General features: G+C 69.5%; 87 protein-coding genes (1 of these 87 running past the window's edge). 44 read left to right on the top strand and 43 right to left on the bottom strand.

Going from position 1 to position 89,496, the window contains the following annotated elements; genetic code table 11:
• Nucleotides 1-47 precede the first annotated feature (47 nt).
• Entirely contained in the window at nucleotides 48-1,145 is a 1,098-nt protein-coding gene (locus tag A9977_RS32800; RefSeq protein WP_405054723.1) for a class I SAM-dependent methyltransferase, read from the top strand.
• Nucleotides 1,146-1,162: 17 nt separating this feature from the next.
• On the opposite strand, the gene A9977_RS32795 is transcribed toward A9977_RS32800, so the two are convergent.
• Entirely contained in the window at nucleotides 1,163-1,534 is a 372-nt protein-coding gene (locus tag A9977_RS32795; RefSeq protein WP_183029011.1) for a DUF5329 family protein, read from the bottom strand.
• A gap of 113 nt (nucleotides 1,535-1,647) precedes the next feature.
• Here A9977_RS32795 and hisN point away from each other — a divergent pair, with 113 nt between their 5' ends.
• Genes hisN through A9977_RS32780 form a run of 3 tightly spaced genes read left to right on the top strand, consistent with a single transcriptional unit; the run spans nucleotide 1,648 to nucleotide 3,582 of the window.
• The gene (gene hisN / locus A9977_RS32790) at nucleotides 1,648-2,421 is read left to right on the top strand and encodes a histidinol-phosphatase (protein WP_183029010.1); all 774 of its coding nucleotides are present in this window, start codon (nucleotides 1,648-1,650) and stop codon (nucleotides 2,419-2,421) included.
• A gap of 9 nt (nucleotides 2,422-2,430) precedes the next feature.
• Entirely contained in the window at nucleotides 2,431-2,625 is a 195-nt protein-coding gene (locus A9977_RS32785) for a DUF2905 domain-containing protein (RefSeq protein WP_183029009.1), read from the top strand.
• A gap of 27 nt (nucleotides 2,626-2,652) precedes the next feature.
• Complete coding sequence (locus A9977_RS32780) at nucleotides 2,653-3,582, top strand: ROK family protein (protein WP_183029008.1); 930 nt, start codon at nucleotides 2,653-2,655, stop codon at nucleotides 3,580-3,582.
• 6 nt (nucleotides 3,583-3,588) lie between these two features.
• Here the strand turns inward: A9977_RS32780 and A9977_RS32775 are convergent, their stop codons facing one another.
• A complete protein-coding gene (locus tag A9977_RS32775; protein ID WP_183029007.1) occupies nucleotides 3,589-4,347 on the bottom strand; it encodes an SDR family NAD(P)-dependent oxidoreductase in 759 nt (252 codons plus the stop codon).
• A 111-nt stretch (nucleotides 4,348-4,458) separates the two neighbouring features.
• Between A9977_RS32775 and A9977_RS32770 the strand changes: the two genes are divergently transcribed.
• Nucleotides 4,459-5,370 (top strand): LysR family transcriptional regulator, encoded by a 912-nt coding sequence (locus A9977_RS32770; protein ID WP_183029006.1) that lies wholly within the window; start codon nucleotides 4,459-4,461, stop codon nucleotides 5,368-5,370.
• A gap of 9 nt (nucleotides 5,371-5,379) precedes the next feature.
• Here the strand turns inward: A9977_RS32770 and otsA are convergent, their stop codons facing one another.
• The 3 genes from otsA to A9977_RS32755 all read right to left on the bottom strand — a co-directional run bounded on the left by otsA (nucleotide 5,380) and on the right by A9977_RS32755 (nucleotide 8,839).
• Nucleotides 5,380-6,765, bottom strand: coding sequence for an alpha,alpha-trehalose-phosphate synthase (UDP-forming) (gene otsA, locus A9977_RS32765; RefSeq protein WP_183029005.1), 1,386 nt, complete (start codon nucleotides 6,763-6,765; stop codon nucleotides 5,380-5,382).
• Nucleotides 6,762-7,517 carry a trehalose-phosphatase gene (otsB, locus tag A9977_RS32760; RefSeq protein ID WP_183029004.1) on the bottom strand — a complete coding sequence of 252 codons (756 nt, stop codon included), beginning with the start codon at nucleotides 7,515-7,517 and terminating at the stop codon, nucleotides 6,762-6,764. Before otsB ends, otsA begins: the two co-directional genes overlap by 4 nt.
• A 62-nt stretch (nucleotides 7,518-7,579) precedes the next feature.
• Nucleotides 7,580-8,839: a multifunctional CCA addition/repair protein gene (locus A9977_RS32755; protein ID WP_183029003.1), complete on the bottom strand. Its 1,260-nt coding sequence runs from the start codon at nucleotides 8,837-8,839 to the stop codon at nucleotides 7,580-7,582.
• 119 nt (nucleotides 8,840-8,958) lie between these two features.
• Between A9977_RS32755 and A9977_RS32750 the strand changes: the two genes are divergently transcribed.
• Nucleotides 8,959-9,684: an OmpW family protein gene (locus tag A9977_RS32750; protein ID WP_183029002.1), complete on the top strand. Its 726-nt coding sequence runs from the start codon at nucleotides 8,959-8,961 to the stop codon at nucleotides 9,682-9,684.
• 69 nt (nucleotides 9,685-9,753) lie between these two features.
• On the opposite strand, the gene A9977_RS32745 is transcribed toward A9977_RS32750, so the two are convergent.
• The 4 genes from A9977_RS32745 to A9977_RS32730 form a co-directional block, all read right to left on the bottom strand.
• The gene (locus tag A9977_RS32745; protein WP_183029001.1) at nucleotides 9,754-10,443 is read right to left on the bottom strand and encodes a glutathione S-transferase family protein; all 690 of its coding nucleotides are present in this window, start codon (nucleotides 10,441-10,443) and stop codon (nucleotides 9,754-9,756) included.
• An 84-nt stretch (nucleotides 10,444-10,527) separates the two neighbouring features.
• The gene (locus A9977_RS32740; protein ID WP_183029000.1) at nucleotides 10,528-11,085 is read right to left on the bottom strand and encodes an MgtC/SapB family protein; all 558 of its coding nucleotides are present in this window, start codon (nucleotides 11,083-11,085) and stop codon (nucleotides 10,528-10,530) included.
• A gap of 91 nt (nucleotides 11,086-11,176) precedes the next feature.
• The gene (locus tag A9977_RS32735; protein ID WP_183028999.1) at nucleotides 11,177-11,821 is read right to left on the bottom strand and encodes a mechanosensitive ion channel family protein; all 645 of its coding nucleotides are present in this window, start codon (nucleotides 11,819-11,821) and stop codon (nucleotides 11,177-11,179) included.
• 18 nt (nucleotides 11,822-11,839) lie between these two features.
• Entirely contained in the window at nucleotides 11,840-13,837 is a 1,998-nt protein-coding gene (locus A9977_RS32730) for a lytic transglycosylase domain-containing protein (RefSeq protein WP_183028998.1), read from the bottom strand.
• Nucleotides 13,838-13,846: 9 nt separating this feature from the next.
• Between A9977_RS32730 and A9977_RS32725 the strand changes: the two genes are divergently transcribed.
• A complete protein-coding gene (locus A9977_RS32725) occupies nucleotides 13,847-14,476 on the top strand; it encodes a 5-formyltetrahydrofolate cyclo-ligase (protein WP_183028997.1) in 630 nt (209 codons plus the stop codon).
• Between the two features lie 115 nt (nucleotides 14,477-14,591).
• Here A9977_RS32725 and A9977_RS32720 read toward each other — a convergent pair whose 3' ends face one another.
• The gene (locus tag A9977_RS32720; RefSeq protein WP_183028996.1) at nucleotides 14,592-15,575 is read right to left on the bottom strand and encodes a LysR substrate-binding domain-containing protein; all 984 of its coding nucleotides are present in this window, start codon (nucleotides 15,573-15,575) and stop codon (nucleotides 14,592-14,594) included.
• A 128-nt stretch (nucleotides 15,576-15,703) separates the two neighbouring features.
• On the opposite strand from A9977_RS32720, the gene A9977_RS32715 reads away from it, so the two are divergent.
• Nucleotides 15,704-16,015 carry a DUF2917 domain-containing protein gene (locus tag A9977_RS32715; RefSeq protein WP_183028995.1) on the top strand — a complete coding sequence of 104 codons (312 nt, stop codon included), beginning with the start codon at nucleotides 15,704-15,706 and terminating at the stop codon, nucleotides 16,013-16,015.
• Between the two features lie 27 nt (nucleotides 16,016-16,042).
• On the opposite strand, the gene A9977_RS32710 is transcribed toward A9977_RS32715, so the two are convergent.
• Nucleotides 16,043-16,450: a BLUF domain-containing protein gene (locus A9977_RS32710; protein WP_183028994.1), complete on the bottom strand. Its 408-nt coding sequence runs from the start codon at nucleotides 16,448-16,450 to the stop codon at nucleotides 16,043-16,045.
• 160 nt (nucleotides 16,451-16,610) lie between these two features.
• Here A9977_RS32710 and A9977_RS32705 point away from each other — a divergent pair, with 160 nt between their 5' ends.
• Together A9977_RS32705 and A9977_RS32700 are read left to right on the top strand one after the other, a co-directional pair.
• On the top strand, nucleotides 16,611-17,312 hold the full coding sequence (locus A9977_RS32705; protein ID WP_259652257.1) for a Crp/Fnr family transcriptional regulator: 702 nt from the start codon (nucleotides 16,611-16,613) through the stop codon (nucleotides 17,310-17,312).
• 133 nt (nucleotides 17,313-17,445) lie between these two features.
• Nucleotides 17,446-18,738 (top strand): hypothetical protein, encoded by a 1,293-nt coding sequence (locus A9977_RS32700; RefSeq protein ID WP_183028992.1) that lies wholly within the window; start codon nucleotides 17,446-17,448, stop codon nucleotides 18,736-18,738.
• A gap of 10 nt (nucleotides 18,739-18,748) precedes the next feature.
• Here A9977_RS32700 and A9977_RS32695 read toward each other — a convergent pair whose 3' ends face one another.
• On the bottom strand, nucleotides 18,749-19,681 hold the full coding sequence (locus A9977_RS32695) for a hypothetical protein (RefSeq protein WP_183028991.1): 933 nt from the start codon (nucleotides 19,679-19,681) through the stop codon (nucleotides 18,749-18,751).
• Between the two features lie 167 nt (nucleotides 19,682-19,848).
• On the opposite strand from A9977_RS32695, the gene glmU reads away from it, so the two are divergent.
• Nucleotides 19,849-21,273 carry a bifunctional UDP-N-acetylglucosamine diphosphorylase/glucosamine-1-phosphate N-acetyltransferase GlmU gene (gene glmU, locus A9977_RS32690; RefSeq protein WP_259652256.1) on the top strand — a complete coding sequence of 475 codons (1,425 nt, stop codon included), beginning with the start codon at nucleotides 19,849-19,851 and terminating at the stop codon, nucleotides 21,271-21,273.
• Here the strand turns inward: glmU and A9977_RS32685 are convergent, their stop codons facing one another.
• Nucleotides 21,274-21,762, bottom strand: coding sequence for an Lrp/AsnC family transcriptional regulator (locus A9977_RS32685; RefSeq protein WP_183028990.1), 489 nt, complete (start codon nucleotides 21,760-21,762; stop codon nucleotides 21,274-21,276).
• Between the two features lie 140 nt (nucleotides 21,763-21,902).
• Here A9977_RS32685 and glmS point away from each other — a divergent pair, with 140 nt between their 5' ends.
• Nucleotides 21,903-23,783: a glutamine--fructose-6-phosphate transaminase (isomerizing) gene (glmS, locus tag A9977_RS32680; protein WP_183028989.1), complete on the top strand. Its 1,881-nt coding sequence runs from the start codon at nucleotides 21,903-21,905 to the stop codon at nucleotides 23,781-23,783.
• Between the two features lie 60 nt (nucleotides 23,784-23,843).
• Here the strand turns inward: glmS and A9977_RS32675 are convergent, their stop codons facing one another.
• Entirely contained in the window at nucleotides 23,844-24,731 is an 888-nt protein-coding gene (locus tag A9977_RS32675) for a LysR family transcriptional regulator (protein ID WP_183028988.1), read from the bottom strand.
• 82 nt (nucleotides 24,732-24,813) lie between these two features.
• Here A9977_RS32675 and argC point away from each other — a divergent pair, with 82 nt between their 5' ends.
• Entirely contained in the window at nucleotides 24,814-25,728 is a 915-nt protein-coding gene (gene argC, locus A9977_RS32670; protein WP_183028987.1) for an N-acetyl-gamma-glutamyl-phosphate reductase, read from the top strand.
• A 76-nt stretch (nucleotides 25,729-25,804) separates the two neighbouring features.
• Here argC and A9977_RS32665 read toward each other — a convergent pair whose 3' ends face one another.
• A complete protein-coding gene (locus tag A9977_RS32665) occupies nucleotides 25,805-26,710 on the bottom strand; it encodes a LysR family transcriptional regulator (RefSeq protein ID WP_183028986.1) in 906 nt (301 codons plus the stop codon).
• Nucleotides 26,711-26,929: 219 nt separating this feature from the next.
• Between A9977_RS32665 and A9977_RS32660 the strand changes: the two genes are divergently transcribed.
• From A9977_RS32660 to A9977_RS32595, 14 genes are all read left to right on the top strand, one after another.
• Nucleotides 26,930-27,931, top strand: a complete 1,002-nt coding sequence (locus tag A9977_RS32660) for an ABC transporter substrate-binding protein (RefSeq protein WP_183028985.1) — start codon at nucleotides 26,930-26,932, stop codon at nucleotides 27,929-27,931.
• Nucleotides 27,928-28,782, top strand: coding sequence for an ABC transporter permease (locus tag A9977_RS32655; protein ID WP_220812261.1), 855 nt, complete (start codon nucleotides 27,928-27,930; stop codon nucleotides 28,780-28,782). Before A9977_RS32660 ends, A9977_RS32655 begins: the two co-directional genes overlap by 4 nt.
• Nucleotides 28,782-29,585: an ABC transporter ATP-binding protein gene (locus A9977_RS32650; protein WP_183028984.1), complete on the top strand. Its 804-nt coding sequence runs from the start codon at nucleotides 28,782-28,784 to the stop codon at nucleotides 29,583-29,585. Before A9977_RS32655 ends, A9977_RS32650 begins: the two co-directional genes overlap by 1 nt.
• 18 nt (nucleotides 29,586-29,603) lie before the next feature.
• Nucleotides 29,604-30,398, top strand: coding sequence for an enoyl-CoA hydratase/isomerase family protein (locus A9977_RS32645; RefSeq protein ID WP_183028983.1), 795 nt, complete (start codon nucleotides 29,604-29,606; stop codon nucleotides 30,396-30,398).
• Nucleotides 30,399-30,401: 3 nt separating this feature from the next.
• A complete protein-coding gene (locus A9977_RS32640) occupies nucleotides 30,402-31,568 on the top strand; it encodes a thiolase family protein (RefSeq protein ID WP_183028982.1) in 1,167 nt (388 codons plus the stop codon).
• 5 nt (nucleotides 31,569-31,573) lie between these two features.
• Nucleotides 31,574-32,008, top strand: a complete 435-nt coding sequence (locus A9977_RS32635) for a Zn-ribbon domain-containing OB-fold protein (protein WP_183028981.1) — start codon at nucleotides 31,574-31,576, stop codon at nucleotides 32,006-32,008.
• Nucleotides 32,009-32,015: 7 nt separating this feature from the next.
• Nucleotides 32,016-33,575, top strand: coding sequence for a class I adenylate-forming enzyme family protein (locus A9977_RS32630; RefSeq protein ID WP_183028980.1), 1,560 nt, complete (start codon nucleotides 32,016-32,018; stop codon nucleotides 33,573-33,575).
• Entirely contained in the window at nucleotides 33,572-35,035 is a 1,464-nt protein-coding gene (locus A9977_RS32625; RefSeq protein WP_259652255.1) for an aldehyde dehydrogenase family protein, read from the top strand. The genes A9977_RS32630 and A9977_RS32625 overlap by 4 nt, the downstream gene beginning before the upstream one ends.
• A gap of 18 nt (nucleotides 35,036-35,053) precedes the next feature.
• Entirely contained in the window at nucleotides 35,054-36,214 is a 1,161-nt protein-coding gene (locus A9977_RS32620) for an acyl-CoA dehydrogenase family protein (protein WP_183028979.1), read from the top strand.
• The gene (locus A9977_RS32615) at nucleotides 36,211-37,245 is read left to right on the top strand and encodes an acyl-CoA dehydrogenase family protein (RefSeq protein WP_183028978.1); all 1,035 of its coding nucleotides are present in this window, start codon (nucleotides 36,211-36,213) and stop codon (nucleotides 37,243-37,245) included. The genes A9977_RS32620 and A9977_RS32615 overlap by 4 nt, the downstream gene beginning before the upstream one ends.
• On the top strand, nucleotides 37,208-38,800 hold the full coding sequence (locus tag A9977_RS32610) for an AMP-binding protein (RefSeq protein WP_259652254.1): 1,593 nt from the start codon (nucleotides 37,208-37,210) through the stop codon (nucleotides 38,798-38,800). Before A9977_RS32615 ends, A9977_RS32610 begins: the two co-directional genes overlap by 38 nt.
• Before the next feature lie 75 nt (nucleotides 38,801-38,875).
• A complete protein-coding gene (locus tag A9977_RS32605) occupies nucleotides 38,876-39,853 on the top strand; it encodes a nitronate monooxygenase family protein (RefSeq protein ID WP_183028976.1) in 978 nt (325 codons plus the stop codon).
• A gap of 35 nt (nucleotides 39,854-39,888) precedes the next feature.
• Nucleotides 39,889-40,881, top strand: a complete 993-nt coding sequence (locus A9977_RS32600) for a tripartite tricarboxylate transporter substrate binding protein (protein ID WP_183028975.1) — start codon at nucleotides 39,889-39,891, stop codon at nucleotides 40,879-40,881.
• A gap of 79 nt (nucleotides 40,882-40,960) precedes the next feature.
• On the top strand, nucleotides 40,961-42,148 hold the full coding sequence (locus A9977_RS32595; RefSeq protein ID WP_183028974.1) for an acyl-CoA dehydrogenase family protein: 1,188 nt from the start codon (nucleotides 40,961-40,963) through the stop codon (nucleotides 42,146-42,148).
• Between the two features lie 30 nt (nucleotides 42,149-42,178).
• Here the strand turns inward: A9977_RS32595 and A9977_RS32590 are convergent, their stop codons facing one another.
• Nucleotides 42,179-43,003, bottom strand: coding sequence for an IclR family transcriptional regulator (locus A9977_RS32590; protein ID WP_220812259.1), 825 nt, complete (start codon nucleotides 43,001-43,003; stop codon nucleotides 42,179-42,181).
• A gap of 71 nt (nucleotides 43,004-43,074) precedes the next feature.
• Between A9977_RS32590 and A9977_RS32585 the strand changes: the two genes are divergently transcribed.
• The 3 genes from A9977_RS32585 to A9977_RS32575 are packed head-to-tail and all read left to right on the top strand — an operon-like array spanning nucleotide 43,075 to nucleotide 45,646.
• On the top strand, nucleotides 43,075-43,734 hold the full coding sequence (locus A9977_RS32585; protein WP_183028973.1) for a flavin reductase family protein: 660 nt from the start codon (nucleotides 43,075-43,077) through the stop codon (nucleotides 43,732-43,734).
• Nucleotides 43,731-44,696 carry a tripartite tricarboxylate transporter substrate binding protein gene (locus A9977_RS32580; RefSeq protein WP_183028972.1) on the top strand — a complete coding sequence of 322 codons (966 nt, stop codon included), beginning with the start codon at nucleotides 43,731-43,733 and terminating at the stop codon, nucleotides 44,694-44,696. The genes A9977_RS32585 and A9977_RS32580 overlap by 4 nt, the downstream gene beginning before the upstream one ends.
• Nucleotides 44,697-44,731: 35 nt before the next feature.
• Entirely contained in the window at nucleotides 44,732-45,646 is a 915-nt protein-coding gene (locus A9977_RS32575) for a LysR family transcriptional regulator (protein ID WP_183028971.1), read from the top strand.
• 10 nt (nucleotides 45,647-45,656) lie between these two features.
• On the opposite strand, the gene A9977_RS32570 is transcribed toward A9977_RS32575, so the two are convergent.
• The 10 genes from A9977_RS32570 to A9977_RS32525 form a co-directional block, all read right to left on the bottom strand.
• A complete protein-coding gene (locus tag A9977_RS32570) occupies nucleotides 45,657-46,208 on the bottom strand; it encodes a VOC family protein (RefSeq protein WP_183028970.1) in 552 nt (183 codons plus the stop codon).
• Nucleotides 46,205-47,203 carry a zinc-binding dehydrogenase gene (locus A9977_RS32565; RefSeq protein WP_183028969.1) on the bottom strand — a complete coding sequence of 333 codons (999 nt, stop codon included), beginning with the start codon at nucleotides 47,201-47,203 and terminating at the stop codon, nucleotides 46,205-46,207. Before A9977_RS32565 ends, A9977_RS32570 begins: the two co-directional genes overlap by 4 nt.
• Nucleotides 47,204-47,216: 13 nt before the next feature.
• Nucleotides 47,217-47,999 (bottom strand): 3-ketoacyl-ACP reductase, encoded by a 783-nt coding sequence (locus tag A9977_RS32560; protein WP_183028968.1) that lies wholly within the window; start codon nucleotides 47,997-47,999, stop codon nucleotides 47,217-47,219.
• Nucleotides 47,996-49,720: an acetolactate synthase catalytic subunit gene (locus A9977_RS32555; protein ID WP_183028967.1), complete on the bottom strand. Its 1,725-nt coding sequence runs from the start codon at nucleotides 49,718-49,720 to the stop codon at nucleotides 47,996-47,998. Before A9977_RS32555 ends, A9977_RS32560 begins: the two co-directional genes overlap by 4 nt.
• A gap of 7 nt (nucleotides 49,721-49,727) precedes the next feature.
• Complete coding sequence (locus A9977_RS32550) at nucleotides 49,728-50,702, bottom strand: tripartite tricarboxylate transporter substrate binding protein (RefSeq protein ID WP_183028966.1); 975 nt, start codon at nucleotides 50,700-50,702, stop codon at nucleotides 49,728-49,730.
• Nucleotides 50,703-51,152: 450 nt separating this feature from the next.
• Entirely contained in the window at nucleotides 51,153-51,971 is an 819-nt protein-coding gene (locus tag A9977_RS32545; protein ID WP_183028965.1) for an alpha/beta fold hydrolase, read from the bottom strand.
• Nucleotides 51,972-52,006: 35 nt separating this feature from the next.
• Complete coding sequence (locus A9977_RS32540; RefSeq protein ID WP_183028964.1) at nucleotides 52,007-52,780, bottom strand: ferredoxin--NADP reductase; 774 nt, start codon at nucleotides 52,778-52,780, stop codon at nucleotides 52,007-52,009.
• Complete coding sequence (locus tag A9977_RS32535) at nucleotides 52,777-53,094, bottom strand: 2Fe-2S iron-sulfur cluster-binding protein (protein ID WP_183028963.1); 318 nt, start codon at nucleotides 53,092-53,094, stop codon at nucleotides 52,777-52,779. The genes A9977_RS32540 and A9977_RS32535 overlap by 4 nt, the downstream gene beginning before the upstream one ends.
• Nucleotides 53,091-53,417, bottom strand: a complete 327-nt coding sequence (locus A9977_RS32530) for a ferredoxin (protein ID WP_183028962.1) — start codon at nucleotides 53,415-53,417, stop codon at nucleotides 53,091-53,093. Before A9977_RS32530 ends, A9977_RS32535 begins: the two co-directional genes overlap by 4 nt.
• A gap of 19 nt (nucleotides 53,418-53,436) precedes the next feature.
• Nucleotides 53,437-53,742: a 2Fe-2S iron-sulfur cluster-binding protein gene (locus A9977_RS32525; protein WP_183028961.1), complete on the bottom strand. Its 306-nt coding sequence runs from the start codon at nucleotides 53,740-53,742 to the stop codon at nucleotides 53,437-53,439.
• Nucleotides 53,743-54,002: 260 nt separating this feature from the next.
• On the opposite strand from A9977_RS32525, the gene A9977_RS32520 reads away from it, so the two are divergent.
• The 8 genes from A9977_RS32520 (at nucleotide 54,003) to A9977_RS32485 (ending at nucleotide 63,793) form a co-directional block, all read left to right on the top strand.
• Nucleotides 54,003-54,734: a TenA family transcriptional regulator gene (locus A9977_RS32520; RefSeq protein ID WP_183028960.1), complete on the top strand. Its 732-nt coding sequence runs from the start codon at nucleotides 54,003-54,005 to the stop codon at nucleotides 54,732-54,734.
• A gap of 33 nt (nucleotides 54,735-54,767) precedes the next feature.
• Complete coding sequence (locus A9977_RS32515; protein WP_183028959.1) at nucleotides 54,768-56,207, top strand: aldehyde dehydrogenase family protein; 1,440 nt, start codon at nucleotides 54,768-54,770, stop codon at nucleotides 56,205-56,207.
• 75 nt (nucleotides 56,208-56,282) lie between these two features.
• Nucleotides 56,283-57,203, top strand: coding sequence for a LysR family transcriptional regulator (locus A9977_RS32510; RefSeq protein WP_183028958.1), 921 nt, complete (start codon nucleotides 56,283-56,285; stop codon nucleotides 57,201-57,203).
• A gap of 168 nt (nucleotides 57,204-57,371) precedes the next feature.
• The gene (locus A9977_RS32505) at nucleotides 57,372-57,767 is read left to right on the top strand and encodes an acyl-CoA thioesterase (RefSeq protein ID WP_183028957.1); all 396 of its coding nucleotides are present in this window, start codon (nucleotides 57,372-57,374) and stop codon (nucleotides 57,765-57,767) included.
• The gene (gene prpC / locus A9977_RS32500; RefSeq protein ID WP_183028956.1) at nucleotides 57,764-58,942 is read left to right on the top strand and encodes a 2-methylcitrate synthase; all 1,179 of its coding nucleotides are present in this window, start codon (nucleotides 57,764-57,766) and stop codon (nucleotides 58,940-58,942) included. Before A9977_RS32505 ends, prpC begins: the two co-directional genes overlap by 4 nt.
• A gap of 135 nt (nucleotides 58,943-59,077) precedes the next feature.
• A complete protein-coding gene (gene acnD / locus A9977_RS32495) occupies nucleotides 59,078-61,702 on the top strand; it encodes a Fe/S-dependent 2-methylisocitrate dehydratase AcnD (RefSeq protein ID WP_183028955.1) in 2,625 nt (874 codons plus the stop codon).
• A 22-nt stretch (nucleotides 61,703-61,724) separates the two neighbouring features.
• A complete protein-coding gene (prpF, locus tag A9977_RS32490; protein ID WP_183028954.1) occupies nucleotides 61,725-62,918 on the top strand; it encodes a 2-methylaconitate cis-trans isomerase PrpF in 1,194 nt (397 codons plus the stop codon).
• A gap of 14 nt (nucleotides 62,919-62,932) precedes the next feature.
• The gene (locus A9977_RS32485; RefSeq protein ID WP_183028953.1) at nucleotides 62,933-63,793 is read left to right on the top strand and encodes an oxaloacetate decarboxylase; all 861 of its coding nucleotides are present in this window, start codon (nucleotides 62,933-62,935) and stop codon (nucleotides 63,791-63,793) included.
• A gap of 45 nt (nucleotides 63,794-63,838) precedes the next feature.
• Here A9977_RS32485 and A9977_RS32480 read toward each other — a convergent pair whose 3' ends face one another.
• The 3 genes from A9977_RS32480 to msuE are packed head-to-tail and all read right to left on the bottom strand — an operon-like array spanning nucleotide 63,839 to nucleotide 66,513.
• A complete protein-coding gene (locus A9977_RS32480) occupies nucleotides 63,839-64,864 on the bottom strand; it encodes a methionine synthase (RefSeq protein WP_183028952.1) in 1,026 nt (341 codons plus the stop codon).
• Nucleotides 64,865-64,909: 45 nt separating this feature from the next.
• Nucleotides 64,910-65,893 carry a DUF1852 domain-containing protein gene (locus A9977_RS32475; protein WP_183028951.1) on the bottom strand — a complete coding sequence of 328 codons (984 nt, stop codon included), beginning with the start codon at nucleotides 65,891-65,893 and terminating at the stop codon, nucleotides 64,910-64,912.
• 44 nt (nucleotides 65,894-65,937) lie between these two features.
• Complete coding sequence (gene msuE / locus A9977_RS32470; RefSeq protein WP_183028950.1) at nucleotides 65,938-66,513, bottom strand: FMN reductase; 576 nt, start codon at nucleotides 66,511-66,513, stop codon at nucleotides 65,938-65,940.
• 181 nt (nucleotides 66,514-66,694) lie between these two features.
• Between msuE and A9977_RS32465 the strand changes: the two genes are divergently transcribed.
• A complete protein-coding gene (locus A9977_RS32465; protein WP_183028949.1) occupies nucleotides 66,695-67,615 on the top strand; it encodes a LysR family transcriptional regulator in 921 nt (306 codons plus the stop codon).
• A 145-nt stretch (nucleotides 67,616-67,760) separates the two neighbouring features.
• On the opposite strand, the gene A9977_RS32460 is transcribed toward A9977_RS32465, so the two are convergent.
• The 10 genes from A9977_RS32460 to tam form a co-directional block, all read right to left on the bottom strand.
• The gene (locus tag A9977_RS32460; protein WP_183028948.1) at nucleotides 67,761-68,711 is read right to left on the bottom strand and encodes a LysR family transcriptional regulator; all 951 of its coding nucleotides are present in this window, start codon (nucleotides 68,709-68,711) and stop codon (nucleotides 67,761-67,763) included.
• A 374-nt stretch (nucleotides 68,712-69,085) separates the two neighbouring features.
• A complete protein-coding gene (locus A9977_RS32455) occupies nucleotides 69,086-70,483 on the bottom strand; it encodes a D-serine ammonia-lyase (RefSeq protein WP_183028947.1) in 1,398 nt (465 codons plus the stop codon).
• 11 nt (nucleotides 70,484-70,494) lie between these two features.
• The gene (locus A9977_RS32450) at nucleotides 70,495-71,247 is read right to left on the bottom strand and encodes an aldolase (RefSeq protein WP_405054722.1); all 753 of its coding nucleotides are present in this window, start codon (nucleotides 71,245-71,247) and stop codon (nucleotides 70,495-70,497) included.
• 57 nt (nucleotides 71,248-71,304) lie between these two features.
• A complete protein-coding gene (locus A9977_RS32445; protein WP_183028945.1) occupies nucleotides 71,305-72,609 on the bottom strand; it encodes an MFS transporter in 1,305 nt (434 codons plus the stop codon).
• A 46-nt stretch (nucleotides 72,610-72,655) separates the two neighbouring features.
• Nucleotides 72,656-74,155 (bottom strand): M81 family metallopeptidase, encoded by a 1,500-nt coding sequence (locus A9977_RS32440; protein WP_183028944.1) that lies wholly within the window; start codon nucleotides 74,153-74,155, stop codon nucleotides 72,656-72,658.
• A gap of 470 nt (nucleotides 74,156-74,625) precedes the next feature.
• A complete protein-coding gene (locus A9977_RS32435) occupies nucleotides 74,626-75,516 on the bottom strand; it encodes a CsgG/HfaB family protein (protein WP_183029014.1) in 891 nt (296 codons plus the stop codon).
• 188 nt (nucleotides 75,517-75,704) lie between these two features.
• Nucleotides 75,705-77,438 (bottom strand): hybrid sensor histidine kinase/response regulator, encoded by a 1,734-nt coding sequence (locus A9977_RS32430; RefSeq protein ID WP_183028943.1) that lies wholly within the window; start codon nucleotides 77,436-77,438, stop codon nucleotides 75,705-75,707.
• 11 nt (nucleotides 77,439-77,449) lie between these two features.
• Entirely contained in the window at nucleotides 77,450-78,034 is a 585-nt protein-coding gene (locus A9977_RS32425; RefSeq protein ID WP_183028942.1) for a response regulator transcription factor, read from the bottom strand.
• 62 nt (nucleotides 78,035-78,096) lie between these two features.
• Nucleotides 78,097-78,312 carry a hypothetical protein gene (locus tag A9977_RS32420; RefSeq protein WP_183028941.1) on the bottom strand — a complete coding sequence of 72 codons (216 nt, stop codon included), beginning with the start codon at nucleotides 78,310-78,312 and terminating at the stop codon, nucleotides 78,097-78,099.
• A gap of 133 nt (nucleotides 78,313-78,445) precedes the next feature.
• Entirely contained in the window at nucleotides 78,446-79,210 is a 765-nt protein-coding gene (gene tam, locus A9977_RS32415) for a trans-aconitate 2-methyltransferase (protein WP_183028940.1), read from the bottom strand.
• Between the two features lie 107 nt (nucleotides 79,211-79,317).
• Between tam and A9977_RS32410 the strand changes: the two genes are divergently transcribed.
• Together A9977_RS32410 and A9977_RS32405 are read left to right on the top strand one after the other, a co-directional pair.
• Nucleotides 79,318-80,244 carry a LysR family transcriptional regulator gene (locus A9977_RS32410; RefSeq protein WP_183028939.1) on the top strand — a complete coding sequence of 309 codons (927 nt, stop codon included), beginning with the start codon at nucleotides 79,318-79,320 and terminating at the stop codon, nucleotides 80,242-80,244.
• 134 nt (nucleotides 80,245-80,378) lie between these two features.
• A complete protein-coding gene (locus A9977_RS32405; protein ID WP_183028938.1) occupies nucleotides 80,379-80,576 on the top strand; it encodes a hypothetical protein in 198 nt (65 codons plus the stop codon).
• A gap of 2 nt (nucleotides 80,577-80,578) precedes the next feature.
• Here the strand turns inward: A9977_RS32405 and A9977_RS32400 are convergent, their stop codons facing one another.
• A complete protein-coding gene (locus A9977_RS32400; protein ID WP_183028937.1) occupies nucleotides 80,579-80,974 on the bottom strand; it encodes a hypothetical protein in 396 nt (131 codons plus the stop codon).
• Nucleotides 80,975-81,128: 154 nt separating this feature from the next.
• Nucleotides 81,129-81,404 (bottom strand): hypothetical protein, encoded by a 276-nt coding sequence (locus tag A9977_RS32395; protein ID WP_183028936.1) that lies wholly within the window; start codon nucleotides 81,402-81,404, stop codon nucleotides 81,129-81,131.
• 223 nt (nucleotides 81,405-81,627) lie between these two features.
• Here A9977_RS32395 and A9977_RS32390 point away from each other — a divergent pair, with 223 nt between their 5' ends.
• From A9977_RS32390 to A9977_RS32380, 3 genes are read left to right on the top strand one after another with little or no spacing between them, the layout of a single operon-like run.
• Nucleotides 81,628-83,865: an ATP-binding protein gene (locus A9977_RS32390; protein WP_310936238.1), complete on the top strand. Its 2,238-nt coding sequence runs from the start codon at nucleotides 81,628-81,630 to the stop codon at nucleotides 83,863-83,865.
• Nucleotides 83,865-84,329: a response regulator gene (locus A9977_RS32385; protein WP_183028934.1), complete on the top strand. Its 465-nt coding sequence runs from the start codon at nucleotides 83,865-83,867 to the stop codon at nucleotides 84,327-84,329. Before A9977_RS32390 ends, A9977_RS32385 begins: the two co-directional genes overlap by 1 nt.
• The gene (locus tag A9977_RS32380) at nucleotides 84,316-86,514 is read left to right on the top strand and encodes a response regulator (protein WP_183028933.1); all 2,199 of its coding nucleotides are present in this window, start codon (nucleotides 84,316-84,318) and stop codon (nucleotides 86,512-86,514) included. Before A9977_RS32385 ends, A9977_RS32380 begins: the two co-directional genes overlap by 14 nt.
• A gap of 24 nt (nucleotides 86,515-86,538) precedes the next feature.
• Here the strand turns inward: A9977_RS32380 and cphA (A9977_RS32375) are convergent, their stop codons facing one another.
• Both cphA (A9977_RS32375) and cphA (A9977_RS32370) read right to left on the bottom strand, forming a co-directional pair.
• Entirely contained in the window at nucleotides 86,539-89,130 is a 2,592-nt protein-coding gene (gene cphA, locus A9977_RS32375; protein WP_183028932.1) for a cyanophycin synthetase, read from the bottom strand.
• A gap of 40 nt (nucleotides 89,131-89,170) precedes the next feature.
• Nucleotides 89,171-89,496, bottom strand: partial view of a cyanophycin synthetase gene (cphA, locus tag A9977_RS32370; RefSeq protein WP_259652253.1) — the end only. The gene runs 1,927 nt beyond the window's last position; 326 of the gene's 2,253 nt are visible here — the last part of the coding sequence; its start codon lies beyond the right edge, outside the window; its stop codon occupies nucleotides 89,171-89,173.

Below are 89,496 nucleotides of genomic sequence, written 5' to 3'. Positions count from 1 at the left end.
GAGGGGGCGGTGGAAGGGGGCAGGGGCATCGGGAGACAATCGGCGGCGTGAAGACCGCACCTCCAATTTTAACGACCGCCCTCGACCGCCTGATCGGCCAGGCCATTCAGCGCGCCGGCGGCTGGCTGCCCTTCGACCGCTTCATGGCGCTGGCGCTCTACGCGCCCGGCATGGGCTACTACGCCAACGCCAGCCGCAAGTTCGGCCACATGCCCTCGTCCGGCAGCGATTTCGTGACCGCGCCCGAGCTCACGCCCCTGTTCGGCCAGGCGCTCGCGGTGCAGGTGGACGAGGCGCTCAAGAAGACCGGCACCGACGAGGTCTGGGAATTCGGCGCCGGCTCGGGCGCGCTGGCGCTGCAATTGCTCGACACGCTGGGCGACCGGATCGCGCGCTACCGCATCGTCGACCTGTCGGGCTCGCTGCGCGCGCGCCAGCAGGAGACGCTGGCCGGCCATGCGGCCAAGGTCGAGTGGCTCAGCGAACTGCCGGCGACGATGCGCGGCGTGGTGGTGGGCAACGAGGTGCTCGACGCGATGCCGGTGCAGCTGCTGGCGCGCGTCGGCGGCCGCTGGTTCGAACGCGGCGTGGTCGCGGGCGCGCAGGGCGGCTGGGCCTGGGAGGACCGCCCGACGCTGCTGCGGCCGCCGCTGGACATCGAGGGCGAGCACGACTACCTGACCGAGATCCATCCGCAGGCGCAGGCCTTCGTCGCCACCCTGGCCGACCGGCTCACGCAGGGCGCGGCCTTCCTGATCGACTACGGTTTTCCCGAATCGGAGTACTACCACCCGCAGCGCCACATGGGCACAGTGATGTGCCACCAGAGCCACCAGGCCGACGGCGATCCGCTGGTGGCGGTGGGCGCCAAGGACATCACGGCGCATGTCGATTTCACCGGCATCGCGCTGGCCGCGCAGGACGCGGGCCTGTCGGTGCTGGGCTATGCGAGCCAGGGGCGCTTCCTGATCAACTGCGGGTTGCTCGGGCTGTCGGACCAGGCCAGCGTGCAGCAGCGCGCATTGGCCGCGCACCTGGTGCACGAGCACGAGATGGGCGAGCTGTTCAAGGTGATCGCGCTGGGCGCCGGCGAGGCCTGGGAGCCGCTGGGCTTCGCCGAGGGCGACCGCAGCCACACGCTGTAGCTGCAGCCGCGGGACGTTCAGCGGTTGCGCACCTTGCGCAGTTCTTCCCGCAGGAACTCGCCGGCCTCGCGCGGCGGTGCATCGCCGACCTTCACCCTGTAGGGCTTGCCGGTCATCTCGGAGCGCGAGGCGCAGAGGTCGATGAAGTCCTCGGCGGTGGTGATCTTCTCCTTGAAGTAGGCGTACTTCGCCTGCATGTGCTGCGCCGCCTCGGCCGAGGTGTGGGCCGTGCCGTTGCGCATGAAACTCATCGTCGTCATCTGCTCCACGCGCTGGATCAGCGCGGTGATCGTGGCGTGCTCGTCGGCCGAGGGCGTGGCCTGCGCAAGCGATGCGCAGGCCAGCAGCACGGCGGGCAGCAGCCGCTTCAGCCATCGAACCCATGCCATGCCGTGTCTTTCGTGAACCTGAGATGAGCCCATGCTAGACAGGGCTGCCATGCCATGTCAAACGCGCTCGGGTCTAATCGACCTTCCGCCACGGCTTCCGTCTTTTTGCTCCCATGCGTCCTCTGCCCGACCTGCTCCGCACTGCCCATGCCCTCGCCGACGCGGCGGCGGCCCAATCGATGGCGTATTTCCGCACGCCGCTGGACATCATCACCAAGGCCGACGAAAGCCCCGTGACGCTGGCCGACCGCGCGGCCGAGACCGCGATGCGCGCCGCGCTGGCCGCCGCGCTGCCGGACGACGGCATCTACGGCGAGGAGCACGGCCAGGAACGGCTCGATGCCGGCCGTGTCTGGGTGATCGACCCGATCGACGGGACGCGCAGCTTCATCACCGGCTCGCCGCTGTGGGGCACGCTGATCGGCGTGCTCGAGGGCGAGCGCATCGTGCTCGGCATGGTCGACATGCCGGTGCTGGGCGAACGCTGGGTCGGTCAGGCCGGCGTGGGCGCCCACCGCAACGGCGTGGCCGTGCGCGTGAGCGGCTGCAGCGAGATCGCCCAGGCGCGCATCGTCACCACCTCGCCCGACATCTTCGACGCCGCCGACTGGCAGGCCTTCGACGCGCTGAGCCGGCGCTGCGCGATGCGCCGCTTCGGCGGCGACTGCTACGGCTATGCGCAGCTGGCCGGCGGCACCATCGACCTGGTGGTCGAGACCGGCCTGCAGCCTTACGACTACCTCGGCCCGGCCGGCCTGATCGAGGCGGCCGGCGGCGTGATCACCGACTGGGAAGGGCGTGCGCTGGGCCTGCGGTCGAACGGCCGGGTGGTGGCCGCGGCCACGCCCGAACTGCACCGCCAGGCGCTGGCCGCGCTGGCGGCCTGAGGCGACGCGATGATCCGCTGGCTGATCGTCGTGGTGCTGGCGCTGGTGCTCATGAGCGGGCTCACGGCGTGGCTTCGGCGCTTCGGCTTCGGGCGGCTGCCCGGCGATTTCGCGTTCCGGCTCTTCGGTCGCGAGTGGCAGCTGCCGATCGCCAGCACGCTGCTGCTGAGCATGATCGCCGCGCTGGTGGCGAAACTGATCTGACCACAGAGAAGAAAAGGACGAGACGAGATGAGAGCGTGCGTGGACATCGGCGGCACCAAGGTCGCCGTCAGCCTGGCCGAAGCCGGCAGCGAGCAGCTGCAGGCCCGCCGGACCGAGCCGACCGCCAAGACCGGCGACAACGATGCGGTCGCGCAGCAGGTGCTGCGGCTGATCGACGCGGCCTGCGCCGAGCTCGGCGTGCCAGCGACATCCATCGACAGCGTGGGCGTCTCCTCGGCCGGCCCCTTCGTGCTCCATGACGGCTGCGTCGAGCTCGCCACCCCCAACATCTGCGGCGGCCTGGCCGGCCCGGCGCGGGGCCTGCCCAACGACTGGATGACCGCCGTGCTCGAGGCCCCGCTGCGCCGGCGCTTCGCCCGCGTGCGGGTCGAGAACGACGCGGTCGCGGCGCTCGAGGCCGAGCGCCGCTGGGGCGCACTGCAGGGCATGGACCACTGCGCCTACGTCACCTGGAGCACCGGCGTGGGCGTGGGCCTGTGCGTCGACGGCCGCGCCCTGCGCGGCAAGAACGGCAACGCCGGCCACGCGGGCCACACCTTCGTCTCGGACGACGACAACCACGACGCGCTGTGCGGCTGCGGCAACGTGGGCGACGTCGAGGGCCTGATCGCCGGCAACTCGGTCGAACGGCGCTTCACCCAGCCCGCGGCCGAGCTGTTCGCCGCCGCCGTGGCCGGCGAGCCGCAGGCGCTGCAGCGCACCGACGCGCTGTGCCGCGTGATGGGCCGCATGCTCTACAACCTGGTGGCCACGCTGGACCTGCAGGCCATCAGCCTGGGCGGCAGCGTGTACTGGCACAACCGCGAATTCCTGCTGCCGCGGCTGCAGGCCGAACTCGACGGCCGGCTGCTGCCGCTGACGCGCGGCGTGCGGCTGCTGTCGGCCGGGCTGGGCGACAAGGTCGGCGACTACGCGGCGCTGGCGCTGGTCGACTGAGTCGGTCTACAAGAACATCCCGCCCGACGCCTCGATGCGCTGGCCGTTGATCCAGCCGTTGCCCGGCTGCAGCAGCAGCGAAATGGCGCCGCCGATGTCGTCGGGCAGGCCGACGCGGCCCAGCGCCGTCTGGCTGGCGATCATGGCGTTGAGCTGCGGGTTGTCGCGCACCATGCCGCCGCTGAAGTCGGTCTCGATCGCGCCCGGCGCCACCACGTTGACCGCGATGCCGCGCGGCCCCAGCTCCTTCGCGAGGTAGCGCGTCAGCACCTCGATCGCGCCCTTCATCGACGCATAGGCCGAGGAGCCGGGCAGCGTGAAACGGGCCAGGCCGCTCGAGACGTTGACGATGCGCCCGCCGTCCGCGAGCAGCGGCAGCAGCGCCTGAGTCAGGAAGAAGGGCCCTTTGAAATGGACGTCGACCAGCGAGTCGAACTGCGTTTCGGTGGTGTCGGCGAAGGCCGCGTGCGTGCCGATGCCGGCGTTGTTCACCAGGTGGTCGAAGGTCCGGCGCTCCCAGGTGCGGGCCAGCGCCGCCTTCACCTGCGCGGCGAAGGCCGGGAAGCTGGCGCTCTGCGCGACGTCCAGCGGCAGCGCCACCGCGCGGCGGCCCAGCGCCTCGATCTCGCCCACCAGCTGCTGCGCTTCGTCGGCGCCGCTGCGGTAGGTCAGGATCAGGTCGGAGCCCTGGCGGGCCAGGTGCTGGGCGGTGTTCCTGCCAAGGCCGCGGCTGGCGCCGGTGATGAGGGCGATGGGTGCGTTCATGGTCTGTCCTGAAGGGGAAGTGATCGATGGAATGGACTTTAGGAAAAGACAGTCCAGCGATAAATCCCCAGGAAAAGACCGAACTGTTCAGATGTGGAGAACAATGAGGCCATGAGCATGGACCTCAGCGCGCGGCGCACCTTCGTCAAGGTCGCCGAACTGGCGAGCTTCACCCGCGCCGCCGAGCAGCTGGGCATGCCCAAGGCCCGGGTCTCGACCACGGTGCAGCAGCTGGAGGCCGAACTGGGCACGCGGCTCCTGCACCGCACCACGCGCACGGTGCGACTGACGGCCGACGGCGAGCAGTTCCGCGAGCGCTGCCTGCTGCTGCTGGCCGACGCGGACGAGCTGCAGTCGCTGTTCCAGCGCACGCCCGGCGCCCTGCGCGGCCGGCTGCGGGTCGACGTGCCGATCGGCATGGCGCAGGCGGTGCTGATGCCGCGGCTGCCCGCCTTCCTGGCCGCGCATCCGCAGGTGGAACTCGAACTGAGCACCACCGACCGCCGGGTCGACCTGGTGCACGAGGGCTTCGACTGCGTGCTGCGCGTGGGCACGCTCGACGCCTCCGATCTGGTGGCGCGCCGGCTCGGCGAGCTGGCGCAGGTCAACGTCGCCAGTCCGGCCTACCTCGCGCTGCACGGCACGCCGCGCACGCTCGCCGACCTGGCCGCGCACCGGCTGGTGCGCTACGCGCCGGGGCTGGGCGCCGGGCCGGCGCTGTGGGAATACGAGGAAGAGGGCCGCTACCGGACGCTGGCCATGCCGAGCACGCTCACGGTGACCAGCAGCGATGCCTACCAGTCGGCCTGCCTGGCCGGCCTGGGCCTGATCCAGGCGCCGGTCATGGGCATGCAGCCGCTGATCGACGCGGGCCGGCTGGTGCGGGTGCTGTCCGGCTTCGATGCGCCGCCGATGCCGGTGTCGCTGCTCTATCCGCACCGGCGCCAGCTGTCGAAGCGGGTGCAGGCGCTGATGGCGTGGATGGACGAGGTGCTCGAGCCCTTCCTGGCCGGCAAGCCCTGAACGCCGCGTTCAGCGCACCTGGGGCATGGCGCCGAGCGTGTCGAGGAAGGTGCGGCGCCACCAGTGCACGTCGTGCTCGCGGATGCGCTGCAGCAGCTTCTGGTGGCGCGCGCGGCGTTCGTCCAGCGGCATCTGCAGCGCCTGCTGCACGGTCTCGGCCGTGCCGTGCACGTCGTAGGGGTTGACCAGCAGCGCTTCCTTCATCTGCTCGGCCGCGCCCGCGAAGCGCGACAGCACCAGCACGCCCGGATCGGCCGGATCCTGCGCCGCCACGTACTCCTTGGCCACCAGGTTCATGCCGTCGCGCAGCGGCGTCACCAGCCCCACGGCCGCGGCGCGGCACAGGCCCGGCACGCGCTTGCGCGCCACCATGCGGTGGATGTAGCGCACCGGCATCCAGTCGAGCTCGCCGTAGTCGCCGTTGATCGCGCCGCACAGCGACTCGAGCTCGCGCCGGATGTCGGCATAGGCGTCGACCGATTCGCGCGTGGGCGAGGCGATCTGGATCAGCGTGGCGCTGCGGCGGTTCTCGGGGTAGTTGGCCAGCAGCTCGCGGAAGGCGCGCACCCGGTGCGGGATGCCCTTGGAGTAGTCGAGCCGGTCGATGCCCAGCAGCAGCCGGCGGCTCGCGTACTCGCGCTTCATGGTCTCGTACATGTCGCGCGATTCCTTGGCGTGCGTGAGCGCCGCGAACTCGTCGACGTCGATGCCGATCGGGAAGGCGGTGCAGCGCACGGTCTGGCCGTAGGCGCGGTACATGTCGTCGGCCAGCGCTTCGCCCCGGGCCTCGTTCTTCACGTAGTGCGCGAAATGCTGCACGTCCTGGTTGGACTGGAAGCCGATCAGGTCGTAGGCGAACAGCGAACGCGCGAGCCACTCGTGCTGCGGGATCGCCGCCATGATGATCTGCGGCGGCAGCGGGATGTGCAGGAAGAAGCCGATGCGCTGCCTGCAGCCCATGGCGCGCAGTTCGGCCGCCAGCGGGATCAGGTGGTAGTCGTGCACCCAGATGATGTCGTCTTCCTGCAGCAGCGGCATCAGCTTGCGTGCGAACAGCTGGTTCACGCGGCGGTAGCCGCCGATGAAGCCGGCGTCGAAGTTGGCCAGGTCCAGGCGGTTGTGGAACACCGGCCAGAGCACGTCGTTGCTGTAGCCGGCGTAGTAGCTGTCGTGGTCTTCGCGGCTCAGGTCGATGGTGGCCAGCGTGACCTTGCCGGCCTGCTGCTTGTGCAGCTCGCCTTCGCCGGTCGGGCCGTCCTCGACGATGGTGCCGCTCCAGCCGAACCACAGGCCGCCGGTCTGCTGCAGCGATTCGCCCAGCGCCACCGCCAGGCCGCCGGCGGCGGGCTTGCGCGGATCGGCCACGCGGTTGGAGATCACGACCAGGCGGCTCATGGCTTGACCTCCGGGCGCGGTCCGTTGGCCAGCAGGTCGCGCGCCTCGAGCAGCCACTCGTAGACCGCCAGCGTGGAGTCGAGCCGGTGCAGCGCCTGCGTGGGGCCGGAGCCGACCTTGATCGCGATGCCGCCGCGCGGCTGCACGATGGCGAAGCCGCTCTCGTCGGTGGTGTCGTCGCCCGCGAACACCGGCACCCGGCCGGTGAAGGGGGCTTCGTGCAGGAAGGCGTCGATGGCGATGCCCTTGTTGATGCCCGCGGGCTTGACCTCGAACACGAACTTGCCGTGCAGCAGCTCCAGCTGCGGCTGGCCGTCGAGCACGCGGACCATGGCCTCGCGGCAGACGGCTTCCAGGTCGGGCGCCATGCGGTAGTGCAGCGCGATCGCCGCATGCTTGCGCTCCACCAGCAGCCCGGGGTGCGCGCCCGCGAGCTCGTTGCAGGCCTCGAGCACGAAGCCCAGGTCGGGCGCGCGCTGCTCCTGCATGTGGCCTTCGGCATCGCGGCGCTGCACGCCGTGCTCGCCGGCGGCCGGCAGGCGCAGCGGCGCGAGAAAACGGTCGATCGCATCGATCTGCCGGCCCGAGACGATGGCCAGCGCACCGCCCAGCAGCTCGTGCAGGTCGGTGAGCAGGGCGACGAGGGCGGGGGGGACCTCGATGGCCTCGGGCGTTTCGGCGAGGGCCACGAGCGTCCCGTCGAAGTCGAGGAAGAGGGCGGCGTCGGGGGTGAGTCTTGGAGGCGTCTGCATCGGTCTGTCACCTTAGCAGTGCGCTGCGCCGCGCCGCGTCGGCCAAAGCCGCGACCCTGGCCTCAGTTCGAGCCCTGGAGCCACGCGGCGATGGCGGCCGTGCGCGCGCGCGCCACCGCCTCGCCGATCGCCGGCCCGGTGGCGCCCGCAGCCGCCGCGGCCTGCGCGATCGGGCGCGTGGCCACCGCCAGCGCGGCGTCCAGCACCGCCTGCAGGCGCTCGCGCTGGGGGTAGGGCCGCTCCTCGAAGCCCCGCCGGCCGCGCGCGTCGCATTCGCAGGCCTGCAGCACCTGCGCGAAGCGCTCGGGCTTGCGCAGCGCGTCGCAGCGCTCCAGCAGCCGCATCAGCGCGGCCGCGCCCAGTTCGGCGCTGCGGTGGATGTTGCCGTGCTCGCGCGCCACCACCTCGGCCAGCTCGCGCAGCTCGACCGGCACGCGCCAGCGCTCGCAGACCGCCTGCAGCAGCTTGACGCTGCGCTGCTCGTGGCCGATGTGGCGCGGCAGCACGTCGGCGCGCGTCGTGCCCTTGCCCAGGTCGTGCACCAGGCAGGCGAAGCGCACCGGCAGCGGTGCCTCCAGTCGGGCCGCCATGTCGAGCACCATCATCAGGTGCAGGCCGGTGTCGATCTCCGGGTGATGGGCTTCCGGCTGTGGCACGCCCCAGAGGCGGTCGACCTCGGGCAGCAGCACGGCCAGCGCGCCGCAGTCGCGCAGCACCTCGAACATGCGCGAGGGCCTGGCTTCCATCAGGCCGCGCGACAGCTCCTGCCAGACGCGCTCGGGCACCAGCGCATCGACCTCGCCGGCGGCCACCATCTCGCGCATCAGCGCCAGCGTGTCGGGCGCGATGCCGAAATCGGCGAAGCGGGCCGCGAAGCGCGCCACGCGCAGGATGCGCACCGGGTCCTCGCGGAAGGCCTCGGTGACGTGGCGCAGCACCTTGTCTTGCAGGTCCCGCTGGCCATGGAAGGGGTCGACCAGGTCGGCCGCATCGGGGGCCTCGGCGCCCGCGCGGTCGGCGGGCAGGGCGATCGCGTTGACCGTCAGGTCGCGCCGGGCCAGGTCCTGTTCCAGCGTGACGTCGGGCGCCGCATGCACGACGAAGCCTCGGTAGCCCGGCGCGCTCTTGCGTTCGGTGCGCGCCAGCGCGTACTCCTCGCGCGTGCGCGGGTGCAGGAACACGGGGAAGTCGCGGCCGACCGGCAGGTAGCCCAGCGCGCCCATCTGTTCGGGAGTGGCGCCCACCACCACCCAGTCGCGATCGCTCCCGGAGCGGCCCAGCAGCGCATCGCGGATCGCGCCGCCGACGAGGAAAGTCTTCATGTGTCCAAGTGTAGGGAGAATCCCTTGGTGAAAAAAGCACGATCGTTCGTTAAGCTGCCGAAGCCGGTCAGCGGAACCCCGCGGCGTGCCGGCGGCAATCCATGGAGGCTATTCGTCAAATGAAGAAAACAATGTATGCCCTCGCGGCCCTGTCCGTTCTGGGATCGGGCAGCGCCCTGGCCCAGAACGCGGGCGACTGGGTGCTCGGCGCCGGCTGGCTGCACTTCGCGCCGCAGGATTCGAGCAAGCCGCTCACCTTCACCTCGCCGATCAACGCGGTGGTGCCGGGCTCCGGGTCCGGTGTGGACAGCTCGAACACCCTGGGCCTGAGCGCGGTGTATTTCATCGACAGCCGCTGGGCCGTCGAAGGCGTGTTCGGCGTGCCGCCGAAGTTCAACCTGCAGGGGGAAGGCTCGCTGGCACCCATCGGCAAGCTGGGCGATGCCAAGCAATGGAGCCCGACGCTGCTGGCCAAGTACTACTTCGGCAATGGCAACGATGCCTTCCGCCCCTTCCTGGGCCTGGGCGCGACCTATGTCTGGTACAGCGACGTCAGCCTCACGCCCGGCCTGCAGGGGGCGCTGGGCGGCCGCCTGGGCCTGCCGCCGGGGGCCACCAGCACCAGCGCCAAGCTCGACAAGTCCTTCGCGCCGGTGTTCAACCTCGGCGCGGCCTGGCAGTTCGACAAGCACTGGGGCGTGTCTTTTTCGGTCTCGTACATTCCGCTCAAGACCACGGCCAAGCTCACCACGCGCACCGCGGGCGGCACCACCGTCGCGACCAGCGAGGCGCGCCTGAAGCTGGACCCGATCGTGACCTACCTGTCGGCCACCTACCGTTTCTGATCTTCGTTGCTGTCACACATGAAAAACGCCGCGCGATGCGCGGCGTTTTTCATGGGGCGCGAAGCGGCGTCAATCGCGCAGCCGGTAGGGTTCGTCCACCACCACGAACTGGTGTTCCTCGAGCGCCGCGTCGGTCCAGGCCTTGACGCCCGGCAGCGCGTGCACGCGTTCCACATAGGCCGCGACCTCGGGCGGCACCGGCAGCGCATAGGTCTTGAGGCGCGAAGCCATGGGCGCGTAGTAGGCGTCGGCGATGCTGAACTCGCCGAACAGCATCGGGCCGCCGTGGCGGGCCAGCAGGCCACCCCACAGTTGCACCAATCGCGCCAGTTCGCCGCGCACGTCGGCGCGGTCGCGCATCAGCAGCCGGCCCTGCGATGCCAGGTCGGCCTCGACGTTCATGCCGCAGTGGTTGCGGATGGCGCGGAAACCCGCGTGCATCTCAGCGCAGGCGCTGCGCGCCTCGGCCCGCCGTGCCTTGTCCGCGGGCCACAGGGCCTTGTCGGGGAAGGATTCGGCCAGGTACTCGGCGATGGCCAGGGTGTCGGACACCACGGTGCCGCCGTCGACCAGGAAAGGCACGGTGCCTGCGGGGTTGAGCGGCTGCACCACCTTCTTGAACTGCGAACCGGGCTCGGAAAAATCGTCGCCGAAGCGGACCATCACCTCCTCGAAGGGGATGCCGGCCTGGGTCATCAGCACCCAGGGTCGCATGGACCACGAGGAGTAGTTCTTGTTGCCGATGTAGAGCTGGAGCATGGCGATTCTTCCGCGAGCAAAAGACGCCATGCTAGCGCCGCCGCGCCGTTCGATTGATGCCCAAGCGCGGCGCCACTGATGCGTTCAGCGCGACGGCGGCGGGCCGGGGTCCTTCGACAGCAGGGTCTGCGACAGCTCGGTGGCCGGCCGGAAGCCCGGCACCCGGCCCAGCAGGGTCACGATGCGCGGCACCAGGCCCAGCACGACCAGGGCCAGCAGCGTGCTCAGCACCGCCGTCACCTCGCGTCCCAGGCCGCAGGCCATGCCGATGGCGGCAGTCAGCCAGAGGCCGGCCGCGGTGGTCAGGCCCTGCACCTGCTGTTCGTCGCGGCCCGACTTGAGGATGGTGCCGGCGCAGAGGAAACCCACGCCCGCCACCAGGCCCTGGATCACGCGGCTCATGTCGGCCGGCAGGATGCCGGTCTGCTGCGGGATCAGCACGAACATCGCCGAGCCGATGGCCACCAGCATGTGGGTGCGCACCCCGGCCGCCTTGCCGTGCTGTTCGCGCTCGAAGCCGAGCATGAAGCCGAGGACGGAGGCGAGCAGCAGCCGCACCAGGATGCGCACGAACTGCGCGAGGTCGGGGACATCGGAGAACTCCGAGGCGATCACCGCAGTGACGTCGTTCCACCAGTCCATGGTCGTGTGTGCCGGGCAGTTGCTGAGCCCGACAGTGTGGCGCGGCAGGGGCTCCCGGCCTGTAGGCTGGTGCCCTTTTCGCGCGGGACGCTCAGAGGCGCGTGGCGGGGGCCGCGGGCGGCGTCTCGTGCGCCAGGGCGATGCCGACGTGGGCCGGCAACGCGGGCAGGTGGCCGTGCCAGCGCCGCACCGAGCGCTGGAAGAACAGGCTGTTGGGGATCTTCAGCGTGGTGCCGGCCTCGGCGCTGCCGCTTTCCTCCAGCGTGGTGTAGACCAGGTTGATGTCCAGCACACGGCCCTTGAGGCCGGGCTTCTCGCCGTTCTCCAGCACCTCGACCAGGTCGTCGAGCCGGAACATGCGCGTGGTGAAGATCAGCAGCGCGCAGAAGATGTTCGACAGCACGCTCCAGGCGGCGAAGAAGGCCACCGCGCCGACGGCCGCGAAGCCGGTGAAGGCGGTCCAGAGCACCGTGCCCGAGACACCGATGCGCCCCAGGCTCCAGAGGATGGCGCCGCCGTAGATCAGGAAGCCCGCGAGCCGGCGCGAGACCACCGCCACTTCGTTGGGCAGCGCATAGCCGGTGGTGACGCGCCGGATCAGGCGCCGGACGATGCGGTAGAGCAGCCAGGCGCCCAGCAGGATCAGCGCGACCTGCACCGCGGGGACGATGATTTCCAGCCATTCGAGCACCCAGTCGGGCAGGCTGGCGCGCAGGTTCTGCAGCGATCGGTTCATGTCGTCAGCGGGCGCGGGTCAGGGCAGGTCCTTGCTGGGGTCGGGCTCGCCTGCGTTGCGCGGGCCCACGCGGCCCAGCCGGCTCTTGAGCGATTGCGGCTGGCCACTGATGATGGCCGCGTAGTTGGTGGTGTTGGCCAGCACCTTCTTCACGTAGTCGCGCGTTTCCGCGAAGGGCACGTTCTCGGCCCAGATCGCGGCATCGAGCACCGGCCCGTTGCGCCAGTTGCGCGGCCGGCCCGGGCCGGCGTTGTAGGCGGCCGCGGCCATGGCCATCGAGCCGTCGAAGTCGTCGAGCGCCAGCTTGAGATAGGCGGTGCCGATGGTGATGTTGGTCTCGCGTTCGTTGATCTGGCTGGGCGTGAAGCCGGTCAGGCCGATCTTGTTGGCGGTCCACTTGGCGGTGGCCGGCATCACCTGCATCAGGCCCGAGGCGCCGACGCCCGAGCGCGCGTCCATGATGAAGCGGCTTTCCTGGCGGATCAGGCCGTAGACGTAGGCCGGGTCGAGGCCGATGTCCTGGCTCTTGCGCAGCACCGTGTCGTGGAAGGGCATGGGGAAGCGCTGGTCGATGTCGATCGCGCCCTTGGTGCGCTCGCTGGTGTTGATGCAGCGGTCCCAGACCTCGCGCTGGCAGGCCAGGTCGGCCGCGGCCAGCAGCTCGCGGTCGCCCAGGCCGCCGGCGTCGTGCAGGTTGGTGGCGTAGTTCCACTCGCGCACGCCCTCGGGCCGCAGGCCGATCGCGATCGCGTAGAGCCCGCGCGCCAGCGAGGGGTTGTTGCGCGCGGTCTGCTTCTCCTCGGCGGTCAGCGGGGCCGGCTTGGTCGGCACCACGGCGCGCTGGCCCAGGTCTTCCAGCGCCAGCAGCTCGTAGAAGCCGCGGGTGCCGGCGATGGTTTCCAGCAGCGTGCGGGCCTGCGCCTTGCGCTCGTCGCCGCCCATCGCGTTGAGCGCGCGGGCGCGCCAGTAGACCCAGGTCGGGTCGGCCTGCGCGGCCTCGCTCATGGCCGTGACCGAGGCGTTCACGTCCTTCCACTGGCCGCTGCGCAGCGCGGCGCGCACCTTCCAGCCCAGCATGTCGTCGGACAGGTCGCTGTTCTTCGTCACGTTGGCGAAGTAGAGGTTGGCCTGCGGCGAGAGCTTGCCGGCCGACTGGCGGCCGATCGCGCCCCAGACCCAGTTGCGCTCCTCGGCGCTCAGCATCGGGCTCCACTTGCCTTCGAGCTGGGCGGCGGCCACGTCGGGGTCGGCGATGGCGGTCTTGATCAGCGCCAGCACCACCATTTCCTTGCGCGCCTTGGAGGCGGCCATCACCGCGCCGGTCAGGAACTTGGGCGCGCTGGCGTTGACCTGGGCGAACATCGGCAGCGCCTCGGGCTCGACCAGGCCGATGGCGTCGCGCGCGGGCTGCGGGCGGTTGGCTTCGATGGCCAGCCGCGCCTTCTTCCAGGCAACGTCGGGCGAGAGCTGGCGCGCGGCCAGCAGCTGGCCGGCGGCGGTCAGGCAGCCGTCGTCGGCCTCGCGCTGGCGCAGCCAGCCCTCGCGCACCTCCTCGACCTGGGCCTTGGTGACACCGCCCGTGCGCTGCATGTCGGCCAGCACCGCGTAGCAGCGCACCTGCACGTCGTCGCGCATGCGGAAGCCCGCGTACATCGGGGCGAAGCCGTCCCAGTCGCGGCGCTTGCCCAGCAGCAGCAGCCAGTCGTTGCGCAGCCGGTCTTCCTGGTAGCTGCCCGCGTAGCGCGAGAGGAAATCCTGCACTTCCTGCGGGCTGGCGTCGTCCAGGCGCGCCTTGAGCTCCCAGTAGGCGGCCCAGGGCTCGAGCGCATGGCCGCGGGCCTGCGGCAACAGGGCCGCGAGGCGGGCCTTGTCGCCGCGCTGGAACGCCTGTTTCATCTGGACGAGCACGTCGTCGTTGGCGTTCTGTGCGCACGCAGGTTGGAGGAAGGATGCGATCGCGAGAGCGAATGCACCGAGGAGGTGGCGCCGGGGTGCCAGAATGCCAGGAACTTGCATCGGGGGATTATGGACAAGGCACACGATGGAAACGCGGCGGAAGGCCGCAAGGAAACGGCTGCTTTTCTCAAAGCGCAGCTTCGGACCGCGCTGATCGAGCAACGCCTGGGGATGCCGGACCGCCTACAGCGCTCCGATCTTTTGCAGCGCGTGATGCGGATCTGGCTGGTCGGACGGCCCGACACCGTGATCGGCGCCTACTGGCCGATCAAGGGCGAATTCGACCCCTTGCCGGCGCTGCACCGCTGGAAGGAGGACGGCGAACTGATCGACGAGCCGCACCGGCGCCGGATCGGCCTGCCGGTGGTCAACCGCGACCACAAGACGCTGACCTTCCACTCGTGGTACCCCGGCTGCCCGATGGAGAACGATGCCTACGACATCCCCAAGCCCAAGGACACCGAGCTGATCGTGCCGACGCTGCTGTTCGTGCCCTGCCTGGGCTACAGCGCCGGCGGCTACCGGCTGGGCTACGGCGGCGGCTTCTACGACCGCACGCTGGCCGCGCTGGAGCCGCGGCCCTTCACCGTGGGCCTGGGCTTCACCGACGGCTTCCTGGAGAACCTGGAGCCCGAGGCGCACGACGTGCCGCTGGATGCCATCCTGAACGACAACGGCGTGGTCTGGCCGATCAGCTGACTCGCCCCCGAGGGCTCGCGCACTGCGTGTCGCTTCGCCTTCCCCCGTCCGGGGGCGACACCGGCGGCCCGGCAAAGCCGGTTCCGCGGTGTCCCTGGCCTGAAACGGCGAGGCCTCAGTCCAGGTAGTCGATGGTGTCGGGGTCGGGCACTTCGCCGATGGTGGCGCGGGTGGTGGCGGCCTGCTGCTGCAGCCAGTCGCAGAAGGCCGAGACCTCGGGGCGCAGCGCGTTGCGCGGGCCGACCATGAGCCAGTAGGCCATGGGGGAATCCAGCCGGTGCTGGGGCAGCACCTCCACCAGGTCGCCGTTGGCCAGGCTTTCGGCGATCAGCGAACTGCGGGCCAGCACCAGGCCCTGGCCGGTGAGCGCGGCCTGCACCATCTGGTAGGCGTAGTTGAAGTAGAGCCAGCGCTTGGGCTGCGCCCGGCTCTGGCCGTGTTCCTCGAACCAGCGGCGCCAGGTCAGCCATTCGAGGTGCGTGCGGTGGGCGTCGCCGGCCTCGATCAAGGTGAAGCCGGCCAGGTCGGCCGGTGACTTGATCGGCGGCCGGCTCTTGATCAGCCAGGGGCTGGCCACCGGCGTGAGCGTCTCGCCGAACAGCCGGATCGCCTCGCGCGGCATGTTCTCGGGCGGCGCGTAGCGCAGCGCCATGTCGACGTCGGCCACCTCGAGGTCGACCGCGGTGTCGCTGGCATCGATGCGGATGTCGATCTCGGGGTTGTCGCGCTGGAAGGCCTCGAGCCGCGGGATCAGCCACATCGATGCGAAAGACGCAAAAGTCGTGAGCGACACGCTCTTGCGCCCCGCGCTCTGGCGGATCTGGCGCACCGCGCCGTCGATGCGCGGCAGCGACTGCTGCACCGCCAGCAGCAGCTGCGCCCCGGCGCCGGTCAGCTCGACCGCCCGCGTGTGGCGCAGGAACAGCGCCACACCGACCTCTTCCTCCATCGCCTGGATCTGCCGGCTGACGGCCGATTGCGTGAGCGCCATCTCCTCGGCGGCTGCGCGGAAATTGAGGTGGCGCGCCACCGCCTCGAAGGCCCGGAGGTGGCCGGCGGAGATCGGCCGGGTGCGCAGATGGGTCTGGGAGTGCTGCATGGATTGATGCGATATGGGAATCAGTAGCGTACTTCCATTTCATTGGACCGCCAATGCGGGGAAGCAGATGATTCATTCCCGAAGCGCGCAATCTGCGCCTTGGAGAAACAGCCCCCCAGGAGTCCACCATGTCCGCCGTCTGCACCTCGCCATCGCTCTCTTCCCTGTCCCTGCCGTCCCAGGCCGCCGTGCCGCCCGCCGTGCGCCGCGGCGCCTGGCAACTGGCCGCCGGCCAGGCCCTGAGCCTGAAGGCGCAGGGCGACAGCGTGCTGAGCGTGCGCCAGGGCCGGATCTGGGTCACGCGCGACGCCACCGTCCAGCAGGCCACCGAGGACCTGGTGCTGGCGCCGGGCGAGACGCTCAAGGTGGCCTCGGGCCAGCGCGTGGTGATGGAGCCGTGGGACGGCTTCGGCGCCACCTACAGCTGGGACGCCGCCTGACATCCCGGCGGGCCGCCTGGCGCGGCCTCAGCCGTGGATGTCGAAGCCGGGCTTCAGTGCCAGGAAGCGCTCCAGCGCGGCGCTCCCCTCGAGAGCCTGGATGCCCGCCATGTCGTCGTCGGCGTCGCTCTGGGCAAAGCCCAGGTCGAAGCGCCGATAGCGGCGCTCGGTGCGCGACCCCTCATAGACCACCCGCAGCCCGGTGTGGCGCGGGTCCTGCCGCAGGCGTTCGAGCAGGGCCAGGACGGCCTCGCGCGGCCCCTCGATGTGCTGGCAGAAATGAATCCCGTCGAACACCAGCAGGCCGGTGATGCCGCGCTCGGTGTTGTGCCGGCGGGCCTGCGCCACGATCTGGCCCACCACGGTCGGCATCTGGTTCTGCGCGAGGACGCTGCAATAGAGAAGTTCGTGGAGAAGCGGTTCGGTCGTGGACATAGCGGGGGCGCAGGGCGTGCGGAGTGTAGGCAGCCCGGCGGCGCAACGAAATGTCAAAAGACACAGTCCACGCGCCTATAGTGCGGGCGTGAAATTGGATGAAAACGCACCCTCCGCGTCTCCGCCTGCGCGCGGCGAGAGACCCTGCGATGCCTGCGCCTTGCGCCGTCATCCGGCCTTTCTGCAGGCTTCGCCGGAGGAGCTGCGGACCATCGAGGACTTCCGCGTCGGCACCCGCACGGTCGCGGCCGGCCAGGCGCTGGTCCAGGAGCACCTGCGCAGCCCGCAGCTGTTCACGCTCTACAGCGGCTGGGCTTTCCGCTACAAGACGCTCAGCGACGGCCGCCGCCAGATCCTGAGCTTCCTGCTGCCGGGCGATTTCATCGGCCTGCAGGACGAGTTCGCCGAGGGCCAGACCCATGGCGTCGAGGCCGCCAGCGAGGCGAGTTTCTGCGTGTTCGAGCGCGACGGGCTCTGGGACGTGTTCCATGCCCAGCCCAAGCTGGGCTACGACATCACCTGGCTCGCCGCCCGCGAGGAGAAGATGGTCGACGACAACCTCGTGACCGCCGGCCGGCGCAATGCGGGCGAGCGGGTGGCGATGCTGCTGATGCACCTCTACCGGCGCGCCGAACGCCTGGGCATGGTGCGCGACGGCTGGGTGCCCTTTCCCTTCAACCAGCAGCACATCGCCGATGCGCTGGGGCTGTCGCTGGTGCACACCAACAAGACGCTGCGGCGGCTGCAGCGCCTGGGCCTGCACAAGCTCGACGCCGGCTGGCTGCGCATCCTGGAGCCGCATGCGCTGGAAACGCTGGGCGACTATTTCGAGCGGCCGCTGCGGCGCGTGCCGCTGATTTGAGACCTGTGTCACGACCGGCGGCGGCGCGCATGTGCCGCCGGGCGCGCCATCGCGTATCGTCGGGGCTCCCTTTCCGGCCGGCGCCCGCCGCCGTGCCGAGCCTTTCACTTCTCCCGCTCCCAGCCATCGTCCCGTGAAGCTTTTGTCCCGCCAGCGTCTGCGCCAGATCTTCATGGTCGGCGGCGTCGAGTCCTTCGGCGTGATCCTGAGCGGCATCGCCGGCCTGCTCATCGTGAACGTGCTGCCCAAGGAGCAGTACGCCGCCTACACCTTCCTCATCGCCTGCACCACGCTGATGATGGGCATCACCGACCTGGGCCTGGCGCACTGCTGCCTGCCGGTGGTGGGCCAGCGCAACCGCGACGTGCCATGGGTGGTGGCGGCCTGTCACCATGTGTTCCACAAGCGCTGGGTGCTGCTCTCGGCCGGGCTGCTGATCATCGTGCCGTACTGGTACTTCACCTCGCGCCAGCACGGCTGGACCGGCCCGGGCTACTGGCTGGCCTCGGTGCTGGTCCTGGGCGTGGTGCTGGTGCAGCTGCGCGAGCACTACGCCACCACCGTGCTGCTGATCCTGGCGCAGATCTCGACGCTCAACCGCATCACCTTCGCCTCCTACGGGGTGCGCATCGCGCTGGTGGCGGCGGTGCTGCTGCTGCCCATGACCGCCTATTCGACCGCCGGCCTGATCACCGCGACCGCGGGCGCCAGCCTGGTGGCGCTGATGCTCTACGGGCGCCATTTCCACCAGCAGGGCATCGGCACCCATCGCCTGGGCGCCGACGATGCCCGGCGGGTCGACGGCGAGATCCTGCGCATCGCCAAGCCGCTGGTGCTGCCGGCCGTGTTCTACCAGGTGCAGGGTGTGGTCACGGTGTTCATCGTGTCCCTCTTCGGCACCGCCAACATGGTGGCCGAGGTGGGGGCCTTCGGCCGCCTGGCGATGGCGCTGGTGGTGGTCGACCGGGTGGCGAACGTGCTGCTGTTCCCCGCCATCGCCCGGGCGCCCGCGGGTCCGCGCTTCGTGCGGGTGCTGGCCCAGATCCACGGCCTCTACCTGCTGGCCATGGGCTGCACCTTCCTGACCTCGCTGCTGTTCCCGCAGTACTGGATCCTGCTGCTGGGCGAGCAGTACCGCAGCATGACGCCGCTGGTCTGGATGATGTTCCTGTCGTCGCTGCTCGGCAACGCCGCGGGCTTCGCCTTCCGGACGCTGACGGTGCGCGGCGCCACGGCCCGCCAGAGCTTCAGCATCGTCGCGACCCTGGTCACGCAGGTGCTGTACCTGTGGCTGGTCGGCATCAGCGACCTGAAGTCGGTGCTGGGCTTCGGCCTGGCCAGCAGCGCCGCCAGCTTCGTCTTCCAGTACAGCCTGCTGCTGGCCTGCTGGCGCGAGTGGCGCACCGAAGCCGTGTCGCCGGCCTGAGCGGGCCGCCTCAGCGGCGCTGGTAGACCCGGCCGATGGCCGACGCCAGGCGCAGCGCGAAGCGATGGCGCTTGATCTCGGCGTCCGAGAAGGCCCGGATCGGACCCTCGATGTGCTGGAAGTAGGCCTTGGTCGCGACCGAGGGCGACTGGCCGCCGATCGCGTTGCGGATGTGCGGCGTGTTCCAGGGCTTGGGCGAGCCGATCGCATGCGACAGGTAGTAGCCGCCGGCGGTGAAGTCCATCGCGTCGGGGCCCGCGGTGTTGAGCGTCGCCTCGTGCGCGGTCAGCGCGAAGTTCAACGCATCCTGGTCGGTCGAATGGAAGAGCGCGGCCGAGCCGCCGGCCTTCAGGTGCTTGACGCCCTGGTTGTAGTCGAGCACCAGGCTGCACAGGCGCTCCCAGAGCACCAGGAAATCGACGTGCTGGCGCGGCACGCCGATGAAGCCGGCGTTGTAGTAGCGCTCGATCGGCCGGGTCGACGCGATGCCGTGCTGGGCGAAGAAGGCGCTCCAGAGCAGCCGCTTCGGGTGGCGCGACGGAAAGGCCCAGTTGACGTCTTCGGCCAGCGAGAGGGCGTCGTCGGTGAACCAGCCGCAGAAGGAGGGCCAGTCGCACTTCATCACGATGTCGGGGTCGATGTAGGCCACCGTGTCGCTGTCGGGTGCGTACTTCTCGAACACGTCGCGCACGAAGGTCGGCTTGTAGTAGGTGAAGTGCACCGGCGTGTTGAGCAGCACCATGCGCAGCTGGAAGTCGGGGCTGACCTGGTAGGTGGCCGTGGCCGCGTCGTACGACGGCGAGCCGGTGAGCCAGGCCGGCAGCGCGCCCCGGTAGCCCGCCCACAGCACGCCGGAGAAACCGGCGGCGACCAGCGAGTTGGAGAGTGCGGCAACCCCGAAGTGGTAGTTCCCTTCGAACAGCGTGCAGAGAGAAATTTTCATGAAGCTTGGGGTTGTGGCGCGCGAAGTGTAATCAAAAGTTTTAGTTCTCTTGTTTCTTTTCCCGACGCGCCGCGCGATTGTGCAGTTGCGGACGCCAGACTGTGACGAAATGGACATCTGCCACGGCCGATAATCCGGCCCGACCGAACACCAGAGAAGCAAGAAGCATGAACAAAGCGCAAACCGAGCAGCACACGACGGCTGTCGACGTCGTGGTGATGGCTGCCGGCAAGGGCACCCGCATGAAGAGTGCGCGTCCGAAGGTGCTGCACCGCCTGGGCGGCCGGGCCCTGGTGGCACGGGTGCTCGACACCGCCGCCCAACTGGGCGCGCGCCACGTCGTGGTCGTGACCGGCCATGGCGCCGAGGCGGTCGAGGCCGCCATCGGCGCCGATTTCACCGCCATGGCGCCGCGCTTCGCGCGCCAGATGCCGCAGCTGGGCACCGGGCACGCCGTGCAGCAGGCCATGCCCAGCCTGCCCGACGACGGCACGGTGCTGGTGCTGTCGGGCGACGTCCCGCTGATCGGCGAGGCCGCGCTGCAGGCGCTGGTCGCGGCCAGCGCCGGCGAACGCCTGGCCTTGCTGACCATCGAATTCGACGACCCCACCGGCTACGGCCGCATCCTTCGCGCGCCCGATTCGGGCCAGGTGCTGGCGATCGTCGAGCAGAAGGACGCCAGCGAGGCGCAGCGCGCCGTGCGCGAGGTCTACAGCGGCATCATGGCCGTGCCGGCGCGGCTGCTCAAGCCCTGGCTGGCGCGCCTGGACAACCGCAACGCCCAGGGCGAGTACTACCTGACCGACATCGTGGGCTTCGCCACCGGCGACGGCGTGCCGGTGGTGGCGCACCGCATCGACGACGCGGCGCAGGTCGCCGGCATCAACAGCCCGGCCCAGCTCGCGGCGCTCGAGCGCGTGCTGCAGCTGCGGCAGGCCGATGCGCTGATGACCGCCGGCGTGCGGCTGGCCGACCCCGCGCGCTTCGACCTGCGCGGCACGCTCGCCTGCGGCAGCGACGTCGAGATCGACGTCAACTGCGTCTTCGAGGGCACGGTGTCGCTGGGCGACGGCGTGCGCATCGGCGCCCACTGCGTGATCGCCAACGCCCGCATCGAGGCCGGCACGGTGATCCATCCCTTCACCCACATCGACGGCGAGAAGGCCGGCGTGAGCGTCGGGCCCGATGCGCGCATCGGCCCCTTCGCGCGGCTGCGCCCCGGCGCGCAGTTGGGCGCCGAGGTGCACATCGGCAACTTCGTCGAGGTCAAGAACTCGACGCTGGCGGCCGGCGCCAAGGCCAACCACCTGGCCTACCTGGGCGACGCCACGGTGGGCGAGCGCGTCAACTACGGCGCGGGCAGCATCACCGCCAACTACGACGGCGCGAACAAGCACCGCACCGTGCTCGGCGACGACGTGCACATCGGCAGCAACTGCGTGCTGGTGGCGCCGGTCACCATCGGCGCGGGCGGTACCGTGGGCGGCGGCTCGACCATCAGCAAGAGCACCGAGCCCGGCGCGCTGACCGTGGCGCGCGCGCGGCAGGCCAGTTTTCCGAACTGGCAGCGGCCGCTGAAGAACAAGGGCTAGCTAGATCGGGAACAGCGGCAGCCGCGGGTCGAACTTCGCGCGCTTGACCGAGAAGAAGGCCTTGACGTTGCGCACGTTGGCGTCGGCGTTGAACAGCCGCTGCGCCAGCGCGTGGTAGTCGGGCATGTCGCGCGCGATCACCACCAGGATGAAGTCCGGCCCGGGCGACACGCGCCAGCACTGCTGCACCGCGTCGTCGGCGACCGCGCGCGCCTCGAAGGCGTCGAGCGAGGCGGCGTCCTGGCGGTCCAGCGAGATCTCGGTCAGCACCTGCAGGCCGTGGCCCAGCAGCGGCGAGAGCCGGTCGGCCGAGAGCAGGGCGACCTGGCGCTCGATCATGCCGGCGGCGCGCAGCCGCTGGACGCGGCGCATGCAGGTGGGGGGCGAGATGTGGACGCTGCCCGCGAGCTCCTGGTTGGTCTGCAGCGCATCCTGCTGAAGCGCGTCCAGCAGCCGCAGATCGATCAGATCAAGGGTTATTTCTTCCATTTTTCAATTGAATGAGAAAGTTAATTTCTCCTTTGTGATTGGGGGTAATTTTATTCCAAAAATACAGGAATATTGACGACAAATATCTTGAACCCAGCCCTACGATCGCGGCCTCTCCAGCTCCATTCAAAGGCTTTCCCATGTGCGGCATCGTCGGCGCAGCCTCCCATCGCAACATCGTTCCCGTCCTCGTCCAGGGCCTTCAGCGTCTCGAGTACCGCGGTTACGACTCCTGCGGGGTGGCCGTCCATGCGGGCAACCTGACGCGCACCCGCACCACCTCGCGCGTCGCGGACCTGGTCACCCAGGTGCACGACGACCGCGTCGAAGGCCTGACCGGCATCGCCCACACCCGCTGGGCCACCCATGGCGCCCCGGCGGTGCACAACGCCCACCCGCACTTCAGCTACGGCCCCGGCGAAGACGCCGACAGCGCCAAGGCGCCGCGCGTGGCGCTGGTGCACAACGGCATCATCGAGAACCATGAAGTGCTGCGTGCCGCGCTGCAGGCCAAGGGCTACGTGTTCTCGAGCCAGACCGACACCGAGGTCATCGCCCACCTGATCGACAGCCACTACGACGGCGACCTGTTTGACGCGGTCAAGGCCGCGGTGCGCCAGCTGCACGGTGCCTATGCGATCGCGGCCATCTGCCGCGACGAGCCGCACCGCGTGATCGGTGCGCGCGCCGGCTCGCCGCTGATCCTGGGCGTGGGCGCCGACGGCGCCGAGAACTTCCTGGCCAGCGACGCCATGGCCCTGGCCGGCGTGACCGACCAGATCGTCTACCTGGAAGAGGGCGACGTGGTCGACCTGCAGCCGGGCAAGTACTGGATCGTCGACCGCGAGCACAAGGCCGTCAGCCGCACCGTGCGCACGGTGCTGGCCCACAGCGGCGCGGCCGAGCTCGGCCCCTATCGCCACTACATGCAGAAGGAGATCTTCGAGCAGCCGCGCGCCATCGGCGACACGCTCGAGGGCGTGCAGGGCATCGTGCCCGAGCTGTTCGACGGCGTCGGCCAGGACGGCGCCACCGGCGCCAGCGCGCACCGCGTGTTCCAGGCCATCGACAAGGTGCTGATCCTGGCCTGCGGTACCAGCTACTACAGCGGCTGCACCGCCAAGTACTGGCTCGAAGGCATCGCCAAGATCCCGACCCAGGTCGAGATCGCGAGCGAATACCGCTACCGCGATTCGGTGCCCGACCCGAAGACCCTGGTCGTGACCATTACCCAGTCCGGCGAGACGGCCGACACGCTCGCCGCGCTCAAGCACGCGCGCTCGCTCGGCATGGAACACACGCTGACCATCTGCAACGTCGCCACCAGCGCCATGGTGCGCGAGTGCAAGCTGGCCTACATCACGCGCGCCGGCGTCGAGATCGGCGTGGCCTCGACCAAGGCCTTCACGACGCAGCTGGCGGGCCTGTTCCTGCTGACCCTGGCGCTGGCGCAGGCCAAGGGCCGGTTGAGCGAGGCCGACGAGGCGCGCTACCTCAAGGAGATGCGCCACCTGCCGGTCGCGCTGCAGTCGGTGCTGGCGCTGGAGCCGCAGATCATCAGCTGGGCCGAGGACTTCGCGCGCAAGGAGAACGCGCTGTTCCTGGGCCGCGGCCTGCACTACCCGATCGCGCTCGAAGGCTCGCTCAAGCTCAAGGAAGTGACCTACATCCACGCCGAGGCCTACGCCGCCGGCGAGCTCAAGCACGGCCCGCTGGCGCTGGTGACCAGCGAGATGCCGGTGGTCGCGGTGGCGCCCAACGACGCGCTGCTGGAGAAGCTCAAGAGCAACCTGCAGGAAGTGCGCGCCCGCGGCGGCGTGCTCTACGTGCTGGCCGACGGCGATGCGCGCATCGAGAGCAGCGAAGGCCTGCACGTGATCCGCATGCCCGAGCACTACGGCGCGCTGAGCCCGCTGCTGCACGTGGTGCCGCTGCAATTGCTCGCGTACCACACGGCCTGCGCGCGTGGCACCGACGTCGACAAGCCGCGCAACCTCGCGAAGAGCGTGACGGTGGAGTGAGGGGGCGGGCCCCGTGCGCGCGTCGCAGGCCTTCCGCCAGCGGCTTCGCTGAGCCGGGCGTCAACTGCGCGCCGTGGCGGGCTGCAGCGCTTCCAGCACGAAGCGCGTCGGACCGCTGGCGCCGCGCTCGCTGACGGCCACACCCAGCTGCCGCCACAGCGGCGGGCTCAGCGGGCGCACGACGATGCGGGGATCGCGCGCGGGCTCCTGCGATTCCTGCGGCAGCAGGGCCGCGCCGTAGCCGGCGGCGACCAGCGTGCGGATGGCGTCGTTGTAGTTGAGCTCGATGCGCGGCCGGCAATGGACGCCCGCCGCGGAGAACCATTCCGCGGTCAGCCGGTAGAGGCTGGTGGAGGCGTCGTTCATGATCAGCGGCCGCTCGGCCAGCCACTGTGCACTCAGCCGCCGGGGTGCCTTCCATTCCGCCGGCAGGAAGGCCACGACCGCCTCGCGCCGCACGGGCGTGACATGGAGGCCGCGCACAGCCGCCTGCGGCAGCGCCACGATCGCCAGGTCCAGGCTGCCCGCGGCGAGCCGGGCCATGCTGTCCTTGGAGGTCAGCACCTGCACGTTGACGTCGATGCCCGGATGGTGGCGCGCCAGGCGCTCGAGCGCGGGCGGCAGCAGGTGCGCGATGGCGCCGGTCGAGGCGCCCACCCGCACCCGGCCGGTCTGGCCGGCGAGCTGGCGCCGCACGTCCTCCACGGCATCGTCGGCGTCCGCCAGCAGCCGGCGCGCACGCGCGATGAAGCCTTCGCCCAAGGCCGTCGGCTGTGCCGGGCCCCGCCCGCGCACGAGCAGCTGGCCGCCCAGGCGCGACTCCAGTTCCGCGATCTGCACGGTGACGGTCGGGGCCGCGAGATGGAGGGCGCGCGCGGCATTGGCCAGCGACCCGAGGTCGGCGATGGCCACCAAAGTGCGCAGATGGTCGAGGCTCAGTTCACGCATCGCGCTAATTTAACTTTTCTTAATCTCGGCTTCCAGATATTTAACTGGAGCCATCGCGGCTGCGTGCCTACCATCGCACGCCATGGACCTCACTCTCTTCATCGACGGCGACCAGGGCACCACCGGCCTGGACCTGCAGAACCGGCTCCAGGCTGGGGAATTCCGCATCCGCACCTTGCCGGCGGCCCTGCGTAAAGATGCGGCGGCCCGGCGGGACGCGCTCAATGCCTGCGATATCGCGATCCTCTGCCTGCCCGATGCCGCGGCGCGCGAGGCGGTGGCGATGATCGAGAACCCCTCGGTGCGTGTCATCGATGCCAGTTCGGCGCACCGCACCAGTCCGGGCTGGGTCTACGGCCTGCCGGAACTCGATGTGGCGCAAGCCGGGCGCATCGCCTCGGCGGCGCGGGTCACGAATCCGGGCTGCTACCCCACGGCCGCGATTGCCTTGCTGCGGCCGCTGACGGACGCAGGCCTGCTGCCCGCCGACTACCCGCTGGTGATCCACGCGGTCTCGGGCTACTCGGGCCAGGGCCGGGCCGGCGCGGAAGCGCACGAGGCCGGGGAGGGCGCGCATTCGTTCAAGGTCTATGGCCTGGCGCTCGAGCACAAGCACGTGCCCGAGATCGAGGCCTATGCCGGCCTGACGCAGCGTCCGCTGTTCGTGCCGGCCTATGGCAGCTACCGGCAGGGCATCGTGCTCACCATCGCATTGCATGCGCGGCTGCTGCCTGCCGATGCGTCGGGCGCGCACCTCCACGAATGCCTTGCCGAACGCTACCGCGACGCGGCGCATGTGCGCGTGCTGCCGCTGTCTTCCGACGCGCCGATCACCGAGCTGGACCCGCAGGTCCACAACGGCAGCAACGACATGAGCCTGGCCGTCACATGGAACCAGCGCACGGGCCAGATCGTGCTGAGCGCGGTGCTGGACAACCTGGGCAAAGGGGCCGCGGGCGCGGCGGTGCAGAACCTGCGCCTGATGGCCGGGGCCTGAACGAAGGGGCTGCCCGGATGAACTCCGGCGCAGGCCTCGATCGGCGGCGCCTCGCGGAAGGCGCGGCCGTGGCCGGTCAGCCTTTCTGGTCCAGGCTCAGCCGGTCGGACATGAAGTCCAGGAACGCGCGGATCTTGCTCGGCATGCCCTTGCGGCTCAGCACTAGGGCGGTGGCGTGCATCGAGGGGCTCTCCCAGTCCTTGAGCACCCGGCGCAGCCGGCCCGAGCGCAGGTCGTTGGCGCACATCACGTTGGGCAGCATGCTGAGCCCCACGTGGCCGATGGCCATCTCGCGCGCGATCGAGATGTTGTTCACCACCACCTTGCCCTCGATGTGCGCGAAGCGGTGCGTGGCCTCGTTGCGCAGCGTCCAGATGCCGTCCGCGCGCTGCTGCGTGGTGATGATGCAGTCGTGGCGGTGCAGCTCGTCCACCGACAGCGGCACGCCGCGGCGTTCGAGGTACTCGGGGCTGGCGTAGACGCCGCGGGTGATCGTCGCGATGCGCCTGTAGGTCAGTTCCGTGTCCTTGAGCGGCCCGAGCTGGATCGTGAGGTCGTAGGGGTCTTCCCTTGGATTGACCGCGCGGCTGTTCACGTCGACCTCCAGTTCCAGCTCCGGATAGGCCAGCACGAACTCGGCGATCGCCTTGCCGATCCACGACACGCCGAAGTCGATCGGAATGCTCACCCGCAGCGCGCCGCGCATCGCGGTCTGCAGCTGCAGCGTCTCGAGGCCGGCCTGTTCGACCTCGTCGACCACGCGCCGGCAGTGCTCGTAGAAACGCGCGCCGATCTCGGTGGTCGTGAGGCGGCGCTGGCCCTTCTTCAGCAGCACCGTGCCCACCTGCTGCTCGAGTTGCGTGAGCTTGCGGCTGATGGTGGATTTGGGCATGTCCAGTTCCGTCGCCGCGCGCGTGATGCTCTGCGCGTTCACGACGTCATAGAACAGTCGAAGCGAATTCAGATCCAGTTTGTCGGCCATGGCCCGGGTGTCTCTCTCGTGTGCTGAAACAGGCGCCGAGGGTAGTCGACATCGCCGCCCGTGGGGACTTCGTGCGTTCCACGGCTGGAACGCCCGGTCCAGATCTGACCCTATTCGGAACGCAGGCCCGTTCCTACCATTTGCCCACAACAAGACAAAGCGCGTGGCCCCTGGTGCAGGGGCCGCGCCCCGGATTCACCACAAGACGGAGACACGCCAATGAACAGACACGCACTGTCGCGCCGGACGCTGCTTCGGGCCGCCTCGGCCTGTGCACCCGCCTCGGTCCTGGGCCTGGGCACGCTGGCCGCGCGCACCGCGGCCGCCCAGCCGGCCCTCAAATGGGCCAACCTGGCACCGGGCTTCACCACCCTGCTGACCGACTACATGGTCGCCAAGGAGCTGGACAAGGCCAACGGCCTGCAGCTGGGCAAACCCACGTCGTACACCGCGGTCACCACCTACTACAACGACTTCGTCGCGGGCAACTACGACATCTGCATCGGCAGCTGGGACACCTTCGCCTCGCGCCACCTCGCGGGCGTGCCGCTGCAGTACGTGTGCTCGGTGACCACCGGCAACATGATCAACATCATCACCCAGGCCAAGGGCCCGGCGACGATCCAGGCGCTCAAGGGCAAGACCCTGGCGGCACCGCAGTCGACCGGCACCTACCGGATGATGCGCGCCGTGGTGAAGGAGCTCGCGGGCATCGACCTCGAGAGCCATGCGGTGGTGCAGAACGTCGACAACCCCGCGGCCTCGGTCACGCTGGTGATGGCCAACCGCGCCGATGCCGGCCTGACCTGGGAGCCCAACGTCTCGGTCGGCCTGGCGCGCGTGCCCGACATGCGTGTGCTCTACAACGCCGGCGAGGAATACCGCCGCCGCGTGAACCTCGACCTGCCCTACTTCGGCGTGGCGGTGCGCAAGGACGCCATCGCGCGCGACCCGACGCTGGTGGCGCGGCTCAACAAGGCCTTCGCGCAGTGCATCGATGGCATCACCGGCAAGACCGATGAGGCCGTGGCCATCGCGGGCGCCAACTCGGGCATCCCGCCGGAGGTGCTCAAGACCGCGATCGCCTCGAAGCGGCTGGAGTTCAAGCACACCTCGATGCAGACCGAGGAGGGCCGCCGCAGCATCCGCACGGCCAACGAGTTCCTGGTGCGCAACGGCGCGCTGCCCAAGGTGGTCGACAACGGGTTCTTCGCAGAATGAAACAGGCCGACATCCAGATCCCCGGCGCGGCCAAGCCCGCGCCCTCCGTGTCGGCGCGCAAGCCGCCGACCACCGCCGCCATCGTGACGCCGAAGCCACGCGACCGCAGCGACCTCAAGGCGCTCTGCGTGGTGGTGGTGCTGATCTTCGCCGCGATGGAGATCGGCAGCTGGTACGTGCCCGACTACGTGATGCCCTCGCCGGTGGTGATCGCCAAGGCGCTGGGCCAGCTGCTGAGCACCGACCTGCTGCATGTCGCGATCACGCTGGGCCGGCTGTGCGTGGCCATCGTGTTCTCGGCCTTCGTCGGCGTCGCGATCGGCCTGCTGATGGGCACCTCGAAGAAGGTCGGCCCCTACTTGAAGGCCCTGGTGGTGGTCGACACCGGCATCCCCGCGCTGTCGTGGATGCTGCTGGCGGTGTTCTGGTTCAAGGACCCGGAGGCGCGGATCTTCTTCATCCTCACCGTGATCCTGCTGCCCTTCTATGCGCTCAACGTGTACGAAGGCGTGCGGGCCCTGTCCACCGACTGGGTCGACATGCTGGAGAGCTTCCGGCCCAGCCGCTGGCAGATGCTGCGCTACCTGGTGGCGCCGCACATCGTGCCCTACATCTTCCTCACCACCAAGTCGGTGATCGGCTATGCGATCCGGATGGTGATCTTTGCGGAACTGGTGGCCTCGGCTTTCGGCATCGGCTCGCGCATGAGCTTCGCGCAGTCGACCTTCCGCATCGACCAGGTGCTGGCCTGGACCGTGCTGCTGGTGGTTCTCAACCTGGTGATCCAGTGGATCGCCACCCTGGCCGAGGCGCGTTTCCTCGGCTGGCGCAAGGAAGCGAAGGTGCGCTGATGACGAACGTCCCCACCCCCCTGATCGAGCTGCGCGACGTCAGCAAGCGCTTCGGCAGCCACACCGCGATCGACCACCTGTCGATGGAAGTGCGCGAAGGCGAGACCGTGGCGCTGCTGGGCCAGACCGGTGCCGGCAAGAGCACCGTGATGTCGCTGCTCATGGGCACCTCGTCGGCCGACGACGGCACGGTGCGCGTGGCCGGCGCCGATCCGGCCCGCGACTTCGTGGCGCTGCGCGGCAAGCTGGCCGTGAGCTTCCAGACCGACCGGCTGCTGCCCTGGCGCACCGCGCAGGAGAACGTCGAGCTCGGCCTGCTGCTGCTCAACCGGCCGCGTGCCGAGGCGCGCGAACGGGCCGCGCAATGGCTGCAGCGCGTGAAGCTGGGCGATGCCGGCCACAAGTACCCGGCCGAGCTCTCGGGCGGCATGCGCCAGCGGGTGTCGCTGGCGCGCGCCCTGGCGGTCGATCCGGCGCTGGTGCTGCTCGACGAATCGTTCAGCCAGCTCGACCACGTGACCTCGCAGACCCTGCGTCGCGACTTCGCCGAGATCGTGCGCGAGCAGCGCAAGACCTGCGTCTTCGTCACCCACCGCATCGAGGACGCACTCGAGATCGCCGACCGCATCCTGGTGCTGGCCGCGCCGGCGCGGGTCTGCCTCGAGCTGTCGGTGAGTGCCGCGCAGCGCCAGGACGCGGCCTGCATGGCGCGCATGCATCAGCAGATCGAGCGCGCCATCGGCGGCGACACCGACGATCCGGCCGAGGCCGACCCCTCTTCATTCACGACCACAGAGCACTAAGAGAAAGCGAAACTTCCCATGAGCTACCAGGACATCATCGTCGAGCAGGTGGAGGGCTGGCTGGAGGTCACCCTCCACCGGCCCGAGAAAATGAACTCGCTGCGCGAGACCACCGCCGAGGAGATCCTCGACGCGCTGGGCGAGGCCGAGTCGAAGCGCGAGATCGCCGCCGTGATCCTGCGCGGCAGCGACAAGGCCTTCTGCACCGGCATCGACACCAGCGAATTCACCATCGGCGACAACGAGTACTTCGACTTCTATCGCAAGCGCCGGCGCGCGCGCAAGGTCAACGAGCTGTTCCGTTCGCTGCCCGGCTACAGCAAGCCCGTCATCAGCGCTATCGAAGGCTTCGCGCTCGGCGGCGGCCTCGAGCTGGCGCTGGTGGGCGACATGATCGTGGCCGGCGCCAACGCCAAGTTCGGCCTGCCCGAGATCCGCCTGGGCCTGATGCCCGGCGGCGGCGGCACGCAGACGCTGCCGCGCCTGATCGGCCCCGCGCTGGCCAAGGAGCTGATGTGGACCGGCCGCCGCATCAGCGCCGCCGAGGCGCGCGAGTACCGGCTGGTCAACCACGTGACCGAGGCCGGCCAGGCGATCGAGAAGGCGCGCGAGCTGGCCCGCACCATCGCCGGCAACGCGCCGCTGTCGGTGATGTTCACCAAGTCCGTGATCGACCGCGGCATGGACCTGCCGCTGGCCGAGGGCATGGCCGCCGAGGGCGACGTGTCCTTCATGTTGTATTTCACCCAGGACCGCAAGGAAGGCCTGAGCGCCTTCCGCGAAAAGCGCGCCCCTGGTTTCCGAGGAGAGTGAGAGATGAAGAAAAGAGACATCGTGATCGGCGGCTACGCCGAGACCGCCATCGATTTCAAGACCGGCCGCAGCGCCTACGACCTGGCGGGTGAAGCGCTCGACCAGCTGCTGGAACGCACCGGCATCGACCGCAGCGAGATCGACGGCCTGTCGGTCACCACCGCGCTGTCGGAGGCGCAGAACCCCTTCTTCGCGGTCTACATGACCGAGGCGCTGGGCATCACGCCGACCTGGCTCAACTACGGCGGCATCGGCGGCTGCTCGGCCACCGGCGGCGTGGCGCGCGCCATGTCGGCCATCCGCGACGGCATGTGCAAGCTGGCGGTCGTGATGTCGTCCGACGCGCCCAGCTCCGACTGGCGCTCCAACTACGGCGCCTACCGCAGCGAGTTCCAGGACCCGCCCGGCGTGCAGGGCCCGCCTGCGACCTTCGGCCTGCTGATGAGCCGCTACATCCACCAGTACGGCCTCGACCCCGAGGCGCTGGGCAAGATCGCGATCACCCAGCGCGCCCATGCACTGCACAACCCCAATGGCTACAAGAAGTTCCAGAAGGAACTCACGATGGAGGAGTACCTGAAGTCGCGCGTCATCTCCGACCCGCTGCGCGTGCTCGACAGCGTGATGTTCTGCGACGGCGCCAACGCCTTCATCGTCACCACCGAGGAGAACGCCAGGCGGCTGGGCCTGAAGAAGATGGTCTACCCCGTGGCCTACGGCGAGGTCACCAACTTCAACGGCAGCGATCCGCTGGCCGACATCACGCAGTCGGGCTTCACCAGGATTGGCCCCGAGGTGCTGCGCAAGGCCGGCCTCGCGCCCAAGGACGTGCGCATGTTCCAGCCCTACGACGACTTCACCATCGCCGTGATGATGCAGTTCGAGGCCTTCGGCTTCTGCGAGCGCGGCGAAGGCTCGGCCTACACGCTGCGCACCGACCTGTCCTTCAACGGCGAGCTGCCGCTCAACACCGGCGGCGGCCAGATCTCGGCCGGCCAACCCGGCCTGGCCAGCGGCGGCCTCAACCTGGCCGAAGCCGTGCGGCAGATGTTCGGCGAAGGCGGCAGCCGCCAGGTGCCCGACCCGCGCAACGCGCTGGTCACCGGCATCGGCGTGATCCCTTACGGCCGCAACTGGGGCACCAGTTCGGCCATGGTCCTGGAGGCATGAAGAACATGAGCGATACCACCCCCACCACGCCGGCCGCGCCGGTCCGTCCCGTGCCCCGGCAGGGCGTCTACGTCGACAGCAAGCCCTTCTGGGACGGCATTGCCCAGGGCAAGCTGGTGCTGCAGTACTGCACCGTCGCCAAGCGCTTCCAGCATTACCCCAAGCCGGTCAGCGGCTTCACCGGGCGCCGCACGCTCGAGTGGCGCGAGGTCGCCGGCACCGGCACCATCTACGCCTGCACCGTGGTGCGCATCCCGGGCCCGGGCGTCGAAGGCCGGATCCCGCTGTGCGTGGCCACGGTCGAGCTCGACGAGGGCGTGCGCATCATCGCCAACGTGCTGCGCTGCGCGCCAAGCGACCTGGCGATCGGCAAGCGGGTCCGGCTGGCGATCGACCAGCTGACGCCCGAGCAGGCCTACCCGGCCTTCGAACTGGCCTAGGAACGTCATGCGTCTCGAACACTTCATGGCGGCGCATGCGCTGCGCACGCCTTCGAAGCCGGCCGTCGTCGTCGGCGCCCAGCGGCTGAGCTACGGCGAGCTGCTGTCGAGCGCTCGCTCGCTGGCGGCCGGCCTGCGGCGCGCCGGCGTGGTGCAGGGCGACCGCATCGTCGTCTACCTGCCCAACTGCATCGAGTTCGTGCAGATCATGTACGCGGCCTTCTCGGTCGGCGCGATCGTGATCCCGGTCAACACCCGCAACACGCCGCGCGAACTGGTGTATTTCGCGCAGGACAGCCAGGCGCGCGTGCTGGTGTTCCATGCCGAGAGCGCGCCGGCCATCGACGCGCTGGCGAGCGAACTGCAGGGCATCCGCCGCGTGGCCGTGGGCGGCACGGTGGCGGGCGCCGAGTCCTTCGAGACGCTGCGCACCCATTCCGACGAACGCCTGCCCGAGCTCGCGCTGTCGCCCGACGACGCGATGATCCTCTACACCTCGGGCACCACCGGCAAGCCCAAGGGCGCGATCCTCACGCATGCCAACTTCGTGATCGGCAACGCCTTCATCAACGCGGTGGAGTGGGGCGTGACGGCCGACGACGTGTTCCTGGTGACCACGCCGCTGGCACACCGCACCGGGCTCGCGCGGCTCATGAACTCGATGTGCCTGGGTTCCAAGCTGGTGGTGATGGAGCGCTTCGACGCGCAGGCCGCGGTCGACACCATCGAGCGCGAGCAGGTCAGCGCGGCGGGCATGGTGCCCACCGTGGCGCGCATGCTGATGCCGGTGCTGGCCGAGCAGGCTGCGCGCTGCGCGAGCCTGCGCCACATCATCGTCACCGGCGAGGCCTTCCCGGTCGAGCTCAAGCGCCGGATGATCGGTTACCTGCCGCAGGCGCGGCTGCACTCCTTCTTCGCGATGACCGAGGTCGGCTCGGTCACGGTGCTGGGCCACGAGGAGCAGTTCACCCATCCCGCCTCGGTCGGCCGCGTCACGCCCGGCGTGCAGGTCAAGCTGGTCGACGACAAGGGCCAGCAGGTGTCGGTCGACGACGTGGGCGAGATCCTGGTGCGCTCGGGCGAGGCCGGCCGCTTCACCACCATGAAGGGCTACTTCGGCCGGCCCGAGGCCACGGCCGCGACCATCATCGACGGCTGGATCCACACCGGCGACATGGGCCGCTTCGACGCCGACGGCTACCTCTACATCGTCGACCGCAAGAAGGACATGGTGCTCAGCGGCGGCTTCAACATCTACACCAAGGAAGTCGAGCAGGTGCTGGTCGAGCACGACGACGTGGCCGATGCGGCGGTGGTGGGCGTGCCCGACGAGATCTTCGGCGAGGCCGTGGTGGCCTTCATCGAACGCCATCCGGGCCGCGCGCTGAGCGTGGAGGCGGTGCAGGAGCACACCCGCTCGCGCATCGCCAGCTACAAGAAGCCAAAGCACGTGTTCTTCGTCGACGCGCTGCCGCGCAACGGCGTGGGCAAGGTGATGAAGGCCGAGCTGCGCGAGATGGCGCTGGCGCGGCTGGCGCCGCAGCCCGCGCGGCGCGTACCGGCATGAGCGCCGAGGCCATGCGCTGGGACACGCAGGCCGCGCACTGGATCGGCGGCCAGTGGCTGCCCGCGGGCCCGTCCTTCGCGTCGACCAACCCGGCCGACGGCACGCTGGTCGGCCATGCGCCGGCCGGCGGCGCGGTCGAGGCCCGGGCCGCGATCGATGCCGCGCGCCAGGCCTTCGAGACCACGCCCTGGCGCCACAGCCCGCGGCTGCGCGCCCAGGTGCTGCTCGACATGGCGAACCGGCTGGCGGCCGACGCGGCATCGCTCGCGCTGCTGCTCACGCTGGAGAACGGCAAGGTGCTGCGCGAGTCGGCCGGCGAGGTCGAGGGCGCGGCCTCCGAACTGCGCTACTACGCGGGCATGGCGCGCAGCGCGGCCGGCCGCGTGCTCGAGCCCGCGCCGGGCGTGCGCTCGCTGATCACGCACGAGGCCGCGGGCGTGGTGGCGATCATCGTGCCCTGGAACGCGCCGCTGATCCTGTTCGTGCGCTCGCTCGCACCGGCGCTGGCGGCCGGCTGTACGGTGGTCGTCAAGGCGGCGCCGCAGGCCGCGCTGTTCATGCACCGCGTGGCGCAGCGCCTGGCCGAGACCGAGGGCCTGCCGCCCGGCACCGTCAACATCGTGCACGAGGCCGGCAGCGAGGCGGCGCAGGCCTTCGTCACCGCGCCCGGCGTCGACGTGCTGAGCTACACCGGCAGCACCGCCGTCGGCAAGGCCATCATGGCGGCCGCCGCGCCGCAGCTCAAGCGGCTGTCGCTCGAGCTCGGCGGCAAGGCGCCCTGCGTGGTCTGCGACGACGCCGACCTGGGCCTGGCGGTGCGCGAGATCCTCGCGGCCGGCACCATCCTGTCGGGCCAGCAGTGCACGGCCGCGAGCCGGATCCTGGTGCAGCGCCGCCTGCTGGGCGACTTCCGCGATGCGATGGCGGCGGCGATGCGCGACTTCCGCGTCGGCCCGGGGCACCTGCCCGACAGCCGCATGGGTGCGGTGATCGACCGCGCGAACCGCGACCGCATCCTGGGCCTGGTCGAGCAACTGGGCGAGCGCCATCGCCTGGTGGTGCGCGGCGGCCCGGTGGCGGACCTGCCGGCGCACGGCGCCTTCGTGTCGCCCACGCTGGTGGAGGTCGACGACCCGCAGTGCCCGGCGGTGCAGGACGAGCACTTCGCGCCGCTGATGACGCTCGAGGCCTTCGACGACGACCGCGGCGCGGTCGTGCTGGCCAACGCCACCCGCTTCGGGCTGGGCGCGAGCGTGTGGTCGCGCGACAGCGCGCGCGCCCAGCGCATCGCGCGCGAGATCCGCTGCGGCACCGTGTGGATCAACGCCCACAACAAGCTGTTCGCGGAAGCCGAGGTCGGCGGCTACAAGGAGAGCGGCTTCGGCCGGCTCCATGGGGCCGAGGGCATGCACGACTTCCTCGAGATCAAACACGTCTACCAGGAGATCGGCAGCCTCTAGGCGGCCGCGATTGCCACCATGCTCAGACCCGAATCGGCCGCCGACGCGGCCTTCCGCCACGAGGTGCGCGACTGGCTCGCGGCCCACGTGCCCGAGGCCTTGCGCCACAAGACCTTCCGTCCGCTGCCCGCCGAGGGCATGCCCTGGTACCGCGCGCTGTCGCAGCGCGGCTGGATCGCGCCGCACTGGCCGCGCACGCACGGCGGCATGGGCGCGAGCCCGGTGCAGCAGGTGATCCTGATGGAGGAGATGGCGCGCGCCGGCACCCCCGACTTCCCGACGCAGGGCCTGAACCACATCGGCCCGATGCTGATCGCGCGCGGCACGCCGGCGCAGCAGCAGCGCCACCTGGGGCCGATCCTCGCGGGCGACGCGATCTGGTGCCAGGGCTATTCCGAGCCGGGTTCGGGATCCGACCTGGCCAGCCTGCGCACCCGCGCCGAAGTGCGCGGCGACACCCTGGTCATCAACGGCCACAAGATCTGGACCACCTGGGGCCACCACGCCGACTGGATGTTCGCGCTGGTGCGCACCGCCAGCAGCGGCAAGCCGCAGCATGGCATCACTTTCGTGCTGATCGAAATGAAGACACCGGGCATCCGGCGCCGGCCGATCCGCACCATCGCAGGCGACGAGGAGTTCGCCGAGGTTTTCCTCGACGAGGTGGTGGTGCCGCTGGAGAACGTGGTCGGCGAGATCGACAAGGGCTGGCAGGTGGCGACCGCGGTGCTCAGCGAGGAGCGGCTGCGCATCGGCGCGCCCGCGCAGGCGCTGCGGGCGCTGGAGCGTCTGCGCATGATGCTGCGCGCCACGCCCGCGGAGCGCGTGCCGCCCGGCGTGCACGAGGCCGTGGCGCTGGCCGAGGTGGAGGTCGAGACGCTGGTCGCGGCGTATCTCGAAGCCGCCGAAGCGGCGGAGCAGGGCCTCGCCGCCGACAGCTCCTACCTCAAGCTGCTGGCCACCGACACCGTGCACCGGCTCCTCGAACTGGTGCGGCAGGTCGCGGGCCCGGCCGCCGCGCTGCGCGACGCCACCCGCCATGGCGCCGACCTGCTCGACGCCACCGAGATGTTCCTGCAGGCGCGCCGCCTGGGCATCTACGGCGGCAGCAGCGAAGTGCAACGCAACATCATCGCGACGCGGGTGCTGGGCCTGCCGGTCGCCGGAGCCAAGCCATGAACGCCGAAGCGAGCGCACCCCTGCGCATGATTGCCGAGAGCGCCGCCGACTTCGCGGCCTCGCACGGCGGACCGGGCGCCGCGCGCCGCGTGCACGAAGGCGGGCCTGCATGGGAGGCCGATGCCTGGAAGGCCATCGCCGGACTCGGCTGGCTCGGCATCGCGGTGCCCGAGGCGGCAGGCGGCCTGGAACTCGGCGCACCGGCGCTCTGCGTGGTCGCCGAGGAAGCCGGACGCGCGCTGCTCATGCCGCCGCTCACGGCGGGCATGGCGGCGGCGGCGGTGCTGGCCGAGGGCGGCGACGCCGCCGCGCCCACGCTGCAGGCGCTGATCGAAGGCACGGCCCATGTCGCGCTGGCGCAGGCCGAGCGCGGCGCGGACGGCACGCGCACGGCCTCGCTGGTGCCCGAGGGCGACGCGGCGGCGCAGTGGCTGGTCGCGAGCGGGCAGGGCGCGGACTTCGAGGCGCGAGGGCTCGACCCGGCCGCCCACGGCATTGCCCTGCGCGTGCGCCATGCGGTGGACGGCAGCCGGCTGGCCGACCTGGCCATCGAGCCCGCGGCCTGGGCCGATGCGCCGTGCCTGCTGTCGGGCGCGGTGGGCGAAGCGGCCTGGGCGCGCGGCCGGCAGCTCGCCTGGCTGGGCGATGCGGCCTACCTCTGCGGCCTCATGGACGCGGCCTTGCGCCTGGCGCTCGATTACCTGCGGCTGCGGCGCCAGTTCGGCGTGCCGATCGGCAGCTTCCAGGCGCTGCAGCACCGTGCCACCGACTGCCATGTGGACGTCACCGCCACGCGGGCGCTGGTGCACGAGGCCGCGCGCGCCGCCGGCACCGCGCGCGCGGCCTGGGCCGCGGCGGCCGCGGTGCAGCGCGCGTCCGCGGCCGCGTTGCGCGTCACGCAGGAGGTGGTGCAGTTCCATGGCGCGATCGGCTTTGCCGACGAGCACGATGCGGGCCTCTACCTGCGCCGCGCCATGACCGTCGGCGCGCGCCATGCCGGCGCGGCGCTGGCGGCGCTGCAGGGCCGCTGAGAACGAACGAGAAGAACAACAGGAGACAACCGAGATGAGCTACCCCACGATCGTTTTTTCCGGCCGCACCTTCACGCCCGAATGGATGGAGGCCGAGGTCGAGCGACTCTGCGCCGGCCTCGAGGCCGCGGCCGTGGCACATGGCCAGACGGTGGCCGTGATGATGCGCAACAGCCCGGCCTATGCGGCGTTGATCCTGGCCTGCCGCCGGGCCGGCGTCTACTTCGTCTCGCTCAACTGGCACTGCAAGCCGCCCGAGGCCGCCTTCATGCTCGAGGACAGCGGCGCCGCGATGCTGTTCGTGCACGACGACCTGCTCGCGCAGGTGCTGGCCGGCGTGCCGGCCGGGGTTGCGCTGGTGGCGGTGCCGGCCGACCCGGCGCGGCCGCTGCCCGACGTGTCGGGCCGGGCCGCGCGCTGGGACGGTTTCGGCGTCGGCGTGCCGCCGATGGCATCGCGCCCGCGGCTGCATTTCGGCTCGGTGCAATACACCTCGGGCACCACCGGCAAGCCCAAGGGCGTGCGCCGGCTCGCGCTGGCGCCCGAAGTGCGCGATGCGCTCGAGCTGGAGTCGCGCCGCATCGGCCGCATCGCCTCGGGCATGGCGCCCGGCGTCACCGCCATGCTGTGCGCGCCGATCTACCACAGCGCCTCCACCATGTACCTGGTGCAGGCCTGCGACGCGGGCGCGACGCTGATCCTCGAACCCGCCTTCGACGCGCTGCGCACGCTCGAGCTGATCGAGCGCCATGCGGTGACCCACGCCTACCTGGTGCCCACCATGTACCGCCGGCTGCTGGCACTGGGCGAGGCCGAGCGCGCGCGCTTCAGCGTGGCCACGCTGCGCCATGTGGCCTCCACCGGCTCGCCCTGTCCGCCCGAGGTCAAGCGCCGCATGATCGACTGGTTCGGACCGGTCATCACCGAGGCCTACGGCGCCAGCGAGACCGGCTACGTGACCTTCATCGATTCGCCCACCTGGCTGGCCAACCCGGGTTCGGTGGGCCAGGCGCTGGGGCCGGCGCAGCTGCGCATCGTCGACGAGGCGGGCCGCGCGCTGCCCGCGGGCCAGGTGGGCGCGATCCATGTGCGCCAGCCCGCCTTGCCCGACTTCACCTACGTCAACAACCAGGCGGCGCGCGACGCGATGGAACAGGACGGCCTGGTGGCGCTCGGCGACGTGGGCTACCTCGACGAACGCGGCTTCCTCTATATCTGCGACCGGCGCACCGACATGATCATCTCGGGCGGCGTGAACATCTACCCGGCCGAGGTCGAGGCCGTGCTGCAGGGCATGCCCGGCGTGGCCGACTGCGCGGTGTTCGGCATTCCCGACGAGGAGTTCGGCGAGGGCGTGGCGGCCGCGGTGCAGCTGCGGCCCGGCGCCGAGCTCGATGCGGCCCGCATCCAGGCCTTCCTGCGCGCGCACATCGCCAACTTCAAGGTGCCGCGCACCATCGACTTCCATGCCGCGCTGCCGCGCGAGGACACCGGCAAGATCTTCAAGCGCCTGCTGCGCGAACCCTACTGGCGCGACCAGACGCGCCGCATCTGAAGCCCCACCGTCGAGGCGCGTCCCGCGGGACGTGCGCCGCCGGTGTGCCCGCCCATCGCCTCCAGGAGTCCACGCATGCGCCTTCCCCCGATCCTTTCCGAGCGGCTGCGGCTGCCGGTGATCGCCTCGCCGCTGTTCATCATCTCGAACCCCGAACTGGTGATCGCCCAGTGCAAGGCCGGCATCGTCGGTTCCTTCCCGGCGCTCAACGCGCGACCGCAGGAGGAACTGGCGCGCTGGCTGCAGCGGATCACCGACGCGCTCGCCGCGCACGACCGCGCCCATCCGGATCGGCCGGCCGCGCCCTTCGCGGTCAACCAGATCGTGCACCGCACGAACGACCGGCTGCAGCAGGACCTCGAGGTCTGCGCGCGCTTCAAGGTGCCGATCGTGATCACCTCACTGGGCGCGCGGCCCGAGGTGAACGAGGCGGTCCATGCCTACGGCGGCATCGTGCTGCACGATGTGATCGACAACGCCTTCGCGCGCAAGGCGATCGAGAAGGGCGCCGACGGCCTGATCGCGGTGGCGGCCGGCGCCGGCGGCCATGCGGGCACGCAGTCGCCCTTCGCGCTGGTGCAGGAGATCCGCCAGTGGTTCGACGGCCCGCTGGTGCTGTCGGGCGCCATCGCCAGCGGCCGTTCGGTCCTGGCGGCGCGCGCCATGGGCGCCGACCTGGCCTACATGGGCTCGGCCTTCATCGCCACCGAGGAGGCCAACGCCGCGGCGGCCTACAAGAAGATGATCGTCGACAGCACGGCCCGCGACGTGGTGCACACCAACCTCTTCACCGGCGTGCACGGCAACTACCTGCGCCCCTCGATCGTCGCGGCCGGCCTCGACCCCGACCAGCTCGCGGCCGGCGACCCGGGCGCGATGAACCTGGGCACCGGCCGCATCAAGCCCAAGGCCTGGAAGGACGTCTGGGGCTGCGGCCAGGGCATCGGCGCCATCGACCGCGTGCTGCCGGCTGCGGCGCTGATCGACCGGCTGGCGGCCGAGTACGACGCTGCGCTGGGCGAGGGGCTGGGCCGCCGGCGCACCGCGGCCTGAGTCGGGTTCGAGATAAACAACAGAAGGAGACAGGCATGACGAAGCATCTTTGGATTCGGGCCGCGCTGTGCGCGGTGGCGGCGGTGGCGCTGCAGCCGCCGGCCTGGGCGCAGGCCGCGCCCACGCTCAGCAAGCCCGGCCGCATCGTGGTCACCGTGCCGCCCGGTGGCGGCATCGACACCATCGCGCGCCGGCTCGCGACCAAGGTGGCGCCGGCCATGGGCCAGCCCGTGATCGTCGAGAACCGGCCGGGCGCCTCGGGCGTGCTGGGCGTGGACAACATCGTGCGCTCCGCGCCCGACGGCAGCTCGCTGATCCTCGCGGCCGGCTCCACCATCACCGTGCTGCCGCACCTGATGAAGAAGCTGCCCTACGACGCCACGAAGGACCTCACGCCGATCGCGCAGATCGGCGTCACGCCGCTGGTGATGCTGGTCAACGCCGACAACCCCGCCAGGACCCTCGGCGAGTTCGTGGCCGCGGCCAAGGCCCGGCCGGGCAGCATGAGCTATGGCTCCTACGGCAACGGCACGCTGGGCCACCTGATCGGCGAGGCCTTCAAGCACGCGGCCGGCGTCGACCTGGTGCACGTGCCCTACAAGGGCTGCGCGGCGGCGATCAACGACCTGATCGGCGGCCAGCTGAGCGCCGTGATGTGCGACATCGGTTCGTCCGCCGCCTTCCTGCAGCCGGGCAGCCGGCTGCGCGGGCTGGCGATCACCGGCACCGGCCGCGTCGCGGCCTTCCCCGCGATCCCCAACTTTCCCGAGGCCGGCTATCCCACGCTCGGCCCGCTGGTCGGCTGGCTGGGCATCTTCGGTCCGGCGAACATGCCCAAGCCGCTGGTCGCGACGCTGATGGCCGACTTCGCGGCCGTGATGAAGACCGAGGACATGCGCGCCGCGCTGGCCCAGATCGGCTACGAGATCGGCGACCCCGACCCGGCGCGCTTCGCCCGCACGGTGCGCGAGGACACCGTGCTCTGGGGCAAGCTGATCCAGAGCATCGGCGGCATCGCGCTGGAATGACGAGGAGCACCCGCACCATGCGCGAAGCCTTCACTGCCCCCGCTGCCTTCATCGGCCGCACGCACGGGGTCCGCTGACGATGGACCTCGACTTCACCGCCGCCGAAGAGGCCTTCCGCACCGAGGTGCGCGCCTTCCTCGCCACGCAGCTGCCGGCCGCGCTGCGCACCCGCGTGGCCGAGGGCCGCACGCTGACCAAGGCCGAGATGGTGCAGTGGCACGCGATCCTGCAGTCGCGCGGCTGGCTCGCGAGCCACTGGCCGCGCGAGCACGGCGGGCCGGGCTGGACCGCGGTCGAGCGCTTCATCTTCGAGTACGAATGCGCGCTGGCCGATGCGCCGCGCACCTTGCCCTTCGGCCTGATCATGCTGGGGCCGGTGCTGATCCGCTACGGCACGCCGGCGCAGAAGGCGCACTGGCTGCCGCGCATCCTCGACGGCAGCGACTGGTGGTGCCAGGGCTACTCCGAGCCCGGCGCCGGCTCGGACCTGGCCGCGCTGCGCACCCGCGCCGTGCGCACCACCGACGCGCGGGGCGAACACTACCTCGTCAACGGCCAGAAGACCTGGACCACGCTCGCGCAGCACGCCGACATGATCTTCTGCCTGGTGCGCACCTCGACGGACGCGCGCCCCCAGCGCGGCATCAGCTTCCTGTTGATCGACATGAAGTCGCCCGGGGTGGAGGTGCGGCCCATCGTCACGCTGGACGGCGAACACGAGGTCAACGAGGTGTTCTTCACCGACGTGCGCGTGCCGCTGGAGAACCTGGTGGGCGAGGAGAACGAGGGCTGGACCTGCGCCAAGTACCTGCTCACGCACGAGCGCAACGCCGGCATCGGTTTCTGCGTGGCGGCGCTTCAGCGGCTGAAGACGGTGGCGGCGCGCGTGCAGCGCCAGGGCCGTCCCCTCGACCAGGACCCATTGTTCGCGGCCCGCATGGCGCGGGTCGAGATCGCGCTGGAGAACCTCAAGACCACCAGCCTGCGCGTCACCGCCACCGTGGCCGCGGGCGGCTCGCCCGGCGTGCAGAGCTCGGCGCTCAAGGTGCTGGGCAGCGAGATCCGCCAGGAGCTGTCATCGCTGATCCGCCGCGCGGTCGGGCCGCGGGCCCAGGCGCAGCTGGCCGATGCGCTGGCACTCGACGGCAGCCCGCCCGAGGCCGCCACCGCCACCGCGCAGTACCTCAACAACCGCAAGCTGTCGATCTTCGGCGGCTCCAATGAAGTGCAGCGCGGGATCATCGCGAAGACGATGCTGGGCCTGTGAGCCATGGAGGAGGTGGAGGTGGCGCGGCGTTCAGTGGGCGGGCCGCAGGCTGCGCAGCATGTTCACCAGCCGAGGGCCGATGTCGTGCACCAGGTCTTCCCGAGTGCAGCGGAAAGTGGGCACGACGCAGTTGAAGATCAGCTGGCGCCCCTCGGGCGTGGTGTCGAAGGGCGCTGCGACCGCGGCCACCTCGGGCCGGAGTTCGCCGTGGTTCGCGCAGAAGCCGGCGCTGGCATAGAAGTTCAGGTTGGCACGGATGTTGGGCTCGTACTGGGCCCACAGCGCCGGCTGCCGCAGCCGGATCTCGTGGATCAGCGCCTGCCGCTCCGTCACGGGGCAGGCCGCGAGGTAGGCCCAGCCGATGGCCGTGGCCGCGATCGGGTAGCTCAGGCCGATGTCGGCGATGCGTGCCGAGAAGGCCGAGCGGCTGCGGCTGACCTCGATGAAGACCATGTCGAGCCGGTCGCGGATCGCCAGCGACACCGAGCCGCGCACCGAGGCCGAGAGTTCGTGCATCGGCGCGCGCGCGGCCTGGCGCAGCCCGATGTTCGCCAGCAGCGGATAGGCCAGCGACACCACCGCCGAACCCAGTGCGTAGCGCTGCGAGTCCGGCACGTTGCGCAGGTAGCCCAGTGCGCAGAGCGTGTAGGTGAGGCGGGAGATGGTGGCCTTCGGCAGCCCGGTCTGCTCCGACAGCTCGCGGTTGCTCAGGGTCGGCCGGGCGGGCGTGAAGCATTTGAGCAGCGCGAGGCCGCGCGCCAGCGTGGTGGCGAACTGGCGATCGCCGCCGAAGTCGGCGTCTTCGGCCAGCACGCGCCGCACCGATGGCGGCGTTTGATTCTTGTTGGATGACATAGCGAAACATCGATAGAGATACGAATGGAATATCCATATCTTGGACGTCCCTATTAAACCGGAGACCCACCATGTTCTACGAACCCGGCCACACCGCCAGCGGCCTGCCCTACAACCCCTTCAAATCCTGCTGCGTGCCGCGACCCATCGGCTGGATCTCGACCGTCAGCCCGCAGGGCGTGCACAACCTCGCGCCCTACAGCCAGTTCCAGAACCTGACCTGGGACCCGCCGACCGTGACGGTGGCGGTCAACTGCCGGCCCGACGGCTCGATGAAGGACACCGCCGCCAATGCGCTGGCCACCGGCGAGTTCGTGTGGAACATGGCCACCTACGACCTGCGCCAGTGGGTGGTGTCCTCGGCCCAGGCTTTCGGGCCGGAGGTCGACGAGTTCAGCCAGCTGGGCATTCCCACAGTGGCCTCGCACCGGGTCAAGCCCCTGCGCGTGGCGGCCTCGCCCGTGCATTTCGAATGCCGGCTTCGGCAGTCGCTCTACATCCCGGCCAACACGCCGGAGGCGAGCACCTACCTGCTGATCGGCGAGGTGATCGGCGTGCACATCCAGGAGGACGTGATCGACGCCGACGGCGTGCTCGACATCCTCAAGATCAAGCCGCTGGCGCGCGTCGGCTACCTCGACTACGTGACCGTCGAGTCGAAGTTCCAGGTGGTGCGGCCCGACTTCGAGGGCCTGGACACCGTGCCCTACATGCAGGAGGCGATGAAATGAGAAGGCGCCTGATGCTGCGCGTCGCCGCCGCTGGCGGACTGGCGGCGTCGACGGCCACGCTGCCGGCGCGGGCCGCCGGCTACCCGAGCCGGCCGCTGCGCATCGTGGTGCCGTGGGCCGCCGGCACCGGTACCGACCTGAATGCGCGCGCGATCGCGCAGCAGATCACGGCCGACAGCAGGCAGGTGGTGGTGGTCGACAACAAGGCCGGCGTGGGCGGTTCGATCGGCACCGCCGAGGTCGCGCGGCTGCCGGCGGACGGCTACACGGTGCTCGCGACCTCCAATGCCCATGTGGCGAACCTGTTCCTGATCAAGAACCTGCCGTATGACCCCTTGCAGGATTTCGTGCCCGTGGGCAGCACGCGGCGGCTGCCTTCGTTGCTGGTGGCGCGGCCCGGCCTCGGGGTGTCGACCATCGCGCAGCTCACCGAGCTGGCACGGCGCGAGCCCGGCAAGATCAGTTTCGGGGCCGGCACCTCGGCCGGCCGCATGGGCATGGAGCTCTACCAGCAGATGGCGGGCGTCAAGCTGCTGCACGTGCCCTACAAGAGCGCGACCGCGGCGCTCAACGACCTGCTGGGCGGGCATTGCGACGTGATGTTCGTCGACATCTTCAACAGCCTCACGCAGATCCGGGCCGGCACGCTGGTGCCGCTGGCGGCCTCGGGCCGCACGCGGCTCAAGGTGCTGCCCGAACTGCCGACGGTGGCCGAGTCGGGCCTGCCCGGCTACGAGATGACGAGCTGGAGCGGCCTGTGGCTGCGCAAGGGCGCGCCCGAGGCGGCCGTGGCCTACCTCAACCGGATGGCACGCAAGGCGGCGGAGGCCGAGCGCGAGAGCGTCGAGGCCACCGGCGGCGAGGTATTCGTGGACACGCAGGAAGCCTTCGCGCGCTTCGTCGACGCCGAGGTGGCGCTGTGGCGCCGCACCGCGGCGGCGGCGAAGATCGTGCCCGAGTGACGCACGGCGCGCCCTGGCGCCGCTAAGCTCGCGCCATGTCCCATGACCGTTTCTCCGAGCTCGCCGTGTTCGTCCGCGCGGTCGAAAGCGGCAGCTTCTCGGCCGCCGGGCGCCAGCTCGACCTGAGCGCCTCGGCTGTCAGCAAGGCGATCTCGCGCCTGGAGGAACGGCTGGGCGCGCGCCTGCTCCACCGCACCTCGCGCTCGCTGCAGCTCACCTACGAAGGCGAGGTGTTCATCGTCGGCGCGCGCCGGGTGTTGGAGGCGATGGACGATGCGCAGCGCAGCCTCAGCGAACTCACGGCCGAGCTGAGCGGCAGGCTGCGCATCTACACGCTGCCCAGCTTCGGCTACACGCTGGTGCCCTTCATCGCCGAGTTCGTGCGGCGCTTTCCGCGCATCAAGATCGACATCCAGCTGGGGGCCGAGCGGGTCGACCTGGTGGAGCGCAACATCGACCTCGCGATCCGCCTGGGGGCGCTGCAGGACAGCGCGTACTTCGCGCGCAAGATCGGGCTGACCAAGCACGTGATCTGCGCCGCGCCGGCCTACCTGGCGCGCCGCGGCACGCCGGCCACGCCGGCGGCGCTGAAGGACCACAACTGCCTCAACTTCTCGATCCGCACGCATGACATCCACTGGGGGCTGCGTGCCGAGTCGCCGCTCAAGCCGGCCTCGGTCGATGGCGACATCACCTCGAACCAGGCCGAGATGCTGCACCGCCTGTGCGTGGCCGGCGTGGGCATCACCGAGCTGCCCTACTACGTGGTGGAGCAGGACATCGCCAGCGGCGCGCTGGTGACCCTGCTCGACAGCGACGCGCAGCCCGAGCACGATCCGATCTGGGCGATCTACCCGCACAACCAGAACCCGAGCCCGCGCACCACGGCCTTCATCGAGTTCCTGCGCGAACGCATCGCGGCCTCCCCCGGCTTCCTGCCGCCGGGCTGAAGCGCGCGAATCAGGCCGCCTGCGGCCCGGGCCACAGCAGCGTGCGGCCGTCCCAGTCGCGCGCCTGCCGCGCGATGCCGGCATAGAAGGCCTCGCTGATGTCGGTGATCTCGATCAGCTCCTTCATCGCGTGCAGCGGCGTGGCGCCCTCGAAGTAGGCGATGCGTGCGCCGCGCGCGGTGCGCGCCGTGTAGAGCGCCTCGCGACCCTGCGCCTGTTCTTCGGCCACGCGCGCATCGAACTGCCGCGTGCCGATGCCCCAGTGGTGGAAGCCGTGGCCACGGCGCGCCACGCCGTCGCGGAACACCGAAGGCTGGTCGTCGTGCTGCTGGATCAGCTCCAGCATCAGGGTGCCGTGGAAGGCCAGCGCGATCGACAGGTCGTGGTTCACCTCGCGGCCGCGATAGAACGCGCCGGGCCGCGGCTGCGAGGTGCGGAAGCGGTACCAGGGCCCGACCCGGAGCTGGGCGCTGAAGCTGGCCATGGCCTGGTCGATGTCCTCGACCACATGGCCGGCCTGGATCGCAGTCTCGGGGCGGCCGCCGAAAAGGAAGTCGTTCATCGTGGGGTGCGGGTTTCGAAGGAGTGGGGGAAGAGCAGGGCCTTGGTCGCGACGCGGCTGTAGGCCGCTTCGAAGGCCTGCAGGCCGTCGCGCAGCGCGTAGCGGTGCGTGACCAGCGGTGCGAACTGCGCCGGGTGCGCGGCCACGGTGTCGATCACCTGCTGCCAGCCCTCGCGCGTGTTGCCGTAGCTGCCGCGCAGCTGCAGCTGGCGCCGCACCAGGCGCGTGATGTCGATCGTGCCCGGCGCCGGGTGGATGCCGGTGGCCACCAGGGTGCCCTGGCGGCGCAGCAGGCCCAGGCCCTCGTCGACGGTGGAGGCCACGCCGGTCATCTCGATCACCGCATCGAAGCCCTCGCCGGCCAGGGCCGCGAGCCGCTGTTCGGAGCCGGCCTCGGCGCGGTCGACCAGCGTGTCGAAGCCCATGCGGCGCAGCACGGCGAAGCGGTGCGTGTCGGCATGGCCGGTGACGACGATCTGGCGTGCGCCGGCCAGGCGCGCGAACAGCGCCGCGCCCTGCGCGATGGCGCCCGCGCCCATGACCAGCAGCCGCTGGCCCGGCCCGATCCCCGCGCACGCCACCGCGTGGTGCGCCACGGTGAGCGGCTCGATCAGCGCGCCGAGCTCGGCGTCGAGCGTGTCGGGGATCGGCAGGCAGTGGGCGGCCGGCACCGTGACCCAGGGCGCGAAGCAGCCGTCGCGCTGGGTGCCGATGCCGACCGGCAGCGCGACCACGCGCCGGTCCAGCAACGCGGCCGGTGCGCCGGCGCCGAGCCTGACCACGCGGCCGCAGAACTCGTGGCCGAGCGTGAGCGGCAGCCGCGGCCACAGGAAGTCGTAGGCCGAGCCCTTGGCGTCGTAGATGTGCAGGTCGCTGCCGCAGATGCCGGCGGCCTCGACCTCGATCAGGACGTCGCCGGGCGCTGGCGTCTGCGGTGCGGCGGCCTCGGCCAGCGCGACGCCGAAGCCGGGCGTCAATTTTCGCAATGCAAGCATGGGGCGCTCCGGTTCAGGCGCTGTTGGCGCGCAGGCCGCCATCGATCACGAAGGGCTCGCCGGTCACGTAGGGCACCAGCCCGGCGGCCAGGGTCGCGACCAGCCGGCCGACGTCCTCGGCCTCGCCCCAGCGCCGCAACGGCACCTCGCCGCTCGCGATGCGCGCGTCCTGCGGGCCGGTGTCGAGCGAACCGGTCATCTCGGTGCGGATGAAGCCGGGCCGGACGTCGTGCACATGGATGCCGTGCGGTGCGAGCCGCAGCGCCATGATCTTGGCCATCATCGCCACCGCGGCCTTCGACATGCAGTACTGCGAGCGGTTGAGCCGCGCGTAGTGCGCCGCCATCGAGGAGATCACGATGACGCTGCGGTAGGGCCGCGGCGCCGGGTCTTCCAGCATGCGCCGCGCGACGGCCTGAGTCAGGAAGAAGGTGCCGCGGATGTTGAGGTCGAAGTTGTGGTCGAAGTCCGCGGGCGTGATGTCCAGCACGTCCTTCAGCGGCCGCGCGGCCACGCCGGCGTTGTCGACCAGGCAGTCGATGCGTCCGTGCAGCGCGAACGCATCGGTCACCAGCGCCGCGTGGCCTTCCAGGTCTGCGATGTCGGCCGTGCGGAGATCGGCCCGGGCGCCGAGCGCGCGCAGTTCGGCCATCGTGGCCCGTGCACGTTCGTCGTCGTGCAGGTCGACCAGCACCAGGTCGAAGCCCTGAGCGGCCAGGGCGAGCGCGCAGGCGCGGCCGATGCCCTGGCGCCCGCCGGTGACCAGGGCCACCGGGCGGTCCGTCGGCGCGCTCATGTGCCACCGCCCAGCTGGCTCGGCCGGCTGCCGTAGGCGGTGAGCGGCGGGCAGGCCGCCGGGTCGACGATGACGTCGATCACCGTTGCCCGGTCGGCCGCCAGTGCGTCCTGCAGCGCGGCGCGCAGCGCGCCCGGCGCCTCGACCGCGACACCGTGCAGGCCGCAGGCGCGCGCCACGGCAGCGTGGTCAACCCGCTCGAAGCGGGTGTCGGTGTGGCCGCCGTAGCGGAACACCTCCATGTCCTCCTGCATGCCGAGCACGCCGTTGTTGAGCACCAGCAGCACCAGCTTGATGCCGTGGCGCCGGATCGTCTCGAGCTCGCTCCAGACATGGCCGAAGCCGCCGTCGCCCACCACCGACACCACGGTCGCGCCGGGTTGCGCGAGCTGCGCCCCCATCGCAAGCGGCAGGCCCCAGCCCAGGCCGGCTAGGCCGCGAGGCACGAGGAAGCGGTCGCCCGCGCGGCGTGCCGTGAGGTAGAGCGTGGTCCAGACCGAGGCGTAGCTGGCGTCGGCCGTGACGATCGCCTCGGCCGGCAGCAGCTGCTCGAGTTCGTGCATCAGGCGCTCGGGCCGGATCGGCAGCCGGTCCTCCGTGCGCACCCCCTGTTGCAGCCGGCGCGCTTCGGCATGCGAGGACGCGATGCGCTGCTGCAGCGCGGTGCGGCCGGCGTTGCGCAAGCCGGGCTCGTGTTGTGCCATCGTCTCGGCCAGCGCCTCCAGGCCCAGGCGCGCATCGCCGACCAGGCGCAGCGCCTCGTAGTTTCGGTCGATCTCCACCGGGTCGATGTCGAGGTGGATGAAGCGTGCGTGGCGCGGGTACTGGGCCCAGGTGTCGGTGCCGTTGGCGGCGGTGCGCGTGCCCACCAGCAGCACCACGTCGGCGTCTGCGATCAGCGAGCGCGCCTCGTAGGCCGGCGCACCGACCGCGAGCACGTTGCCGATCACGCCGAGCGACAGCGGATGCAGTTCCGATACCGCGCCCTTGCCCATCATGGTAGTCGCGACCGGCAGGCCGAAGCGCTCCTGCAGCTCCGCCAGGGTCTGTGCCGCTCCCGACAGGTGGACGCCGCCGCCGGCGATGACCAGCGGGCGCTGCGCGGCCATGAGCAGGCGCGCGGCCTCGCGCACGCGCTCGGGCGCCGGCACCACGGGGTCAAGCGGGAAGCGGCCGTTGTTCGCGCGGCGCGTCGGCGCATCCGTGGCCTCGCTGTCAGCGACGTTCACCGGCAGCAGCAGCACTGCCGGGCCGCAGCGGCCGCTGGTCGCGGCGCGAAAGGCCATGTCGACCCATTCGTCGACACGGTCGGCCGTGTCGATGCGGCCGACCCACTTGGCGCAGCCGGCGAACAGCTTCAGGTGGTCGTACTCCTGGAAGGCATTGCGCTCGCGCAGTGCCACCGGCACGTCCTGGACCAGCGCCACGATGGGCACCGAGGACTTGAGCGCCTCGGCCAGCGGCGCGACCAGCAGCGTCGCGGCCGGCCCGTTCTGCGCGGTCACGACCGCGGTCTGGCGGCTGATGCGCGCATAGCCGTCGGCCATGGCGCCTCCGGCGTTCTCGGTGCGGTAGCCGATGTTGCGCATGCCTTGCCCGGGCACTGCGAGATGGAAGCGCACGGGGTTGCACTGGCCGAAAACGACCTCGACGCCATGGCGACGGCAAGCCGCCGCCACACGGTTGGCCACGCTGCCACCGTTCTGTTCGGAAATGGACATGAAAAACCTACTTGGGGGAAGAACTGGGGAAGCGGCTCTTGAGCTTGGCGACGTCGTCCTGCGAGCGCTCCAGCACCACGCGGTACTGCGCGCCCGTGAGCGGTGCCGGCTCGATGCCGTAGGTGTCGCGCAACTGGGCCTGGAAGGCCGGGTCGTTGACCACCTTGAGCGTGGCCGTCTCGAGGCGCTTGCGGATGGGCTCGGGCAGGTTGGCGGGTCCGCCGACGCCGAAGTAGACGTCGGTCACCACGTCGTAGCCCAGCTCGCGCAGCGTGGGCACCTCGGGCAGTTCGCGCAGCCGCGTCTCGCTCGCCACCGCCAGCGCGCGCAGCTTGCCGTTCTTGACGTGCGGCATGAAGTCGGTGGGGTTCTGCAGTACCACGTCGATCTGCTTGCCCAGCAGCGCCACCACCGAGTCGGAGCCCGAACGGTAGTTGGCGGTCTCGAACTGCAGCCCGGTCTTCTGCGCCAGCAGCAGCATGCCGAGCGTGTTGACCGAACTCGGCGCGCCGAAGTTCAGGCCACCCTTGGCCTTCTTCGAGGCCGCGATCAGGTCGTCGATGTGCCGGTAGGGCGAGTCGGCGTTGACCACGATCGCGTACAGGTAGCGGCCGACGCTCGCGATCGAGCTGAAGTCCTTGACCTTCTGCGGCGTGTCGGTGACGAGCTGCCAGGTGGACATGCCGGAAGACAGCATGCCGATCTGGTAGCCGTCGGGTTGGGCGCGGGCCAGCAGCCCGCCCATCACCGTGCCCTGGCCGCCAGGACGGTTGAGCACGATCACGGGCTTGCCCAGTTCCCTGGACAGTTCGGCGCCGAGCGCGCGGCTCACCAGGTCGGTGGTGCCACCGGGGCCGAACTGGACCATGAAACCGATCTCGCGCTCGGGCCACTCCGCGCAGGCGGCGGTGGTGAAGAGCGCGAGCAGGAAGGCCCCGAGGGCTTGGCGCCACGGTCGGGAACGGGCGGGAAAGAGGGTCATGTGGGCGGGTCTCCGTTGTTGAATGGCCGCCACGCAGGCCCTGTCATGGCACTGTCGAAGCGGCCCGGAAATGCTACGGAGATCGCGCACCGGGTTCGAGCCATCGCGCGGAATCACGAGGATGAACATCCGTCACAGATGGCGGCATGCGGGGCCGTTGGCATCAAGGCCGATGCGCTGCGCGCGCGCTTCCTGTCCACCACGCTGCCGATCTTCGAGCGGCTGGGCATCCATGTGGTGTCGGTGTTGGCGCCAGACGCGCCGCGGGGGCATCTCTGGTACATCCGAAGTCCAGCGGGCCGCGGCCTGGGCGGCCTTCGGGGCGGACGAGGAATGGCGGCGGGCCAAGGCCGCGTCCGAAGGGGGCGGGCCACTGCTGGCCAGCCAGAAGGGCTGCCTGCTCGCGTCGCTGCTCGAGCGCGCAGGCTGACTCCGCGCGGCCCGCGAACCTCAGCGCCGTTCGGGCGTCCCGAGGTGCCGCAGCAGGGCGGCGTCGAAGGCGGCGGGTTGGTCGATGTTGGGGAGGTGCCCGGCCTGGGCGATGACATCGAGCATGGAGCCGGCCATGCGCCGCTGGATCTCGGCCATGGCCTGCGGCAGCACGCCGTCGTTGGCGCCGACGATCAAGGTGGTGGGCAGGGCGATCTCGTGCACGCGTGCGAGGTAGTCCAGCCCCTGGATGGCGCGCGCGCAGCCCACGAAGCCCGTCACCGAGGTCGATGCCGCGACCTGCAGCAGGCGCTGCGCGGTGTCGGGATGCGCGTCGAGAAAGGCGCGGCCGAACCAGCGTTCCAGCGTGGGCTGGGCGAGTGCGGCGCAGCCTTCGCGCTCGGCGGTGGCGATGCGCTCGTCCCAGGGCGCCGCGGCTTCGGGCGGCATGTCGGCGCGCGCGGCGCACAGGCAGAGGCTGTCGAGCCGGTCGGCATGCGCCAGCGCCAGGCCGAAGCCGCTCATGCCGCCCAGCGACAGGCCGACGTAGTGCACCTTTTCGAGCCCGAGCGCGTCGAGCACCGCGACCGTGTCGTCGACCAGTTGCTGCATCGTGGCGGGCGGCTGGTGGGCGACCGAGTCGCCGTGGCCGCGCGTGTCCGCGCAGAGCACCTGCCAGCCGCGCGAGGTCAGCAGCGCCGCCTGTGCCGTCCACATGGCGCTGCTCGAGAGGATGGAGTGCGCCATGTAGACGGCCGGTGCGCGGGGGTCGCCGTGGCGATGCACCGCGATCTGGCCGGCGGCCGAGGGCAGGGGGATGAGCTCCGAGAGGGTCTGCATGGAAAGCGTCCTGAAGTGCTGGACAGAGGGGCGGCTCAATAGCCGGCGAAGAATTCGATCGCCACCTGCTCGGGCGACACGCCGCAGGCGTCGAGGCAGTCCTGCATGGCCGCGACCATCGCCGTCGGTCCGACGATGTAGTAGTGGCAGGCCTGCCAGTCAGGCACTTCCTGCTGGATGACGTCGGCCGTGATGAGTCCGGGGCGCGTGGCAGACCCGAGTGCAGTCTCAGGCAGCGAAGCCTCGCCCTGTTCCGCGATCACATGGACCACGCGCAGCGATGGCAGCTCGGCGCAGAGCCGCGCGAGTTCGTCGCCCCAGGCCGCGAGATCGGGCGTGCGGTTGCCGTAGAGCAGGGTCACGGGCGGCGTCGGCCTGCCGGCCGCGGCCTCGTGCTGCAGGTGCCGCAGCATGCTGAAGAAGGGTGTGATGCCGATGCCGCCGGCCAGCATCACCAGCGGCCGGGTCGGGTCCGCGGGCAGCACGAAGTCGCCCATCGCCGGGCTCAGCAGCACGCTGGCGCCTTCGCTGCCGACCGCGCAGGCCGACAGGTGGCGCTTGAAGGGCGTGTCGCGCATGCGCATCGCGATCATCAGCTGCGGGTCGTGCGGCGCGCTGGCGATCGACAGCATGCGCTCGCCGTCGTCGGAGCCATCTTCGGGGGTGTCGAAGCCGGCCAGCTGCACGCTGACGAACTGGCCGGCCTCGAACTCGAAGCCCGCGGGGCGCTCGAGGAAGAAGGCCACGGTGTCGGTGGCGACGGTCGTGCGTGCGAGCACGCGGACGGAGAAGCTGTCGGGGTCGGTCATGGGACGCTGCCGTTTCGGGTGGGGGAAGGGGCGGGGGACCAGGAGACGCTGACGTCGCCGCCGACGAAGGTCTGGCAGGCCATGCGGTAGCCCTGTGCCAGCTCGGCCTCCGACAGGTGCTTGCGCTCCTTGGGCTTCACCGTGTCGGCATGTTCCAGGCCGCGCTCGATCCGGCATTTGCAGGTGCCACACAGGCCGCCGCCGCACTTGAAGGGAATGCCGCCCTGCCCACGCAGCGAAACCCGCAGCAGGTTGCTGTTCTCGGGCGCGGTCAGGACCTTGTGGTCGTTGGTGATGAAGGTGATGCTGATCATGGGCGGTCGAGTTCTGATGCGTCGATGCGCAGCAGGCGCACGTCCAGGGTCCCGAAGTTCACGAGCTGCGACAGTTCCTCGCGCGCGGCCTCGAGCGTGTCGAAGCCCGGCAGGAACTTGGAGGGCACGAGATTGCGCAGGGGCGGATCGCCGTCTTCCACGATCGCGACCTTCACCGGCCGCTGCAGCTGCGCGATCACGAAGCGCGCGCGCCGCTGGCCGCAGAAGAAATAGTCGTGGGCTTCGACGGCATGGAGTCCGTCGCACAGTTCGGTGCGGAACTGCCCGTCCTTGTTCGTGAGGATCACGTATGCAGAGGCCATGGGAGGGGTCGGTGGGGTGTCAGGTGGGCGCGCTCTCGCCCTGGCTGATCTCGATGTCGTGGTGGATCCAGAGCTGGCAGGCCAGCCGGAAGCCCGCATCGAGCTGCGCGCCGAGTTGCTTTTTCTCTTTCCAGTTGGGCTCGGCCAGGTGCTCGGCGCCGCGCAGGACCCTGCACATGCACTTGGAGCACTTGCCCATCCCGCAGCCGTAGTCGAGGTGCGGAAAAGGAAACTGCTTGATGCCGGCGCGCACCACCAGGTTGGTGTTGGGCCGCACCTCGCCTTCGTGGCACTGGCCGTCTTTACGGATCACAACTTTGGGCATGGGCAATCGGTTCCATGGGTCGCGGGGTGGGGCGCTCGGGCCGCATCGGTCGGCGCCAGGGCTCGAGGGCTAATGTCGAAGCGAAGCCCTGCGCGCGTCAAACCACATCAGCGCCGCCGATGCGTGGCATCAGAAATATTGATAGGAGTGGACGGTTTGCATCGGCTGTCCATAGGATCACGACAAGCCCGAAAAAGGCCCCGTGCCGTGCGCCTCTCGGTGGCCGCGGACCTCCGTTCAGACCCACAAAGGACCACCCCATGACCGCATTGATGAGCAAGGAAGATTTCCGCCACGCACTCGAGGAAAAGGTGCGGGGCAAGAGCGCGAACAAGTCGCCGTTCAGCATCGCCTGGGCCGAGGGCCGGCTCTCGCGCGCCCACCTGGCGCGCTGGGCCGAGAACCACTACCACTACGTGGGCCCGTTCGCGGACTACCTGGGCTTCATCTACGCGCGCACGCCGGCCCACCTGCTCGAGGTCAAGGACTTCATGCTGGCCAACATGTACGAGGAAGAGATCGGCGGCGACCGCCACACCGACCTGCTGATCCGTTTTGCGGAAGCCTGCGGTTCCTCCCGCGCGCGGGTGACCGATCCGGACAACATGCTGCCCTCGACGCGCGGCCTGCAGAGCTGGTGCTATTCGATGGCCATGCGCGAGAACCCGATCATTGCGGTGGCCGGCATCGTGGTGGGGCTGGAGTCGCAGGTGCCCTCGATCTACCGCAAGCAGGCGCCGACGCTGCGCGACCAGTACCAGTTCACCGACGAGGAGGTCGAGTTCTTCGACCTGCACATCGTGTCCGACGAGATCCACGGCGAGCGTGGCTACCAGATCGTGATCGAGTATGCCGACACGCCGGAGCTGCAGGCCGCCTGCCTCAAGGCCTGCGAGGTCGGCGCGCAGATGCGCCTGCTCTACACCGCGGAGCTCTTCCGCGTGTACGTCCAGCAGGACCTGGAAAAGGAAGCGGCCGCGCTGGTCGACTGAAACCCCCGATTCCCGCACCCACATCGACACAGCATGAGCACTCCACAGGACGCCCTCAACCTCATCGACGGCCGCTGGCAGCCCGCGGCCGGTGGCGCATGGGGCCACCGCCACGACCCGGCCGACGGCGCGCCGCTCGGTCGCCATGCGGCCTCGGAGCGCGGCGACGCCGAAGCGGCCGTGGCCGCGGCGCGCCGGGCCTTCGAGCTGCCGGGCTGGTCGCAGAACCCGCGCCTGCGCCAACTGGTGATGCTGCGCTGGGCCGACCGGCTGGAGGCGCAGGCCGAGCCGCTGGCGCAGCTGCTGACCCGCGAGAACGGCAAGGTGCTCGCGCAGTCGCGCGGCGAGATCGCGGGCGCCGTGTCGGAGATCCGCTACTACGCGGGCCTGACGCGCTACATGCCGGGCCATGTGTTCGAGGTCGAGCCCGGCGCCTACTCGACCCTGCTCAAGGAACCCGCGGGCGTGGCCGGCATCATCGTGCCGTGGAACGCGCCGGTGGTGCTGCTGATCCGTTCGCTGACCCCGGCCCTGGCCGCGGGCTGCACCACGGTGATCAAGCCCGCGCCGCAGACGGCGCTGATCACCGCGCGCGTGATCGAGGCCCTGCATGCCTGCGAGGGCCTGCCGCCCGGCGTGGTCAACCTGGTGAGCGAAGACGGCCACGCGGTGGCGCAGTACCTGAGCGAGAGCACCGAGGTGGACGTGCTGAGCTTCACCGGCTCCAACGCCACCGGCCAGCGCATCATGGCCGCGGCCGCGCCCACCATGAAGAAGCTGTCGCTGGAGCTCGGCGGCAAGTCGGCCTGCCTGGTGTTCGAGGACGCCGACGTCGAGCAGACGGCGGCCGCGATCGCGGTGGCCGCCACCATCATCAGCGGCCAGCAGTGCACGGCCGCGCGGCGCGTGCTGGTGCATGCGCGCCAGTACGAGGCCATGCAGCAGGCCCTGACCGCGGCGCTGGCCGCGCAGCGCGTGGCGCCGGGCCTGATCGAGGGCGCGCAGATCGGGCCGCTGATCGACGCCGATGCGGCCCGGCTGGTGGGGCAGCGCATCGACGATGCGCTGCAGGCGGCCGACGCGGTGCTGCTGCGCGGCCGGCGCGAAGGCAACTTCGTGCACCCCTCGCTGGTGGCGCACCGCGACACGCGGGCCTTCTTCGTGCAGGAGGAGATCTTCGGCCCGCTGCTGGTGCTGGAGCGCTTCGAGGACGAGCGCGAGGCCATCGCGCGCGCCAACCACACCGAGTTCGGCCTGTCGGCCAGCGTCTGGACGCGCGACGGCGCGCGCGCGATGCGCGTGGCCCGCGCGCTGCGCAACGGCACGGTCTGGATCAACGACCACAACAAGCTCTTCGCCGAGGCCGAGACGGGCGGCTACCGGCGCAGCGGCCTCGGCCGGCTGCACGGCTACGACGCGCTGATCGACTTCCAGGAGATCAAGCACATCTACCAGCAGGTGGGCACGGCCTGAGCCAAGGCTGCGCGGGCGCCTTCTACAATCGCGCTTCACCCGCGCCTCCGGGCGATCTCACACCACAAGGCCCGCGTGGACCTCCGGCAGATTCAGTACTTTCTCGCGCTCTTCGAAGACGGCTCGATGACGCAGGCCGCGAAGCGGCTCGACGTGGTCCAGCCCACGCTGAGCATGCAGATCGCGAAGCTGGAGGAAGAGCTGGGCCAGCCCCTGTTCGAGCGCAAGCGGCGCGGCATGGCGCCCACCGCGCACGGGCGGCTCATGTACCGGCTGTTCCTGCCCATCGTGCGCGACATCGACACCGCGCGCGAACAGCTCGCGCAGCGCAGCGAGGTGGTCACGGGGCATGTGTCGCTGGGCCTGATCTCCTCGGTGGCCGAGAGCGTGCTGCCCGATGCGCTGTCGCGCTTCAATGAAGCCTATCCGCACGTGGAGGTCACGGTCTCGGTCGGCTACAGCGCCATGCTGATCGACTGGGTGACCAGCGGCCAGCTCGACGTCGCGATCATCAACGAGCCGCGCGCCAAGCTCTCGCTGGCCACCGAGTCGCTGGCCGAGGAAGACATGCTGCTGGTCACGAGCGCCGAGCACGGCCCGCGCCTGCCCGCCAACGTGCGGCTCGCACGGCTGCCCGAACTCGACCTGGACCTGGTGCTGCCCACGCGCCGGCATGGCCTGCGCGGCGTGCTGGAGGCCTCCGCCCGGCAGGAGGGCATCGTGCTCGCGCCCAAGTTCGAGATCGACGTGCTGAGCACCATCGTTCGCTTGGTGGAGCGCTCGCGCTTCGCCACCATCCTGCCGCGCATCGTGGTGCAGCGCGCGGTCAACGAGGGCACGCTGTCGGTTTGCCCGATCCTGTCGCCGCGCATCGTGCGGCACGTGGTGCGCGTCAGCCACAAGCGCCGGCCGCTGAGTGCCGCCACCCATGCGCTGATCGACCTGGTGGCCGACGAGATCCGGCGCGTGCTGAGCGCGGGCGACCCGCGCAAGTGAGCCGCGCGGGCGTGCGCTGAAGCGCCCCCGTGCCGCATCGACGCTTCGCCCGCAGCCTGAGCGGCCTTTGCCAATTCGCAAGCTTCGCAAATTCGCGGATTTCACTTCGCACAGATTCGCCTTTTCAGTCCTTCCGTCGATGCAGGCCTTTGCGTAGATTGCGAGGCCATGAACCCACCCGCTGGAACCACCGCGCTGCACGAACTGGTGCTGCCCGCCCACGCCAATCACCGCGGCACGCTGTTCGCGGGGCAGGGGCTGCAGCTCATGACCAAGGCCGCCTTCCTGGCGGCGCGCGGGCTCGCGCAGCGCGAGGTGGTGATGGCCGGCGTGACGCGCGCCGACTTCCTCGCCCCGGTTCCGGTGGGCCACCAGCTCACGCTGCGCGCCTGGGTCAGCCGCATCGGCCGCAGCTCGATGACCGTGTGCGTGACCGGCCTGGCCGACAGCCCCGGCATTCCCGCGGAAGAGGTTCTCAAGGGCGTGTTCGAGATGGTGGCGATCGACGCCGCCGGACGCCCCGCCGCCATCGACCGTTCTTACCTGGACAAGGAAACCGCATGACCACCACGACCACCCTGACCGAGCGCGCCGCACCGGCCGCCGCCTTCAAGCCCAAGAAGTCCGTCGCCCTGTCGGGCGTGACCGCGGGCAACACCGCGCTGTGCACCGTCGGCCGCACCGGCAACGACCTGCACTACCGCGGCTACGACATCCTGGACATCGCCGAGGTCTGCGAGTTCGAGGAGATCGCGCACCTGCTGGTGCACGGCAAGCTGCCCACGCGGGCCGAACTCAAGGCCTACAAGGCGCGGCTCAAGGCCATGCGCGGCCTGCCCGCGAGCGTGAAGAGCGCACTCGAGAGCCTGCCCGCCGGCGCCCATCCGATGGACGTGATGCGCACCGGCGTCTCGGCGCTGGGCTGCATCCTGCCCGAGAAGGACGACCACAACCTGCCCGGCGCGCGCGACATCGCCGACCGGCTCATGGCTTCGCTGGGCTCGATGCTGCTGTACTGGTACCACTGGAGCACCCAGGGCAAGCGCATCGAGGTGGAAACCGACGACGACTCCATGGGCGGCCACTTCCTGCACCTGCTGCACGGCGAGAAGCCATCCGAGGCCTGGGTGCGCGCCATGCACACCTCGCTGAACCTCTACGCCGAGCACGAGTTCAATGCCTCGACCTTCACCGCGCGCGTGATCGCCGGCACCGGCAGCGACATGTACTCCTCGATCGCTGGCGCCATTGGCGCGCTGCGCGGGCCTAAGCACGGCGGCGCCAACGAGGTGGCCTTCGAGATCCAGAAGCGCTACGACGCACCCGATGAGGCCGAGGCCGACATCCGCCGGCGCGTGGAGGCCAAGGAAGTGGTGATCGGCTTCGGCCACCCGGTCTACACGGTCAGCGATCCGCGCAACGTGGTGATCAAGGGCGTGGCCCGGCAGCTGTCCGACGCGGCCGGCTCGACCAAGATGTACGACATCGCCGAGCGGCTCGAGTCGGTGATGTGGGAGGTCAAGAAGATGTTCCCCAACCTGGACTGGTTCAGCGCGGTGAGCTATCACATGATGGGCGTGCCCACGGCCATGTTCACGCCGCTCTTCGTGATCGCCCGCACCAGCGGCTGGGCGGCCCACGTGATCGAGCAGCGCGTCGACAACAAGATCATCCGGCCGAGCGCCCACTACACCGGTCCGGAAGACCTGGTGTTCGTGCCGATCGGGGCGCGCAGCTGAAGCGCGGCGCTGGATGCCCACACGGCGATCCGGCGCCGTGCCAAAGTCGTGCAGCACAACGACTCCCGCACCGAACAAGAACCGAGCCTTGATTCCAGAGAGGCGCGCGGCGCGCCCCGCGACCGACCCACCACGATGAACTCCTCCTACCGAAAAAGACTTCCCGGCACCGCGCTGGACTACATCGACGCGCGCGCCGTGGTCGACGCCCTGCGGCCCGGCGCCTGGGACGGCCTGCCCTACACCGCGCGCGTGCACGCCGAGAACCTGGTGCGGCGCTGTGACCCGGCCATCCTCGAGGACTGCCTGCTGCAGCTCGTGGAGCGCCGGCGCGACCGCGACTTTCCCTGGTACCCGGTGCGCGTGGTGTGCCACGACATCCTGGGCCAGACCGCGCTGGTGGACCTGGCGGGCCTGCGCGATGCGATCGCGGCCGAAGGCGGCGACCCGGCGCAGGTGAACCCCGTGGTGCCGGTGCAGCTGATCGTGGACCATTCGCTGGCCGTGGAGTGCGGCGGCTTCGATCCTCAGGCCTTCGAGAAGAACCGCGAGATCGAGGACCGGCGCAACGAGGACCGCTTCCACTTCATCGAGTGGACCAAGCGCGCCTTCGCCAACATGGAGGTGATCCCGGCGGGCAACGGGATCATGCACCAGATCAACCTGGAGAAGATGTCGCCGGTGGTCTACGTGCAGGACGGCCTGGCCTTCCCCGACACCTGCGTGGGCACCGACAGCCACACGCCGCACGTCGATGCACTGGGCGTGATCGCGGTGGGCGTGGGCGGCCTCGAGGCCGAGAACGTGATGCTGGGCCGCGCCTCGTGGATGCGCCTGCCCGACATCGTGGGCGTCGAGCTCACCGGCCGGCGCCAGCCGGGCATCACCGCCACCGACATCGTGCTGGCACTCACCGAATTCCTGCGCCAGCAGAAGGTGGTCGGCGCGTATCTCGAATTCTTCGGCGAAGGCACGCAGGGCCTGACCATCGGCGACCGCGCCACCATCTCCAACATGTGCCCCGAATACGGCGCCACGGCCGCGCTGTTCTACATCGACGAGCAGACGCTCGCCTACCTGCGGCTCACGGGCCGCGAGGACACGCAGGTTGCGCTGGTCGAGCGCTACGCGAAGACCGCCGGCTTCTGGGGCGACGCGCTCCAGACCGCCCGCTACGAACGCGTGCTGCGCTTCGACCTCTCGGGCGTGGTGCGCAACATGGCCGGCCCGTCGAACCCGCACCGCCGCCTGCCGACCTCGCAGCTGGCCGCGCGCGAGATCGCCGTCGGCCTCGACGCGGCGCGCCAGCAGGAGGCCGCGGGCCTGATGCCCGACGGCGCGGTGATCATCGCGGCCATCACCTCGTGCACCAACACCTCGAACCCGCGCAACGTGATCGCGGCCGCACTGCTGGCGCGCAATGCCAACCGGCTGGGCCTGCAGCGCAAGCCCTGGGTCAAGTCCTCGCTGGCACCGGGCTCCAAGGCCGTCGAGCTCTACCTGCGCGACGCCGACCTGCTGAAGGACCTCGAACAGCTGGGCTTCGGCATCGTGGCCTTCGCCTGCACCACCTGCAACGGCATGTCGGGTGCGCTCGATCCGGCGATCCAGCAGGAGATCATCGACCGCAACCTCTACGCCACCGCAGTGCTCTCGGGCAACCGCAACTTCGACGGCCGCATCCATCCCTATGCCAAGCAGGCCTTCCTGGCCTCGCCGCCGCTGGTGATGGCCTACGCGATCGCGGGCACGATCCGCTTCGACATCGAGCGCGACGTGTTGGGCGTCGTCGACGGCAAGGAGATCCGCCTGCAGGACCTCTGGCCCGGCGACGAGGAGATCGATGCCATCGTCGCGGCCTCGGTGCGGCCCGAGATGTTCCGCCAGGTCTACGAGCCCATGTTCGCGATCCATCCGGACAGCGGCGAGAAGGTCAGCCCGCAGTACGACTGGCGCCCGCAGTCGACCTACATCCGGCGCCCGCCCTACTGGGACAGCGAGGGCGTGGGCGCGCTCGCAGCCGTGCCGCGCACGCTGCGCGGCATGCGGCCGCTGGCCATCCTGCCCGACAACATCACGACCGACCACCTGTCGCCCTCCAACGCGATCCTGCTGGACAGCGCCGCGGGCGAGTACCTGGCGAAGATGGGCCTGCCGGAAGAGGACTTCAACTCCTACGCCACGCACCGCGGCGACCACCTGACGGCCATGCGCGCCACCTTCGCCAACCCGCAGCTGGTCAACGAGATGGCGGTGGTCGACGGCGTGCAGCAGAAGGGCTCGCTGGCGCGCCTCGAGCCCGAGGGCCGGGTGGTGCGCATGTGGGAGGCCATCGAGACCTACCTGAACCGCCGGCAGCCGCTGATCATCGTGGCCGGCGCCGACTACGGCCAGGGTTCGTCGCGCGACTGGGCCGCCAAGGGCGTGCGCCTGGCGGGCGTCGAGACGGTGGTGGCCGAAGGCTTCGAGCGCATCCACCGCACCAACCTGCTGGGCATGGGCGTGCTGCCGCTGGAGTTCAAGCCCGGCACCACGCGCCTCACGCTGGGCCTGGACGGCAGCGAAACCTTCGACGTGGCCGGCCGGCCCGCGCCGCGCACCGATCTCACGCTGGTCGTGCACCGCAGGAGCGGCGACGTGCTGCAGGTGCCGGTGACCTGCCGGCTCGACACGGCCGAGGAAGTGTCGATCTACGAGGCCGGCGGCGTGCTGCAGCGTTTTGCGCAAGACTTCCTGGCCGCGAACAAGCAGGCCGCCTGAAGACCACCACCATTCCCTCACCATGGCATCCGTACCTCAGATCAAGATCCCCGCCGTCTACATGCGCGGCGGCACCAGCAAGGGCGTGTTCTTCCGCCTGCAGGACCTGCCGCCGGCCGCCCGCGAAGCCGGGCCGGCACGCGATGCGCTGCTGCTGCGCGTGATCGGCAGCCCCGACCCCTACGGCAAGCAGATCGACGGCATGGGCGGCGCGACCTCGTCCACCTCGAAGACCGTGATCCTGTCGCCGTCCACGCGCCCGGACCACGACGTCGACTATCTCTTCGGCCAGGTCTCGATCGACAGTGCCTTCGTCGAATGGACCGGCAACTGCGGCAACCTGTCGGCCGCGGTCGGGCCCTTCGCGATCTCGCAGGGCCTGATCGATCCGGCCCGCGTGCCGCAGAACGGCCTGTGCACCGTGCGCATCTGGCAGGCCAACATCGGCAAGACCATCGTCGCGCAGGTGCCGATGGTCGACGGCGAAGTGCAGGAGACCGGCGACTTCGAACTCGACGGCGTGACCTTTCCGGCCGCCGAGGTGGCGCTGGAATTCATCGACCCGGCCGACGAAGGCGACGGCGAGGGCGGTGGCGCGATGTTCCCGACCGGCCAGGTGGTGGACGACCTGGTGGTGCCCGGCGTGGGTACGTTGCGATCCACGCTGATCAACGCCGGCATCCCCACCATCTTCCTCGACGCCGCCGACATCGGCTACACCGGCACCGAGCTGCAGGAGGCCATCAACGGCGATGCCAAGGCGCTGGCCATGTTCGAGACCATCCGCGCGCATGGCGCGCTGAAGATGGGGCTGATCCAGCACATCGGCGAAGCGGCCCGGCGCCAGCACACGCCCAAGGTGGCTTTCGTCGCACCGCCCGCCGGCTACACCGCCTCCAGCGGCAAGGCCGTGCAGGCGGCCGACGTCGACCTGCTGGTGCGCGCGCTGTCGATGGGCAAGCTGCACCACGCCATGATGGGCACGGCCGCGGTCGCGATCGGCACCGCCGCCGCCATTCCCGGCACGCTGGTGAACCTCGCGGCTGGCGGCGGCGCGCGCCAGGCCGTGCGCTTCGGCCACCCCTCGGGCACGCTGCGCGTGGGTGCCGAGGCCCGCCAGGTCGATGGCCAATGGGTCGTGACCAAGGCCCTGATGAGCCGCAGCGCCCGCGTGCTGATGGAAGGCCGGGTCCGCATTCCCGGCGACAGTTTCTGATTGGAAGATTTCGAATGTCCACCCGCAAGCAACTCAAGTCCCTCGCCGAGGCCCGCCGCGGCCTGATTGTTCCCGGCGCCTTCAACGCGCTGTCCGCCAAGGTGGTCGAAGACCTGGGCTTCCAGGCGATCTACATCACCGGCGCCGGTGTCACCAACATGTGGTTCGGCATGCCCGACCAGGGCTTCATGGGCCTGGCGGAAATCGCCGACCACACGGCGCGCATCCGCGATGCGGTGTCGGTGCCGCTGATCGTCGATGCCGACACCGGCTTCGGCAACGCGCTCAATGTACGCCACACGGTGCGCACGCTGGAGCGCGCCGGTGCCGACTGCATCCAGTTCGAGGACCAGGTCGCGCCCAAGCGCTGCGGCCATTTCTCGGGCAAGGAGGTGATCGCCACCGAAGAGGCCGTGAGCAAGATCAAGGCCGCGGTCGACGCGCGCCAGGACCCCGACCTGCTGATCATGGCGCGCACCGATGCCGCCGCCGTGCACGGCTTCGAGGCCGCCATCGAGCGTGCCCAGAAGTTCGCCGAGGCCGGTGCCGACATCCTGTTCGTCGAGGCCGTGACCACGGTCGACGAGATCCGCGCGCTGCCGCAGCGCCTGGCCAAGCCCCAGCTCATGAACATGGTGATCGGCGGCAAGACGCCGATCTTCAACGCCACCGACCTGGGTGAACTCGGCTACGGCATCGTGCTCTACGCCAACGCGGCGCTGCAGGGCGCGGTCGCGGGCATGCAGAAGGCGCTGACCGTGTTGCGCGACGACAAGCAAGTGCAGGAGTCCAGCGGCCTGGTCGCGACCTTCGCCGAACGCCAGCGCCTGGTGAACAAGCCCGCGTGGGACGCGCTGGAGAAGCGCTACACCTGAGGCCGGTGTCCGGTGCCGTCGCAGGCGGACCGAACGCCCTTGGCCTCACGCCGTGGCGAACCGTTCCTTGGCCAGCTTCGTGCCTGCGGCCAGCGCTTCCAGCTTGCGCCATGCCACGTCGCGGCTCATCGGTGCCAGGCCGCAATTGGTGCACGGGAACAGCCGCTCCTTCGGCACGAATGCCAAGGCGCGGCCGATGGTGTCGGCCACTTCCTCGGGGGTCTCGACCACGTCGCTGGCCACATCGATCACGCCGACCAGCACGTCCTTGCCGGCCAGCAGCCTCATCAGGTCGGGCGGCACATGGGAATGGATGCATTCCAGGCTCACCTGGTCGATGGTGCTGCGGGCGAGCGCGGGAAACACCGTCTCGTACTGGCGCCATTCGTCGCCCAGCGTGCGCTTCCAGTCGGTGTTGGCCTGGATGCCGTAGCCGTAGCAGATGTGCACCGCCGTGGTACAGCTCAGGCCCTGCGCCGCGCGCTCCAGCGCCTGCACGCCCCAGTCGGCGGCATCCTTCATGTACACATTGAAGGCCGGCTCGTCGAACTGGATGATGTCCACGCCATCGGCCTGCAGCGCGAGCGCTTCCTGGTTGAGCAGCTCCGCGAACGCGAAGGCCATCTTCACCTTGTCACCGTAGAAGCGGTCCGCCACGGTGTCGACGATGGTCATCGGGCCGGGCAGGGTGAACTTCAGCTTCTTCTTCGTGTGGGCGCGCGCCAGCTGCGCTTCGAAGGCATGCACGCGGCCCTTCAGGCGCAGGGCCGACACCACCTGCGGCACCATCGCGTCGTAGCGGTTGTCGCGGATGCCCATCTTCACCTTGTGCTCGAAGTCGATGCCTTCGACCTGCTCGAGGAAGCCGTGCACGAAGTGCTGTCGCGATTGCTCGCCGTCGCCCACGATGTCCAGGCCGGCGTCTTCCTGGGCCTTGATCCACAGCAGGGTCGCGTCGGCCTTGGCCTGGCGAAGCGCATCGCCTTCGGCCTTCCATTGGGGCCAGAGCTTGTGGGTTTCGGCGAGCCAGGCGGGTTTCGGCAGGCTGCCAGCGATGGAGGTTTCGAACATCTGGGGTTTCCTCTTCAAGAAAAGATGGGTGTGGTGAGCGGGAGCTCAGGCCGCGCAATCGGCAACCCATTGTTCCAGCACATTCCTGTAAGGCTTGATGAAGTGCTCCTCGGCAAACTTCCCCTGCTGGACCGCCAGCTGGCTGCGCTCTTCCCGGTCATAGACGATCTGCGTCGACGAGTAATCCTGGTTGTTCAGGCTGGGTCGGTAGAGTTTTCCCGCCGCTGAATTGGCGTTGTAGATCTCGGGGCGGTAGATCTTCTGGAAGCTTTCCATCGTGCTGATGGTGCCGATCAACTCGAGGTTGGTGTAGTCGCCCAGCAGGTCGCCGTGGAAGTAGAAGGCCAGCGGTGCGACGCCATTGGGCGGCATGAAGAAGCGAACCTGCATCCCCATCTTCGCGAAGTAGCGGTCGGTCGAGGACAGCTCGTTCTGCTGGTACTCCACTCCCAAGGCGGGGTGCTGGTTTCCGTTCCGCTGATAGGTCTTGCTGGTCGAGGCGCTGATGCAGATGACAGGCGGCTTGTGGAAGTGCTTGCTGTAGGTGACCGAGTTGGCGAATTGCTGGAACAGCCTGCCATGCAGGTCGCCGAAATCGTCCGGCGTGCCGAACTCCGTTCGATGGGCGTTGTACGCCGGAAGCACGACGCTGAAGTCGTAGTCGCGCACGTAGGAGGAAAAGTTGTTCCCCGCGATGCCGTCGATGCGCTGGTTCGTCTTCCTGTCGAGGATGCGGGTCTTCAGGATCTCGATCAGCGGAAATGCACCCTCGCCGCGCTTCGCATCCATGCCCACCTCGACGGAGATGATCTCGAGCTCGACCGCGTAGCGATCTCCCGTCGGATTGTCCCAGTGCGCCAGGTCATTGAAGCGGTTGTCGATCATCCTCAGCGTGTTGCGCAGGTTCTGGAGGCGGCTCGTTCCCCGGGCCAGGTTGGCGAAGTTGGTGGTGATGCGCGTACCGTCCGATGGCTGATAGTTCTCGTCGAAACGGATGCTCTTGATGTGAAAGCTGAGTTCTGGGTTCATGGCGATCTCGTGACCTGGTTCTTCTGAAAATGGACGGCGCTGGTTCAGGCCACGGCCTCGGCGAGCGAGGGTGTGGCGTGGTGCGTGAGCGCGATCAAGGGCAGTGCCCGCTGGACGGCCAGGGTGGCCCGATGGACCAAGGCCTCATTCCGCAGGCGGTGGTCCACGAAATCCGTGTCGGTCGCGTAGACGCCCAGCGGCAAGGTGCGCGCCTGGAAGAAGCTGAACAGCGGCCGCAGCTGGTGGTCGATCACCAGCGCATGGCGCTCGCTGCCGCCGGTGGCAGCCAGCAGCACCGGCTTGTCGATCAGGGCGTCCTGGTGGATGAAGTCGAAGAAGTGCTTGAACAGCCCCGTGTAGGCACCGCGGAAGACCGGCGTCGCCACCACCAGCACGTCCGCCTGCTCGACCGCCGCAAGTTCCCGCTCCACCGTATCGGGCAGTTGCGAGCGCCAGACCGCGCCGGCCAGCTGCGGTGCGAGCTGGCCGAGTTCGACCAGGCGCGTCTCGCACGGAAGTTCGTCGGCGATCAGGTCCAGCAGGTGCTCTGCCAGGGCGGCCGACCTGGAAGGGCGTTGCAGCCCGCCGGAAACTGCGACCAGGCGGAGGGGGCGTGTCATTTCTTCTGTCTTTCTTTCATCTGGATGGTCTCCCGTGCCTATCGATGGGGCACACCGCTGCAGCACGAAGGCCAGGGCCGCTCTCGAGAAGGAAAGCGACCGATGGAAGCGGATGGTAGGGATGTGGTTCGATGAAGTAAAATGGTTTTATTTCACCAATCCATGAGTGGAATTCATTCGAATGCTTGAGCGCATCCACCTCAGCATCGTCCAGCAGGTCGAGGCCCAAGGGTCGTTGACGGCCGCCGCGGGCGTGCTCAACCTGACCCAGTCGGCCCTGAGCCACAGCATGAAGAAGCTGGAGCAGCAACTGGGCACCGACGTCTGGCTGCGCGAAGGCCGAAGCCTGCGCCTGACCCAGGCCGGCCAGTACCTGCTGGCGGTGGCGAACCGGGTGCTGCCGCAGCTGGACCTGGCCGAAGAGCGGCTGGGCCAGTTCGCGCAGGGCGAGCGCGGTGCGCTGCGCATCGGCATGGAATGCCACCCGTGCTACCAGTGGCTGCTCAAGGTGGTCTCGCCCTATCTGGCCGCATGGCCCGACGTGGATGTGGACGTGAAGCAGAAATTCCAGTTCGGCGGGATCGGCGCGCTCTTCGGCTACGAGATCGACCTGCTGGTCACGCCCGACCCGCTCTACAAGCCGGGGCTGAAGTTCGAGCCCGTGTTCGACTACGAGCAGGTGCTGGTCGTGGCCAAGGGCCATCCGCTGGCTTCGGCGGCGTACGTGAAGCCGCAGCAGCTGACGCGGGAGGTGCTCATCAGCTACCCCGTGGACGTCGAGCGGCTGGACATCTACAACCAGTTCCTGCTGCCGGCCGGCGTCACGCCCAAGCGCCACAAGGCCATCGAGACCACCGACATCATGCTGCAGATGGTGGCCAGCGGCCGCGGCGTGGCCGCCCTGCCGCGCTGGCTGGTCGAGGAGTACGCGGCCAGGATGGACGTGGTGCCGGTGCGGCTGGGCGCGCGCGGCATCGCCAAGCAGATCTTCCTGGGCGCGCGCGAGGCGGACATCGCCATCGACTACGTGCGGGCCTTCATCGAACTGGCCCGCCAGCCTGCCGCCGCCATCGGCATTGCGCAAGGAAGCGGCCGCCCATGAAAAAGCCCGGCGCTCTCGCGAGCCGCCGGGCCAGGATCGTCAGCGCGGCGCGCCGGTCATTTCTTCTTGCGGTTGGTCGCGCGCGTGGCGGGCGGCGTTGTGCGCGGCAAGCTGTCGCCCGCGCGCAGCGGGTCACTCGCAGGATCTACTTGAGGTGCGGTAGATGGTACCGACAGGAATCTCTGAACTCCCGCGCCTCATGTTGCAGCCACATCTCGACCTTCTGAACTGAATCGTCAGCGTCGGGTGGCGTGATGAAGGCATAGGAGGCGACAGAAGGTACGCTGAGCTTGAAGATGTCGATCAAACGGCCGGACACCAGGTCATCGAGAACCAATGCAGCCCGCCCCATGGCGACTCCCTGGCCATTGGCAGCGGCAGCAAGCGCGAGCAGAGAAAGATTGAAGGTGTTTCCGAGCTCCAGCTCGCCAATGCCGACCTCCGCTTGCTCGAGCCAGAATTCCCATTCCTCGTATTCGCCGGCACCAACCCATGGGCTGCTGTCGTGCAGTAGCCATTGCGGCTTGAGCTGCGCCGGTGTCTTCAGCTCTGGATGCTGTTCCAGAAACTTCGGACTGGCGACGGGCAAAAGCCATTCGTCCAGAAATGGCTTGGCTTCCAGGTCCTCGTAGCGGCCGAGGTCGTATCGCACGGCTGCATTGAGCCCCTGCCGATGAAGTTGCAGCAGGTCGAGCCGGTGAAACTCCCCCTGAATCTTCAGATGGGTGCCGGGACAGGTTCGAAAGAAGTTGCCCAGCCGCGGGGTGAGCCACACCATGGCAAAGGATGGGGAGCAGCTCAGAGTGACTTCTTCACGGTTCTGGCTGGCGCGAAGCTGGGAAAGCGTGAGGTCCAGCGAACGAAAGGAGTCGTGCGCCACGGCATACAGTCGCTCTCCTTCGGGGGTCAAGGAAAGTGAACGGGAGGCGCGTACAAAAAGAGGGCGCCGCAGGGCGCCCTCCAAGTTTTTCACCTGCTGGCTGATCGCGCCTTGCGAAACGCAAAGCTCCGCTGCTGCGCGGGTGAAGTTGGCATGCCGGGCGGCCGCCTCGAAGCTCCGCAGCCACACCATCATGGACGAAGAAAGCATGCTCATGAATCGACCACAGACTGTGAATGGAAGGAGGGGTTTGGGATCGAGCCCGGGCTTCGTGGCGGCTGTTGGTCGAAACGTCAGGCCGCAGCGATGGCGCTTGGGTCGGCCCGTTGCCGACAACAGTTTGCCTCAGCTTCTGCAGGCAGGATGTACCCGCTGGGTCCGAGTGGCCGCTGGGGCGAGCCGGGCGACGAACCGGTCCACAGCGCCGTGGCCATGCACGAGGAGCAGCGTGCGCAGGCGACAGCGCCAACACCACCCAGCAGGCGCTGATCGGCGCGAGGCATGGAAGCCAGGGATCCACCGATCAACGCGTGAGCAAGAGAGGCGCGGTCGATGAGACCGCAACCCACAGCGCCAACCTTGCCGAGCGTCTAGGCGCCTGGCGCCACGGCATGCACACGCGCGCCTTCAGCGAGGTACGTCTCGTATTCTTCCTTCGGGACCATGCCGCCGCCCGTGGCCCAGATGAGATGCGTCGCGTTGCGCCATGCGCTTGGAGAAATCCCCAGGCACTGGGAATGCGCATGGAGCCGGGCGAAACCTGGGGCGCCCGCCACTGCGGACGGCTCCAGCCGGATGCCCTCGCTCGACTGCGCCATGTACACCAGCGCAAACATCTCGTCATCGGTCAGCGAGTAGACAGCGCTGATCATGCGGTGCATGGCACGCCCGACGAAACCCGATGGCCGCCCCACGGCGAGCCCGTCCGCGGCGGTGTGATTGCTGATGCCGAAATCGCCGATGGCGACCTCATCGTGAAGGCCTGTGTACATCCCGAGGAGCATGCAGGGCGACTGCGTCGGCTCCGCGAAAACACAGTGGACGTTGTCCCCGAAAGCCTGTTTGAGCCCGAAGGAAATGCCGCCAGGGCCACCCCCGACGCCGCAGGGAAGGTAGACAACGAGCGGCGATTCCGCCGTCACGGCAACGCCCATCGCCTCCAGTTGCTGCTTAAGTCGCCACCCGCCGACGGCATAGCCGAGGAACAGCGTGCGGGAATTCTCATCGTCGACAAAATAGCTTGCTGCATCGCGCTCGCTTTCCTTGCGGCCGTTCTCGACGGCCACGCCGTAGTCTCCCGCATGCTCGACCACATTGACACCGTGCGAGCGCAGCTTGGCTTTTTTCCAGGCGCGAGCGTCATCCGACATGTGAACCGTCGTGGCAAAGCCAAGCGTCGAGGCAGCGATCCCGATCGACAGGCCCAGGTTGCCGGTGGAGCCGACAACCACGCCATGACGGGAAAAAAGGTCCTTGACCGAGGGCTCGGCCAGCTTCACATAGCTGTCCCCCTCCGAAAGCAATCCTGCCATCTGCGCCAGTTTCTCGCCGTGGCAAAGCACTTCGTAGATGCCTCCACGCGCCTTCACCGAGCCGGAAATGGGAAGGTGGCTGTCGAGCTTCATCAGCAGCCGCTTGGGCACCTCCACGTTGTAGCGGCGAGCGATCTCCGTCGCGAGTTTGGGAATCTCGCGGACTTCGGATTCGATGAGGCCTGCAGCTTCGCTCACTTCGGGGAAAACGCTCGCCAGATACGGCGCGAAACGCTGCAGGCGCGCCTCTGCGTCGGCCAGGTCCTCGTATGTCAGCTCGATATCGGCGCGTGCCTGCGTGAATGCGACCATGTTGGGATTGAGCCAAAGCACAGGCTCGCCCTTGACCACCTCTCGCATCAAGGGATGGGAATCGACCCAAGCTTCGAGGGTTTTTCCATGCACGACCTTCCCACAGGAAATTTCAGTAACGTTGCGATCTTTGACTGCATCCATGTCGTTCGGGCCTACTTGACGGTGCGCTCGAGGGCCTGAAAGAACAGCTCGGACTGAAGGCGCTCGCCCTGTAGTTGAGCCGCGGTGATGGCCACCAGTTCAACGTTGACCGAACGCGTCGGCACCCCCATCGCCCTGGCCTGAACTTCAAGCTGGCAGGCGCGTTCCAGGTAATAGAGATCGTCGTAGGCGTAGTCCAGGCGATCCCCGCACACGATCACGCCGTGGTTCGCCAGGAAGACGACGTCGGCCCCCTGGGTGGCGCCGGCAATGCGCTGCCCTTCCGCATGGTCCAGTGCGAGACCGTTGAAAAGTGGGTCACTCGAGATGCGCCCATGGAACCGCATGGCGTTCTGCGAGAGCGTGGTGTCCAAGGCACATTGCTCCGTCAGGCTCAATGTGGTGGCGAACGGCGCATGGCTGTGGAGCACCACCTGCTTCCTGGCCACGCGATGCATGGCCGCGTGGATGAACATCGCCGACGGTTCCACACTGTGGCGGCCGACCAGCTTCTCGCCGTTTCCATCCACCAGGAGGATGTCGTCCGCCTGGATCTCCTGCCACATCAATCCACGCGGGTTGAGCAGAAACTTGTCACCGTCCTGCGGGAGTGCGACGCTGAAGTGGTTGCACACGCCTTCAGCCAGCCCGTGCATCGCCGCTGCACGGAGCGCCACGGCCAACTGCTCGCGCAGGCGACGGATCGGGGGAGCCAAATAGATTTGGGCGACGCTGTCGGAGACCGCGCAGAAATCTTCAGACAACAGGGGGGGCGTAGTGGGCATCGCAGTTCCAGAATGTTCGACTTTTGTGTTCGACTTTTATCGGGCACTGGCGCAGGCCAGCGGGGAGGGGGACTCTGCGCGTTCCTTCATTCGCAGAATCAGCACGAGAACAATCGTGAGCAGCATCCCGCCTGCCATGTACACCAACCCGTAGGCCAGGCTGCCGGTGCGCTCCTTGATCAGGCCGATGCCAAAGGGACCGAGGTATCCGCCCAGATTGCCAATCGAATTGATGGCGGCCAGACCCGCTGCCGCACCCGCACCGGTGAGAAAGCGGCCGGGGAGGGTCCACAGCACGGCAGATGCCGAGTACAGGCTGAACCCCACGAAGCAGAGGCAAAAGAGTTGCATCGCGAGTGAGGAAAAGAACGCCGCGCCCAGCAGCCCCAGGATGCCAACAAGGGAGCATCCGATGATGTGAAAGTGGCGCTCGTTCCGCTTGTCGGAACTGCGTGGAATCACCAGCAAGCCGATCACACCGAAAAGGAAGGGGACGGCCGACAGGAACCCGGTCGTCAGGTCGGTCACTGCAAACCCTTTGATGAGCGTGGGGAGCCACAGGGACAGGCCGTAGATTGCCAACGGAATTGGCACGTAGGCAAAGGCAAGCATCAAGACGCGCGAATCCTTCAGCGTGCCCAGAAGACTGTGGCTTGCTTCCTTCGAGCGGATTCTGTCCGCGTCCTTCTTGACTTCGCGGTTGAGGATCTCCGCCTCTTCCTTGGTCAGCCACTTGGCGTCAGACGGTGTATCGGGCAGAAGCTTGAGCGTCGGGATGACAAGCAGAACCGCTGGAACGCCGCACACGATGAAGACCCATTGCCATCCTTGAAGACCCCCCAGGCCATTCATGCCGAGCAGTGCACCCGCCAGCGGGCCCGCGAGCATGGGTGCGAGGGGTTGGGCGAAAGCGAAGAGACCGTAGATTTTTCCGCGCCGCTGGGCGGGGTACCAAAGCGTGAGGTAGTACAGAACGCCAGGGTAGAAGCCGGCTTCCGCCGCACCCAGCAGAAATCGGAACCAGTAGAAGCTGGTCGGACTTTGAATCAGTGCCATCGCGGCAGTGATGCACCCCCACGTGAACAGAATCCGGGCAAACCACTTCCGGGCGCCCACGCGTGTCAGGATGAGGTTGCTGGGAATTTCGAAAGCGATGTAGCCAAGGAAGAAAAGGCCTGCCCCCAGGCCGTAGGCCGCATCGCTGATCCCCACGTCGACGTTCATCTGGAGCTTGGCGAATGCCAGGACCGATCGGTCGATGTACGCGACCAGATACAGGAGGACGAGGAACGGGATCAGCCGCAAGGTTACGCGTTTGTAGAGTGCATCTTCTGACGTCATGTTTGTCTCTGCTTCGTTCTTTGAGGGGTTGGGAGTTGGCGCGTGTTCAGCAGGTGAACGGTTCGGAAATGTCTGTGTCGCGAGGCCAGAACGGCGTGACCTTGTTCTTCCAGGGAAGCGCGGCAAGATTGGAAGACGATGAGCCGACGCTGTCGATCAGGAACCATGAGGCCCCTTCTGCGAGAAGATTCCGGAAATTCATGCCGTTCTTCAGCACCACGATGTCCATTCCGGCGCTGTCGATGCCAACCGCTCGAAACTGCTCGTCCGCATACTCGTAGGTGCCATGGGTCGTCACGAGGACGAAGATGTTGCGAACCTGCAGAACGGCGCAAGGCCCCATGTAGCCCGTCGTGCCCGCGGACGGGCCGGCCAGATAGGTGAATTCGCCGGAGTGGACAGTCACCACCTTGGCGGTGATGCAGAGCGGCGCCCCGTGCCTGCCGTCGAGCTTGAACCCGACGGCGACAGACACCGTGGCGCCGACGCCTGCGGCCGTTGCCAGGCTCGCCACCTCGGCGTCGACCAAGGAGAGGGCGCACTTCGCTTCCCCCGCCTGCGCCATCAGATGCGCAAGAACGAATGAGGCATCGCCTGCGGCGCCTGCGCCGACGCTGTCACCGGTGTCGGCCAACACACATGGCTTCACCTCGGCAGCGAGGGCGCGCGAGATGGCGTCGTCGATCGGCAGGAGCGGCAGGACGAAGGCTTCACGGCGCGCCCAGAAATCGCGGGCGACCGTTTCCGCGGCCGCTTTCGCAAGGTCCATCTTCTGGTCTGCGATGGCGACCACCACATTGCTCGCGCGGTCGTCGTCCAGCCACGGCTGACAGGTGAAGTAGCTGATGGATTCGACGCCATCGCGTTCGAGCTTTCTCGCCAACGCCTTGACTTGCTGCAGCGGCGCGCCCGGCACGAGCGTCGATCCGCCAACCACCGGGATCAACATCTTGAGCCGCACCATGGACATCACGGGCCGCAGTTCACCGACGAGCGCGCGCAGCAACAGCCGGCAGGCCTTCTTTCCTGTGGTGTACGCGTCATCGTGGGGGTAGTTTTCGTAGCCGACAAGAATCGACGCGTGCTCGATCATTTGCGCGGTGACATTGGCATGCAGGTCGAGACTCACGGCAATGATGGGCTTGTCACCGACAGCCTCACGAACGCGACGAAGCAGTTCGCCTTCTGCGTCCGGATAGCCGGGCGACGTCATTGCGCCGTGCAGGGCAAGATAAATACCCTCCACAGGTCCGATATCTTTCAGGCCCTGGATGATCTTGTCGACGACATGCTCGAAGAAGCTTCTGTCGACGGTGCCACCGGACCCGCCTTGCGTCGCGAGAATGGGGATGACGCCGACGGAAGCGCTCTCTTGCAGCGTCTCGATGCCACCCGTGAGGGCGAGCGGACTCGCAGCGATCCCGGGGATCACCTCGGCCTTTTCCAGGAACAGGGCGAATTCGCGAGGGCCGCAAATTTTGGGGGAAAAGTCGTTGCCTTCGAATTCAAAGCTCGCGACAGCAACATTGAAATGCGTGGAATTCATTGACTCTTTTTTGGAACGAGATGTGGGAGCGTCGAAGCGTCGCTCGAACGGGATTCAACTGTTGACGTCGAAATTATTGGTTTGTTTGAGTCAAAGAAAAAACCATTTATAGTTCTCTGACCATTAGTCAAACTAATTTATAGGCGGTGTTCGATTTGACGGCGCTTGCCCGAGATCGGCGTGATCACGCGGGCGCTGACGCCGAGTTCTGGGGGCGCCGTAGCCTTTGAACGAAGCGTTCTGCCTGACCCCGGCTCCTGGCGCGCAGGAGTGGCATCGGTGCGACCCTGCAGCGACGCGGTGGGCAGAGTCAGGGCCTGGGCGCAGCGGGACCGATGTAGCGGAACGACGGCGCAGTGATCCTGCAGCACACGTCGATGGGCGCCACCCAGTCGCTCGCCATGAAAAAAGCCCGGCGCTCTCGCAAGCGGCCGGGCTTCGTGTTTTGACGGCGGATGCCGATCACGCGCTCATTTTTTCTTGCGCGTGGAATTGCGCGTGGCCCCTGGTGCCGAGGTCTGCGACGGCGCCGCGGCGCCGTCCACGCCCAGCCGGCCGCCGCCGCCCAGGCCCTGGCCCCGGACCGACTGCGCCTTGTAGTTGCGCAGCGCCACCACCATCTGGTTGAAGGCGTCCATGAAGGCCGCGCTGATCACCTTGCCCTGCGCGGTGTTGGTGTAGCCGCCCAGGCCGCCCGCGGCGGTGCCGCCGAAGAGCTGGCCGAAGCCGCCGAAGTCGGTCTTGGAGGCGCTGCCTTCCGAGGCCGCGACCTGCACGCCCGAGCGGTTGTCGATCAGCGTCAGCAGCGTGCTGGCTTCCTTGGTCTGCAGGTTGCCGCCCACGGCCGCGAGCACGCCGCCGTAGCGGCCCCCGACCAGGCCGCCGAGCGACGCGCCCATGCCGCCGGCATTGTTGTTGTTGAACACGATCTCGGGTGACAGGCCGTAGTCGGAGGCCACCATCTGGCCGCCGCCGAAATTGCTGCCCTGGCGCATCTCGCCCGACTGCATCAGTGCGCGCTCGCGCGTCATCGCGTTCATGCCGGCCGCGCCGCGCTCGACCACCACGAAGCAGTTCGATTGCTGGATCAGCAGGCGCAGCAGGTTGGCGGTGGGTGGCAGCTTGTATTCGTTGCGCAGGATCGTGTACCAGCCGGCCGACTGGTTCTCGATCAGCGAGACCGTGCCCAGCGGCGAGTCGCACTTCTCGAGCGCGCTGTGGGCGTTGGCCGTGGCGTCGCCCGCGGCCGCGCCGGTGGCGACGGTCTTGGCGCCCTGGGCGCCCATCTGCATGTCGGTGGTCTGGCAGGCGGCGAGCATCGCCAGGCCGGCCAGCACCGATGCGGTCCGGGTGAAGCGCATCAGGCGCGCGGGGGGAGTGGCAGTGTGCATGGTCAGGATCCGAAGCTGCCGCGGCATGCGCGCAGAACGACGGCTCTGGCCGCAATCCGCAGACTGCTCTTCATTGATAACTTTGGTGAGGGAGGGAGCGCCCGGGGCGGGCGAGCCGAAAGTTAAGCGTTGGGCACCGGCGCCGCCAGTGCCGAAAGTCATGTGTCGCTGCTGAGCGCGCGCCGCAGCGCCGCGGCGTTGACCGGCTTGAACAGCATCGGCACGCCCGATTCGCGCGCATGCCGCAGCGGCTCGGGCGCGGTCTCGCCGGTGATCAGCAGCAGGGGCCGCTCGATGCCGAAGCGCCGGTGCAGGCGCAGGCCGACGTCGAGCCCGTTGACGCCGTCGGGCAAGCGGTAGTCGCAGATCAGCATGTCGGCCTGCTGCGAGGGCACCCGGGCGCGGCTCAGCGCGTCGATGGCGCCCTGCTCGTCGCCGACGGCCATCACCTCGATCGACCAGGCCCGCAGCAGCACGGTCATGGCTTCGCGGATGTCGGCCTCGTCGTCGATCAGCAGCACGCGCCGCGGCAGGCTGCCGGCCGTGCGCGCGGCCTGCGCGACGCGCGCGCGGGCTTCGGCCAGCGGCAGCGAGATGCGGAAGCGGCTGCCGCGCCCGACGCTCGAACGCAGTTCGACCGGATGGCCGAGCAGGCGCGACAGGCGCTGCACGATCGACAGGCCGATGCCCAGGCCGCGTGCGCGGTCGCGGCCCGAGTTGCCCACCTGGTAGAACTCCTCGAAGATCCGGTCGCGCTGGTCGGGCGCGATGCCCGCGCCGGTGTCCAGCACGTCGATGCGCACCATGTGGCCGTGCGCGCGCGCCGTCACGGTGACGCCGCCGCGCTGGGTGTATTTGATGGCGTTGTCGATCAGGTTCGACAGCATGCGCGCCAGCAGTTGCGGGTCGCTGTGCACCCACAGGCCGCTGGCGCGCAGGCGCAGCTGCAGGTCCTTCTGCTCGGCCTGGGCCGAGAACACATGGTTGAGCGACAGCAGCAGGGCATCGATCTGCACCGGCTGGAAGGTGGGCGTGACCACGCCGGCGTCCAGGCGCGACACGTCGAGCATGGTGTCGAGCGATTTGCCCAGCGCGTTGACCGCGCGCATCAGGCGCTCGGCGTTGCGCCCTTCGGGCCGGGTCTGGAGCGCGGTCTCGAGTGCGGCACCGAACAGCGCGACCGCGTGCAGCGGCTGGCGCAGGTCGTGGCTGGCGGTGGTCAGGAAGCGCGTCTTCTCGGCGCTCGCGCGCTCGGTGGCCGCGACCTGCTCGCTCAGGCGCGCGGCCAGGGCCTCGTTCTCGAAGCGCAGCAGCAGCGCGTCGGTCAGCTGCCGGTGCTCCTGCACGCCGACCCGCAGCATCAGCGTGAGGTTGACGGTGGCGAAGGCGGCGAGGAACCAGTGCATGCCGTCGCCATGCACGATCAACGCGGCGATCAGTCCGCCCAGCATCGGCAGCGTGTGGCCGTACATCGCGACCGTCAGCGGCCGCAGCGACTGCACGGCGCGCGCGCAGTTGCCAAGCATCACCACCATCAGCACCGCGGTCACGGCGATGTTGCCGGCCGGCACGAAGAGCCAGGGCGCCATCGCATCGGCCAGGCCCATGAGCGTGACGGCCACCGTGATGCGCCGCACCCATCGCGGGCTCTCGGCGGCCGGCGCCGCGGGCGTCCAGCGCGGCGCGAAAGCCAGGTAGGCATAGAGCGCGAGGTGGATGCCGACGAAGGCAATCACCGCCGGTTCGCGCAGCTGCACGTACAGGAAGGCGCCCAGCACCAGGATGAACACCAGCCGCGCGACCAGCGTGGCGTTGTAGATGTAGTAGACCGAGGCGACGTGTTCGCGCAGCACGCGCTGTTCGAGCGCGTCGTCGGCGCTGCGTGCGCCCATGGGCCGGGGCTTCAACGCAGCTGGCTGATCAGCTGCGCCCGCGAGCGCACGCCGAACAGCAGCAGCAGCGTCGAGACATGGTTCTTCACCGTGCCTTCGCTGAGATGGGCCAGCTGCGCGATCTCGCGGTTGGCCTTGCCCTCGAGCACCCATTGCAGCACTTCGAGCTGCCGCGGCGTGAGCTGCTCCAGGGCCTCGGGCCGCTCGGTCGGTGGCAACGCGCCGGGCAAGCCGATGGCGGCACTCTGCACGTCCAGCAGCCCGCAGGCGCGGATGAAGCTCACCACCTCGTTGAGGTCGGCCGACTTGGGCAGGAAGGCCACTGCGCCATGGTCCAGCGCACCGCGCGACAGCGCCGTGTCGACGGTGCCCGAGAGCACCACGATGCGGGCCGAGGGATGGCGCGCGCGGAAGGCGATCAGGCCCTCGAGGCCCTGGGTGTCGGGCAGCGCGAGGTCGAGCAGCACCAGGCCGATCGCGTCCTGCGCGGCCGCGTAGAGCGACAGCGCGCTGGCCAGGCTGTCGGCCTCGAAGACCTCGGTGGCGGTGGCGGCGTGCGGGCGCGCGAGGGGGGACGGGATCGATTCGGTTCGCATTGCGAACCATGGTAGCGAAGCGCCCGGCACGCGGAAGTGCCGGAAGTCATCTTCGCGCCGGCTCAGCCCTGCGCCGGGCCACCCACGGGATCGGCGTCCTCGTCCTCCACCGCCGGGTCCGGTTTCAGGAAGCCGGCCGCGTTCTCGTCGGCGCCGGGCTTGCCGGCCGCTTCCGCTTCTTCCTTGTCGACCTGCGCGACGCGGATCTGGGCCTCGGTGCGGGCCTGTTCGACGAGCACCTCGGTCTGCGCGAGTTCGTCGTGCGTGGATGGCTGCATGGCATGGTCTCCTTGGGTGGGGGCCAAGGGTTGCCGGCCTCCGGTCCCGAGGGTGTAGGAGGCCGCGCAGTGCCGCGATGGGCGAGATCGCCGCGCTGCGGCCGGAAGAGGGCTTCAGCGAACGCCGCGCCCTTCAGCGCACCGCGACGATGAACAGCCGCGGGAAGGGCAGCAGCACCGTGCCGTCGGCCAGCGGCGGATAGGCCTCGGTCACGGCCGCGAGGTAGCGGGCCAGGAAGGCGGCCTTCTCGTCGGCGTCCAGCGGCCCGAGGTAAGGGCGCAGGGCCGAGCCCTCGAACCATTCGACCACCGCCTGCGGGCCGCCCGCCAGCGGGTGGAAGTAGGTGGTGCGCCAGACGTCGACCTGGCTGCAGTGCGGCCGCAGCAGCTGGAAATAGAAGTCCGCGCTGTGCCGCGCGGGGTGCTTGACCGCGCCGATCCTGGCGGCCCAGGGGCCGTCGGCCGCGGTCTGGCGCGCGAGGCGGTGCGCGGGCTCTTCCAGGTTGTCGGGCGTCTGGATCGCCAGGCTGCCGCCGGGCACCAGCTGCTGCGCCAGGTGCGGGTACAGCGTCGCATGGTCGGGCAGCCACTGGAGCGCGGCATTGGCCAGGATCACGTCGAAGGGTTGGGGCGGATTCCAGCGGCCGATGTCGGCCAGCGCGAAGTCCAGGCCCGGCAGCCGCTGGCGCGCGGCGGCCACCATGTCGTCGGAGCTGTCGACGCCGCTCACCTGGGCCTGCGGGAAACGCGCGGCCAGCACTTCGGTGGAGTTGCCCGGGCCGCAGCCCAGGTCGATGGCGCGCTGCACCGCTTCGGTCGGGATGGCCGCGACCAGGTCGCGGACCGGGCGGGTGCGCTCCTGTTCGAAGGTCGAATATTTCTTGGCAGACCAGGTCATCGTGGGTTCCTTGGGAGTTCGGGTGGGTGTGAGCCTCAGCGTAAATCGATAGAGATATGATTTCAAATGCCATGAATGAAGAGTTGCCATACTCCTGAGGTATATCGATGCTGGAACTGCGCCGACTCCATGCCTTTGTCGCGATCGCGCAGGAAGGCCACATCACCCGCGCCGCCGAGCGCCTGGGCATGCAGCAACCGCCCTTGACGCGCCTGCTGCAGGGCCTCGAAGCCGAACTGGGCGTGAAGCTGGTCGAGCGCCTGCCGCGCGGCGTGCGGCTCACCACGGCCGGGCAGGCCCTGCTGGAGGAGGCGCAGGCGGTGCTGGCGCGCGCGGCCGGCGTCGTCGAGGTGGTGCGCCGCGCCGACCGCGGGGAGCAGGGCCGGCTCGGCATCGGCTTCACCAGTTCGGCCGCGCTGCATCCCTTTGTGCCGCGGGTGCTGCGCCAATTCCGGGAAACGCTGCCGGGCGTCGCCGTGGTGCTGGAGGAAGCGGGCACCGGCGAACTCATGGATGCGCTGGTCCACGAGCGGCTGGACGCCGCCTTCGTGCGTTCGCCGCTGAGCGGCACGCCGGCGCTGCAGGCCGTGCCCCTCCTGGAGGAGCCGATGCTGCTGGCGCTGCCCATGGAACACCCCTTGGCGCGCGAGCCCGCCGCGGCCCTGCCGCTGTCCGCGCTGGCCGGCGAGGCCTTCGTGCTGTACCGGCGCAGGGTGGGACTGGGCCTCTACGACGCGATCCTGGTGGCCTGCCGCGAGGCCGGCTTCAGTCCCCGGGTGGTGCAGGAGGCGCCCCGCATGACGGCCACGCTGAGCCTGGTGGCGGCGGGCCTGGGCGTGTCCATCGTGCCGGCCTCGATGAAGCGCCTGCGCGGCGATGGCATCGTCTACCGCGCGCTCTCCGGTTGCCCGGGCCTGAGCGCACCGCTGCACCTGGCGACGCGGGTGGGTGACAGCGCCTCGGTGCTGCGCCGCCTGCGGGAGATGGTGGCCGAGGCGGCCCGGGCCGAAGCCCTGCCACGGCGCGCCGACTGAATGCCGCAGCGCTTCGGCGGGGCGCTGCGCCCTGGAGAAAGGCCGGATATCAATTCGTGAAAACCTTGGCAAGGGGTGGTTCTAGAACTTTTGACAACTGTCATAAAAGGTCTGTTGAGCACTACGATGACCCCATGTCCTTCCCGAACCCCGACTCCTCCGAATTCGCCGCACTGATGGATTTCATCGCCACGGGCGGCCGCGAGCGCGAGGAACTCAAGGCCTACCGCGACCCCGACGCCCTGAGCGCGGAGATGCTGGCGCCGCGGGCACGCGCCATGACCGCCAGCCTGGTGACCATCGCCAAGGCGGTGATCGGCCGGCCCGGCTGAAGCTAGCGTGCCGGCGCCGGAATCGGCGTGACGGTCTCGCGGATCACCCCGCCACCCAGCACGCTGCCTTCGGTCGCCGAAGCGCCCGTGCCGCGGATCCTCGCCTCGCAATCGGCCCGGTCCGCCACCGGCTGCAACTGGCAACGCTCGAGCGCGTTCTGGTCGTAGGTGCCGGACGAGGCGCTGGTCAGCCCGCTGCGCTGGGCCTCCTGCCTGGCCGCGCCGGCTTCCCGCAGGCAGGCCGCACGGTCCTGCTGCACGCCATCGCAGGTGGCGCGTTCGCGCTGCATGCGGGCGTCGGTGCCGGGCGCCGCGGCCTGGGCGAAGGCAGCGGGCGCACCGGCCAGCGCGCCGGTGGCGCAGAGGGCGAGGGCCAAGGAACGGACAGAGATCGTCATGGTTGCAACTCCTGGATGAGAGGATGAGTGAGAGAGGCCGCCGGTGCATCCGGGGGCCTGGGCCTGCCACTGTGGACGCCCGCCTGCCGACCGCTGCGGGACGGCATGGCGAAGCGCAGGGCGGCGCGCCGCCAATCGCTGTCGGACGGTTCTTTCAAGCGGCCGGGCTGTCGCCGCCCGACGCCGGCGCCTGCGTCTTGAACAGGCCGCGCACGTTGGTGGCGGCCAATCCGAGCTGCAGGGCGATCAATGCCCAGGCCTGGGTGTGCAGTCCCCAGGCCACCCAGAGCGCATTGCTCAGCAGGAAGCACCAGAAGCCGATGTTGCGGCGCGGCTTGGCATTCGAGCCCATGAGCCAGGCCGCGCCCAGCGAGGCCACCATGGCGGGCCATTGGACGAGGTCCAGCCATTCGGCGGAGAAGATCGGCATGGCAGTGCACTTTCCGTGACGGTGAGGGGAGCCCATCCTAGGAGGGCGGGCCTGCCATCCGCTGCAGGCGGCCGCCTCTCTTCGCTGCGGGGGCCACCAAGTGTGGCGATTGGCCGACAAGACCGCTTCGGCTTCGCAGGCATCATCCCTGCGCCAAAACCGGCAGGCTGCGCTGCGGCATCTTTTTCTTCATCGCATGTCCGATCACCCTTCATCTCTCGCCGTGACCGAGGCGACATCGCCGGATCTGCTCTCGTCCTGCCACACGGAACCGATCCGGGTCCCTGGCGCGGTGCAGCCGCACGGCCGCCTGCTGGTGCTCGACCCCGTGACCCGCCAACTGGTGGCCCGCAGCGAGAACTGGCCGCCCGACGCCGTCCCCGCGGCCCTGCACGCACTCGAGGCCTTCGCGCTGCCCGAACTGCCGGCCGGTGCCGCACCGGCGTCGCTCGGCGTCTGGACGCTGGATGGCGCCCGCTGGGACGTGTCGGGCCATCGGACCGAGCGGCACCTGCTGCTCGAGTTCGAACCCGCGCGCCCGACCGAGGGCAACGAGGCCCCGATCTATTCGCTGACGCGGGTCTTCCTGCCCCGCCTGCAGGAGGCCGATTCGGTGCCGGCGCTGACGCAGCTCGTGGCGGTCGAGATGAAGCGCCTGACCGGCTTCGGCCGCTGCCTGGTCTACCGTTTCGACGAAGCGGGCCATGGCGAGGTCATGGCCGAGGCCATCGATGCCGGCTACGACAGCTATGCGGGCCATCATTTCCCGGCCGGCGACATCCCCCAGCAGGCGCGCGCGCTCTACGTGCTCAACCAGTTCCGGCTGATCGCCGATGCCAACTACATCCCGGTCCCCTTGCGCATCGAGGCCGCCTCGCTGTCCGCCGCGGACATCGACCTGTCGCAGGCACAACTGCGCAGCGTGTCGCCGGTCCACCTCGAGTACATGCGCAACATGGGCACGCTGTCGTCCATGTCGGTCTCGATCGTCATCGACGGGCAGCTCTGGGGCCTGGTGTCCTGCCACGACCACGCGCCGCGCTTCATCGGCATGTCGACGCGGCTGGCCTGCGAGCATCTCGGTCAGTTGCTCGCGCTGCAGATCAGCTCGAAGGAAGCCAATCGCCTGGTCGCCGAACGGCTGGTGCTGCGCCAGCTGACGCTGCAGATCGTCGCGCACCTGTCGGACAGCGATGCCACGCTCAAGCGCCTGGTGCTGGAACCCTCGCTGATGCTGCGCGTCGCGCGGGCCACCGGGGCCGCGGTGGTGCTGGACGACGCGGTCTGGAGCGTCGGCGACGTGCCACCCGAGGCCGACATCCAGGGCCTGGCGCAATGGATCTCCGGCCTCGGCCAGGAGGTCTATCACAGCGACACGCTGGCCCGGCACTACGCACCCGCGGCGGCGCTCCAGTTCTCGGCCGCCGGCGTGCTGGCGGTCTCGATCTCGCAGGTGCACCGCCACCTGATCCTGTGGTTCCGGCCGGAGATCGTCAAGACCGTGACCTGGGCCGGCAACCCGCGCAAGAACGCCATCGCCGAGGACGGGCGCATCCACCCGCGCAAGAGCTTCGAGAGCTGGCAGGAGCGCATCCGCGGCAGCGCCCAGGCCTGGTCCGATGCCGAGATCGGCGCCGTCGGCGAACTGCGGCAGGCGCTGATCGGCATCGTGCTGCGGCGGGCCGAGGAACTGGCCGAAGTGGCGCACGAACTCACCCGCGTGAACAAGGAACTCGAAGCCTTCTCGTACACGGTGTCGCACGACCTGCGGGCGCCGATGCGCCACATCGCCGGCTATGTCGACCTGGTGGTCGACGCCGAGGGCAAGGCGCTGTCGCCGCGCGCGCTGCGCTACATGGCGAACGTCAAGGACGCCGCCTCCTTCGCCGGCCAGCTGGTCGATGCGCTGCTGGACTTCTCGCGCATGGGGCGCGCCGCGCTCAAGCGGCGTCCGGTCGACACACGCTTGCTGGTCGGCGACCTGGTGCGCGAACTCTCGCGCCAGGAGCCGCCGCAGCGGCAGGTCGAATGGGTGCTGGACGCGCACTATCCGGCGATCCATGCCGATCCCCTGCTGCTGCAGGTCGCGACGCGCAACCTGCTGGCCAATGCCCTGAAGTACTCGCGCGGCCGCGATCCCGCGCGCATCGTGGTGCGCACCGTCAGCACCGAAGCGGGTGACGGCCTCGAGATCGAGGACAACGGCGTCGGCTTCCAGATGCAGTACGTCGGCAAGCTCTTCGGCGTGTTCCAGCGCCTGCACCAGGCCGAGGAATTCGAAGGCACGGGCATCGGCCTGGCCAACGTCAAGCGCATCGTCGAACGCCACGGCGGCACGGTGTGGGCCGTGGGTGAGCCCGGCGCCGGCGCGCGCTTCGGCTTCGTGCTGCCCCGGCGCGAGGACATCCCCGCCCAGAACCCTCCAGACACCTCTCCAACCTCCCCGCACGGAACCCTGTGATGCTGAAGCCGATCCTTCTCGTCGAAGACGACAAACGAGACCTCGAACTGACCCTGATCGCGCTCGAGCGCAGCCAGCTCGCCAACGAGGTGGTGATCCAGCGCGACGGCGCCGCGGCGCTCGACTACCTGAAGCGCGATGGCGATTACGCCGGCCGCAGCGAAGGCAATCCGGCCGTCATCCTGCTCGACCTGAAGCTGCCCAAGGTCAACGGGCTGGAGGTGCTCGAAGCCGTGCGCGCCGACCCGGCCCTGCGCAGCGTGCCCGTCGTGATGCTGACCTCGTCGCAGGAAGAGGCGGACGTGCTGAAGAGCTACCAGCTGGGCGTCAACGCCTACGTGGTGAAGCCGGTGGCCTTCGACCGCTTCGTCAGCGCCATCGCCGACCTGGGCGTCTTCTGGGCCGTGCTGAACGAGCCGCCGCCGGGTTCGCTGAAGGCGCTGCGCCACAATGAGCAGCCCTGATCCGGCCGCACGCCCCGGCCATGCGCCCCCGCTGCGCGTGCTGATCCTCGAGGACTCGCGCTTCGACGCCGAACTGCTGACCGAGACGCTGGACCGCACCTACGCGGCGATCGAGACGACCATCGTGCAGGACGAGCAGGCCTTCGTGCAGGCCCTGGCCCACGACCGCTTCGACGTGATCCTGTCCGATTTCGAACTGCCCGGCTTCTCCGGCGGGCAGGCGCTGGAACTGGCGCGCAAGGCCGTGCCCTCGGTGCCCTTCATCTTCGTCTCCGGCGTGATCGGCGAGGACAACGCGGTCGAGCTGCTCAAGCGCGGTGCCACCGACTACGTGAGCAAGGGGCGCCTCGCACGGCTGCCGCTGGTGCTCGAGCGCGCCTTGAAGGAGGCGGCCGATCGGCGCACGCTCGGCATCGCGGAGCACCGCTTGCGCGACGCGCATGCGGCGGCCGACCGCATCGAGTCGCGCCGGATGGCGCTGATCGAACTGAGCGACCACATCCGCGACATGGACGACCCGGCTGCGATGGCCTACATGGCCGCGCAGATGCTGGGGCGGCAGCTCGGCGTCGACCGGGCCGGCTACGGCGTCGTGGACACCGTGGCGGAAACGATCGTCATCGAGCGGGACTGGAACGCACCGGGCGTGCACAGCCTGGCCGGGGTCATGCGATTCCGCGACTACGGCTCCTACATCGAGGATCTCAAGCACGGCGTGACGGTCGCCTTCGCCGATGCGCGCGAGGACCCCCGCACGCACGCCACCGCCGCCGCGCTCGAAGCCATCCGTGCGCGCGCGGTCGTGAACATGCCCATGACCGAGCAGGGCGGGCTGGTCGGCCTGCTCTACCTGAACCATGGCGAGGTGCGACCGTGGCCCAGCGACGAACTGGAATTCGTGCGCGACGTCGGTGACCGGCTGCGCTCCGCCATCGCGCGGCGCGAGGCGCAGATCGCGTTGACGGCCTTCGCCGCATCGCTCGAGCGCCAGGTGGAGGCGCGCGCGGCCGAACTCGAGGCCGCCAAGGAGCAGCTGCGCCAGAGCCAGAAGCTCGAGGCGGTAGGCCAGCTCACCGGCGGGCTGGCGCACGACTTCAACAACCTGCTGGCGGCGATCTCCGGCAGCCTCGAACTCATGCGCCGGCGCGGCCCGCTGGCCCGTCCGGGCGACCTCGAGCGCTACATCGGCGTGGCACAGGGCGCGACCCAGCGGGCGGCGGCCCTGACCCATCGCCTGCTGGCCTTCTCGCGCCGCCAGACGCTCGAACCCAGGCACCTGGACCTCAATGAGCTGATCCACGGCATGGAAGACCTGATCCGCCGCACCGTCGGGCCGGAGATCACGCTGGACGTCCATGCGGCGCCGGGCCTCTGGAGCGCGCACGTCGATGCGGGCCAGTTCGAGAATTCGCTGCTCAACCTGTGCATCAACGCGCGCGATGCGATGCCCGGCGGCGGCCGGCTCGTCATCGAGACGGCCAACCTGTCGCTCGATGCGCAGGCGGCCCGCGCCGCCGACCTGTCGCCCGGGGCCTATGTGTCGATCTGCGTGCGCGACAGCGGCGTCGGCATGTCGGAGGAGGTGGCGCAGCGGGCCTTCGACCCCTTCTTCACCACCAAGCCGCTGGGCATGGGGACCGGCCTGGGCCTGTCGATGATCTACGGCTTCGCCAAGCAGTCCGGCGGCCGCGTCGGCATCCGGTCGAAGGTGGGGGAAGGGACGACGGTGACCATCGAGTTGCCGCGCAGCGAGATGCCGGCCGAGGCGCAGGCCACGCAGCCCCAGGGCCTGGAGCCGGCGCCGCGCGCGCCCGCCGGGGAGACGGTGCTGGTGGTCGACGACGAAGCCGCGCTGCGCATGCTGATCGTGGAGGTCATGCAGGAACTCGGCTATGCCACGCTCGAGGCCGGCAACGGCGCCGAGGCCCTGCGCTGGCTGCATTCGGGCCGGCAGATCGACCTGCTGATCACCGACGTGGGCCTGCCCGGCGGCATGAACGGCCGCCAGGTGGCCGATGCCGCGCGCACCGGGCGGCCCCAGCTCAAGGTGCTGTTCATCACGGGTTACGCGGAGAGCGTGGTGCTCGGCCAGGGCTCCTTCGACCGCGACATGCACGTGATGACCAAGCCCTTCGAGATGCACGCGCTGGCCCGGCGCGTCAAGGACCTGATCGACGGGCCCTGAGGCGCGCCGGCTCCGGTGGCGCGCCTATTCCGGCAGCGTCGCCGCGACCCGCCCGGCCGCGATGCGCTGCGCCAGGTGCGCCAGCGCCTCCTCGACCTGGTCGACCAGGATCAGCGAGAGGTCGCCCGGCTGCAGCATCGCCAGCGCGCGGTCGATGGCCACGAACTCGCCGCGGATCTCCTCCACGTGCTGGGTACGGCGCGCGCCCTGCAGGCCCTGGCGCAGCAGCGCCATCACCTCGCCGTCGGCGCGGCCGCGCTGGGCCGCGTCCTGGTAGAGGATCACGTCGTCGAAGGCCTCGCCCAGGATGGCGGTCTGGTCGCGGATGTCGCAGTCGCGCCGGTCGCCGGCACCGCTGATCACCACCGAGCGGCGCTGGGCCGGCAGGGTGTCGACGGCGGCCACCAGCGCCTTCATGGCGTCGGTGTTGTGGCCATAGTCGGCGATCACGGTGGCGCCGTTGTACTCCATCACGTTGAAGCGGCCCGGCACGCCGGCTGCGTCGTTCATGAAGCTCGACAGCCCGCTGCGGATGGTGTCCCAGTCCAGGCCCACGGCCCAGGCCGCGGCCGTGGCGGCCATCACGTTCTCGACCTGGAAGGGCAGGGTGCCGTTGCGGGTGATCGGCACGTCGCGCAGCGGCACGCGCTCGCGCCACGAGCCCTCGGCCGCCACCAGCGCATCGCCGTCGATGTGCACGGTGCGCTTGCCCTGCGCGCGGTGCGTGGCCATCACCGGGTGCTGGCGGTCGACGCTGAAGAAGATCACGCCGCCGGGGCAGCCGGCCGCCATCGCGGCCACGTTGGGGTCGCTGGCGTTGAGCACCGCGTAGCCGGCCTCGGCCACGTTGCGCACGATCACCCGCTTGAGCACCGCCAGGTCCTCGACCGTGGTGATGTAGTTCAGGCCCAGGTGGTCGCCGCTGCCGATGTTGGTCACCACCGCCACCTGGCAGCGGTCGAAGCCCAGGCCCTCGCGCAGCACGCCGCCGCGCGCGACCTCGAACACGGCCGCGTCGACCTCGGGGTGCAGCAGCACGTTGCGCGCGCTCTTGGGGCCGCTGCAGTCGCCGCTGTCGGTCTGGCGGCCGTCGACCCACACGCCGTCGGTGTTGGTCATGCCGGTGCGCAGGCCGCTCGAGGCCAGGATGTGGTTGATCAGCCGCGCGGTGGTGGTCTTGCCGTTGGTGCCGGTGACGGCCACGACCGGGATGCGGCCGTCGTCGCCGTGGGCGAACAGCGTGTCCATCACCGCCTCGCCGACCGCGCGGCCGCGGCCGAACGAAGGCGAGATGTGCATGCGCAGGCCCGGCGCGGCATTGACCTCGACCACGCCGCCATGCTGCTCCTCCAGCGGGCGCAGCACGTTCTCGCAGACCATGTCGACGCCGCAGATGTGCAGGCCGACCATCTGCGCCGCGTCGACCGCACGCGCGGCGATCTCGGGGTGCACGGTGTCGGTCACGTCGGTGGCGGTGCCGCCGGTCGAGAGGTTCGCGTTGTTGCGCAGCACCACGCGCTGGCCCAGTGCGGGCACGCTGTCGGGCGTCAGGCCCTGGGCTTCGAGGCGGCCGACCGCGATGTCGTCGAGGCGGATCTTGGTCAGCGAGGTCGCATGGCCTTCGCCGCGGCGCGGGTCGAGGTTGACGGTGTCGACCAGCTGCCGGACCGTGGCGCTGCCGTCGCCGATCACCTGCGGCGGATCGCGCCGCGCGGCGGCCACCAGCCGATCGCCCACCACCAGCAGGCGGTAGTCGAAGCCGGGCAGGAATTTCTCCACCATGACTTCGCCGTAGGTCGCGGCCGAGGCGTAGGCGGCGTCGAGCTGTTCGCGGCTCACGATGTTGACCGTCACGCCCTTGCCCTGGTTGCCGTCCTGCGGCTTGACCACCACCGGCAGGCCGATCTCGAGCGCGGCGGCCCAGCCGTCGGCGGCGTCGCTGACCGGGCGGCCCAGCGGCACCGGCACGCCGGCTGCGTTGAGCAGCTGCTTGGTGAGTTCCTTGTCCTGCGCGATGGCCTCGGCCACGCCACTGGTGCTATCGATCTCGGCCGCCTGGATGCGGCGCTGGCGCGAGCCCCATCCGAACTGCACCAGGCTGCCGCGCGTGAGCCGGCGGTAGGGGATGCCGCGGGCCACGGCCGCATCGACGATCGAGCCGGTGCTCGGGCCCAGGCGCTCGGATTCGTCGAGGTCGCGCAGCTCGGCCAGCGCGGCCTGCAGGTCGAAGGCGCCGTCGTCCAGCGCGGCGGCGATCAGGTCCTCGGCCAGCTTCACCGCGCGCCGGCCCACGGCCTCCTCGCAGTACTGCATCACCACCTGGTAGACGCCGTCCTCGGTGGTGCGCGTGGTGCGGCCGAAGACCACGCTGCAGCCCGACTGGGCCTGCAGCGCCATCACGGCGTTTTCCAGCACATGGGCCAGCGCAAGCGGCTGGCCCAGCACCATCGGGTGCAGTTCGCCGATGGTCGGGAACAGCGCGCGCAGCCGGGCCTCGAAGCCGGGCAGTTGCTCGATCGCGTTCTCGGCGCCGTGGCAGGCAACGACGGCTTCGATGGCCGTGTGGCGGCTCCAGAGATTGGGGCCGCGCAGGGCGCGGGTGCGGGTGACTTGCATGGCGTTGAAACCTTTGCGGCCATCGAAGGCCGTCGATTCATCAGGCGAATTGGGGCTCGGGCTGGGGTGCGCTCTGCGACAGCTGCAGGGAGGCGAGGGCGGCTTGCAGATCGGCCTCGAAGGCCTCGGCGCCGGCACCGATCAGGTTGAGCGGAATGCCCAGCGCCCAGGCGGCGGCGACCGCGGCCAGCAGCACGTCGAGGCTGACGCCCGCGTGCGTGGCGCGCCAGACCGTGAGCCGGCCCAGGCCGGGCAGGAAGGATTCGCTGGTGCCGTTGGCCAGCACCACGCGGTCCTGGCGCACCAGCACGGCACGGCCGCCCTCGGCGCGGTGCGGCGCCAGCGCGGCGGCCTGCGGGTCGGCCG

This window comes from Variovorax sp. UMC13 (assembly GCF_014170375.1).
Taxonomy (GTDB): Bacteria; Pseudomonadota; Gammaproteobacteria; order Burkholderiales; family Burkholderiaceae_C; genus Variovorax.
Note: the sequence above shows the minus strand (reverse complement) of the source record. Positions and strands in the feature narration are given on the sequence as shown.

Bases quoted from the DNA above. Each gene is read 5' to 3' on its own strand.
- A9977_RS32795 (WP_183029011.1), bottom strand. From the start codon at position 1,534: ATGGCATGGGTTCGATGGCTGAAGCGGCTGCTGCCCGCCGTGCTGCTG.
- hisN (WP_183029010.1), top strand. From the start codon at position 1,648: ATGCGTCCTCTGCCCGACCTGCTCCGCACTGCCCATGCCCTCGCCGAC.
- A9977_RS32785 (WP_183029009.1), top strand. From the start codon at position 2,431: ATGATCCGCTGGCTGATCGTCGTGGTGCTGGCGCTGGTGCTCATGAGC.
- A9977_RS32780 (WP_183029008.1), top strand. From the start codon at position 2,653: ATGAGAGCGTGCGTGGACATCGGCGGCACCAAGGTCGCCGTCAGCCTG.
- A9977_RS32775 (WP_183029007.1), bottom strand. From the start codon at position 4,347: ATGAACGCACCCATCGCCCTCATCACCGGCGCCAGCCGCGGCCTTGGC.
- A9977_RS32770 (WP_183029006.1), top strand. From the start codon at position 4,459: ATGAGCATGGACCTCAGCGCGCGGCGCACCTTCGTCAAGGTCGCCGAA.
- otsA (WP_183029005.1), bottom strand. From the start codon at position 6,765: ATGAGCCGCCTGGTCGTGATCTCCAACCGCGTGGCCGATCCGCGCAAG.
- otsB (WP_183029004.1), bottom strand. From the start codon at position 7,517: ATGCAGACGCCTCCAAGACTCACCCCCGACGCCGCCCTCTTCCTCGAC.
- A9977_RS32755 (WP_183029003.1), bottom strand. From the start codon at position 8,839: ATGAAGACTTTCCTCGTCGGCGGCGCGATCCGCGATGCGCTGCTGGGC.
- A9977_RS32750 (WP_183029002.1), top strand. From the start codon at position 8,959: ATGAAGAAAACAATGTATGCCCTCGCGGCCCTGTCCGTTCTGGGATCG.
- A9977_RS32745 (WP_183029001.1), bottom strand. From the start codon at position 10,443: ATGCTCCAGCTCTACATCGGCAACAAGAACTACTCCTCGTGGTCCATG.
- A9977_RS32740 (WP_183029000.1), bottom strand. From the start codon at position 11,085: ATGGACTGGTGGAACGACGTCACTGCGGTGATCGCCTCGGAGTTCTCC.
- A9977_RS32735 (WP_183028999.1), bottom strand. From the start codon at position 11,821: ATGAACCGATCGCTGCAGAACCTGCGCGCCAGCCTGCCCGACTGGGTG.
- A9977_RS32730 (WP_183028998.1), bottom strand. From the start codon at position 13,837: ATGCAAGTTCCTGGCATTCTGGCACCCCGGCGCCACCTCCTCGGTGCA.
- A9977_RS32725 (WP_183028997.1), top strand. From the start codon at position 13,847: ATGGACAAGGCACACGATGGAAACGCGGCGGAAGGCCGCAAGGAAACG.
- A9977_RS32720 (WP_183028996.1), bottom strand. From the start codon at position 15,575: ATGCAGCACTCCCAGACCCATCTGCGCACCCGGCCGATCTCCGCCGGC.
- A9977_RS32715 (WP_183028995.1), top strand. From the start codon at position 15,704: ATGTCCGCCGTCTGCACCTCGCCATCGCTCTCTTCCCTGTCCCTGCCG.
- A9977_RS32710 (WP_183028994.1), bottom strand. From the start codon at position 16,450: ATGTCCACGACCGAACCGCTTCTCCACGAACTTCTCTATTGCAGCGTC.
- A9977_RS32695 (WP_183028991.1), bottom strand. From the start codon at position 19,681: ATGAAAATTTCTCTCTGCACGCTGTTCGAAGGGAACTACCACTTCGGG.
- glmU (WP_259652256.1), top strand. From the start codon at position 19,849: ATGAACAAAGCGCAAACCGAGCAGCACACGACGGCTGTCGACGTCGTG.
- A9977_RS32685 (WP_183028990.1), bottom strand. From the start codon at position 21,762: ATGGAAGAAATAACCCTTGATCTGATCGATCTGCGGCTGCTGGACGCG.
- glmS (WP_183028989.1), top strand. From the start codon at position 21,903: ATGTGCGGCATCGTCGGCGCAGCCTCCCATCGCAACATCGTTCCCGTC.
- A9977_RS32675 (WP_183028988.1), bottom strand. From the start codon at position 24,731: ATGCGTGAACTGAGCCTCGACCATCTGCGCACTTTGGTGGCCATCGCC.
- argC (WP_183028987.1), top strand. From the start codon at position 24,814: ATGGACCTCACTCTCTTCATCGACGGCGACCAGGGCACCACCGGCCTG.
- A9977_RS32665 (WP_183028986.1), bottom strand. From the start codon at position 26,710: ATGGCCGACAAACTGGATCTGAATTCGCTTCGACTGTTCTATGACGTC.
- A9977_RS32660 (WP_183028985.1), top strand. From the start codon at position 26,930: ATGAACAGACACGCACTGTCGCGCCGGACGCTGCTTCGGGCCGCCTCG.
- A9977_RS32655 (WP_220812261.1), top strand. From the start codon at position 27,928: ATGAAACAGGCCGACATCCAGATCCCCGGCGCGGCCAAGCCCGCGCCC.
- A9977_RS32650 (WP_183028984.1), top strand. From the start codon at position 28,782: ATGACGAACGTCCCCACCCCCCTGATCGAGCTGCGCGACGTCAGCAAG.
- A9977_RS32645 (WP_183028983.1), top strand. From the start codon at position 29,604: ATGAGCTACCAGGACATCATCGTCGAGCAGGTGGAGGGCTGGCTGGAG.
- A9977_RS32640 (WP_183028982.1), top strand. From the start codon at position 30,402: ATGAAGAAAAGAGACATCGTGATCGGCGGCTACGCCGAGACCGCCATC.
- A9977_RS32635 (WP_183028981.1), top strand. From the start codon at position 31,574: ATGAGCGATACCACCCCCACCACGCCGGCCGCGCCGGTCCGTCCCGTG.
- A9977_RS32630 (WP_183028980.1), top strand. From the start codon at position 32,016: ATGCGTCTCGAACACTTCATGGCGGCGCATGCGCTGCGCACGCCTTCG.
- A9977_RS32625 (WP_259652255.1), top strand. From the start codon at position 33,572: ATGAGCGCCGAGGCCATGCGCTGGGACACGCAGGCCGCGCACTGGATC.
- A9977_RS32620 (WP_183028979.1), top strand. From the start codon at position 35,054: ATGCTCAGACCCGAATCGGCCGCCGACGCGGCCTTCCGCCACGAGGTG.
- A9977_RS32615 (WP_183028978.1), top strand. From the start codon at position 36,211: ATGAACGCCGAAGCGAGCGCACCCCTGCGCATGATTGCCGAGAGCGCC.
- A9977_RS32610 (WP_259652254.1), top strand. From the start codon at position 37,208: ATGCCGGCGCGGCGCTGGCGGCGCTGCAGGGCCGCTGAGAACGAACGA.
- A9977_RS32605 (WP_183028976.1), top strand. From the start codon at position 38,876: ATGCGCCTTCCCCCGATCCTTTCCGAGCGGCTGCGGCTGCCGGTGATC.
- A9977_RS32600 (WP_183028975.1), top strand. From the start codon at position 39,889: ATGACGAAGCATCTTTGGATTCGGGCCGCGCTGTGCGCGGTGGCGGCG.
- A9977_RS32595 (WP_183028974.1), top strand. From the start codon at position 40,961: ATGGACCTCGACTTCACCGCCGCCGAAGAGGCCTTCCGCACCGAGGTG.
- A9977_RS32590 (WP_220812259.1), bottom strand. From the start codon at position 43,003: ATGTCATCCAACAAGAATCAAACGCCGCCATCGGTGCGGCGCGTGCTG.
- A9977_RS32585 (WP_183028973.1), top strand. From the start codon at position 43,075: ATGTTCTACGAACCCGGCCACACCGCCAGCGGCCTGCCCTACAACCCC.
- A9977_RS32580 (WP_183028972.1), top strand. From the start codon at position 43,731: ATGAGAAGGCGCCTGATGCTGCGCGTCGCCGCCGCTGGCGGACTGGCG.
- A9977_RS32575 (WP_183028971.1), top strand. From the start codon at position 44,732: ATGTCCCATGACCGTTTCTCCGAGCTCGCCGTGTTCGTCCGCGCGGTC.
- A9977_RS32570 (WP_183028970.1), bottom strand. From the start codon at position 46,208: ATGAACGACTTCCTTTTCGGCGGCCGCCCCGAGACTGCGATCCAGGCC.
- A9977_RS32565 (WP_183028969.1), bottom strand. From the start codon at position 47,203: ATGCTTGCATTGCGAAAATTGACGCCCGGCTTCGGCGTCGCGCTGGCC.
- A9977_RS32560 (WP_183028968.1), bottom strand. From the start codon at position 47,999: ATGAGCGCGCCGACGGACCGCCCGGTGGCCCTGGTCACCGGCGGGCGC.
- A9977_RS32555 (WP_183028967.1), bottom strand. From the start codon at position 49,720: ATGTCCATTTCCGAACAGAACGGTGGCAGCGTGGCCAACCGTGTGGCG.
- A9977_RS32550 (WP_183028966.1), bottom strand. From the start codon at position 50,702: ATGACCCTCTTTCCCGCCCGTTCCCGACCGTGGCGCCAAGCCCTCGGG.
- A9977_RS32545 (WP_183028965.1), bottom strand. From the start codon at position 51,971: ATGCAGACCCTCTCGGAGCTCATCCCCCTGCCCTCGGCCGCCGGCCAG.
- A9977_RS32540 (WP_183028964.1), bottom strand. From the start codon at position 52,780: ATGACCGACCCCGACAGCTTCTCCGTCCGCGTGCTCGCACGCACGACC.
- A9977_RS32535 (WP_183028963.1), bottom strand. From the start codon at position 53,094: ATGATCAGCATCACCTTCATCACCAACGACCACAAGGTCCTGACCGCG.
- A9977_RS32530 (WP_183028962.1), bottom strand. From the start codon at position 53,417: ATGGCCTCTGCATACGTGATCCTCACGAACAAGGACGGGCAGTTCCGC.
- A9977_RS32525 (WP_183028961.1), bottom strand. From the start codon at position 53,742: ATGCCCAAAGTTGTGATCCGTAAAGACGGCCAGTGCCACGAAGGCGAG.
- A9977_RS32520 (WP_183028960.1), top strand. From the start codon at position 54,003: ATGACCGCATTGATGAGCAAGGAAGATTTCCGCCACGCACTCGAGGAA.
- A9977_RS32515 (WP_183028959.1), top strand. From the start codon at position 54,768: ATGAGCACTCCACAGGACGCCCTCAACCTCATCGACGGCCGCTGGCAG.
- A9977_RS32505 (WP_183028957.1), top strand. From the start codon at position 57,372: ATGAACCCACCCGCTGGAACCACCGCGCTGCACGAACTGGTGCTGCCC.
- prpC (WP_183028956.1), top strand. From the start codon at position 57,764: ATGACCACCACGACCACCCTGACCGAGCGCGCCGCACCGGCCGCCGCC.
- acnD (WP_183028955.1), top strand. From the start codon at position 59,078: ATGAACTCCTCCTACCGAAAAAGACTTCCCGGCACCGCGCTGGACTAC.
- prpF (WP_183028954.1), top strand. From the start codon at position 61,725: ATGGCATCCGTACCTCAGATCAAGATCCCCGCCGTCTACATGCGCGGC.
- A9977_RS32485 (WP_183028953.1), top strand. From the start codon at position 62,933: ATGTCCACCCGCAAGCAACTCAAGTCCCTCGCCGAGGCCCGCCGCGGC.
- A9977_RS32480 (WP_183028952.1), bottom strand. From the start codon at position 64,864: ATGTTCGAAACCTCCATCGCTGGCAGCCTGCCGAAACCCGCCTGGCTC.
- A9977_RS32475 (WP_183028951.1), bottom strand. From the start codon at position 65,893: ATGAACCCAGAACTCAGCTTTCACATCAAGAGCATCCGTTTCGACGAG.
- msuE (WP_183028950.1), bottom strand. From the start codon at position 66,513: ATGACACGCCCCCTCCGCCTGGTCGCAGTTTCCGGCGGGCTGCAACGC.
- A9977_RS32465 (WP_183028949.1), top strand. From the start codon at position 66,695: ATGCTTGAGCGCATCCACCTCAGCATCGTCCAGCAGGTCGAGGCCCAA.
- A9977_RS32460 (WP_183028948.1), bottom strand. From the start codon at position 68,711: ATGAGCATGCTTTCTTCGTCCATGATGGTGTGGCTGCGGAGCTTCGAG.
- A9977_RS32455 (WP_183028947.1), bottom strand. From the start codon at position 70,483: ATGGATGCAGTCAAAGATCGCAACGTTACTGAAATTTCCTGTGGGAAG.
- A9977_RS32445 (WP_183028945.1), bottom strand. From the start codon at position 72,609: ATGACGTCAGAAGATGCACTCTACAAACGCGTAACCTTGCGGCTGATC.
- A9977_RS32440 (WP_183028944.1), bottom strand. From the start codon at position 74,155: ATGAATTCCACGCATTTCAATGTTGCTGTCGCGAGCTTTGAATTCGAA.
- A9977_RS32435 (WP_183029014.1), bottom strand. From the start codon at position 75,516: ATGCGCTTCACCCGGACCGCATCGGTGCTGGCCGGCCTGGCGATGCTC.
- A9977_RS32430 (WP_183028943.1), bottom strand. From the start codon at position 77,438: ATGGGCGCACGCAGCGCCGACGACGCGCTCGAACAGCGCGTGCTGCGC.
- A9977_RS32425 (WP_183028942.1), bottom strand. From the start codon at position 78,034: ATGCGAACCGAATCGATCCCGTCCCCCCTCGCGCGCCCGCACGCCGCC.
- A9977_RS32420 (WP_183028941.1), bottom strand. From the start codon at position 78,312: ATGCAGCCATCCACGCACGACGAACTCGCGCAGACCGAGGTGCTCGTC.
- tam (WP_183028940.1), bottom strand. From the start codon at position 79,210: ATGACCTGGTCTGCCAAGAAATATTCGACCTTCGAACAGGAGCGCACC.
- A9977_RS32410 (WP_183028939.1), top strand. From the start codon at position 79,318: ATGCTGGAACTGCGCCGACTCCATGCCTTTGTCGCGATCGCGCAGGAA.
- A9977_RS32405 (WP_183028938.1), top strand. From the start codon at position 80,379: ATGTCCTTCCCGAACCCCGACTCCTCCGAATTCGCCGCACTGATGGAT.
- A9977_RS32400 (WP_183028937.1), bottom strand. From the start codon at position 80,974: ATGACGATCTCTGTCCGTTCCTTGGCCCTCGCCCTCTGCGCCACCGGC.
- A9977_RS32395 (WP_183028936.1), bottom strand. From the start codon at position 81,404: ATGCCGATCTTCTCCGCCGAATGGCTGGACCTCGTCCAATGGCCCGCC.
- A9977_RS32385 (WP_183028934.1), top strand. From the start codon at position 83,865: ATGCTGAAGCCGATCCTTCTCGTCGAAGACGACAAACGAGACCTCGAA.
- A9977_RS32380 (WP_183028933.1), top strand. From the start codon at position 84,316: ATGAGCAGCCCTGATCCGGCCGCACGCCCCGGCCATGCGCCCCCGCTG.
- cphA (WP_183028932.1), bottom strand. From the start codon at position 89,130: ATGCAAGTCACCCGCACCCGCGCCCTGCGCGGCCCCAATCTCTGGAGC.